The organism is Acidovorax sp. BLS4 (assembly GCF_032929295.1).
In the GTDB taxonomy this organism is placed as follows: Bacteria; Pseudomonadota; Gammaproteobacteria; order Burkholderiales; family Burkholderiaceae_C; genus Paracidovorax.
Map to the genome: position 1 here is coordinate 2,748,171 of NZ_CP136797.1, position 109,408 is coordinate 2,857,578.

Genomic DNA, 109,408 nt, shown 5'->3' on the forward strand with positions numbered 1-109,408 from the left:
CGGTGGTGGCGATCGGACTGGAAGCGTATGCGGAAGGCGACGGTCTGTCAGGTTGAAAACTGCAAAAATGATACAAATGACATCGCATTTTTGCCATTTTTTGCGCTGCGGATTCCGATTTAAGCCTCTTCTAAGGTATCTAAAAGTTAATCGAGATACCAAACGCAATAGATGGTACTTATCATGAACCTGCACAACCTCCGCATTGGCGCCAAACTGGCGCTCGCCTTCAGCGTTACCACGCTGATCACCGTCGCCCTGGCCTGGATGGCCTGGGGCCAGATGCTGCGCATCAACGCCAGCGCCGAAGACCTGGCCACGAACTGGCTGCCCAGCATCGAGGCCATCGGCAACGTGCGCATCGCCGCCAACCGCCTGCGGCGCACCGAGAGCGAGGCCTTCCTGCCGACCGACCAGAGCAACCTGAACAAGCTCAAGGAAGAGCTCAAGGTGCGACGCCAGCAACTGGCGGAGGCCGAGGCCGTATATGCGCCGCTGGTCAATCCGGGGGAAGAGCGCAAGGGCTACGAGGCCTACCAGGCCCAGCGCGACCAGTACCTCGCGGTGCAGCGCCGCATGCTGGACCAGCCACTGCAGGCGCACGATGAAACGCTGCGGATCTTCTTCACCGATTCGGAAAAGGGCTTCGATGCCATGGCGTCCACGCTGGGCGAGCTGGCCCGCGTGAACCGCCGAGGCGGCGACGCCGCGCACGACGATGCGGTGGCCACGTTCCACCGTGCGCAGACCACGCTGCTGGCCCTGCTGATCGCTGCGGTGGCGATCGCCTCGGTGCTGGCCTGGTGGATCACGCGGCACATCACGCGGCCGCTGGCCTCGGCCGTCGAAGTGGCGCGGGGCGTGGCCGCCGGCGACCTGACGATGGACATCGCCGTGCACGGCAAGGACGAGTCCGCACAGCTGATGCAGGCCCTGAGCGACATGCGCGCCAGCCTGGCGAGCGTGGTCGGTGCCGTCCATGGCAGCGCCGAAGGCGTGGCCGCGGCCAGCTCGCAGATCGAGCAGGGCAACCAGGACCTGTCGGCCCGCACCGAACAGCAGGCCTCGGCCCTGGAAGAAACCGCCGCGTCCATGGAGGAGTTGAGCTCCACCGTGCGCCAGAACGCCGACGGCGCCCAGAAGGCCAGCCAGCTGGCGGCGGATGCGTCCACGGTGGCGCAGCGCAGCGGCGACGCGGTGGAGGTGATGGTGGAGACGATGAAGAGCATCGACGCCGCCTCCCAGCGCATCGCCGACATCATCGGCGTGGTGGACGGCATCGCGTTCCAGACCAACATCCTGGCGCTCAATGCGGCGGTGGAAGCCGCCCGCGCCGGCGAACAGGGCCGCGGCTTTGCAGTCGTGGCCTCCGAGGTGCGCACGCTGGCCCAGCGCAGCGCCGATGCGGCCAAGGAGATCAAGGGCCTGATCGCCACGAGCGTGGAGCGCGTCGGCGAGGGCTCGGCGCAGGCCAACCGTGCGGGCGACACGATGAAGGAAGTGGTGCAGTCCATCCAGCGGGTGGCCACCATCGTGGCGGAGATGAGCATCGCCACGCGTGAGCAGAGCGAAGGCATCGGCCAGGTGGGCGAGGCCGTGGCGCAGATGGACCAGGTCACGCAGCAGAACGCCGCGCTGGTCGAGGAAAGCGCGGCGGCGGCATCGAGCCTGAAGTCGCAGGCCGAGCAGCTGGTCGATGCGGTGTCGGTCTTCAAGATCGACGGGGCGCATACGGCGGGCGCGTCTTCGGCCGCGGCCCGCGCGCGGCCCGTGCCGCAGCCGGCCGGGCGCCTCGCCGCCCACGGCCGCACGCTGCCCCTGCCGGCATAGCACCACCTGAGCGGGGAGGGCGCGGCGCGGGATTTCCCCCACGCGCTCCCCCCGCCGCCTGGCGGAACGGGCCTCTAGAATCGGTCTCCAACGCAGCGGCCACGCCACCGGCCGCGCTCCCAGGAGACAAATCCATGCGCATCCTCATTGCCGAAGACGACCAGGTGCTGGCCGACGGGCTGCTGCGCACCCTGCGCGGCTCCGGCGCAGCGGTCGATCACGTGTCCAGCGGCAGCGAAGCCGATGCGGCCCTGATGACCAACCACGCGTTCGACCTGCTGATCCTGGACCTGGGCCTGCCGCGCGTGCACGGGCTGGAGGTGCTCAAGCGCCTGCGCGGACGGGGCTCGGCCCTGCCGGTGCTGATCCTCACCGCCGCCGACAGCGTGGAAGAGCGCGTCAAGGGCCTGGATTTCGGGGCCGACGACTACATGGCCAAGCCCTTCAGCCTGCAGGAACTCGAGGCGCGCGTGCGCGCCCTCACGCGGCGCGGCATGGGCGGCACCACCAGCGCCATCCGCCACGGCCCGCTGGTGTATGACCAGGCCGGCCGCATGGCCACCATCGACGGCAAGCTGGTGGAGCTGTCGGCGCGCGAACTGGGCCTGCTGGAGGTGCTGCTGCAGCGCGCCGGCCGGCTGGTGTCCAAGGAACAACTGGTCGAGCGCCTGTGCGAGTGGGGCGAAGAGGTGAGCAACAACGCCATCGAGGTGTACATCCACCGCCTGCGCAAGAAGATCGAGCGCGGCCCGATCCGCATCGCCACGGTGCGCGGCCTGGGCTACTGCCTTGAGAAGATCGCCACCTGAATGCTATTGATTTAATAGCGGTATGCCCTAGTGATGATTGCGCTGACGGCCCTTTTGGCTTGAACCCCTCCACCGGCGTCCTGTCTTGAAGATCTTCCAGCGCGAGCAGCGCTCCCTCTTCGGCGAGATCCTGGACTGGATGCTCACACCGCTCCTGCTGCTGTGGCCCGTGAGCCTGGCGCTCACCTGGCTGGTGGCGCAGGGCCTGGCCAACAAGCCCTTCGACCGCGCGCTGGAGTACAACGCCCACGCCCTGGCCCAACTGGTCACGGTGCAGGGCGGCAAGGCGCAGTTCAACCTGCCGCAGCCGGCCAGCGAAATCCTGCGTGCTGACGAATCCGACATCGTTTACTACCAGGTGGTCTCGCCCACGGGCGAGTTCCTCTCGGGCGAGCGCGACCTGCCGCGCCCGCCGCCGCCCGAGGACGAGCGTCCGCTCTCGGGCGAGGTGCGCCTGCGCGATGCCGAACTGCGCGGCATCGAGATCCGCGTGGCGTCCATCTGGGTGCGGGTGCCGCTGCCGGGCGCGCCGGCCGCGCTGGTGCAGGTGGCCGAGACGCGCGAAAAGCGCAGCGTGCTGGCCACGGAAATCATCAAGGGCGTGATGCTGCCGCAGTTCGTGATCCTGCCGCTGGCCGTGCTGCTGGTGTGGCTGGCCCTGGCGCGCGGCATCCAGCCCTTGAGCCTGCTGGAGGAGCGCATCCGCGCCCGCAAGCCCGACGACCTTTCGCCGCTCGACCACAAGGCGGTGCCGCTGGAGGTGGCGCCGTTGGTGGACTCGGTGAACGATCTGCTGGGCCGGCTCAGCGATTCACTGGCCACGCAAAAGCGCTTTCTGGCCGATGCGGCGCACCAGCTCAAGACGCCATTGGCCGGGCTGCGCATGCAGGCCGACCTGGCGCAGCGCGAAGGCACCAGCACCGAGGAGTTGAAGCGATCGCTGCAGCAGATCGGCCGCTCCAGCATCCGCGCCACGCACACGGTGAACCAGCTGCTGGCCCTGGCCCGCGCGGAAGGCAGTGGAACGGCCCTGGCGCGGCAACCGGTGGACCTGGCCCGGCTGGTGATCGAGGTGGTGCGCGACTGCGTGCCGCGCGCCCTGGACAAGCACATCGACCTGGGGTACGAGGGCGCCGAGCCCGGTGCGCCCGGCGTGTGGATGGAGGGCAATCCCACGCTACTCAAGGAGCTGGCGCGCAACCTGCTGGACAACGCGATCAACTACACGCCCTCGGGGCCCGGGGCGCCGGGGATCATCACCGCGCGGGTGCTGGCCGACACCTTCGGCCACGTGCTGCTGCTGCAGGTCGAAGATTCGGGCCCCGGCGTACCGCTGGCCGAGCGCGAACTGGTGTTCCGCCCCTTCTATCGCGTGCTGGGCAACGACGCGGACGGCTCGGGCCTGGGCCTGCCGATCGTGCTGGAGATCGCGCGCCAGCACAGCGCCACCGTGCAACTGGAAGACGCGCACCCCGGCCAGGTGCCGCCGGGCGCCCGGTTCAGCGTGCAGTTTCCCGCCCATCCGCCGCTGCCGCCGCCCTGAGCGGCCGCGCGCCGCGGCGTGCCGGTGGCGCAACGCCTGCTCAGTGGCTGCTCTCGCTGGCTTCGGCACCAGCCACCGGCTGGGCGCCCTGGGCCCGGCGCAGTTCGGCCTGGAAGGCGCTGCCGCTGCGCAGGCGCTGGTATTTGGCCAGGCGCTGCGGGCTGGCTTCGTCCACCGCTTCGGAGCGGTCGCCCTCGTTGGCCTGGCCCAGCCCGGCGCGCTGCCACAGGCGGGTGTCGGCCTCCACGGCGGCGCGCGTGAGCGTGCTGCGGGTGGCCACGGGCTCGTCGCCGAAGCGGTCTTCCTGCGATGGCGCGGCGTGGGCGGCGGACACGGTGGCGCCGGCGAAGGCGATGGTGGCAATGGCGATCAGGTGCTGGGTGTTCATGGTGTGCGTTCCTTGGGCTTCAAAACAGGGGTGACAAAGGGCAGTGCGGGGTGCCTGCCTGACTGCCAGTTTCGGTGTTTCGCCGGGCCGGGTATGTGCGTAAACGCACAGCGGGAACGCATTGGTCCAGGGCGGGATGAAAAGCGCCGCCCATGAAAAAAGCCCCGGTGCTTCGCGCACGGGGGCTCGGGGGGTGGCGCGCCGTGGGCGCGCCGGGATGCGCGGGGCATCAGTTCATCGTGGTGCTGGAGGCCATGCCGGCGACGTTGTGGCCGCCGCCGACGCGCTGCACTTCGGCCAGGTACTCGGGGCCGCTGCGTTCGCGCTGGTACTGGGCCAGGCGCATCTGGTAGGCGGGATCGGCATCCGGCGTGCGGTCGGCGGCTTCGAACTGGTTCAGGCCGGCGCGGTTCCACAGGTTCAGGTCGGCCACGACTTCAGCGCGGGTCAGCGGCTGGCCCTGCTCGACGGGCTGGGCGCCGAACTGGTCTTCCTGCGACACGGGGGCGGCGGAGGCGGCACCGGCAAAGGCGATGGCGGCAATGGCGATGAGGTGTTTGCGGTTCATGGTAGTGATTCCTTCCTTGGGATCGATTCAACTGGACTGCAGCGCCGGATTGCGTCTGCATGGAAGCCAGTTTGCGCCGCTGGACCCGCCAGGTCTGTGCGAAAACGCACAGTTTTGTGTAGGTCTGTCGCCTACCGGCCCGTGCGCCCCGGGCCGCCGCCGCGTCCGACAGGGCCTCGCTTCCGAGGGAAAAATGCCGCACTGCAACATCGCGTTACGCCGGTGGCCGGATCGGGAATTGCGCGCCGAAAAACGTCTTGAAACGCCTGTGAGCGCGGCGAGGTGGCACGCGCGGACAAAAGGCGCAAAAAGGCGGCTCTCAAACAGACTCGGCGCTCTCAGGCGCGCATGCGTCCAGCACGCCCGCCCCTCGTCCTTGGGACAAAATGTCCAGTGATATGCACCACTGGTTTGCGATGCCAACTGCAACAATCGAAGTGGAATTCGGCAATGGTTTAAAAACAAAACTGCTGATTTGGCACTTTGAGGTCATGCACCTCACGATCAATATCTTCAAATAACCGCCAGGAAATAATCAGAGATGGATTGGTTCCCTATCGTCTTCATCGTGTTCAAGGTGATCGTGCTCGGCACGGGCATGTTTTTAGCCATCAAGTGGCATTACGACCAAGGCAAGAAGAAATAACGGAGCCACCAGCTGTCGGCGTCACCAGCACACCCTTGGCGCCAGATCAGCCGGTCCGTGGATGATGGGCGACTGCGTGCCTTGTTTCGAGTAATCGCCAATCCAATCCCATAGCGTTCACGTTCACTGCGGATCGGGCCGCAGGCCTGCCGATGCAGGTGATGGCGCGCCGCCACCAAAGCGCGGCTCCCCCCACTGCCGAGCGGGATGGGCCACGTACAGTACCTGCAGCGGCGCGGAGCGGCCGCGCACGGTGACGGGCTCGGGCGGGCCCAGCGCATCGGCCACGCCCGCCAGGCGCGCGGCCTCCAGCGACAGCACGAGCCGGGCGGACACCACCTTCGAATGGTCCTGCAGGCGGCTGGCGGTGTTGACGACCTCGCCCACGGCCGTGAACGTGGTCGTGTCCTGAAAGCCCACCTCGCCCACCGCCACTGTGCCGGCGTGCAAACCCATGCCGAAGTCCAGCGGCTGCCCGAACTGGTCGGTGAACGAGGCGCCCCAGGCGTCCATGCGCTGCTCGATGAGGGCGGCTGCGCGCACTGCCTGGGCGCAGGCGGTGGGCAGGTCGGTGTCCAGCCCGAAGATCGCCATCACGCTGTCGCCGATGAACTGGTTGGCCAGGCCGCCGCTGTCGCGCACCGCGGCGCCCACCCGGTCGAAATACTGGTCCAGCACCCAGGCCAGGTCGAATGGCCACTGCCGCTCGGCCAGGCCCGACCAGCGCCGCAGGTCCACGAACAGCACGGCGACCTGGCGCTCGCGCCCCAGCGGCCGGGCCGCGGCCGCCGCGCCGGGCTGGAACAGCGGCGTCACCGCGATGTCGCCGCGCGGGCGCAATTGGCAGGCCAGCCGCACGCCGGGCGGGGCGTTCACGCGCTGCAGGGTGCGCCGCTCGTCGCGCCGGGGGGCGGGCAGGTGCTCGGCCAGGCCTTGCACGCGCACGCGGCAGGTGGAGCAGCGCGCCCGGCCGCCACACACCGAGAGGTGGCCGATGCCGTGCTCCCGGCTGGCCTCCAGCACGCTGAAGCCGCGCGGCACCTGCACCGTGCGGTCGGGGTAGCGCAGGCTGATGCGCCCCCGGCCCCCGCGCTCGCGCAAGGCGCCGAAGGCCCAGCGCGCCAGCAGCAGCGCCGCCACCAGCGCGATCCAGCCGGTGCGCAGGCCCCCGGTCAGTGCGCGCGATGCCTGGGCAGCCGACGCGGACGGCGAGGGGGCGCCCAGCGCCGCCCAGGCGATCTCGCGGCCCATGGACACCACGCCGAGCGCCGCCAGCACGGGCAGCAGCACGGCGGCGGCCAGTAGCACCGGCTGCAGGCGCTGCCACCGGGCTCGGATGCGCAGCGCCAGGTGCAGGCCCAGGCAGCCGTGCGTCCAGGCCGCCAGCAGCAGCGCCAGTTGCAGCCAGAGCCCCTCCGGGCTCCAGATGGCCCGCACGATGCGCACGTAGGAGGGCTCCAGCCCGTCGATTTCGCCCAGGTAGCGCGTGCCCGAGAAATGCGCCGCCAGCAGCAGCGGCAGCAGCAGCCCCAGCAGCAGGCGCAGCGCCTCCACGGCCGGCATGCGCAGGCTGCGGCGCTGCCACACGGCGGCGCCCGCCATGGCCAGGTGAACGGCCACCGCGCCATAGAGCAGCACGGTGCCCGGCAGCGTGGCCCAGGCGCCATGCACGGCACGCCGCGTGGCTTCGGCCGCGGCCAGCGACACCAGCCCGGTGGCGTGCGTGGCCAGGTGCAGCGCCACATAGAGCCACAGGACCACGCCGCTGGCCCAGCGCAGGTTGCGCTGGGAGGGCAGGGTCAGCGGGGGCAGGGGCGCGGGCACGGTAGAAGGCGTGTGGTGGGTCGATGGAATCCGCCCGGCCATTCGCCGGGGCGGCGCTGAGCATAATGCGGCACCCGGTTCGGCCCGCCGGCCTTCCCGCATGCCCTGGCGCCGCCCTGGCCCTCCTTTTTCCTTTTCTGGCCACGGCCTTTGCCCGCATGAACGCTCCCCCCGCCCGCTCCAGCCTCGCCCTGCGCCGCATTCCCTTGTTCGAGGGGTTGGGCGATGCGTGCCTGGAACGGCTGGCGCAGCAGTGCGACTGGCATCAGCTGCCAGCGCGCAAGCCGCTGCTGTCGCGCGCGGCCGAGGGCGGCGACGTGTTCTTCCTGGTGGCGGGGCGCCTGCGCATCACCACCTATTCGGCCAGCGGCCGGCAGGTCACCTTCCGCGACTGCGAACCGGGCGAGCACATCGGCGTGATCGCGGCCATCGACGGCGGCCCGCGCTCGGCCGACGTCGTGACGCTGGACACCACCCTGGTGGCCAGCCTCTCGCGCGAAGGGTTCCTGGCCCTGCTGCGCGACGAGCCCCTGGTCGCGCAGCGGGTGATGCATTACCTGGCCTCGCTGGTGCGCCAGTTGTCCGACCGCGTGATCGACCTGAGCACCCTGGGCGTGCACAACCGCCTGCATGCCGAGCTGCTGCGTCTGGCGCGCGCAGCCGGCGTGCAGGGCAACCAGGCCCGCATCGAGCCCGCGCCTGCCCACGCCGAACTGGCCAGCCAGATCAGCACCAACCGCGAGCAGGTCACGCGCGAACTGGGCGTGCTGGTCAAGGCCGGCGTGCTGCAAAAGGACGGCCGCGCGCTGGTGGTCGTCGATGCCGCGCGGCTCGAACGCATGGTGGCCGACGTGCGCGGGGAGTGAGGCGCGACACGGGCCCGTGCGGCCCGTGTACGTCGCCCCGGCGTCGGCATCGGCGTCGGCCTGCCGAACGCCGTGCCGGTGGCCTGTTATTTTGCTATGTTTTATATAGCATCAAGGGCAATAAATACTAAGGCGTACCGCCGTTTTTGCTCGAATGCCAGGCGCGGGGCGGTTTCAGCCCGCCTGCGCAGCGTGCGGACCGGCCGCCGAGTCCAGCAGCCATTGGCGGAACCGGTCCAGCGTGGCCAGCTGCGCTCGGGCCTCGGGGTAGCAGAACCAGTAGCCCAGCGCGCTGGCGTAGCCGCCCTGGGCCAGGGGCTCGGCCACCACGCCCGCGGCGATCTCGTCGTGCACCAGGCAGCGCGGCACCAGGGCGACGCCCATGCCCACCGAGACGGCGCGGATCATGCTTTCGAACTGGTCGAACTGCGGGCCGGCCAGCGCATCGAGCCCAGGCACGCCATGGACCTCGCTCCAGCGCTCCCACGCGTCGGGCACCGACACATGGCGCAGCAGGGCGCTGCGCACCACGTCGCGCGGGGCCCGCAGGGGCGCGGCGTCGCCCGCGCCGGCGGGCGGTGCGATCAGCGCGACGTCGTTGCCGGCCAGGTAGTGCGCGCGCGCCCCGGGCCAGTGGCCGTCGCCGAAGAGGATGGAGCAGTCCAGGTCGGGGTTGGCGAAGTCGTAGCCGTGCACGAAGGGCACGAAATGCAGCGTGATCTGCGGGTGCTGGTGCTGGAACTGCGGCAGCCGCGGGATCAGCCACTTGGCGGCGAAGGTGGGCAGGGCGGACAGGTGCAGCGCCCCGCCGCCGTCGCTGCTGGTGATGAGCTCCAGCGTGGCCGCCTCCAGCCGAGCAAGCAGCGAGCGCACCGCCTTTTCGTAGCGTTCGCCGGCGGGGGTGAGGGTCAGGCGCTTGCGGCTGCGCTCAAACAGGGCGATGCCCACCCAGCGCTCCAGTTCCTGCACCTGCTTGCTGACCGCGCTCTGCGTCAGGTGCAGGGCCTCGGCCGCGCGGGAGACACCGCCGAAACGCGCTACCGTGCAAAAGGCCCGCAGCAGATGCAGCGGGGGATTGAGGCGGCGCAAGGACATGGCGTTCAGGTTCTTAAAACATTCTCAAATGGAATATTAACAGGCACATCAATTGCTTTTCAATGGGCACCGAGTTCGGTAATCTCTGTCCATCTTCCGAGGAAAATCTCCATGCAACGCCGTCAATGGATCGCAGCCGTGGCTGCCGCAACTGTCCTTCCTGGAATGTCTTTCGCGCAGGACAAGCCCCTGCGCATCATCGTGCCGTTCCCGCCCGGCGGCGCCACCGACATCGCCGGCCGCGCCCTGCAGGAGCCGCTGCAGCGCCTGCTGGGCCAGCCCGTGGTGATCGAGAACCGCGCCGGCGCCGGCGGCTCCATCGGCATGGCCGAGGTGGGGCGCGCCGCGGGCGACGGGCTCACGCTGGGCGTGGCCACGCTGTCCACCCACGGCGTGAACCCGGCCGTGTTCTCCAAGCTGCCCTACGACCCCGTCAAGGACTTCGCCGGCGTGACCGAGATCGTCAAGGCCCCCGGGGTGATCGTGGTCAACCCCAAGGTCCTGCCAGTCAAGGACTTTGCCGAGCTGGTGAAGTACCTCAAGGCCAACCCCGGCAAGGTGTCCTACGCCACGCCGGGCAACGGCACCATCGGCCACATGTGGGGCGAGCTGTTCAAGAGCAGCACGGGCACTTCCATGGTGCACATTCCCTACCGCGGTGCCGGTCCGGCGATCAACGACGTGGTGGGCGGGCAGGTGCCGGTGTATTTCGACCAGGTGGCCTCGTCGCTGCCGCACGTCAAATCCGGCAAGCTCAAGGCCCTGGCCGTGTCCTGGCCCGAGCGGCTGGACGTGCTGCCCGAGGTGCCCACCTATGCGCAGCTGGGCTTTCCCCAGGCCAACGAGCCCTCGTGGTTCGGCCTGGTGGCGCCGGTGTCCACCCCCGCCGCCGCCGTGCTGCGCGTGCAGCAGGCCGTGGCCGCGGCCCTGCGCGAACCGGCGGTGCGCGAGCGGCTGGCCGGGCAGGGACTCTATGCTTCGGGCACCTCGCCCGCGGACTTCTCGCAGCAGATCGTGCGGGAGATCGACAAGATGAAGAAAGTGGCCGCCTATGCCAAGATCCAGCTCGACTGACCTCGCAGGAGTGCGCCGATGCATGCAGCGCTGCAACTGATCCAACGCCGGCACCGGCTGCAGGCCGCCGAGCCGGGGGCGGCGGGCGCGCCCGCCGTCGCCGCGGCTGCAGCGCCAGCGGCCATGTTGTCCGCCGTGCCCGGCCGCACGGCCCTGGTGCTCGATTCGCCGCACAGCGGCACCACCTACCCCGACGACTTCCGCGCCGCCATCGACCTGCCCACGCTGCGCCGCGCCGAGGACACGCATGTCGAGAAGCTCTACGCCTTCGCCCCCGCGCTGGGCGCGGCCTGGGTGGAGGCGCACTTTCCCCGCATCTACCTGGACGCCAACCGCGACACCACCGAGGTCGATGCCAGCATGTTCGAGGCCGGGTTCGACACCGCGTGGACCGATCCCGTCACCACCGATCCCGTTGTGCTGCAGAAGGTGCGGCTGGGCAAGGGGCTGATCTGGAAGTTCACGGACGAGGGCGTGCCCATCTACGACCGGCCGCTCTCCGTGGCAGAAGCGCGCGCACGCATCGACCGCTGCTGGCGCCCCTACCACGCGGCCGTGGCCCGGGCGATCGACGAGGCCCATGCCCGCCACGGCTACAGCATCCACATCAACTGCCACTCCATGCCCGCCGTGGCCGCCAGCCATGCCACGCTGCATCCGGGCCTGCACCATGCGGATTTCGTGATCGGCGATCGCGACGGCACCACCGCCAGCCCGGCGCTGTCGCAGGCGATCTGCGCCTTTCTGCGCGAGCGCGGCTACAGCGTGGACTACAACCACCCCTACAAGGGCGTGGAGCTGGTGCGCCGCTACGGCCACCCGGCGACCCACCGCCACAGCATCCAGGTGGAGATCAACCGCAAGCTCTACATGGACGAGCGCACGCTGGCCATCGAGCCGGCCGGTTTCGCGCGGCTGCAGGCCGATCTGCGCGCGCTGGTGGAGTGGCTGCTGGCGACCGATCCCCGGCAGTGAGGCGGCATTGACGCGGCATTGAAAGCGGCAGGGGCGCGCTGCGCTTTTTTGCAAAAGGGGAAGCGGCGCGGCTTGCGCGCGGGTCGCTTCGCATGGCGGGCATTGCATTCGCATTCCGGGCGGAGCGGAGCCGGCCGACTTCGTAGATTGCGGGTCCACTGGCCCGTCCCGCGGGCCTGCCCACCCCCTGCCCGCGACGCGCTTGCCGCGTGTCCGCCCTGCCATGACATCGCTTTCCACCCTGTTCAAACAGGAGCCGTTCACGCACCGCTCCGAAGCCCCGCCCTCCGCTGCGGTGCCATCGCCTCCCTCGCGCTCCACGCCGGCCTCTGCCGACACCCACGCCCAGGCGCTGCGATCGCGCGCGGTGGCCGCTGCACCGGGGGCGATACCGCCCCGCGCAGCGTCCTTCGACACGGTTCGGTGGAAGCAGGAGCTGCAACGCTGGTGCGACGCCGATCCGCACCGGGCCGTGTCGGGCCACCATGGGCTGTTCGGGCGCCTGCGGGCGCTGGGGCGCAAGGCCAGGGGGGAGAAGGCGGACGATGGCCTTCCCCTGCTCGCGGAGCGCCGGGAGGTGGCGATGCAGCGCTTGCTCGCCTGCCATGCGCAAGGCGCCGATGGCCGCACGCTCGATCTGAGCGGGCTGGGACTCTCCAGCCTGCCGCCGGGCCTGGAACGGCTGGCGCATCTGGAGGCGCTGGACCTGTCGAACAACACCGGCCTGCAATCCCTGCCCGAAGGGCTGGCCGGGTGCCGGAACCTGCGCAGCCTCACGGCCTGCAACGGCTTTGTCAGCCACGTGCCGCCCTCCCTGTTCCAGTTGCCGAATCTTGAAACGCTCGATCTGTCGGCCAACCCTTTTCTCAAGGCACTGCCGCAGGCCATGGCGCAAGCCCCCCGCCTGCGGGAGCTGCGCGTGCCGCATTGCGACGTGAGCCACCTGCCGCCGGGCATGGCGGACATGCCGGCGCTGCGGACCGTGGATGTGTCGCACAACCGCGGCCTGCACACGCTGCCGCCCGGCCTGCGCGAGAGCCACGTTGCGCTCGCACTGCAGGGCACGCCGGTGGCGCTCACGGACCGCTTGCTGCAGCCCGTGCCGTGGTCCCCCGGGCAGCGCGCCGCGCTGGAAACCCGCGTGGGACCACTGTCGAGCGCCTGGCGGGCTTGTGCGCCCTTGCTGCAGGACGCCAGCGCATCGCGTGCGGCGATGGATCAGGCGCGCAATGCGCTCTCTCAGGCGTTGCGCATCGACGGCGCGGGCACCGAGGCCGCCTGGGCCGATGCGGACGCGGCTGTGCAGCGCTGGCTGAGCCAGGGCCTGCCGATCACGACCGAGCGCATCCAGGAGATCGGCTGGCGCCTGAACGGCCGTCCCGCCGGCGGGGCGCAGCTGCGGGCGATGGAGTTCCAGCGCATCCCGGCCGATGCGCAGGGCCTCACCGGCAGCCACCTCGACTATCCCCCGGTCCGCGCACTGCCCGGCCATCTCGCCGCGCTGGACACCTGGCTGGCCCAGGGCGACGCGCCGGCTTCTCCGCTGGCGGCCACGGAGCGGGCCACGCTGCTGTACCGGGCGGTGGAGAGCCTGCGCCCCTTCGAAGAGGGCAATGGCCCGGCCGCGCTGATGGCGATGGACTGGGCCCTGCAGCAGCATGGGTTGCCGCCCGTCGCGCTGGACGCCGAAGCCATGACCGGGCAGGTGGCGACGGACGGGACGGTGGCCGACGGCGCGTTGACCGATGCGGCGGTTTTCGCCTCCGCCCCTGCCGGCGGCGTGCCGCACGCGCTTTTCGACGCCGTGGTGCAGGGGATGGAGGAAGCCCTTCGCACCCTGCTGCCGCGCTGAAATTTCGCATGCGCGGCCAAGGCATCGCATCCGCACCATGGCGCGGGGGGCGGGGTCCGTAGATTGGATACATCCCGTCGCAATTGGACGGGTTTGCTCCATCACCAACCCTTTCACCACGCGTTTGCCCGCGTGCCCATGCCATGAACGCGACCACCGACGTCCTTGCCCGCGTACCCCACAGCCCCGGTGCCGAGGGCAGCGCCGCGACCAGCGAGGGCGCATCGGCCTTCCGCTTCCTGCGCCGCCACCATGCAGGCCAGGGGCACGGCGCTGCCCGGGCCGCCGGCCGCGCTGGCACCGAAACCCCCGAAATGGAGCGCTGGATGCGCGAACTGCAGGAATGGTGCGATGCCGATCCCAACCGGCCGCCGCCCCGCCAGCAGGGCCTGTGGGCCCGCATGCTCGGTCGCCTGCGCACCCCCGAAGCGGACCTGGAAGACGACAGTGAAACCGCCGCCACGTTCGCCGAACGCCGCCAGGAGGCGGTCAGGCGCGTGCTGGCCTGCCACGCCCTGGGCGAGGAGGGCTGGCAACTGGACCTGCGCGTGCTGCGCCTGTCCTCCCTGCCGCCCGGGCTGGACCGCCTGCGCCATCTCAAGCACCTGGACGTGTCGGACAACACGGGCTTTCACCGCCTGCCCGAGACCCTGGCGCTGTGCCGGGGTCTGCGCACCCTCACGGCGCGCAACTGCGTGGTCACCGAAGTGCCGCAGGCGCTGGCCTGGCTGCAGCACCTCGAAATGCTGGACCTGTCGGCCAACTTCAGCCTGCGCGAGCTGCCCGAATCGCTGGCGCAGGCGCCGCGGCTGGCGACCGTGATCCTCACGCATTGCGGCCTGCAGAACGTGCCCGAGGCCATGGCCCGCATGCCCGTGCTGCAGCTGCTGGACCTGTCGCACAACCTGCAGCTGCACAACGTGCCGGCCGCCGTGCGGGACCATCCCGCCGTCGATCTGACGGGCACGCCCGTGGCGCTGCTGTCCAACCTGCTGCAGGCCCCCCGCTGGAACCCGCCGCAGCAGGCGCGCCTGGCCGCGCGGCTGGACGGCGTGGCCGTCGGCTGGCAGGAATGCCTGGGCGTGCTGCGCAAGAACGCGGGCCTGCGCGCCGAGGTGAACGCCTGGCGCAGCGGCCTGTCGCTGGTGCTGCGCACCGATGGCGTGGGCACGGAAGACGCCTGGGCCGACGCCGCCCAGGCCGTGGGCACCTGGCTGCATGCGGGCCAGTCCATCACACCCGAGCGGCTGCTGGAGATCGGCTGGCGCCTGAACGGCTGCCCGGCCGGCGGGCCCCGGGCGCGCACGCGCGAATTCCAACGGCTGGCTGCGGGCACCTCGGGCTCCACCGTCTTCGGCGACCCGGGCGTGCTCGCCCCCCGCTTCCTCACGCCGGGTGCCGGCGAGCAGCGCGCCTATCCCATGGCGGCCTCGCTCACGCGCCACCTGGAAACGCTGTCGGCCTGGATCTCGCCGGCCGATGCGGTCTATCCCGCGCTGACCCGCCTGGAGGCCGTGGAGCGGGCCGCGCGCCTGTACCAGGCCCTGGTCAGCCTGCGCCCCTTCGACGAGGGCAACGGCCCGGCCGCCCTCATGGCCATGGACTGGGCGCTGCAGCAGCACGGCCTGCCGCCCGTGGTGCTGGAGGAGTCGGTGCTGAGCCAGGCCATCGTGTTCGCCGAAGACCTGCCCGCTGAAGGCCCCAATGCCCTGGTGAGCGCCCTGGTCGAAGGCATGGAAGAGCTGGTGCAGACGCTGTGCCCCGGCAGCCTGCGGCTGCTGGCCTGAGCGGGGAGCCCAGGCCGGCGTGGCCGGCCGGTCAGCCGCAGGCGCGCAACGGCCGGCTGGCCAGCAGGCCGCGCAACTGCCCCTCCGCCTGGGTGCGCAGGGCCGCGGTGGCGGCCGGCAGGCGCAGCACGTAGCCCGTGGCATCGGTGCGTTCCTGCACCACGCGGGCGGTGCGCACGCCCTGCGTGCCCAGCGTGGCCAGGGCCCGCTCGGCGGCTTCTTCCGTGGAAAAGCGGCCCAGCGACAGGCCCGGCTCCAGCGCCGCGCCCGGCCGGTCGTATGGCACCTTGCGGGCGCGCAGCTCGGCGCGTTTCTTCTCCAGCGTGTCCTCGTCGGCGAAGCGGCCCATGTAGACCATCCAGCGGCCGGTGAGCGAGATCGGCTCCAGCGTCCAGCTGCCCGGCGGCAGGCCGGCCGTGGCGGTGCGCAGCGCATCGAGCTGCCCCTTCTCGAACGTGCCCGCCTGCAGGCAGGGCGCGGGCTCGGCGGCGGCCACGGGTGGGACCGATGCGGGCGCGGCCTCGCTGGTGCTGGGTGCGGGGGTGGAGGCGGGAGCGGGCGGGGTGGCGGGGGCCGCAGGCGCTTCGCCCCCGTTCGCGTTTGCGTTGCCGTTGGGGGTGGTGCCCGTTCCGTTGGCGCGGCCCAGGCGCAGGTTCTCGGGCTGGATCTGCTGCTCCAGGCGCTGGGGCTCGGACTGCTCGGGCGGCGCCCAGCCCCACGAGCGCAGCAGCCCCTGCGCCCATGCGTAGTAGCCGGCATTGGCCAGCAGCAGAACCAGGACGGCGGCGCGCAGCATGGGTGGGCCTTTCTCGGTCAGCGCGGCGCCGACGGGCCGGCGGGCCGCACGCTGATCTCGGAGCTGGTCACGGCCTGCATGCCCTGCGCGGTGTGCACCAGCAGCGCGCCATCCTCGCCCACGCCGTGGGCCGTGCCCGTGGTGCCATCGCTCAGCGTCACCGCGCGGCCGCTCAGCACGTCGCGCTGGTGAAACCGGGCCTGCACCGGCGCGAAGCCATAGGCCTCGAACGATTGCAGCATGGCGACCAGCGGCGCGGCGATGCGCTGCAGCGCCGTGGGCGCATCCAGGCCGGGCTCCACGTCCTGCAGGCTGCCGGGCGGGGTGTTCATGCCGTCCGCCTGCGGCGGCTGCACGTTGATGCCGATGCCGGCCACCATGTAGCGCGTGGCGGGGGCGGCATGCGCTTCCCAGCCGGGCGCGACGAGGCTCGCCGTCTCCACCAGGATGCCGGCCAGCTTGCGATCACCGTCCAGCCACAGGTCGTTGGGCCATTTGAGGCCGATGCGCGCGGCACCCGCCAGCGGCGTGGGCTGCAGGCTCTCGGCCACGCTCACCCCCACGGCGAGCGACAGGCCCGACCAGTCGGCCGGCGCCAGCGGCATGCCCAGCGAGAACATGAGCGCATCGCCCACCGCGCCACGCCAGGGCCGGCCCAGCCGCCCGCGGCCGGCGGTCTGCAGCTCGGCCACGAGCAGGGTGGGCTCGGCCAGGCCCGCGCGGGCGCGGCGCATGAGTTCGGTGTTGGTGGAGTCGACGCTCGGCAGCACCTCCACGGTGAAGCCCGGCAGCACGGGGGCCACGGCTTCCCAGATGGCCTCGGCGGGCCAGCGGATGGGGGCGTCGGGGGAGCGGCCGGTCACCGGCGGGGGCTCCGCGCCTTGCGGCCCGGTGGGGGCGGCGTGGCGGTTTCGGTGGCGGGCGATGCCTTGTTGGTCTTGCGGGTGGCCTTGCCGCGCTCGGCGTCCTTGGCGGCCTTGCCCGCCTTGGCCGGCTTTTCAGGCGCCATGCCCGGCGGCGCCCAGCCGCGCTTGGGCGCCAGCAGCGTGCCCCGGCAGTTGGCGCTGCCGCACCAGCAGGGGTATTCGGCCTTGAGCTTGGGGGTGTAGCGCTCTTCGATGATGAGGCCGTAGTCGTAGTTCAGCTCGTCGCCCGCGGCGATGTTGCGCAGGGCGGTGATGAAGATCCGGCCGTCCTGTTCGTCGGCGAAGCAGTTGGGGTCGCAGCTGTGGTTGATCCAGCGCGATGAATTGCCGCCGAACTTTGCGTCGATCACGTGGTCTTCATCCACGTGGAAGTAAAAGGTATGGTTGGGCTGCGCGGGATCGTGCGGGTGCCGGTCCTGGGCCTCCTGCCAGCTGATGACCTCGCCCGTGTACTCGATGAGCACTTCGCCTTCGGCGATATCCTGCACGGCGAAGACGCCCTTGCCATGCACGCCCGAGCGCCGGGTCTGGAGGCGGCGCCCCGGTGCGGACGGGGGGGCTGCGGGCGATGCGGTGCGGGGCATGGCAAAACTCTGTTAGTTTGAATAGGCACACAGGCGCGTGCGCGTGTACGCGTGTGAGAAGCGGATTGTAGAAGCGCCTTTCAACGGCGAAACCCACAACATGACCAAGACACTGGTAATTGCAGAAAAACCCTCGGTGGCCCAGGACATCGTGCGCGCGCTCACCCCCGTGGCGGGCAAGTTCGACAAGCACGAGGACCATTTCGAGAACGACCGCTACGTGGTCACCAGCGCGGTGGGCCACCTGGTGGAGATCCAGGCGCCCGAGGAATTCGACGTCAAGCGCGGCAAGTGGAGCTTCGCCCACCTGCCCGTGATCCCGCCGTATTTCGACCTGAAGCCCGTGGACAAGACCAAGAGCCGCCTGTCGGCCGTGGTGCGCCAGGCCAAGCGCAAGGACGTCACCCAGCTCATCAACGCCTGCGACGCGGGCCGCGAGGGCGAGCTGATCTTCCGGCTGATCGAGCAGTACGCCGGCGGCTCCAAGCCCGACGGCAAGGGACTGGGCAAGCCGGTCAAGCGCCTGTGGCTGCAGTCGATGACGCCGCAGGCCATCCGCGACGGCTTCGAGGCACTGCGCTCCGAGCAGCAGATGCAGGGCCTGGCCCACGCCGCGCGCAGCCGCTCCGAGGCCGACTGGCTGGTGGGCATCAACGGCACGCGGGCCATGACGGCCTTCAACTCGCGCGACGGCGGGTTCTTCCTCACCACCGTGGGCCGGGTGCAGACGCCCACGCTGTCGCTGGTGGTCGAGCGCGAGGAAAAGATCCGCAAGTTCGTGAGCCGCGACTATTGGGAAGTGCACGCGGGCTTCCATGCCGAGGCGGGCGAGTACCTGGGCAAGTGGTTCAACCCCCAGTGGAAGAAGAGCGAAGACCCCGAGGCGAAGGCCGACCGGATCTGGAACCATGCCGACGCCGTGGCCATCGCCGATGCGGTGCGCGGCAAGGCGGCCAGCGTCACCGAGGAATCCAAGCCCACCTCGCAGTCCTCGCCCCTGCTGTTCGACCTGACCAGCCTGCAGCGCGAGGCCAACGGCAAGTTCGGCTTCAGCGCCAAGACCACGCTGGCCCTGGCGCAAAGCCTGTACGAGCGCCACAAGGCCCTGACCTACCCGCGGACCGACTCGCGCGCCCTGCCCGAGGACTACCTGCCCGTGGCGCGCGACACCTTCGGCATGCTGGCCACGAGCGGCATGCGCCACCTGGCGCCCTTTGCCAGCCAAGCGCTGGACGGCAACTATGTGAAGCCCAACAAGCGCATCTTCGACAACAGCAAGGTCAGCGATCACTTCGCCATCATCCCCACGCTGCAGGCCCCGAGCGGGCTGTCCGAGGCCGAGCAGAAGCTGTACGACCTGGTGGTGCGCCGCTTCATGGCGGTGTTCTTCCCGAGCGCGGAATACATGGTCACCACGCGGGTGAGCCAAGTGGTCAACCACCATTTCAAGACCGAGGGCAAGGTGCTGGTGCGGCCCGGCTGGCTGGCCATCTACGGCAAGGAGGCCGCCGACGAGGTGGAGGGCGCCAAGGAAGGCGACAAGGGCCAGAACCTCGTGCCCGTGCAGCCCGGCGAGATGGTGCGCACCGACTTCGTGGAGCCCAAGGGCCTCAAGACCAAGCCGCCCGCGCGCTACTCCGAAGCCACGCTGCTGGGCGCCATGGAAAGCGCGGGCAAGCAGATCGACGATGAGGAACTGCGCTCGGCCATGCAGGAAAAGGGCCTGGGCACCCCGGCCACGCGCGCGGCCATCATCGAAGGGCTGCTGACCGAAAAGTACATGCTGCGCGAGGGCCGGGAGCTGATCCCCACGGCCAAGGCCTTCCAGCTCATGACCTTGCTGCGCGGGCTGGAGGTCGAGGAACTGTGCCGCGCCGACCTCACGGGCGACTGGGAGTTCAAGCTCTCGCAGATGGAAAAGGGCCTGCTCAGCCGCGAGGCCTTCATGGCCGACATCGCCCGGATGACCGAACGCATGGTCAAGAAGGCCAAGGAATACGACCGCGACACCATTCCCGGCGATTACGCCACGCTCTCCGCGCCGTGCCCCAACTGCGGTGGCGTGGTCAAGGAGAACTACCGCCGCTACGCCTGCGTGGGCAAGGCCGGCGACGGCTCGGACGCCTGCGGCTTCTCGTTCGGCAAGTCGCCGGCCGGCCGCACCTTCGAGACCGCCGAGGCCGACCAGCTGCTGCGCGACAAGAAGATCGGCCCGCTGGAGGGCTTTCGCTCCAAGGCCGGCTGGCCTTTCACGGCCGAGGTGGGCATCGTCTACGACGACGAGGCGCACAACTACAAGCTGGAGTTCGATTTCGGCGACGACAAGAACGCCGAGGAATCGGGCGAGCTGGTCGATTTCTCGGACCAGGAAAGCCTGGGCGCCTGCCCGGTGTGCGGCGCGCCCGTGTACGAGCACGGCAGCAACTACGTGTGCAGCAAGGCCGTGCCCACGGCGGCGCAGCCCACGCCCAGCTGCACCTTCAAGAGCGGCAAGATCATCCTGCAGCAGCCCGTGGAGCGCGCGCAGATGAGCAAGCTGCTGGCCACCGGCAAGACCGACCTGCTCGACAAGTTCGTGAGCATGCGCACGCGCCGGGCGTTCAAGGCGTTCCTCGCCTGGGACAAGGAGGCGGGCAAGGTGAACTTCGAGTTCGAGCAGCGCGAGAGCAAATTCCCGCCGCGCAAGACCTTCGCTGCAAAGGCCGGCGCAGGCGCGGCCGCCAAGATGTCGGCCGCGGCCAAGAAGGCGGCAAAGCCTGCCGCCAAGACCGCTGCCAAAGCCGCCGCCAAGAAGGCCCCGGCCGCACCCAAGGCGCCGCGCAAGCCCGCGGCCGGCAAGGCCCCGAGTGCCGCCCTGGCGGCGGTGATCGGGCCGGAACCGGTTGCCCGGCCCGAGGCCGTGAAGAAGATGTGGGACTACATCAAGGCCAACGGCCTGCAGGACGCCACCAACAAACGCGCCATCAACGCCGACGCCAAGCTGCGCCCCGTGTTCGGCAAGGACCAGGTCACCATGTTCGAGCTGGCCGGCATCCTGGGCAAGCACCTGGGGGGCGAGGCATGAACGCGCTCGCCCGCTTCGCCCGCTGCCTGGCGGCCCTGGCCTTCGTGGGCCTGCTGGCCGGCTGCGCGGGCGGCGCGCCGTCCGAGGCGCCGTCGCGCGGCACGCACGGCATCGGCGGGCAGGGCTCGAACGGTGTCACCGTCTTCGGCGAAATCGACGTGAGCGCCGAGCGCCGGCGCTGAGGCCTTCGCGCCCTGCGCCCGCGCCGGGGCCCTGCCTGAAAAGAATCCCTTTGGCGACCACCCCCCCCACCGTTCCCCTTTTCCAGGCCAGGCAGATCGACCCCACGGCCGAGCAACTGGCGATCCAGCAGTCCGCCGAGCGCACGCTGGTCATCGAGGCCAACGCCGGCGCGGCCAAGACCACCACGCTTGCCCTGCGCATGGGGCAGGCCTGGGCGCGCGGCGTGGCGCCCGAGCGCTGCCTGGCCCTCACGCACACCGCCACCGCCTGCCAGGCGCTGCAGGCCGCGCTGCGCAAGGTCGGCGTGCCCGCGCCCGTGGCGCAGCGCTTTCGCATCGCCACGTTCGATGCCTTCTGCGCCGAAATGCTGGCCGACCAGTACGAGGCCCCCGTGCCGCACCACCGCCACCTGGAGGAGCTGCGCCCCTTCGTCTGGCAAGCCGTGCAGCGCGTGGAAGACAACGAGCACGAGCGCTGGCGCGAGGAGCTGCTGCTGCCCACGCTGGGCGACACCGGCTTCGTGGAGGAGTTCCTGGCGACCAGCGTGTGGCTCAAGGGCACGATGAAGGACGAGCTGGAGCGCGAGGGCGGCCCGGCCTCGCCCGAGCACGCGGCCGCCATCGGCGTGGGCTACACGCAGCTCAAGGTGTTCCTGGCCTACGAGCGCATCCGCCGGCGCGAGCTGGCCGACGAGCCGCTGTTTCGCGGCCCCTTCGATGCCACCTACGACCTGGCCCGGCGCCTGCACGGCGGCGACACCGCGGCCAGCCTGCCGCGCTGGCCGCGCGGCGTGCAGGCCGTGCTGGTCGACGAGATGCACGACATGAACGAGGCCGCGTTCCGCGTGCTGCGCGAGCTGCTGGACACCACGCAGTGCACCTTCTGCGGCGTGGGCGACCGCGACCAGGTCATCTACGGCGCCCACGGGGCCGATGCCGCCTTCATGGGCGATGCCATCACTGCGCACACCGGCCGCCCCGTGGCGCGCCTGCGGCTCACGCCCAGCCACCGCTTCGGCAAGAAGCTCGCGGCCAAGGCCGGGCGGCTGGCGGCCAAGCCCTACGACTCGCTCGCCGGGCACGACACCGCGGTGGAACTGCGGCCCTACGACGATGCCGCCCATTGCGTGGACCTCGTCGCGCAGGCGGCCCAGCAGTGGCGCGCCCGGCCCCGCGCCCGCATGGCGGGCTTTGCCGTGCTGCTGCGCCACTCCAACCAGTCGGTGGGCATCGAGAACCGGCTGCTGGCCGACAACGTGCCCTACACCGTGAGCGGCTTCGACAGCTACCTGCTGCGGCCCGAGGTGCTGCTGGTGCGCGGCCTGCTGGCCGTGGCCACCGACAACTTCGACAGCGTCTCCGAGCCGCGCACGCGCGACAAGCTCATGCGGGCGCTGGTGTTCTTCTGCGGCGCGCGCATCGTCGTGGCCGGGCGCGAGCACGAATCGCAGCAGGCCCTGCTGGAGGACGCCATCCGCAGCGTGACCGACAACCCGCTGTTCCTGCAGAACTTCTTCACCCACCAGATCGTGGCCAACGTCGAGCCCGCCATGCAGCGGCGCCTGCGCAAGGCCCTGGAGGTGGCGCGCGAGGCGGGCGGCCAGGACACCCTGCCGCGCCTGCTGCAGGCCCTGCAGATCGACGCCGTGATCCGCGAGGTGTTCGTCTCGCGCCAGCGGCGCGAGGACGCCCTCGCCAACCTGGCCGGCCTGTGCGAGGCGGCGAAGGGCTTTGCCAGCGCGCGCGATTATTTCCTGCACCTGAACCGCGCCGAGCAGCGCCAGCGCGAGCTGCGCAGCACCGCCAGCCTGGTCCTGGCCAACATCGAGGACGTGAAGGGCCTGGAGTTCGACCACGTGGTGATCCCGTTCCTGGAGCAGGGCGTGTTCCCCGTGCCGCAGGCGCCCTACGCGCAGGAAAAGAACACCCTCTACGTCGGCATGACCCGGGCGCGCCAGCAGCTCACGCTGCTGTGCCACCGCGCGCAGCCCGGCGCCTTTCTGCAACCGCTGGGGTATGCCGCGTCGGCCTGACCACGCCCGGCCCCGGTCCTTTTTTCACCCCACGCGAGCGACACCACCATGCAACTGTCCGAACAATGGGTCCTGGTCACCGGCGGTGCCCGGGGCCTGGGCGAATCGATCACCCGGGCGCTGGCGCGCGAAGGCGCCGGCGTGGTCATCAACTACCTGACCAGCGACACGGCCGCCCGCGCCCTGGCCGAAGAACTGGGCCCGCGCGCCATCGCCCTGCAGGCCGACGTGACCGATGCCGCCGCCGTGCAGCGCCTGTTCGCCCAGGCGCACGAGCGCACCGGCCAGCCCGTCAGTGCGGTGGTCAACAACGCGCTCGCGCAGTTCCGCTTCGATGGCGACGCGCGCCCGCAGATCGGCGACATCGCCTGGGAGCGCTTTCAGCAGCAGATCGACGGCGCCGTGAAGGGCGCGCTGAACACCCTGCAGGCCGCGCTGCCCGCCATGCGCGCGCAGGGTTTCGGGCGCATCGTGAACGTGGGCACCAACCTGTTCCAGAACCCCGTGGTGCCCTACCACGACTACACCGCCGCCAAGGCCGCGCTGCTGTCGCTCACCCGCACGGCGGCCAACGACCTGGGGCCGCACGGCATCACCGTGAACATGGTGTCGGGCGGCCTGCTGCGCACCACCGACGCCAGCCGCGCCACGCCCGAGGCGGTGTTCGACCTCATCGCCGGCATGACCCCGCTGCGCCGCGTGACCACGCCGGCCGAGTTCGCCGACGCGGTGCTGTTCTTCCTCTCGCCCTGGTCGCGCGCCGTGACCGGGCAGAACCTCATCGTGGACAGCGGGCTGGTGAAGGGCTGAGCGGCCTTGGGGTTACTGCGCGCGGCGCCTGCGCCGCCGCCGGCCCCGGGGGTGTAATGAACGCCCCGGTTCGACGCCTGTTCGATCCCCGTCCGGCCACCCCGGCCGCTCACCCGAGGCCCGCAAAAAACCATGACGACGACGCCCACCACATCCGCCCCCGCCACCGCCCGCCCCCTCACCCACCCCATCGCCGCCAAGTGGCCGGCGCGCCACCCCGAGCGGCTGCAGCTGTATTCGCTGCCCACGCCCAACGGCGTGAAGGTCTCCATCCTGCTGGAGGAGCTGGGCCTGCCGTACGAGCCGCACCTGGTGCGCTTCGACACCAACGACCAGTTCTCGCCCGAGTTCCTCTCGCTCAACCCCAACAACAAGATCCCCGCCATCCTCGACCCCGATGGCCCGGGCGGGCGGCCGCTGGCGCTGTTCGAATCGGGCGCCATCCTGGTCTACCTGGCCGAGAAGACCGGCCGCTTCCTGCCGCAGGACCCGGCCGCGCGCTACGAGGCCCTGCAGTGGGTCATGTGGCAGATGGGCGGCGTCGGCCCCATGTTCGGCCAGCTCGGGTTCTTCCATAAATTCGCCGGGAAGGACTACGAGGACAAGCGCCCGCGCGACCGCTACGTGGCCGAGTCCAGGCGCCTGCTGGGCGTGCTGGAGCAGCGCCTGGCCGGGCGCGGCTGGATCCTGGGCGACGACTACACCATCGCCGACATCGCCGTCTTTCCGTGGGTGCGCAACCTGGTGGGCTTCTACGAGGCGCGCGAGCTGGTGGACTTCGATGCCTTCCCCCAGGTGCAGCGCGTGCTGGCCGCCTTCCTGGCGCGGCCGGCCGTGGTGCGCGGGCTGGAGATCCCGCAGCGCGGGTGAGGGTGCAGGCGGTGTCCTGACGCTATTAAAAGAATAGCTGTATGCCCTAGTCGAATATGTGCTGGAGGCCGATTTTCATCAATATCCCACCCTGGGGCCAGCGCGGCATGCGCTGGCCCTTTTTGCTTGGGGGCGGCTCGCCGGGCATGGCAGGCCTGGGGCTTTGGACACCGACCAACCCATAGGTATTTTTTGCAAACAAACGTAACTTTTCGATGAAATAATGACTTTTCGTTCGCTGTGCCATTGGTGGTAACCCGGGAATTCCGGGGGCCCTTCGCCGATGCGCCGTCCCTCCCATTCCCACCCCTTGCCCGTCCTCACCGGACCGCTGGCCCCACCGTGACCTCCATGCGACTTAAAACCAAATTGACCCTGGCCCTGATCCTGATGTGGCTGGGCCTGTTCCTGCTGGGTGCGTGGGCCGCGTTCCATGCGCGCACCGTGGTGACCGAAGAGCGCCAGGCGGCCGTGCACAACGTGGTGGACCTGGGCTACAGCCTGATCGAGAACTACGCCGCCGAAGTGGCCGCGGGCCGCATGGACGTGGCCACCGCCAAGGAGCAGGCGCTGGCGCGCCTGGCCACGCTGCGATTCGACAACGGCAAGAACTTCCTGTTCGTGATCGATTCGGCGCCGCTGATGCTCATGCACCCCACGGGCAAGGGCCTGATCGGCACCAATGTGGGCGACCGCAAGGACCCGCAGGGCAAGGCCTACTACCGCGAGCTGGCCGACATGGGCAAGAAGAACGGCCAGGGCTTCGTCTCGTACCAGGCGGGGGTGACGCTGCCCGACGGCACCGTGGAGCGGCTGGAGAAGGTCACCTTCGTGCGCTACTACGCGCCGTGGGACTGGCATGTGATGGCCGGCGTGATGGTGGGCGACATCCAGACCGCCTTCTACAAGACCATCGGCCAGCTGCTCGTCATCGTGCTGCTGGTGGGCGGCGCCATCCACGGCACCATGCTGCTGATCATCCGCAGCGTGACCGGCAGCCTGGGCGGCGAGCCCACGCAGGCCGCCGAGGTGGCCGCGCGCATCGCGGACGGCGACCTCACCGTGGCCGTGGCCACCTCGGGCAGGAACCCGCACAGCCTGATGCAGGCCATGCACACCATGCAGGCCCGCCTGGCGCAACTGATCGGCAACATCCGCAGCGGGACCGAGGAAATCCGCCACGCCGCGAGCGAGATCGCCTCGGGCAACATGAACCTGTCGTCGCGCACCGAGTCGCAGGCCTCGTCGTTGCAGGAAACCGCGGCCAGCATGGAGCAGCTCACGGGCACCGTGACGCAGAACGCCGAGAACGCCCTGCGCGCGGGCGAACTGGCGAACAATGCATCGAGCATCGCCGAGCGCGGTGGCGCCGTCATGGGCGACGTGGTGGACACCATGCGCGGCATCTCGGAAAGCTCCAGCCGCATCTCCGAGATCATCGCCGTGATCGACTCGATCGCGTTCCAGACCAACATCCTCGCGCTCAACGCGGCCGTCGAGGCGGCCCGCGCGGGCGACCAGGGCCGGGGCTTCGCCGTGGTGGCCAGCGAGGTGCGCACGCTCGCGCAGCGCAGCGCCCAGGCGGCCAAGGAGATCAAGGGCCTGATCGAAGTGTCCGTCGCCAAGGTGCGCGACGGCTCGGGCCTGGTGGACCGCGCCGGCCACACCATGACCGAGATCGTGGGCGCGGTGCAGCAGGTGCGCACCATCATCGAAGAGATCACCGCCGCCTCGCAGGAGCAGCGCTCGGGCATCGAGCAGGTGAACCAGGCCGTGGCCCAGATCGATCAGGTCACCCAGGAGAACGCGGCGCTCGTCGAGGAATCGGCCGCCGTGGCCAACGCCCTCAACGACCAGGCGCGCCACCTGGCCGAACTGGTGTCGGTGTTCCGCGTGCAGGCCGCGGCTGGGGCCCTGCCTGGTGGCCACGCGCTGCCCGGCGGCCACGCGCTGCGCCTGGCGTAGCGCATTGGATGGGGCGCTGCGCCTGGCGTAGCGCATTGGGTAGGGCGCTGCGCCTGGCGTAGCGCATTGGGCAGGGGCGCTGCGCGGATCGGCGCGGCCCTGTTCCCCTGGCGCGTTCCCTGCGGGCGCGCTGTCATGGGGCGGTGCGATTGCGGCACCGCCGTCGCAAAAGGATGTATGTGGTGACTGCTGCTGTCGAACGCTTTTTCTTTCAACCCGGCGCGCGCGCCGTGTGGCGCACCCTGGGTGCCATCGCGCTGGGCGGCGGCCTGCTGGCCCCCGCGGCGGCGCAGGTCACCCGGTTCGAGGTGCTGTCCAGCGAGGCCCCCGCGCTGCAGGCGCGCAGCTTCGGCGAGCGCGGCACCGCGCGCAAGACCGTGGCGCGCGCCACCTTCGCGGTGGACCCGGCCGACCCGCGCAACGCGGGCATCGCCGACATCGCGCTCGCTCCGCGCGACGCGGCGGGCCGCGTCACCGCCGTGGCCGACGTGGTGATCCTGCAGCCCGAGCGCCCCAACGGCACCTTGCTGGTCGAGGTGCCCAACCGGGGCCGCAAGCTCATCGGCCCGGCGTACGACGACGCACCCGCCACCTATGGCCGCCTGCAGCAGGCGGCCGATGCCGGCGCCGGCTTCCTGCTGGCGCAGGGCTACACGCTGGCCTGGATCGGCTGGCAGGGCGACCTGCCCGTCTCGGGCGGCAGCAAAGGCGCGGCGCTGCTGGGCCTGAACGTGCCCGTGCTGGCCGGCGTGACCGGCCCCTCGCGCGATGAATGGGTGTTCACGCCCAGGCAGGCCGAGGCCGTGCAGACCGTCAAGCTCGCCTACCCGGCGGCCACGCGCGAAGGCGCGCGCCTCACGGTGCGCCCGCGCGCGCAGGACGAGCGCACGCAGCCCGCGGGCCTGACCTTTCGCTTCGTGGACGACCAGACGCTGGAAATCACCCGCCCTGCCCGCCAGCCGGCCGACGCCATCTACGAGTTCACCTACACCGCGCGCGACCCGCAGGTGATGGGCCTGGGCCTGGCCGCGCTGCGCGACGTGGCCCACTACCTGCGCCACGACGGCAGCGCCGCCAACCCGCTCGCCCACGGCGGCCAGCCGCAGATGCGGCACCTGCTGGGCACCGGCATCTCGCAGTCGGGCCGGGTGCTGCGCGACTTCGTCTACCTGGGCTTCAACGAATCGGCCGACCACCGGCCCGTGTACGACGGCCTGCTGCTGCAGATTCCCGGCGGGCGCCGCAGCTTCACGAGCGCGCGCTTCGGCCAGCCCGCGCGCAACCCGGGCCCCAACACCGACCACCTGTACCCGGTGGACCAGTTCCCCATGGCCTACGAAGCCAGCACCGATCCGCAGACCGGCCGCACCGACGGCCTGCTGCAGCGCTGCCGCGCCACGGCAAGCTGCCCGCGCATCATGCAGGTGGACTCCGAATACGAAATGTGGGCCTCGCACGCGAGCCAGAGCGTGACCGATGCGCGCGGCCACCACCTGGGCTTGCCGCCCGAGGTGCGTGCCTATCTGGTCGCCGGCACCCAGCACTTCGCCGCGGCCGACGCCGTGGCCAAGCCCCAGCCCGGCTGCCGCCTGCCCACCTCGCCCATCTACCCCGGCCCACTGATGCGCGCGCTGCTGGCCGGCATGAACGACTGGGTGGCCAGCGGCGCCGAGCCGCCCGCCAGCCGTTACCCCAGCGTGGCCGATGGCACGCTGGTGCGCGCTGGCGACCCGGGGCAGTACCGCGGCATCGCCGCCCTGGGCTACCGGGGCCACGCCGTGCCCTCGTTCCGCACGGATGCGGCCACCGGCCTGCCGCGCGTGCTGGGCGAATACCCCGTGCTCGTGCCCCGCACCGATGCCGACGGCATCGCCGAAGGCGCCGTGCGCCTGCCCGCCGCGGCCGCGCCGCGCGCCACCTACGTGGGCTGGAACGCCAAGACGAGCGACCCCACCGGCATCTGCACCCAGCTGGGCGCCACGCTGCCGCTGGCCGCCACGCGCGCCGAGCGCCTGGCCAGCGGCGATCCGCGCCCGTCGCTGGCGGAGCGCTACCCCACGCCGGACGCCTACCTCGCCGCCGTGCGCGCCGCCGCCTGGCGCCTGGAGCGCGATCGCCTGCTGCTGCCCGCCGATGCGCAGGCGGCCGTGCGCGAAGCCGAGGCCGGCACGCTGGCGCGCCTGCGCTGAAAAGGCGGCCAGCGCGCCTGGCGGCAGGGACACCACCTGCCTGCCGGGGGCGGCTGCCGCGGGGTGTCGCTCAACTGTCATGGCCCCGCCATGGCGGGCGCCTAAAGTCAGTGGCTTTGTTTGACCTTGATGAAAGCCCCTGGCATGCACCCCAAGAAATCCTGGATCGCCGCGCTCTGCCTCGCCACGCTGGCGCTCACCGCCTGCGGCGGCAACGACGACGCGCCGCCCGCCCAGCCGCAGGTCATCGCCCACCGCGGCGCCAGCGGCTACCTGCCCGAGCACACCCTGGCCGGCTATGAACTGGCCATCCGCATGGGCGCCGACTTCATCGAGCCCGACCTGCAGATCACCAAGGACGGCGCCCTCGTCGCCATCCACGACGACACGCTCAACCGCACCACCAATGTCGCCACGCTGTTCGCGCAGCGCAACGGCGGCTACAAGGTGGCCGACTTCACCCTCGCGGAAATCCGCACCCTGACCGTGGTGCCCACCGGCACCGGCAAGACCAGCTACCCGGGTTTTGCGCCCAGCGCCGCCAACCCCTTCCAGGTGCCCACCTTCCAGGAGGTGGTGGACTTCGCCAAGAAGCAATCCACCGCCGTGGGCCGCGAAGTGGGCCTGTACCCCGAGGCCAAACAGGCCGACCCGGTGATGGAAGACGGCATCCTCAAAACGCTGAAGGACAACGGCTACAACGCCGACAGCAAGGTCTACATCCAGTCGTTCAGCGACGCCACGCTGCGCAGCCTGCGCACCAAGCAGACCGCGCAGAACAGCAAGATGCCCCTCATCCTGCTGGGCGTGGCCGCCAAGGCCGCCGATGGCACGCCACGCATGGGCGTGATCTCCGGCAGCACCGTCACGCAGCTCACGTTCAAGGAAGTGGCCGGCTTCACCGAAGGCATCGGCGTGGTCATCAACACCGCCGCGTACCCGATCACCAAGGACTACATCGACCAGGCCCACGCCGCCGGCCTCAAGGTGCACGGCTGGACCTTCGCCCAGGCCAACGCCGCCACGGCCGCCACCGAGTTCCGCAGCTACCTGGACATGGGCATGGACGGCATGTTCGCCAACTACCCGGACCTGGCGGTGGCGGCGCGCAATGCGTTCGTGAACAAGTAAGCCAGCCGGCTGGTCGCCTTTTGGCAGGCGGCCGCCGGCAGCGCGCCGGCCGGTGGCCTGCCGGCGCGTGGCACCCGCCCTGGGTGCCGAAGACCGGCTCGCCCGTGTGCGGCGGACTCCGCACGGGCCGCAGCCCTCGTGCAAGTATTTGCTAAGTGCTGCCTGCGAGATCAGCGCGACACGCCTGGTCCATCGCGGTTTTTGGCCTCTCTCTTCCCACTCGGCGTCGTATTTGGGTTGCTATTAAATTAATAGCTATACGCCCTAGAAAGATATGCGCTGGAGGCCATTTTTTCTCATGGCTCCATCTGTGCGATGGCGCTTTACCCGAACGCCATCCCGGGGTTTCCGTCAGTTAGAAATCAGCCACTCCCGCTATAAGCTGCAACAGACAGATACATAAATCGGGAGGGCTGGGGGGATGGAATGGCAACCTTGATACCGGCGCTGGGCGCCTGCGCGGGCCGCATGACCTCGGGCGAGCGCCGCCTGGCCGAGCGGCTGGAGCAGAAGCTGGAGGACGACTACCTGCTCTGGTGGGACGTGCCCATCGGCCCCAAGCAGACCCGCCCCGACTTCGTGGTGCTGCATCCCCGCCGCGGCGCGCTCATCCTGGAAGTGAAGGACTGGCGCCTGGACACCATCCGCAACGCCACGCGCGAACGCTTCGAGATCGCGCCCGAGGGCCAGCTCAAAGTCGTCATGAGCCCGCTGCAGCAGGCGCGCCACTGCGCGATCCAGGTCGTCAATGCGCTGGAGCGCGACCCGCAACTGGTGCAGGGCGAAGGCCCCTACCAAGGCAAGCTCGCCTTCCCCTGGGGCCACGGCGTGGTCTTCACCCATATCACCCGCAAGCAATTCGAGGGCGCGGGCCTGGGCGAGGCGATTCCGTCCCACCTGGCCATCTGCAAGGACGAGATGTTTGAAGACGTGGACGCCGAGGCCTTTCAGCAGCGCCTGTGGGCCATGTACCCGCACACCTTCGGCCGCAAGAGCGCCATCACCCTGCCGCAGCTCGACCGCGTTCGGTGGATCCTGTTCCCCGAAGTGCGCGTGCCCCAGCAGCAAAGCCTGTTCGGGCAGGGCACGGGCGGAGAGGGGGGCGACAGCGACGAAGATGAAGACGCCCGCCTGCCCGGCATCATGCGGGTGATGGACCTGCAGCAGGAGCAGCTCGCCCGCAGCCTGGGCGACGGCCACCGCGTGATCCACGGCGTGGCGGGATCGGGCAAGACCATGATCCTCGGCTATCGCGCCGAACACCTGGCGCAGACGCAGACGGCGGGCGCCAAGCCCATTCTCATCCTCTGCTACAACGAGCCGCTGGGCGTGAAGCTGGCGGCCACCTTCCAGGCCAAGGGACTGCAAGACCGCGTGCACGTGCGCCACTTCCACAAATGGTGCCGCGACCAGTTGGTGGCTTACCACCTGCTGCCCGAGGGCACGCAGCGCTGGCCCGTGGACAAGCTGATGGCCGAGTACGTGCAGCGCGTGATCCACGGCGTGGACGCGGGCCACATTCCCGCCGGCCAGTACCACGCCATCCTCATCGACGAGGGCCACGACTTCGCGCCCGAATGGCTCAAGCTCGTCACCCAGATGGTGGACCCGGCCACCAACAGCCTGCTGCTGCTGTACGACGACGCGCAGAGCATCTACGACCGCGCCGACAAGAAAAGCTTCAGCCTGAAAAGCGTCGGCATCCAGGCCCAGGGCCGCACCACCATCCTGAAGATCAACTACCGCAACACGCGGCAGATCCTGCAACTGGCCCACCGCATGGCCGGCGGCCTGCTCCAGCCCGAAGACGCCGTGGGCGGGGAGGACGGCATCCCGCTGCTGCAACCCATGAGCTGCGGTCGAGAGGGCCCGGAGCCCATCGTGATAGACCTGCCCACGCTGCCGGAGCGCGCCGCACGGGTGGCGGAATTGCTGGCGGACCAGCATGCGCAAGGGCATGCGTGGGGCGATATGGCGGTGCTTTGCCGGCATTACAGCGAGATGGAGGAATGCTCGGCGGCGTTGGTGCGAAAAGGGCTGCCGCACCGGATGCGAAAGAGGTCAGGGGATTACCGGCCGGAGGAGGACACGATCAAGGTCATGACCATGCATGCGAGTAAGGGGTTGGAGTGGGCGGTGGTGGCGGTGGTACAGAGTGATGAGCGAAATAAAGTGGAGAGGTCTGGGGTGGACATCGAGTTGCAGGCACGTCTGGCATATGTTGCGTCGACCAGAGCCACGCAAAGGTTATTGCTGACTGCAAATGTCGAGAGGTTTCATAAGAATCATGTTTGAACAATTGTTGAAATTCATTGATGTTAATTTGAGAGGGGGAGCGATGAAAAATAATCCATTAATTGATGAAATAACTTCGAAAGAAGAGATTGAATCGATCAAGGCAGTTTATAAAATATGTATCGATACGAGAAATTTTGAAATTGATCAGTTGATTCAAAGAAATAATTTTTTCATGCTCTTCCAAGGCGTTTTGCTAGGTGCTGCACTACAGAACCAAGCTAGCAAGCCATTTGTCGAGTTGGTGATAAGTATTGCTGGAATTCTTGTTTCCATTTATCAGCTTCAAATGGCATGTGGTGCGAAGTTTTGGCAGGAATGGTGGGAAAGTCGTGTGGATCACTATGAGAAGAAATTGCGGGAGATACAGACCAAGCAATCAGGTCATTTTTTTGATTTGTTCGTCAGTCCTTTCGAAGAAGTTCATGAAGAGATTCGAAAAAGATTTGCTATGAAGCGCGGCTCAGGATTTACCAACTTTCTAATATTGCGAGCATTTGGGGTGGGGCGCGCACCTATAAAAGTTAGCTTGGCTTTATTATTTGCTTGGATTATATTGACTTTGCATACTCTTGATTTTGGTGCCATCTCGAATTGGTCAATTCCTGTGAAGGGGTTTACTTTTGTTAATCTGACGGGGGCTAAATAAATATGCATTTTGTTCGCAAGAAAGAAATTGCCTGCTGCAGGATGCTGTAATTTGAAATTTTTTGCTCATGCGGAATCAACAATATCTCGCGCAAAAAATTCTCGATGATATTAGTTTGGGGAAATGATTTTCTCTTGCATGTTGTTGAATTGAATTGTGCTGGCTGTAGGTCATATTTTATCGATAATAATATGAATTTTTACCCTTATCCCGCTCTAGAGTTGTCGAAGCAGAAAAATGGTTTGCTGGAGGCAGATAAATTGTCGATTTCGACTTTTTGGAATAAGGTTGACTCTTATTTTGGAGAGCATGCATCCCTAGGTGTCGGTTGTTACATATTTTCTATTAGGGCTGGCAAAGGCGCTCTTCCTTGGTATGTGGGGCTCGCTGAAAAGCAATCATTTCAAAAGGAGTGCTTTACTCCGCATAAAATAAATCATTATAATAATGCGCTTGCCGCAAGGAAGGGCACACCTCTTCTAACAATTATTCCAAAGTACACGCCCAGTGGCGTGCTCTCCGGTCCAAATGGAAACGGACACAAAGATATTCAGAAGTTGGAAATAATGCTTATAGGAAATTGCCTGACTCGCAATAAGAGTCTTTCAAACCTGCGAGATACCAAAATCCTTCGGGAAATGGTGGTGCCTGGACTCTTAAATACGGCCCCCGGAAAACCGAGAAAAGAGGTTCAAACATTCAAATCTCTTCTTGGTCTTTAAAGGGTGATGCATTTTTATCTGCATTGTTTCGTGCCCCACGTGCGCCTTCCCTTCACTCAACCCCGCACCGACGCCCCCGTCGCATAAAACTGCCCACCAGCCACGTAATGCAGCGTGCGCAGTCCTTCCGGCGCTTCGTCGAAGTGCCAGTGCCCTTCCCGAAACACCCGCTCGTCCGCCCACGCGGCCACCACCTCGGCGATGAACAGGTCGTACGCCTGCTGGTTGTGCGGCTCGGGCACCACGCGGCACACCAGCCAGGCGGCGCAGCCCTGCACCAGGGGCGTGGCGTCGTGGCCGGGCGCGTGGAACAACCCCACGCCGTAGTGCTGCAGCTTGTCGGGTCGCGCCTTGGCGCTGTCGGTGCCCACGCCCACGGTGAGCGCGGCCATGGCCTGCGTGGGCAACTGCAGCGCGAACTGGCCGCTGGCTTCCACCAGCTCGCGCGTGCGCGTGGCCTTGTCGATCACCACGGTGACCTTCGGCGGGCTGAAGTCCAGCGCGCAGGCCCAGGCGGCGGCCATCACGTTGTCGGTGCCGGCGTGGTGGACCGAGACGAGCACGGTCGGGCCGTGGTTGAGCAGGCGGTAGGCCTTGTCGAGCGGGACGGGGGTGAAGTGGGTGGGTGGCATGGCGGGAGGGGCGGCAGGGTGGATGGGAGGGGATGAGGTGAGATGGGACTGGGTTGGAGGCAGCGGCTGGCGTGGGGTTGCAACGTGATGCTCTGTTTTTGATAGCAATATGCCCTAGTGTCAATTGTGCTAGTGGCCATTTTGATGCTTGGTTTATCAGCGCGGACCCGGAGGGTCTTCCCCCACCGGCCCGAACCCCTCCGGGATGTCGCCAAGGCGGCGCGCAGCGCCCGCAGGCGACCCGCGCGCGGGCAGGCGGCCGCTACCATCGTCCGATCCTTTTTTGCCCGGCGACGGGTGCCACGGAGACAAAAGCCATGTTCAGTCATGTGATGTTGGGTGTGAGCGATCTGGAAGTGTCCAAGCGGTTCTACGACGCGGTGCTCGGCACGTTGGGCATCGCCCCCGGGTCCGCCCACAAGAACCGCTATTTCTACCGCAGCCCCACGGGCACGTTCGCGATCTCCACGCCCATCAACGGCGAGCCGGCCTGCCACGGCAACGGCAGCACCATCGGGTTCACCGTGCAGTCGCCGGAACAGGCGCAGGCGTTCCACGACGCGGGCGTCGCCCACGGTGGCACGACCTGCGAAGACCCGCCGGGCTTTCGCGAAGGCCCGAGCGGCGCGCTGTACCTGGCGTATCTGCGCGATCCGGACGGCAACAAGCTCTGCGCACTGCATCGGCCGCCCAAGGCGTGAGGCGCTCGCTGCGGTCGGGACGGTTTTCAGCGCGGCAGGCGTCAGCCCGGCGTTGAGGGCGGTTGCTGCGGGGGATGGCCGGTGCCGTCCGCCGGGCCCGCGGGCAGGCCGGCCAGGAACCCCGCGATCCGCCGGGCCACCGCGTCGGGCTGTTCGCGGTGGGGCACGTGCGCCACGCCGGGCAGGATGTCCACCCGCGCCGGCCCGGCGGCCCAGCGGGCGATGCGCTCGGGCTGTTCCGTGGAGCCGTATTCGTCGCGGTCCCCATGCAGGGCCAGCACGGGGCAGGTGACGCGCGCCATGGCCTCGGCCAGCGACCAGTCGGCAAAACCCGGGTGCAGCCAGGTGTCCACCCACGCGTTCAACACCCAGCGCGCCTGATCGGCGCCGTGGTAGCGGGCCAGGCGTTCCAGGGCGCCGGGTTGGTTGAACTGGTCGCGCGCCTCGCGGATGCCCTGCAGCGTGCGCTCTTCCACGCAGGCCTGGGCGGCGATGGTGATGAGCGCGTCGCAGTCGCTGCCCGCCGCGCCGCCGGGGCCGTCACCCGGCGTACCCCGCGTTGCCGCGCAATGGGCGGCCATGCCGCCGCCCACGCTGTGCCCCAGCGCCACGAAGCGTTGCACGCCGAAGTGCGCGCGCAGGGCCGGCAGGCTGGTGCGCGCCTCGTCTTCCACGAAGTCCCGTGGCAGCAGGCCCGTGCGCGCGTCGGAGCGGCCGAAGCCCAGGCGGTCGTACGCGATCACCCCGCGGCCCGTCGCTCGGCACAGCACGGCAGGAAACTCGCGCCACAGGTCCACGCAGCCCAGCGAGTCGTGGAAGAGGATGATGGGCGGCGGCGCAGATGCGTCGGGGCAGGGCGCGGGTCCGGCGGCCCAGCGCCGCGCGAACAGGCGGCCGTGCGCGGTGGCGATCCAGTGGTCGGACGGGGCGGGGCCGGGTGGCGCGGAAAGGGGCGTGGAGGAGGGGGCTGCGCTCATGCCGGACCATTGTGTCGCGTCCATTCGAATCGGGTGATGCAGTGCCGTGCCATGCCGTATCGCCGACGCCGGACGCCGGACGGCGCCGGCCTGTCCTGCGGTGCGCACGGCGGTGGGCGTGCCCGGGGCGGGTGCGCGTGCCGTGGCGATACGGGATACTCGCTGCCACCGTTTTGGCTTCGCCCAGCCCCTCCCTTCTTTTCCACTTCCCTGCAAGGACCGCCTCTTTGAAATCAGCCAGCGCAAGCACCTTCGACGAGGCGTACTACCAGCGCTTCTACTACGACAAGAAGACCAGCGTGGTGGACCCGCAGCACATGGAGCGCCTGGGCACTTTCGTGTGCAGCTACCTCAAGTACCTGCGGGTGCCGGTGCAGCGCGTGCTGGACGTGGGCTGCGGCATCGGGCTGTGGAAGGGCATCGTGGCGCAGCACTTTCCCGCGGCCAGCTACCAGGGCGTGGAGTTCAGCCCCTACCTGTGCGAGCGCTACGGGTGGCAGCAGGGCTCGGTGGTGGACTACCAGGCCAGCGAGCCGTTCGACCTGGTCATCTGCCAGGGCGTGCTGCCCTACCTGAGCCCGCCCGATCTGAAGGCCGCCCTGCGCAACCTGGGCCAGTTGAGCCATGGCGCGCTGTATGTCGAGGCCGTGTCCCGCGAGGACTACGAGCGCGACATCATCGACGAAGACCTGACCGATGCGCGCATCTTCCGGCACTCCGCCACGCTGTACCGGCGCGGGCTGCGCGAGGGCGCGCTGGAGCTGGGCGGCGGCCTGTGGCTGAGCCGCCAGGCCGAGGTGCCGCTGTTCGAGCTGGAGCACGTGGGCGGTTAGCGTGGCCCACGTCATGGGCAGAGCCATGCGCGCCGTGCAGTGTCGGCCGATGGGCAGCAGGTGCGCCCCTAAAATCTCCCGCATGCATTCCGCCATCGCCCAACACCTGCCGCGCATCGCGGCCATCTGCCAGCGCTTCGGCGTGCGCCGGCTGGAGGTATTCGGCTCCGCAGCCCGTGCGCACGATTTCGATCCGGGCACCAGCGATGTGGATTTTCTGGTGGAGTTCGCCGACAACGCGCCCGTTGGGCTGCACTCGTTTTTCGGCACCAAAGCCGCGCTGGAGCAATTGCTCGGCCGTCCGGTGGACTTGATCGAGCCGGGCGCAGTGCGCAATCCCTACGTACTGGCCAGCATCAACCGCCATCGGGAGCCTGTGTATGTTGCCGCGTGATCCGCGCGCTTTTCTGTGGGATGTGCAGGCGGCGGCAAAGGCCATTCAGAATTTTCTACAGGGCATGGACGCCGAGGCTTACGCCGCCAATGAAATGGCGCAGGCGGCCGTGGAGCGCAAGTTCGAGATCATCGGCGAGGCGCTCGGCCAATTGGCCAGGGCAGACGCCGCACTGGCTGCGCGCATACCGGATCTGGCGCAGATCGTGGCGTTTCGCAACCAGCTGATCCATGGCTACGCCACCATCCGGGTGCACACGGTCTGGACCGTGGCACAGGACTCGTTGCCAGCCCTGATCGCCACGGTGGCCACCTTGCTGGAAGAGCTGGCTTGACCGATCCCGTGGACCGCATGGCCGGCCACTCCCTCGTTCCCCATGCCGTCTCCCGCCTGCGCACCGAGCGCCTGGCGCGCAGTTCCAAGCCGTTCCTCGCCCGGGGCGGCCCGCGCGGCGAGCGCTGCCCCGGCTGCCGGCTGGTGCCCAGCCACTGCCTGTGCGCCGTGCGGCCCCAGGTCGCCACCCAGGCCGGCATGTGCCTGCTGATGGCCGACATCGAGCCGCTCAAGCCGAGCAACACGGGCTGGCTGATCGCCGACGTCGTGCCGGACACCTTCGCCTTCGGCTGGGCGCGCACGGTGGTGGACCCGGCCCTGCTGGCGCTGCTGCGCGACCCGCAGTGGCAGCCGTATGTGGTGTTTCCTGGCGAGTTCGCGGAGCCTTCGCGGGTGGTGACCCGGGTGGAGCCCACAGAGATTCCAGCGCAGGGCATGCCGCCGCTGCAACCCCGGCGCCCGCTGTTCGTGCTGCTGGACGCCACCTGGACCGAGGCGCGCAAGATGTTCAGGAAGAGCCCCTACCTGAACCACCTGCCGGTGCTCAGCCTGCAGCCCGAGCAGCTGTCGCGCTACCGGCTGCGCAGGTCCCAGCGCGACGACCATTTCTGCACCTCCGAAGTGGCGGCGATCTGCCTTGAAATGGCGGGCGAGTCGCATGCAGCCCAGACACTGGAGGCCTATCTCGACGTGTTCACCCACCACTACCTGCAGGCCAAGCACCAATTGCCGGTGGAGATGGACGGCGAGGCGCACCGCCGGTTGCGGGCCTTGCGGGCGCGGGGACCGGGCGTTGCGGCGCAGGGGGCCGCGCGGCAAGACGGATAAGGGCGCGGGCGGCTTGGCGGCGCGCTCCTGCCTCCTTCACTTCACCGCTTGCAAACCTCGCAGTAGTAGAAGTAAACGTCTTCCTCCCGGCCCTTGACCACCGGCGACAGATAGCCCACGCCAGCCATGGCAGGGTGATGGTTCGCAGGGCGCTTTTCATGGTCATCGGTCGTTCCTGTTCCGAATCGGGCTTTTGGCCTGGCGATGGCTGGTTGGGGCCGTCCGGCGGATCAGCCCTGGTTTCCCACCCCCGCCGTGAACGGCCGGCTCAAGAACCGCGAACCCTTCTCCCCGAACCGCCAGGGCACGTCCACCGCCTTGGAGATGCCGATGCGCGGCCCGGCAATCACGTCGGGCGCCGGGTGGCCCGGCGAAGGCTGCAGCAGCGCGAACGGCGGCAGGTGCAGGGACTCGCCGTCCAGGCGTGCGTCGATGCCCAGCGCCTGCGCCAGCCGTCCGGGGCCGGCGCACAGCAGCCGGGCGTCCTGCAGGCCGCGCCGTTCGCGCAGGGTGTCCAGTCCGTGGGTGGGCTCGATGGCCCGCAGCAGGACGCCGGCGCCATGGCCCGCTTCGCGGCACACGGTGTTGACGCACCAGTGCAGGCCGTAGGAGCGGTACACGTAGGCGCAGCCTGGCGGGCCGAACATGGCCGCGTTGCGGGCCGTGGGGCCACCGAAGGTGTGCGAGGCCGGGTCGGTCTGGTCGTAGGCCTCGGTTTCCACGATGCGGCCGCCCACGCCGTCGACCAGCAGCGTCACGCCGATGAGCCGGCGTGCCACCTCGTGCGCTGGGGCGGTGAAGTCGATGTCGGCAAGGGTCAGGGCCGGGGGCAGGTCGTGGGGCATGGGCGTGATGCTAAGACCCGCAGCGGCCGGCGACGGCCAGGCCCTGTGGCATGGGGGCGGGACGTCACGGCGATACTGGCGGGCCGACCGCACCCGCCCGGCCGGCGTTCTGCCGGGTCCAGCGTCTCCCCTTGTTTCTTCAACCAACGAACCCGACCACGAAGGCATGCCATGAATTTTCCGTCCCACCGATGGCTCCGCGCCGGCTTCGCGCTGGTCCTCGCCTGCCTGCTGTCCAGCGCACCCTGGGCGGCCGAGCTGAGCGCCAAGCGGCAGGCGCTGCTGATGTCCATGTTCAAGGAAGACGCTGTGCTCACCGAGCAGGTGCACCGCGACTTCTGGGCGGGCGTGGACGTCTCCGACGCCGCCGCCACCGAGGCCGCGCAGGACCGACTGGCCGCGGCCATGCGCAATTCGATCGAGTACGAGCGCGCGACGGCACTGAGCTATCAGGCCAGCATGAAGCAGCGCAAGCCCGTGGTGAATCCGCGCTACGAGGCGGCCCTGAAGGACCGGCTGGCCATGCTGAAGGCGCGCAACCTGGCGCCCGACGACGTGCTGGCCAAGGACAAGGCGTTTCGCGCCTCGCTGGTGCCGATCTCGCGCGGCAGGCCGTTCGAGGCCGATGGCAAGCGCATCGTGATGACGCCTGCTCTGGTCGATGCGGCATTGCAGCGCGTGGAGGCTTCGCACCAGCGGTTGGAGCGTCTGCTCAATCCGGTGTGGGCCGGTGCCGGGGGCTGACACGGCCCGCCTTGCGGTGCAGCAGATGCACCGAGGCTGGAGGCCTGTTCACTTGACGGAAGGGAAGGTGAAGTCTGCGCCCATCAGCCCTTCACAGGCCTCGCAGTAGAGGTAGTACGTGGTCTGGTGAATTTGCAGCACACCCCAGCCCGTCGCGTTGTCCAGCGACAGCCGGCCTTTTTTCCGGTTCGGCAGTTGCAGTTGCGCTTCGGCCTGGCAGTCGCCCTGGTCCAGGCTCTGGAGGTAGTGGTACCGGGCGCTTCGGACGGCATGCTGCCAAAAATAGGCCACCCGGCGGGTGTCGATGGAAAGGTTTTCGCAGTTCGCATCCCCGCCTTGCACGCTGTGTGCGGCGCCCTGGGCGATGTGAATCGCAGAGAGGCGGCCGATGGCGTGGATTGCATGGGCGGGGGTGCGCGCGTCGGCCTGCGCCATGTTCGTTCCGCAAAGCGCCCACGCGATGCCCCACATTGCCACGCCATGGCCAAGGCGGCGGAGGTCGGGTGGGCCGCCGCGTTTCAGGCGCCGGGCAATGGTTGTCTTCAAAATCATTGGCATGGACGTGGAGGGGGCTTCATGGATGCGCCCGGCGCAGGAGCATAGGCGGTCTTGCCAGGGGGCAAAATGCCCCGATGAAAGCTCCCCCCAGACTCCAGTCCCTCATCGAGGAAGGCCTCATCGACACCGTGGTGCGCCAGCTCATGAGCGGCAAGGAAGCCATGGTGTACGTGGTGCGCTGCGGCGACGAAACGCGCTGCGCCAAGATCTACAAGGAGGCCACGCACCGCAGCTTCCGGCAGGCGGTGGACTACACCGAGAACCGCCGGGTCAAGAACTCCCGCTCGGCCCGTGCGATGGCCAAGGGCAGCAAGTTCGGCCGGCAAGCGCAGGAGGCCGCGTGGCAGAGCGCCGAGGTCGATGCGCTCTACCGCCTGGCGGCAGCCGGCGTGCGCGTGCCGCAGCCGTTCAACTTTCACGAGGGCGTGCTGCTCATGGAGCTGGTGACCGACGCGCACGGCGATGCGGCGCCGCGACTGAACGACGTGGCGTTCACGCCCGAGCAGGCCCGGGCGCACCATGCCACGCTGATCGCCGAGGTAGTGCGCATGCTGTGCGCGGGCGTGGTGCACGGGGACTTGTCCGAATTCAACATCCTGCTCGCCCACGTGCCTGGCGCCGGTGCGGACGAAGGCGCCGAGGGCCCGGTCATCATCGACCTGCCCCAGGCCGTGGATGCGGCGGGCAACAACCATGCGCCGCGCATGCTGCTGCGCGACGTGGCCAACCTGCGCGATTTCTTCGGCCAGTTCGCGCCCGAGTTGCGGGCCACCGAATACGGCCCCGAGATCTGGACCCTGTACCAGAGCGGCCAGCTCACGAACGAGACACCGCTCACCGGCCGCTACGAGCGCCGCCATGCGGATGTGGACCTGCAGGCGGTGATGCGCGAGATCGACGATGCGCGGGCCGAGGATGCAGCGCGCCGGCTGCGCATGGCGGGCGGGTAGCGGCAAGGGCGCGCGCGGGGCGGGGCTCACAAACCTTCACAAAACAGGCGCACGCGCACGGGGGTTGCCCTGCAAAATCGTCGACCGGGCGAAATGGCCGGACTTCCCAGCCGCGCGCCGCCTTGGGGGCCGCCGCCGAGCCCGCGCACGGCCCTGCCGTGCCTTGGCGATGACACCACCGGAGCCGCACCCATGAACCCAGCCACCTGCGCGATCTGCGGCCAGCCCCTGGACGATGCGGCCGAGGGCGCCTATGGCGACTGGGTCGCGTTTGCCGACCACGACAACCACGCGCTGCCCGAGCCTGGAAGCCGGGCGCTCGGTCTGGCCTATTTTTGCGCGGAGCACCTGGCCCGGGCCCGTGAGCGCGCCGCATGGCGTTGTCACGATGCAGTGCAGGCCCTTCGCCTGCATGCCGGCGCGCAGGCTGCAAGCGCGCTGCAGGCCCTGTCCGCCCCGGCGCCGCTGGGCGGGGCTGCGGAGGCCGTCACCGCCCCGCAGTCGCCCTGGTGGCAACGCTGGTGGGGCTGACGTGCGGGCCGGGGCCATGGGGCTGGCCGTCGCCCGCCTGCGCCGCCGGCCGGGAACTGATCGGCCTGCCCACGGTCAGTCACTGCCGTTGCTGGTCTTTTCTTTTCTGCACATGAGGGTGTCCGCCACGATGGTTGCTTTCCGTTCGATTCCGCACCCCGCGCACTCCAAGCCCTCCACAGCACCCCGTGGCGTTTTCCGGGCCGTCTGCGCCGCGCTCGCCCTGGCCGCCTGCGCCGTGGCGCCCCAGGCCTGGGCGCAGAGCTACACGATCTCCGCCGAGCAGATGCAGGGCGCCGTGGCCGAGAAGTTCCCCCGCCGCTATGCGCTGGGCGGCCTGATGAACCTGGATGTGCAGGCGCCCCGGCTGCGGCTGCTGCCGCAGCAGAACCGGCTGAACGCCGACATGGACGTGACCGCCTCGGGTCCGCTGCTGCAGCGCCGCTACGCCGGCGCGTTCGATGTGGACTTCGCGCTGCGCTACGAGCCATCGGACCGCACGATCCGCGCGCACCAGCTGCATGTGAACGCGCTGCGCCTGGAGGGGCTGCAGCCGCAGGCCGCGGAAATGCTCGACATCTATGGCCCGCAGCTGGCCCAGCAGACGCTGAGCGAGGTGGTGCTGCACCAGTTGCGGCCGCAGGACCTGGCCGTGCCGGATGGCCTGGGCATGCAGCCGAGCAGCATCACGGTGACGGACAAGGGGCTGGTTGTGCGCTTCGAGCCCAAGGCCGCACCTTAGAAAGGAAAGTGTTCACCGCTTTTTCGGGGATGGCTCTTCTACCCGCGGGGCCAGTGCCTTTCCGGGCGGTTTGCCGCGTTGCCGCGTTTGCACGCAAGCCCCTGCCATTGGCGGCGCACCGCGCCTTGCATCCCGCGTTGGAGATGTGCTGAGCGCCGGGCCCGGCGCGCCGCAGGGCAGGTGCGGCGTGGTCCTACCCCGGTCCGGCCCGGCGTTTTTTACGATGGGTGCTTTCCGGCGCGGCCACGCAGCGCCGTTGCGCACGGTCCCGCCGTGCCCGCAGGGGCCACCGGCCCCTCCCGCCCCATTCCTTTCATGCCACCGGCGGCGCCTCGCGCGCGGCCCGGTCCTTCTTTTCAAGGAACTCCATGAACACGCCATCCTTCACCTCGTGGTTCCAGACCGAAACGCTCTGGGGCCTGTCCCTGGTCAGCCTGGCGCTGGCGCTGGCCGCGGCGCTGGGCGCGTACCTGGCCATGTCGCTGCTGCTGGGCGTGGCCGTGCGGCGTGCGCGGCGCCTGGCCGAAGCGCAGGGCGGCAGCCACCGCACGGCGGGCGTGGTGTACGAGCTGCTGGCCGGCACCAGCCGGCTGCTGGTGTTCGTGGCGGCCGTGCTGGTGGGCGTGGGCATGCTCGATCTGCCGGGCCGCTGGGCCACGCGCGTGGGGCAGCTGTGGTTCCTGGCACTGGCGCTGCAGGTGGGGCTGTGGGGCACGCGCGCGGTGGCCCTGGGGATCGCGCGCTACCGCACGCACCACGGCCTGGCCGCCGCGGGCGACGCGGCGCCGTTCAGCGCGTCGGCCACGCTGCTGTCCTGGGGGCTGCGCACGCTGCTGTGGGCCACGGTGCTGCTGGCCATGCTGTCCAACCTGGGGGTGAACATCACGGCGTTCGTGGCCAGCCTGGGGGTGGGCGGCATCGCGGTGGCGCTGGCGGTGCAGAGCATCCTGGGCGATCTGTTCGCCTCGCTGGCGATCGCGGTGGACAAGCCGTTCGATGCGGGCGATTTCATCGTGGTGGGCGGCGTCGCGGGCACGGTGCAGCGCATCGGCCTCAAGACCACGCGCATCCGCAGCCTGGGCGGCGAGCAGGTGGTGATGAGCAACACCGACCTGCTCAAGCAGACCATCAACAACTACCGCTACCTGCAGGAGCGGCGCATCGTGTTCCAGTTTCGCGTGCCCTACGGCACCACGGCCGAGCAGGCCGAGGCGGTGCCGCAGGCCGTGCGCCGCATCATCGAGGCCGAAGACCAGGCGCGCTTCGACCGCGCGCACCTGCAGGGCTTCGTCGAGAACGGGCTGCAGTACGAGGTGGTCTACATCGTGCTGGACCCGGCCTACAACGTGTACATGGACCTGCAGCAGCGCATCAACCTGTCGCTGATGCGCGAACTCGCCGCGCTGGGCGTGGACTTCGCCGTGCCGGCGCGCACGGTGCAACTGGCCGCGCCGGCGGGCGGGCCGCCGCCCGGGGGCTTTCTGCGCGTGCAGCAGCCGGCGACGGCCTGAGCCGGCGCGGTTGGTGCGAGCCGGCGCGGCAGGGCGCCGTGGCCCTTGCGGGCCCCGTTGGTTAAAGTAGCGGCCCTCGCCCCCAGGGCGCCCTCGATCCCCAACCCGGCAGAAAACCCCATGACCCAGGACCCGGCTCGACAGAGCGAATTGAAGAAGATGGAGCTGTGCGATGGCTGCGCCGGCATCCAGCGCAACTGGCGCCGCGCCCCCGGCCATGCCGAACTGGTGCAGCGCGGCAACCGCAAGGAAGAGCGCGACCACGGCCTCGTCACCATCACCCGCTACCAGTGCGACCGCTGCGGCACGGCGTGGGAGTACGAGAACGACAAGACCGACCAGCGCGCCGGCTGGTCCGTGGTGGGGCGCTGAAAGCCTGCCAAGGCGTGGCCACCGGATGCTATTAAATAAATAGCATGACGCCCTAGTGGATATTGCGCTGGCGGCCTGCAGGAGTCGCCATGCCGTGCTCCGTGGTGTGGCCCGTGCGGCCGCCTTTCCGGCACCGTCCTACGCCCGGGCCCGCGATCGGGGGATACAACGGCCATTGGAAGGCGGCGCCTTCGCGTCTGGGTGGGTCACTGCATTCAGGCGCCCGCGCCGTTCGCAGCAACGACGACCCCAAGGAATCCCGGCCCCATGCTCTTTGCCCGCTCCCCGACCCCCGATCCCGAAACGTCTGCCGACCAGGCCCCGGCCGCGCCCCTGCCCGAGCGCACGGTCGTCGTCATCACGGGCGCGTCCAGCGGCATCGGGCACGCCACGGCGCTGGCCTTCGCCCGGCGCGGCGCGTGCATCGTGCTGGCCTCGCGCGACGCGGGCACCCTGTCTGCGGTGGCGCTGGCCTGCCGGGCCGAGGGCGGCACCGCCATTGGCGTGCCCACCGACGTGACCGATCCCCAGGCCGTACAGGCCCTGCGGGCCAAGGCGCTGCGCCATTTCGGCCACATCGACGTGTGGGTGAACAGCGTGGGCGTGGGCGCCGTGGGCCGTTTCGAAGACGTGCCCGTGGCCGCGCACCGCCGCGTGCTGGAGTCCAACCTGCTGGGCCACCTGCACGGCGCGCACGTCGTGCTGCCGCACTTTCGCGAACGCGGCCGCGGCACGCTGGTCAACCTCATCTCGATGGGCGGCTGGGTGCCCGCGCCCTATGCGGCGGCCTACACCGCGAGCAAGTTCGGCCTGCGCGGGCTGTCGGAAAGCCTGCGCGCCGAGGTGTCCGACCTGCCCCACGTGCACGTGTGCGACGTGGCCCCCACCTTCGTCGATTCGCCGGGCCTCTCGCACGGCGCCAACTACACGGGCCGCAGCATCCGGCCGCCGCTGCCCATGGTGGACCCGCGCCGCGTGGCCGATGCCATCGTGGGCCTGTCCACCCGCCCGCGCGACGTGACCTGGCTCGGCGCGCCCGCGCTGCCCGGCCGCCTGGCCCACGCGCTGGCGCCGGCCAGCGTGGGCCGCGCGATGCGCTGGCTCGCCGATGCGGCGCTGCGGCGGGCGCGCGAAGTGCCCGCGTCCGAAGGCAACCTGTTCAAGCCGTCGCGCGGCACCGCCATCGACGGCGGCCACCGCGATCACCGCGACAGCCGGCTGGCCGCCGTGGCCGCGCTCGGCGTGGCGGGCCTGGTCTGCGGCTGGTGGCTGGCCACGCGCGAGACCGGCAGTGACGGCACCGGCCGGCAGCCTTGACTTGACGCGCCACGCACCGCAGGGGCCTGTGCGCAAGTCCCGGGTGGCCCCCGTTTCGTTGGAACTGAAAGGATGAGTCCATGACCGCTTCCTCGCTCTCCCAGGCCGCGCGCGCCGCGCAGACCTTCACGCTCTATGCGGCCGGCGGCCGCGTGTACGCCAGCAACGTGCGCGACAAGCTCATCGACCTGGGCGGGCTGACCGAGGCCCAGGGCCGCTACGGCTATGCGCTGGATGGCGGCGACCAGGTGGCGCGAGACGGGTTTCCCAGCCCCGAGGACGCGCTGGCGGACATCGCCGGCACCGTCACCTTCCTGTACCTGGACGGGCAGTTCACCGCGCTCGAAGACCTGTCCGATGGCCGCAGCCCGGACCTGAGCGACGTGCCGCAGATCCAGATCAGCCTGGATGCGCTCGGCCATGGCGAGCCGGCCATCGCCGCCGATATCTGACCGATGGCCCTGCGCCCCGGGTCCGGGAATCCCCGGTGGACGCTGTCCGGCAGGCCGGCTATGGTTTGTGAACGGTGTTCACAATCGTGATGGGCGCCGCACCCGGCCCCGGCGCGGGCCGCCAGGAGACGACGCATGAAAGTGGAACCCTACCTGTTTTTCGACGGCCGGTGCGAAGAAGCGCTGGCGTTCTACCGCACGGCTCTGGGCGCGGAGGTCACCGCGCTGATGCGCTTTTCGGACAGTCCCGCCCCGACCGATGCGTCCGGTTGCGCGGGCGCGGCCCCGCCGCCGGGCGACAAGGTCATGCACGCCGCGTTCCGCATCGGCGAGACCACGCTCATGGCCTCTGACGGCATGAACGGAGGGCAGCCCGTGTTCCAGGGCATGTCGCTGTCGCTCAACCCGGCCGACGAGGCCGAGGCCCGGCGCCTGTTCGCCGCGCTGTCCGAGGGCGGCCAGGTGCAGATGCCGCTGTCGCCCACCTTCTTCTCGCCCGCGTTCGGCATGGTGGCCGACCGGTTCGGGGTGCCGTGGATGGTGGTGTGCACGCCCGCTGCCTGACCGGCCTGCCCTGATGCCGAACGCGTGCCATCGCCCCTCCGATTGACCACCACGGCCCCCGCGCCCGCTCAGCCCATGATCGACACGCCCCACATCGCCGACCTGCCCGCCCGCCCCACGGCGTTCATCCACGTCACCTGCACCCGCGAGGAGATCCAGCACGTCATGGGCCAGGGCGTGCGCGACCTCATGGACGCCGTCGCCGCCCAGGGCGCCTCGCCCGCCGGCCCCTGGTACACCCACCACCGGCGCCGGCCCACGGACACCTTCGACTTCGAGATCAGCGTGCCCCTGGCCACGCCCATCGGCCCGCACGGCCGCATGCAGCCCGGCGAGTGGCCCGCCATGCGCGTGGCCCGCACCGTGCACCGCGGGCGCTATGAAGACCTGGCCGGCGCCTGGGGCGAGTTCCTGCAATGGATCGAGGGCGAGGGCCTCACGCCCACGGGCGAGCTGTGGGAGTGCTACCTGACCGGGCCCGAGACCGGCTCGGACCCCACCGCCTGGCGCACGGAGCTGAACCAGCCGCTGCAGGATTGAGCGGCCTGCCAGCTGCGTTGGGGCGGATTGCTATTGAATCGATAGCAATGCGGGCATGCAAATCGCCGGCATGGACTGGTTTTTCCTTGAAATGCAGGCTTGGAATGGCATGGCAGTGCGGACCCGTCCCGTCCCTGCGGCATGATCCGCGCGCGGGCCACTGTTCCATCCCCGCACCAGTCCGTCCTGCCGCGCCCGCGTTGCAGCGCCGCCGGCCGCCCCCATGTGCAGTGACAGACCATGCCGCCGCATGGCCCGCGCCACGCTGGCCGCACCCCACCGTGCATGCCGGGCGCCGGGGCCGCGCGCGGCGCCACCCAGGAGCTTTCCATGCCAGCCGTTGCCGACACCCCCATCCTGAACACCCAGCCCCTGGGCCCGCTGTGGCCCACGGTGGACCCGTTCCTGTTCTGCGCCCACCACGACGACGCCTACCCGCCCGGCAATGCCGAACTGGGGCCCGATGCGCCGCTGGACGGCCGGCAGATCGGGCAGGACTTCTCGCGCCGGGACGGCTGGAGCATGTACCACGGCGACGTGGTGCCCGGGTTCCCGCCGCACCCCCACCGCGGGTTCGAGACGGTGACCATCGTGCGCAAGGGCCTCATCGACCATGCCGATTCGCTGGGCGCCGCCGCCCGCTTCGGCCAGGGCGACGTGCAGTGGCTCACCGCCGGCGACGGCGTGGTGCATTCCGAGATGTTCCCGCTGCTGGACCGCACCGGGCCCAACCCGCTGGAGCTGTTCCAGATCTGGCTCAACCTGCCGGCGCGTTCCAAGCGGGTCGATCCGCACTTCACCATGTTCTGGTCCGGTGACATTCCGCGCGTGGTGGACCCCGGCACGGACGGCGGCGGCGCCACCCACGTGGCCGTGGTGGCTGGCCGGCTGGGCGAGGCCGCGCCCCTGGCGCCCCCGCCGGGATCGTGGGCCGCGCAGGCCGATGCCGACGTGGCCATCTGGACGCTGCGCCTGGAGCCCGGCGCGCGCTTCACGCTGCCCGCCGCCACCGGCGAGGGCACCCGGCGCATGCTGTACTTCTTTGCCGGCGGCGGCGTCACGCTGGCGGGCCGCCCGGTGGACCACGCCGCGCTGGAGTTGCGCGCGGGCGAGGCGGTGGCACTGCACAACGGCGGCACGGCCGACGCCGAATTCCTGCTGCTGCAGGGCCGGCCCCTGGCCGAGCCGGTGGTGCAGTACGGCCCCTTCGTGATGAACACGCAGCAGGAGATCGCCGAGGCCCTGGCCGACTACCGCCGCACCGGCTTCGGCGGCTGGCCCTGGGGCGATGCGGCGCCGGTGCACGGGCCGACCCTGGGCCGGTTCGCGCAGCGGCCGGGCGCGGCGCCGGACGTGCCCGCGCCGGTGGATGTGGGATTGCCATCGGCCGGGTGATCGGACTGTCATTTTTTGTGTGCAAATGGTTATTGCCGTGGGATGGAGAGGCCCGATTTAGCATCTGTGCTCCCTCACTACCGGAGTCGATGGATGGGGCAGTGCTACGCCGCAGGCGATTTCAAAAAATACTTCAACGAGAACATGCAGGATTTGGGCTTGCCCGTGCCGTCCACGCTGTTTGATACCTACAACACGGCCCTCAGCACGGCCTCGACGATGGTGGGGACCCTGGCCACGTTGGGCAAAGGCGCCACGATGGCTGAACTGGTCGGCGCCACTGTGGGTCTGGAAAAGCTGGCGGTGGCTGCCTCCATCGGAGCCTCCGCGTACACCGGAGCGGCCATCGGCAGCATCGCGGTGGCTGCGGGGCGCTCACTCGGCTGTGGATCACGCATGTCCGATCTTTTCGTGATGGCTCGCCAGAACAAACTGGAGTTCGATGGGCTGGCAGCCTTCTATGCCAACAACCCCCAGGTCATTCAGAAAAATCATCCGGGCCGGGCACGCTTTGGAATGCAAGCCAAAATCGCTCCGTCCAATTTCAGCTATGCGTGATGAATAGCCTTCTATTCCTGCTGCTTTGCATCGTGTTGGCGGTGCTCGCTTGGGGCGCTTTCCAGTTTCTGGGCCAGTACGCATTTTTGGTCATGGTCGTCGTCGTCGTGGCGTTGCTTGTCAGCAGGGTGGGAAAACCGAAGTTCAGGCAGAAAAAGTAGCCGTTCGTGGAATCGGGGAACTGCTGCGAGGCCGTTTTCCGGGTGATCTGGCTGCGGGCACCCATGGCGCGCGCGTTGCTCGACAATGCAGGCCTGCACCGCCGGGCGCACGCCGCCCGGCTTCGACCGATTCACCGACCTGTCCGGACCCTCCCTCCATGAACATCTCCAAAGACACCGCCGTCACCTTGAGCTACAAGGTCACCACGCCGCAGGGCAAGCCGCTCGATTCCGGCCACATGGCGTACCTGCACGGCGGCTACGACGGCATTTTTCCGAAGGTGGAGGCCGTGCTGGACGGCCAGGCCACGGGCTTTGCCACCACGCTGGACCTGACCGCGGCCGAGGCCTTCGGCGAGCGTGACGAAAGCCTGGTGCGCACCATCCCCAAGAGCGAGTTCCCGCCCGGCGTGAAGGTGGGCGGCCAGCTGCGCGGCGCGGGCAACGACGGGCGCGAGCACGTGTTCAACGTGGTCAAGATCAAGGGCCCCGAGGTGCACCTGGACGGCAACCACCCGCTGGCCGGCCAGGCGCTGCGCTTTTCCTGCAAGGTGACCGAGGTGCGGCCGGCTTCGCCGGAAGAAGTGGTGCACCGCCATGTGCACGGCGGGCACGGCCACCACCATTGATCGGGGCGTTCATGGGCATTTGCTATTAAAAATATAGCTAAATGCCCTAGTGTTGATTGCGCTGGCGGCCTGTTCGGCTGGATTTTCGGGACGGACGGGCTGGATGGGTGGTGCGGCTCAGAACTGCACGTCCACCACCACGTTGTCCAGGTAGGTGCCCTCCACCGGCGCGGCCTGGTCGGGATACACGCGGGCGCGGTACGGAAACACGTGCGACCCCGTGCCGTTGGCGATGCCGCCCGCCGGGCCGGACGTGGCCTGGCTGCTGGACACGCGGGAGCCGACGGTCGTGCCCCAGGGCGTGGTGCCCGCGCCGAAGAAGATGTCGTAGGCCAGCCGGTTGCTGCCGTTGGCCATCTGGCGCCGCCCGCCGCTCGGGTTGCTGCCCGGCCCCAGGCCGACGGTGTAGACCATGCCGCTGGTGCACACCATCGCCACCTGCGACGCGGCCTCGCCGAAGCCCGTGGGCAGCGCGGCGCTGCCGAAGTTGATGGCCCCGGGCGTGATGAGGCAGTCGTTGTTCACCTGCAGTTCCACCGTCACGGTGCGCGTGGCCGTGCCGGCGTACACCGTGCCCAGGCAGGTGGCGAGCAGGCCCGCGCCGTCGCACAGGTTGTAGGTCCAGGCCAGCCGCAGGGTGTCGCGGTAGGTGCCGGCCGGGACGTTGGCGTTCAGCGTGGCGATCTGCACCGGCACGGTGGCCTTGCGGTTGGGCAGCAGGGTGAGGATGTTGGCCCCGGTGGCGTTGATCACCAGCAGGCCCGACGAATAGGTGAGCCCGCTGCCGTTGCCCGCCTGGTAGCCGATGGCCTTGGTGCTGTCGCTGATGTTGCGCAGCAAAAAGCCGTTGTCGCTGGTGAGCGTGGCCCGCAGCACGCTGTCGGTGGACAGCAGCGACAGCAGCCCGGAGCCGCAGGTGATGGAGAAGCTGCCTGGCGTGGTCAGGCTGCCGTCGCGCACGGCGAAGGAAGACGCGGCGCCCAGCGAGGCGCCGGTTTCCGCATAGGTGCAGACGGCGGCGAACGCCGGTGCGCCGGCGGCGAGGGTTGCCAGGGTGAGCAGGCTGCGCACGGCCTGCCCCGGCCCGGCGAAGGGAGAGGGCCGGCGGCCGGACGGGCTCACGATTGCATCTCCGGGCCGGCGTCGGCCGGCGCGTCGCCCGTGCGGCACACCACGCGCAGGTCGCGCGTGCCGGCGTAGGCCTGTTCGCTGAATGCGCCGCGGCACACGGCTCCGTCCGGCAGGCGGGCCACCAGCGTGTTGCGGGCCTGCAGCGCGGTGAGGTACACCACGCCGTCCCAGCCCACCACCGTGGGCACGTTGCCCTGCTCGTGGACCACGGCGGTGCCGGCTGGCAGCGGCGCGCCCCGGCCGTCCACCAGCGTGATGGTGGCGGTGCGCACGCGCATCACCGGCAGCCGCACCAGGGTGCCGGTGCCGCGCGCCACCGCCACGCGCTTTTCCAGGCTGGGGGTGTGCACGTCCGCCGGCAGCGAAAGCGGGTCGATCTCGTAGCGGCCTTCGTAGTAGGCCGGCACCTCCGGCACGAGCAGGTAGCCGCGGGCGTTGGTGCGGCCCACCCGCTGGTGGTTGAAGAGCACCGGCACGTCCGCCATGCCGTCCGTGGACACCAGCGCGAAGCCGTCGCTGATGCGGTTGGAGGCGAAGGCATAGCCGTCCATCAGCCCGATCGATCCGGCCGCGCCCGCAAAGCGCGTGCCGTGGCCGGCCATGCCGTAGGCGCCGCCCTGCACCGTCATGGTGTCGCCGCGGTAGAGCGCCGAGGCCTGGCTGTAGCGGTTCGCCTGGCCGCCCACGGTGTGGCCCAGGTTCCAGCCGAAGCCGCCGTCCGATGGCACGGTGCGCTGCAGGCTGGCCTGGGCCTGCGTGGTGCCGTCGCCGTAGCGGGCCACGGCGGTCTGCGCGCTCGACTGGGGCCCGAGCACGTAGGTGAGCTGCAGGCGCATCTGCGTCTGGCCCGTCTCCAGCGTGCGGCCGGCGGTGAACGACAGGTAGCTGCGGTCCCCGAGCGGCGCGCTGTAGCCGGCGTAGGCCAGCCGGCTGCGCTGGCCCTCGCGGCTTTGCAGGTCCACCCAGCCCACGCTGAACGAGCCGCGCGCCACGTTCAGGCTGGCATCGAGCTGCCGCGTGCGGCGCGGCAGCTGAAAGCCGTCGTCGGCATAGGTGCTGGCATCGCCGTAGCCGGGCGTGCGCTGCAGCTGCTGCAGGGAGATGCCGCCGCCCGTGCTCTGGAACTGGTAGCCCAGGCCGAGCTGCCAGCCGCCGCGGTCGCGCTGCGCCTGCCCCCGCGTGACGGAGGCATTGGCGACCCCCAGCAGGCCCAGCCGCAGCAGCCCGCCCGCGCCGGCCACGCCGAGCCCGCGGCCCGCCTGCGCCTGGGTTTCGAGGGTGAACGCTTCGGTGATGCCCTGGCGGTACACGCCCGAGGCCAGGGGCCGGCCGTAGGACAGGCTGCGAAAGCCGTAGGCGCGCCGCAGCGCCCCCAGCGACAGCGAGTAGTCGGTCCAGCCCGGGCGCAGCAGCTGCGTGTTGACGTAGAACGGCACCGAGGTCAGCACCTGCCGCCCGAGCGCGTCGGTGGTCACCACCGAGGCCGTGCCCGAGCCGTTCACCGTGGGCAGCTCGCCCAGCGTGAACGGGCCCGGCGCGACGGCCCGGTTGGCCGCGCGAAAGCCGTTGATGAACACGTCCACCGCCGAGGGCACGGCCGCCTGGCCCGAGAAGGCGGGCAGCGGATAGGTCACCAGGTCGGGCCGGATGCTGAAGTTGCGCGACCACTGCACGCCGCCCATGCGCACCGGCGTGCTCCACGGCAGCGAGCCGGTGATGACGTCGCCGTACACGGTCTGCGTGGCCTCCTGCGTCTCGGGCCGGGTCCACTGCGTGTCGTAGCGCACGTAGCCGGTCGACATGCCGGTGGCGCCGCGGCGCAGGATGCCGGTGCTGGACACCACGCCGGGCTCGCCGAAGTACCGGGCCTCGGACCAGACCGACGAGGTGGTGCGGCCCTGCGTGGTCATGGCGTAGGCGTCGTAGTTGAACAGCACGCCGCTGCCTCCGCCCAGCGGCAGCTGCGTGCGGCTGTGGTCGGCCAGGTCCTGCATCGGCAGCCATTCTGGCGGCACTTGCAGCAGCAGGCGCTGGCCCAGGCTGTCGTACTGGGCCGAGACGCCGGGCAGGGTGTCCACCGCCACGGGAGCGCCATCCGGCTCGGGGGTCTGCACGTGCAGCTCGCGCAGCGTTTCCGCGTCGATCTCGTAATGGGGGCCGCTGTGCTGCACCTTGACGACCTCGCCGGTGGTCCTTCCGTTGACCACGATCTCCAGGAACAGCGTGACCGGGGCGCCAGCATGCGCGTCCGGCACCGGATAGTCGCTGGCGCTGAGCAGGCGCGGCAGGCATGCCGCCAGCACCCCCCACCGGGCGATGCGGGTGCGCAGCGGAGAGGGGCGCGGTTCATTGCGATGCACGGGGCAGCTGGGCTTCGCGCCCGTTGACCGTCACCATCAGGTCGTGGTCGGGTGAGGGCGGCGGCGCCAGGTCCAGCGGCATCTGGCCATGGGGCAGCACGTAGTTCAGCACGTCCTTGGGCGGCGCCGCACGGCTGCCGCCGCGCGCCCAGGCGACGGAAGTGATGCGCGCGTGCGACGCGCCATGGTTGTGCACCACGACCTGGCCGGTGCGGCCAGCGCCCGTGAGGGCCCACGACAGTTCGGGGGTGATGACGGTGGTGCCATCGACCAGCGACCGGGTGTCGGCCAGACGCTGCGGCAGCGTGTCCGGCCCGTAGACGAAGAGCGGGATCGCATAGCGGATCTGCAGGCGCACGGCCACCGCCGCGTCGCTGGGCAGCGCCTGGGGCGTGCGCGATGCGCCGGCCGAGGGAGGTGTTGGTGCGGGCGGGTCCGGGGGCGTCGGGGGTGTGGCGGCGGGCAGTTCGTCCACCAGCACGCGGTAGGCCTGCTCGGTGCGCGCCGGCACCGGCTGTGTGGACAGCAGGCGCACCATCTGGCGCTGGCCCGGTGGAATCTGGCTGATGGGCGGGCTGGCCACCACCTCGCGCTGCGCCTCGAAGCGGTCCTGCCCGTCGGCCTGGCGCCACTGGAACACCCGCACCTGCATCGACACGGGCTCGGCGCCGCGGTTTTCCAGCCACAGCGCCACCGCGCGCTGCGGGCCGGTAATGACCGGGTCCACGGGCCAGATCATGATCGGCGTGGCCGCATGCGCCGGTGCGGCCGCCGGGCCGATGCCGCAGAGGCAGATCAGGGCCAGGGCGAGCGCGAGGAAACGGTGCAGCGTCACCACGACAGGGTCACCTGCACGGTGTCGGTGTAGGTGCCGGCGCTGAGCCCGGAGCCCGGGAACGTCGCGGTGGCCTGGATGGGCAGCGCCGTGGGTGTGGCGCCCAGCGCCATGTCCGCCGCCACGTTGGGCAACAGGGCCGGCGAGCCGGCCGCGACCAGCGTGAGCGCATAGGGAATGAACTGCGAGCCGTTGGAGAGCCGGCGCTGCGCGCCGCTGGCGTGCAGGCCGCTGCCCACCGTCACCCGCAGTGTGGTGCCTGGCGTGCACAGCACCTGGGCCTGCGTGCCGGAGCCGCCCGTGGCCATGACGCTGTGCGTGCCGGTGCGCACGGGTGAATGCACGCCGAAGTCGAGCAGGCCGAACGACAGCCCGGTGGTCTGCGCGCTGCCCGAGATCTGGCAGCCGCGGGCTACGGTCGCGCTCACCGGAATCGTGGCCGTGGTGGCGATGGGCGTGGCGGCCTCGGCGGGCGCGGCGACCCACGCCGGCAACGCCGCGAGCACCGCCACCGAGGCGGCTTGGCGCACGCGCGCCGGGGTGGGGTGCGGCCTGCGGAAAAGGAGCACAGGGCTTTTCAGGGCGTGCATGGGCCCACCATGCCGTCCGATGGCTTGCATCATGGGTGTCCTCCGGGCGGGCCGGGCGCGTGGCCGGCCGCCGAGCTGTCAGAACGTCAGCGTGACCCCGAGCGTGTCGGTGTAGGCGCCGAAGGGCAGCGACTGGCTGCCAGTCTTGTTGACCTGCCCGTAGATGGGCAGATTGAACGCCGCTCCCGCCGTGGGAATGGCGACATTCGCCACCGGCGTGTTGAGCGGGTAGGGCGTGGTGTGGCTCGCGTCCTGGTACACCTCGTAGGGGATGTAGGCCGAAGCGGAGTTCATCGCCCGCGTGCCCACGCCCACCCCGGCGCCCTGGCCGGCATGCAGCCCGCCGCCCACCGTCACGCTGATGACGGTGATCTCTGGCGAGCACAGGATCTGCGTGGTGCCCGCCCCGCCGGCGCCGCCCGTGGGGGCCGCGCTCACGGTGCCCGTGAACGTCGCGGGCTGGGTGCCGAAGTCCAGCGTGCCGAAGCTCACGCCGGACTGCCCGCCCGAACTGCCCGAGATGACGCAGCCCGTGCTGATGCGCATGGTCGCCTGCAGGTTGCCGGTGAGGGTGTCCGCCGCCGCGGTGCCGGGCCCGGCCACGAGGGCCAGGCAGGACAAGGCCACCGCGGCAGGCATCGCGCGCAACGGCAGTCTGGGGGACGGGTCGGTGTGGGTTCCGCGCGGCGTGGCGCCTGCGGCTGACGGTCTCGTTGGCATCGCTTTCCCCTATTCGTTGCAGGAAGAAAATTTCGATGGGACAGTGGTCTACGTCGTCTTGCAGCTCTCCAAGCTGCACTGTCTCCGGACACAGTTATTGCACATTTACACGGTAGGCTTTCGCGTTGCTAACAAATGGTAACAATTAGCTGGAAAAGCGCGCATTGATTGTTGCAACGCGAAACAGCCACCACAACGCTGTGCCGTCTGGCGGTGGCGCTATCGTTTTTGATAGCTACGGTTGAGGTAGCGCGCGCCCCTCAGCGGCGCAGCAAAAGGGCCTGCCGGAGCAGTCGAGCGGCACGATCCCGGATCTGGAAGGGGCTGTGGCCCGGCAACGGACGCACTTTGGAGCGCGAACAGGCCGCCAGGAAGTCTTCCAGGATGGGGGCGTCGTCCATGGTCTGCGACGAGCCGGGCTTGAAGAATTCCGGGTGCCACTGGGTGGCGGCGATGTAGCCCCGCCCACGCTGCGGGCGCCGCCGGATCGCCTCCGGCACGCCGTCGGGATGGCTCCAGGCCTCGATCTCGAAGCCCGGTGCGAGGTTCTTGATGCCCTGGTGGTGGATGCTGTTGACCACCACGCGCTGCTGGCTTGGGTACATCTGCGACAGCCGGGTGCCGGGCACCAGCTCCACCTCGTGGAAATGCTGGTCGTAGGTCACCGCATTGCGGTGCTGCTGGGCGCCGGGGTGCTGGGTTTCGATGTCCTGGTAGAGCGTGCCGCCGAAGGCCACGTTGATCAGCTGCAACCCCCGGCACACGCCGAAGATGGGCTTGCCGGCCTGCTCGAAGGCTTCGACCACGGCCAGGTCGTACAGGTCGCGGATGCGGTCGCCCAGCCAGGCGTCCTTGAGCGGGACCTCGCCGTAGGTGCCGGGCCACACGTCGGACCCGCCGTGCATCACCACGCCATCGAGCCAGTCCGCGTAGTGCGCCAGGGTGACGTCGCCGCGCGCGGTCTCGCCGGTGGGGCAGGGCACCATCACCACCATCGCGCCGGCGGACATGATCCAGTGGGCGATCGACTGCTCCACGTACTGCAGCGTCTTGTTGGTGAACAGCGAGCGGGCGGGGTCCGCGTGGGAGAAGCAGGCGGACAGGCCGATCTTAAGGCGCTTGGAAGTGGACATGCTCAGCGGTCCGCGAAGGAGAATCGGCGGCGAATGGATGCGCCGCAGGTCATGGCAAAAGGCATCCGAACGTTGTAACACCCGCCCCCGGCACCGGCTGTAGGAACCGGCCGCTCCCGCCGTGGGCGCCTGCCCGACAGCCCGGCGGCGCCGCGCGTTGCGATGGCACCGGCGCTGCGATGTGCGACGATGCCCCCGGGTGGTGGCCGGAACGCGGTATCCACGCGTCGGTCCCGCCCTTTCGTCTTGCCCGGCCCCTGCCGGGCGCCATTGGAAAAAAGGAGCAACGCTATGCAAGTACAGGTGCACACCGACGACTACATCCAGGGCGGCGAATCGCTGGCCCAGTGGATCCATGACGAGACCAACAGCCGGCTTGCACGCTTTCGCGACCACCTGACCCGCGTGGAGGTCTTCCTGTCCGATGTGGATGCCGGCAAGTCCGGCGCGGCCGACAAGCGCTGCGTGGTGGAAGCCCGCGCGGCGGGCCGCCCGCCCGTCGCCGCCAGCGCCGATGCGGACAAGCTGGCCGATGCCTTCACCAGCGCGGTCGAAAAGGCGGCCCGCGCCCTCGACACCGACCTGGGCCGCCTCAAGGACCGCCACGGCCGCGAGACCATCCGCACTGCGACCGAGTGAGTCCGGCAGGGCCGGGCCTGCGCGGGCCCCGGCCCTCAGGGCATCGAACCGCCACGGCCCCGCTTTCGCGGGGCTTTTTTATTCCGCAGGCCTGGCGGCGGCGCGGCCGGGGCCTGCCGCGATGCGCCGGCGCGGCACGGTGCCGGGCGCCTCCACCATGCGCGTGCTGCGGGCCTGCGCCGTCTGCGCGAGTTCACCGATCAGCTTGGCCTCGGGCAGGTTCTTCCAGTAGCGCGTGGGCATCTCCTTGCGCATCATGTCCAGCTTCAGTCGCGCGGGGTTGAAGATGTTCCGGTAGTAGGTGAGCCACAGCGCCTCGCCCGCATCCGGTGGCGGCGCGTCGCTGCGCTGCGCCGCTGGGCCCCGGTGCAGCCGCTGGCCGTCCCAGCGCACGCTGGCGTCCGGCGTGAGGATGGCCCAGCGCATCTGGGTGAAGCGGCGCGCGAAGAACGGCGCGTTTGCCTCGGTGATCCAGTGGTCCGGCTCGAACCAGGCGATGTGCAGCGTGCCGCCGTCGGGCTCGGGCACGGGCCGGAACCGCACGAAGGCGCGCATCTTGTGCATGTCGCGCTTCACGGCGCGGTCCAGGTGCTGCAGCCCCAGGCGGTCGGGGTCCAGCGGGTCGTGGCGCAGGCCCGGCTCGTGCGCGAGCCGCCACAGCAGCCGGTACATCAGCGCGAAGCGGCCGGGGTCGCGGTGCAGCACCACGCGCTCGCACCGCTGCAGGAACTCGCGTGGCACCCGTAGCGGGGAGGCGGGCGGCGGTGCACCGGGCGAAAGGAATGCGCCCGGGGCGCTGTCCGTTGCCGGCGGGCCGGCGGCATCCGCCGTGCCGGCCTCTCCGGGCCCCTCGGCGAACAGGTCGCCCGCCGCGTCCGCGGCCGTGAACCATTGCACCTGCTGCGGCGGGTGGCCGCCTTGCAGCAGCGTGCGCGCCGCCGCGCGAAAGCCCGCCCAGTCGGTGGCGTGGCCCAGGGTCACGGTGGTGACCGCACCCGTGGTTGTGGTGGTGGCGTCGTCCATCAGCCGAACAACGAGGCCTGCACGGGCGGCGCGGGGGCGGCAGGCGCACCCGCCAGCAGGACCGGCCGTGCCGGCGTGGCGAAGAACGCCTGCAGGTGCACCGAATCGAGTAGGCGCCCCGGCCGATGGTCCACCGTCTCGACGAACGGCAGCACCTTCTTGAGCGGCACCCGCAGGCGCGACAGGTCGGCATGCCGCACGCGCCGCACCCGGCGCGAGGCCAGCAGCCGCTCCACCGAGCCCACGCCCAGACCGGGCACGCGCAGCAGCATCTCGCGCGGGGCGGTGTTGAGGTTGACGGGGAAGCGCTCCGGGTGCGCGATGGCCCAGGCGAGCTTGGGGTCCATGTCCAGCGACAGCATGCCGCCCTGGCGCGCGGGCACGATCTCCTCGTGCGCGAAGCCGTAAAAGCGCATCAGCCAGTCGGCCTGGTACAGCCGGTGCTCGCGCACCATGGGCGGGGCGGCCAGCGGCAGCGCGCGCGAGGCGTCCGGAATGGGGCTGAAGGCCGAGTAGTACACGCGCCGCAGGCGAAAGCCACCGTACAGCTGCGCGCTCGTGGCCAGGATGGTGCGGTCGTCCGCCGCATCCGCGCCCACGATCATCTGCGTGCTCTGGCCCCCCGGGGCGAAATGCGGCGCGGCGGCCCGCCGCGTGCGGCCAGGCAGCGAGACGACCTGCGCGGCGCCCTGCTGCTCGCGCCGGGCCTGCTTGGCTTCGGCGATGTGCCCGGCCATGCGCGCCATCGAGCGGCGGATGGCAGCGCCGTCCTTCTCGGGCGCCAACGCCGCCAGGCCCTGCGGTGTGGGCAGCTCCACGTTGATGCTCAGGCGGTCGGCGTAGCGGCCGGCGCGCTGCATCAGCTCGGGCGAGGCATCGGGAATGGTCTTGAGGTGGATGTAGCCGCGAAAGTCGTGCTCCTCGCGCAGCACGCGGGCCACCTCCACCACCAGCTCCATGGTGTAGTCGGGGCTCTGGATGATGCCGCTGGACAGGAACAGCCCCTCGATGCAGTTGCGCCGGTAGAAGTCGAGCGTGAGGTCCACCACCTCCTGCACCGTGAACCGCGCGCGCTGCACGTTGCTGCTCACGCGGTTCACGCAGTACAGGCAGTCGTACAGGCAGAAGTTGGTGAGCAAGATCTTGAGCAGCGAGATGCAGCGCCCGTCCGGCGCGTAGCTGTGGCAGATGCCCGAGCCCTCGGTGGAGCCGATGCCGCGCCCACCCACGGAGTTGCGTGGCGCCGCGCCGCTGGAGGCGCACGAGGCGTCGTACTTGGCGGCGTCGGCGAGGATGGCGAGTTTGGCGTCGAGAATCACTGTATGAATTTACAGTGATGTGCGGCGGGCCGCAATGAAAATCTGCTGTGCTACTAAAAATATAGCACTATGCCCTAGCAACATATGCGCTGGAGGCCGATCGGGCCATGATCCCTGCAGGCTGGAAAGGCCTGCCGATCACAGGCCTTTTTCCACCATGTCCAGGAGCCGCTGGGCCACGCGGTCCATCTGCGGCCCCACCGCGCGGCCCAGGGGGCCGTCGATCACCAGCAGGGCCAGGCCGTGCACCGCCGACCAGGCCAGGAACTCCGCCCCGGGCCGCCGCTCGGCGGGCAGCACGCCGGCCGCCACCATGCGGTCCAGCGCGGCGCCCAGCAGCTGGAACGGGTCGAGCCCGGCCGCGCCGCCCTTGTCGGCATGGTGCGGCGTTTCGGGGCCGATGTCGCCCGAAGCGGCGAAGGCGGCATGGAACAGGCCCGTCTCCTCGCGCGCGAAGCGCAGGTAGCCGGTGCCCACCGCGCGCAGGCTGCGCCGGGCCTGATCGGGCGGCGCCAGGCCGGCGGGGATGGCGGCCAGTTCGGCTTCCATGGCCCGCGCCACGCGGGCCAGCGCGACGGCGCGCACGGCCTCCAGCAGGTCCTGGCGATTGGCGAAGTGGCGGTAGGCCGCGTTGGGCGCCACGCCCGCCCGGCGCGTGGCCTCGCGCAGCACCACGGCCTGCGGGCCGCCCTCGCGCGCCAGCGCCACGCCCGCGTCCAGCAGGGCGCGGCGCAAATCCCCGTGGCGGTAGGTCTGGCGCTGCGGCGTGGCTTTGGGGGGCAGGTTCGGGGCCTGCGGGGCGGGTTCGATCATGCGGGTTTGTCGATGTGGACGCTGTCCATTGTGTCTGCTAAGGTTTTTGAACGGCGTACACAAGCCCCGTCCTTTTTTGGAGATGTCCATGGCCACCCAGATGTTCGTGAACCTGCCCATCCAGGACCTGCCCCGGTCCGTCGCGTTCTTCACCGCGCTGGGTTTTCGCTTCGACCCGCGGTTCACCGACGACAAGGCCACCTGCATGATCGTGGGCGAGCACAGCTTCGCCATGCTGCTCACGCAGCCGTTCTTCCAGACCTTCACCGACAAACCCGTGAGCGACGCGCACCGCACCACCGAGGTGTTGATCTGCCTGTCGCGCGACAGCCGGGCGGCCGTGGACGAGATCGTGCGCCAGGCGGTCGCCGCCGGCGGCAAGGCGCCGCGCGCGGCGCAGGACCACGGCTTCATGTACCAGCACGGCTTCGAGGATCCGGACGGGCACCTGTGGGAGGTCATGTTCATGGAGCCCGGCGCCATTCCCCCCACCGAGTCCTGACCCCTGCCCCGGAGGCCCCGCTATGCGATTCATGCTCTTGATGATTCCCCACGGCTACGAATCCGCCGCGCCCGGCACCGTGCCCGAGGCCGAGGCCGTCGCGGCCATGATGGCCTACAACGAAAGCCTGCAGGCCGCCGGCGTGCTGCGGTCGCTGGAAGGCCTGCACCCGCCGTCGGCGGGCGTGCGCATCACCTTAGAAGGCGGCGCCCCCCAGGTGCAGCCCGGGCCCTTTCCCGGCGTCGCCGAGGTGCTGGGCGGGTTCTGGATCATCGAGGTGGCCTCCCGGGAGGAAGCGATCGCCTGGGCCTCGCGCTGCCCGGCGTCGGGCAACGAAACCATCGAGGTGCGGCAGATCCAGGAGATGTCGGACTTCCCGCCCGATGTGCAGGAGGCCGCCAAGGGCTTCGCCGAAATGCAGGGCCGTTGAGGGGTGCTGAGGCGCGCCCCGCAACAGCTCCTCAGAACGCGCTGCCGGGCTCCTGCAGGAAGGCCGTCTCCTGCGGCGTCGAAGGGCGGCCCAGCACGGCGTTGCGGTGCGGAAAGCGGCCGAAGCGCGCCACGATGTCCCGGTGCCGCACCGCGAAGTCGAGGTTGTTGGCGTTGCCGAGCTGCGTGAACAGCGCGACCGATCGCGCCTGCACCGCAGCGGACTCGCTGTGCATGAACGGCATGTAGAGAAACGCGCGCCACGCGGTCGGCAAGGCGGCGTCGGCCTGGGCCGCCACCGCCTCCTGCGCGAGCACCAGGGCCATGCCGTCGTGCGCGAACGCCTGGGCGCTGTCGCGGTGCAGATTGCGGGAGAACTGGTCCAGCACGATCACCTCCGCCAGCCGGCCCTGCGGCGTGGCGCGCCAGTCCCACAGCTCGGCTTGCGCCGCCTCGTGGTGCAGGCGGGCGAAGCGGTCGCGGATGGCGGCGTCGAACGCTGCGTCCTTGGCGAACCATTGCTGGGGCGTGGTTTCCTCGAACCAGAAGGTCAGCACATGGCGTGCGGCATCGGGCAAGTCAGGATGCATGGCGGATCGGATCCAGAAAGGGTGGGAGACGAAAGAAAGCCGCCGTGCCCGGCAGATGCAGGGAAACGGCGGCGGTCGGTGCGGGCGGTGTCCCGCCCGCGGGTCGCTGGACTTTAACGGCCCTTGAGGTTGCCCTGTGCGTCGGCGATCACGATCTCGACGCGGCGGTTCATGGCGCGGCCTTCGGGCGAGCCGTTCTCGGCCACGGGGTAGGACTTGCCGTAGCCGCGTGCCGTGATGCGGCTGGTGTCCACGCCGCGCTGCACCAGCGCGTCACGCACGGCCTGGGCGCGGCGCTCCGACAGTTCCTGGTTGTAGCTGTCCGAGCCCACGCTGTCGGTGTAGCCCTCGATCAGCAGCTTGCGCTCGGGGAACTGCTTGAGGAAGTTGGCCAGCTTGTCCAGGCGCGGACCGGCCTGGGCCGACAGGTCGGCCTTGTTGAAGGCGAACAGCACATCGCCCAGCGTGACCAGCAGGCCGCGCTCGGTCTGCTGGCCTTCGATCTCGCGCAGCTGCGCTTCGAGCTGGCGCACGCGGTCCTGCGCGGCGCGGGCTTGCGCCTGCTGCTGCGCGGCGAGCTGCTCGGCCGTCATGGCACGGGCCTGGGCGACCTGCGCATTGCGGGCCGAGGCTTCGGCCTCGCGGGTGCGCGCTTCCAGGCGCAGGCGGTCGGTCTCGCTGCCGGCCTGCTTGATCTCGGCGTCCAGGCGGCGGGCCTGGGCCGTGTTCGTGGCGATGGCGGCGCGCTGCGTGGCCAGGTAGGCCAGGTGGTTGGCTTCGGACTCGTCCTTCTCGTCGCGCAGCACATGGTCGGCGCGGGCCAGCGTGTCGGTGGCGGCCTTCAGTTCAAGCTGGGCGTATTGGTTCACAGCCGGATCGGTGGCGGCGCGGTTCACGGCGGAGCGGGCCTGCTCCACGGCCGGCAGCGGGCCGGGCGACGCGCAGGCGGCCAGCAGGCCGGCGGCGAGCAGGGCAGCGGCCAGGGTGGAGGTTCGGCGGAGGTTGGATGACTGCATGGTGGTGTCCTTCAAATCGGGGGGTGGGCGGCCGCGCCGCGGTGGCGCGTGGGTGTCGGCGGCCGGTCAGGGAGGCGGGCCCGAAGGCCCGGTGCCTCAGCGGGCCGGAGGCACGGCACCGGGCATGGGTGCTGGCATGGGGGCGGCCATGGGCACTGGCGCGGGAGGGGGCGGTGGCATGGCACCGGGGACGGGCGGCGCGCGGCGGGTGATTTCGTCCTGCAGCGACTGGATGCTGGTCTTGACCTGCTGCAGCGTAGCGGCGTTGTCCGTGGCTTCGGCCTTCGTCTCGGCCACGCGGGCGTCGGCTTCCGCTTCGGCGGCCAGGCGGCGCGCCCGCGTGTAATCCTTGCTGTCCAGGGCCTGCTGGGCCTGGGTCCACTTGTCACGGGCGCTCTGCAGTTCCACGGGAGCGTTGGCGGCCACCTTGGGCGCGGTGGTCGCGCGGTCCACGGCAGTGCGGCTCACGGCCATCTGCTCGGTGGGCTTGGGTGTGGAGGAGCAGGCGGCAAGCGCGCCCAGCGCCAGCACGGCAGTGGCAGTTCGGATCAAGGTGAAGGTCGGCATGGTGTTTTTCTCCGGACAGGGATGGAATGGCGCTTTGGGGCGGGTCCCGGTGACGGGAGCCCCTGGCGACAGGGTTCCGATTGTTCGGGCTGGGCCTGCCACCCGGCGTAGGCCCATCGCAGCAGGCCGCGTGGGCAATGTCCGACGAAACGTGAGCAATGCATCCGAAAGCAACGGTTGCGAGCGCGTTCCTGCGGATGCCATTCATATTCATGCCGATGGGCGGAGGCGAAGCGGCCAATGGCGGCACAAACCATTCGCCCAAAGAAAAACGCGCCCGAAGGCGCGTTCCGATGGTCCGGCGAGCGGGCGCTGCTGTCTCAGCGGGAAGACACCACGCGCACCATGTCCAGGCACTTGTTGGAGTAGCCCCATTCGTTGTCGTACCAGGACACGATCTTCACGAAGGTGTCGTCGAGGGCGATGCCGGCATCGGCATCGAACACGCTGGTGCAGCTCTCGCCGCGGAAGTCGGTCGCCACCACCTTGTCTTCGGTGTAGCCCAGAATGCCCTTGAGCGCGCCTTCCGACTGCGACTTCATTTCAGCGCAGATCTCGGCGTACGTAGCGGGCTTTTCCAGCTCGACGGTCAGGTCCACCACCGACACGTCGGAGGTGGGCACGCGGAACGACATGCCGGTCAGCTTCTTGTTGAGCGCCGGGATCACCACGCCCACGGCCTTGGCGGCGCCGGTGGAACTGGGGATGATGTTTTCCAGGATGCCGCGGCCACCGCGCCAGTCCTTGTTGGACGGGCCGTCCACGGTCTTTTGCGTCGCGGTGGCGGCGTGCACGGTGGTCATCAGGCCGCGCTTGATGCCCCACTTGTCGTTCAGCACCTTGGCCACGGGGGCCAGGCAGTTGGTGGTGCACGAGGCGTTGGAGATGATGGGCTGGCCGGCGTAGGAATTGCAGTTCACGCCATGCACGAACATCGGCGTGTCGTCCTTGGACGGTGCCGACAGGATGACCTTCTTCGCGCCCGCGTCGATGTGCTTTTGCGCCGTTTCCTTGGTCAGGAACAGGCCCGTGGCCTCGATCACGACGTCCGCGCCGACCTCGTTCCACTTGAGCTGCGCCGGGTCGCGTTCCTGCGTGAGGCGGATCTTCTTGCCGTTGACGACCAGGGTGTTCCCCTCCACCGCGATGGTGCCCTTGAAGCGGCCATGCACCGAGTCGTACTGGAGCATGTACGCCAGGTAGTCGGGCTCCAGCAGGTCGTTGATGCCGACGACCTCGATGTCGGAGAAGTTCTGCACGGCGGCGCGGAACACCATGCGGCCGATGCGGCCGAAGCCATTGATGCCAATCTTGATCGTCATGGAACTATCCTCAGTAAAAAGAAAAGATTGATAAAAAGCCCTTGAATGAACCTCAAGAGCTACCCAGTACGTTGTTCATGAAAAGCTCGCCCTTTCTCGCCGGGAGAATGCTTTTCAGAAAATCGGGCACCCGGGGCGTCAGGCCGCCGCACTCGTTGATGCACGCCGTGTCGGTCATCGCCGAGGTGTCCGGGCTGAGCATGGGCTTGAAGCCCCTGTTCTTGTTGGCGCCCACGGCCCCGTTGCGATCCCAGATGGCCAAAGCCGTGGCTTTGGAGACGGGTTTGGCCATGGCGATCACCTGCGATTTGGTCACGGTGCCGACCGCGATGTGAAAGCCGATCAGGTTGGAAACCAGGTCTTCCTGGCTGAACCCGCTGTCCGTGATGAATTTGGGAAAGTATTCCTGGTAATTTTCGAATTCCAGGCTGACTTCCATGAAGATCGCCAATGCCACGGATTTCTTTTCGTCGGTGGACAGGTGGTGGCGAACGATGTATTCCCGCGATACGCCTGTCGACAGGTTGGCGCCGAACACGCGCTTGCCCATGTCCTGCTTGTACGTCAGCTTGAAGCCAGTGGAAGACTGGTCGGGAAATTTCGCCGCAGGATAGACATTCGAAAGCGCCGGCAGCGTGCAGATCTGCCGAAGGGTGCCCATGCAGTGCCGCACATCCGGACCTCCCGCGTTGATTTCTTTCCAAAGCGCGGAAGCTCCCGTGTGCGCACGGGTGGATTTGGGATCCATATGGCCCAGATCCAGCCAGCCCAGATGGCAGGTGTATACGAGGCCATAGGCTTTCGCCGCGGCTTCGCTCCCGTCCACAATATCTTCGCGCTTGCTCATTCGTCTCCAGCGGATTAATAGTTTTCCAGGAAATCGAGAGTGACTTCTTTGCAACCGCCTGCGTCGGTGATGAATAGGTCAACCGATAAGAAATCCTGCTGCGCGCAAACGAGCGCCAAATGATTTTTGTTGCCCACGCTCTGGATTTCGTCTTTCACTTTGCATGATTTTTTATCGAAAGCGCTTCGATACGATTGCACTAAATCAGCCGAGCTCTTCAGACTGCCGTAGGTGACTGACGAATAAGGGCTGCTCTCGCCGTCACGGCCCTTCCAGCGGTATCTCGGTTTTTGGCATTCGTCCAGAATCTCCACCGATCGAAGGTATTCGGGCGCGCCAAGGCGGTACACGAAAGAACCTCGATCCACCCCGCTGGACTCGAACAATGCACCCGCCATGAAAAGCCCAGCCGCGCCGCAAAGCAGCAGGCCACCTGCAACGGCAGCCATGATTTTGGTAGCTCTGGACGCGCTCTTCATTCCGGCAGGTGGTTCCTGATGTTTTCAAGCGCGGCGGGAGTTTTCTGCCAATCTGGAACAGGTCGGCAGAATCCCCCATCGCGCAGGGTTGGATCGATCAACGTTTGCGCAGCACCGCCTGCACCGTATCGGCCACGTTCTCTTCCGTGAAGCCGAAGTGCTTGAACAGCACCGGCGCCGGGGCCGATTCGCCGAAGGTGTCGATGCCGACCACGGCGGCGCAGCCGTATTTCCACCAGCCGTCGGTCACGCCCATCTCCACCGCGATGCGGGGGATGCCGGCGGGCAGCACGGATTGCTTGTACTTGGTGTCTTCGCGGTCGAAGGTCGTCGTGCTGGGCATGGACACCACGCGCACGGCGATCTTGCGCGTGGCCAGCAGTTGCTGCGCCTTGAGCGCCAGTTGCACTTCCGAACCCGTGGCGATGATGACGGCCTGGGCCTTCTTCTTGATGCCCACGTCGGCCGGCTCGGACAGCACGTACGCGCCGCGGCTGATGTCGCCCAGGTCGCGCTTGGGGGCATAGGCGATGTTCTGGCGCGACAGCAGCAGGGCCGTGGGCTGGGTGCGGTTGGACAGGGCCACGCTCCAGGCGACGGCGGTTTCGGTCGTATCGCCCGGGCGCCACACGTCCAGGTTCGGGATGAGGCGCAGGCTGGCGGCGTGCTCGATCGACTGGTGGGTCGGGCCGTCTTCGCCCAGGCCGATGGAGTCGTGGGTGAACACGTGCACCACGCGAAGCTTCATCAGCGCGGCCATGCGGATGGCGTTGCGGCTGTAGTCGCTGAACGTGAGGAAGGTGCCGCCGTAGGGGATGAAGCCGCCGTGCAGGGCGATGCCGTTCATGATCGCGGCCATGCCGAATTCGCGCACGCCGTAGTTGATGTGGCGCCCGCCGACGCGCACCGTCTCGGCGCCCACGTTCACTTCCACCTGCTGCACGTCGCCGTGTTCGTCGAAGCGCAGGGCCGGCGTGCTCTTGGTGTTGGTGAGGTTGGAGCCGGTCAGGTCGGCGCTGCCGCCCAGCAGCTCGGGCAGTTGCGCGGTGAAGGCTTCCAGGGCCAGCTGGCTGGCCTTGCGGCTGGCCACGGTTTCGCCCTTGGTGTGCATGCCGACCACGGTGTCCACGGCGGTCTGCGCGAAGTGCTTGGGCAGGTCGCCGGCCATGCGGCGGGTGAATTCGGCGGCCAGTTCGGGGAAGGCGGCGGCATAGGCGTCGAAGCGCTGCTGCCATTCGGCTTCGGCCTGGGCGCCGGTGTCCTTGGCGCTCCAGTCGGCATAGACCTCGGCCGGGATCTCGAAGGGCACGTGGCTCCAGCCGATGGCGTTGCGCGTGAGCGTGATCTCGTCGGCGCCCAGGGGCTCGCCGTGGGCCTTGGAGGTGTTCGCGCGGTTGGGCGATCCCTTGCCGATGGCGGTCTTGCAGACGATGAGCGTGGGCTTGTCGGTGGAGGTCTTGGCGCTTTGCACCGCGGCCGCCACGGCCTCGACGTCGTGGCCGTCCACGGGGCCGATCACGTTCCAGCCGCAGGCGCGCAGGCGGGCCGGGGTGTCGTCCACGAACCAGGGAGCGACCTGGCCGTCGATGCTGATGCCGTTGTCGTCATACAGCGCGATCAGCTTGTTGAGCTTCCAGGCGCCTGCCAGCGACAGCGCTTCCTGGCTGATGCCTTCCATCAGGCAGCCATCGCCCAGGAAGACGTAGGTGTGGTGGTCCACCACGGCATGGCCGTCGCGGTTGAATTCCTTGGCGAGCAGCTTCTCGGCCAGCGCGAAGCCCACGGCGTTGGTGATGCCCTGGCCCAGGGGGCCGGTGGTCGTCTCGACGCCGGGCGTGATGCCGTATTCGGGGTGGCCGGCCGTCTTGCTGTGCAGCTGGCGGAAGTTCTTCAGCTCCTGGATGGGCAGGTCGTAGCCCGTGAGGTGCAGCAGCGCGTACAGCAGCATGGAGCCGTGGCCGTTGGACAGCACGAAGCGGTCGCGGTCCAGCCAGTGAGGGTTGGCGGGGTTGTGCCGCAGATGGCGGCCCCACAGCGCGACGGCCATGTCGGCCATGCCCATCGGGGCGCCGGGGTGGCCGGAATTGGCCTGTTGAACTGCATCCATTGCGAGTGCGCGGATCGCATTCGCCATTTGTTGAGAATTGGCCATCAGGGGCGGCTCCGGAAGGGGGCGGTGGGGGAAAACCCGGCATTTTACCGGGGCGGCTCCCGGGGCTCCGTCCCCGGGGCCCGATGCACTACAGTGCAGCCCCATGCAAGGCCTGCACCTCACCGCCGATCTCCAGCAATGCCGCTGCGCGCCGCACTGGCTGACCGATGCTGCCGCGCTGGGCCGCGCCTGCGCCGGCGCCGTGCAGGCGGCCGGGCTGCAGGCCGTGGGGCAGCTGTTCCACACCTTCCCGGCCACCGCGCAGGGGCCGGGCGGCGTGACGGCCACGCTGCTGCTGGCCGAGTCGCACCTTTGCGTGCACACCTGGCCCGAACTGGGTGCGGTCACGCTGGATGTGTACGTGTGCAATTTCGGCGGCGACCATTCGGCCAAGGCCGAGTCGCTGATGGCCGCGCTGCTGGCCTTGTTCGAACCGGCACGGGCGCAGCGGCATGCGCTGCAGCGCGGTGCGGTGGCCCAGGGCGTTGCGGCATGAACGCAGCCGTGCAGACCCCATTGCCGGTCCAGGGAGGCGCGCAGATTCCCGCCATGGTGCTGGCCGCCGGCCGCGGCGAGCGCATGCGCCCGCTGACCGATGCGTGCCCGAAGCCGCTGCTGGCGGTGCAGGGCGTGCCGCTGCTGGAGTGGCACCTGCGTGCGCTGGCCCAGGCGGGCGTGCCACGCGCCGTCATCAACACGGCGTGGCTGGGCGAGCAGATCAGCGAGCGGTTTGGAGGTCATTTCGGCCTTCAGGGCAATGAATCCGCCGGCAGCCTGCTATCGATTTCATACTCGCACGAAGGCCGCGATTTCGGTGGTGCGCTGGAGACCGCCGGCGGCATCGCGCGGGCGCTGCCGCAGTTGGGGCCTGTCTTCTGGCTGGCGGCGGGCGATGTGTTCGCGCCCGATTTCGTGTTCGCGGCCGATGCCGCGCAGCGCTTTGCCGCCAGCACCGCGCTGGCCCACCTGTGGCTGGTGCCCAACCCGGAGCACCACCCGCGCGGGGACTTCGGCCGGTCGGACGCCGGCTTGGCGCTGAACCTGCCTGCCGACAGCACCGCGCCGCGCTACACCTACAGCACCCTCGCACTGCTGCGGGCGGAGTTGTTCGGCGCGCCCTGGTGCGATGTGCCCGCCGGCAATCCGACGGGGATCAGCGCCGCGCTGGCACCGCTGCTGCGCCGGGCCATGGACGCAGGCCGCGTCACCGCATCGCTCTACACCGGCCGCTGGACCGATGTGGGCACGCCGCAGCGGCTGGCGCAGCTCAACCGCTGAGGGGTCGGGGCGGCCTTTTTCGGCGCTTTGCGATCACTGGGCTGGTGCGGTGCCGCCGTTTGCGGGCTGCACGGCAATGGGTGGCGCCGCCTCGCAGTTGCGGAACAGCCATTGGCTGGGCAGAAAGCGCGCGGCGGGGCCGTCCGGTGGCGGCTTGCCCACCTCCGCCGGCACGTCGTAGGGAATGTGCGGCACCTGGAACACGGCCATCTGGCCCTTCTTGCAGGCCAGCGCGGGCACCAGCTTGTTGGCCACCCAGCCCTGGCTGGACGCGTCGTAGCGGTAGAGCGGGCCGATGCGCTGGTCCTGCGCCAGCTCCACGCGCAGCGGGTTGACCTGCAGCGCGCTGGCCCACACCCCGGCCACCAGCACCGGCTGCGAAAACCGCACCGCTTCCAGCCCATGCAGCGCCACGGGGCGCGACGGCTCGCCCTTGTCGAACGGGTCCTGGCGGTTGACCAGGCTGCCGGCTGGAATCAGCAACTCGCCGTACTGGAAATCCTGCGCCAGCGCGAAGCGCTCGCGGCTGGCGCGGTGCACGGCGCCGTCCTTCCATTCCTGACGCTCGCTGTGCGACAGGTACAGGCGCAGCCCCAGCCATGCGTTGCACAGCAGCGCCACGCCGCACAGCACCAGCAGGGCCCGGCGCGACAGCACCAGCTTTTGCGGCACATCGACCCACAGGGCATAGGCGCCGTAGCCCAGCAGGGCCACCGTCAACCCCAGGCCCAGCAGCGGCAGGAAGGTCGTCAAAATGAACTGCAGCGGGGCGAAACCGGACATGCGCGATCCAGGAGAGGGGGAGCCCGCCATTCTCGAACGCTTTGCGGGCACCGCCGGGGCGGCGCGTGCCTGCAGTGATTCGAAATGTAATTTGCCCAGCGGAATTGCAAATGCTCCCCAGCCGATGCCCTGAGAATGCCTGCATGAGCCCACAGAACTCCCTCTATGCCCAGCGCCGCGCCCGCCTTGCTTCGATGCTCGGCGAAGGCGGCATCGCCATCGTGCCCACCGCCCCGGAGCGCCCGCGCAACCGCGACAGCGACTTCCTGTACCGGCACGACAGCTATTTTTACTATCTCACCGGCTTCACCGAGCCGGGCGCCTGCCTGGTGATCACGGCGCAGGGCCAGAGCACGCTGTTTTGCCAGCCCAAGGACCTGGAGCGCGAGATCTGGGACGGCTACCGCCTGGGCCCCGAGGCCGCCGTGGGCACGCTGGGCGTGGACGCCGCGCACTCGGCCGCCGTGCTGGAGTCGCAACTGCCCCGCCTGCTCGAAAACCGCACCCGGGTCTGGTACCCATTCGCCATCCACACCGGCCTGGCCGCGCGCGTGGAGGGCTGGCTGAACCAGGTGCGCGCACGGGTGCGCTACGGCGCGCTGTGCCCGGCGCAGCAGGACGACCTGTGCACGTTGCTCGACGAAATGCGGCTGGTGAAGGACGCGCACGAGCAGGACACCATGCGCCGTGCCTCGGCCATCAGCGCCCAGGCCCACATTCGCGCCATGCAGCGCAGCGCGCGCATGCTGCGCGCGGGCGAGGACGTGCGGGAGTACCACCTGGACGCCGAACTGCTGCATGCCTTCCGCGAAGCCGGCTCGCAGTGCCCGGCCTACAACTCCATCGTCGCCGCCGGCGCCAATGCCTGCGTGCTGCACTACCGCGCCGACGCCGCCCCGGTGCGCGACGGCGAACTGGTGCTGATCGATGCGGGCTGCGAACTCGACGGCTACGCCAGCGACATCACGCGCACCTTTCCCGCCAACGGCCGCTTCACCGGGCCGCAGCGCGCGCTGTACGACCTGGTGCTGGCCAGCCAGGACGCGGCCATCGCGGCGACGAAGGCCGGCGCCCGCTTCAACGACCCGCACGACGCCACGGTGGCCGTGCTGGCGCAGGGCATGCTGGACCTGGGCCTGCTCGACAGGAACACCGTGGGCACGGCGCAGGACGTGATCGACAGCCGCGCCTACTTCCAGTTCTACATGCACCGCACCGGCCACTGGCTGGGCATGGACGTGCACGACTGCGGCAGCTACGTGGAGCCGTCCGAGGTCGGGCAGGTCAGCGAGCGCAAGGACCCGCTCTCGGGCGAGACCATCGCCAACCGCCCCAGCCGCATCCTGCGGCCCGGCATGGTGCTGACGATCGAGCCGGGCCTGTACGTGCGCCCGGCCCCGGGCGTGCCCGAGGCCTTCCATCATCTGGGCATCCGCATCGAGGACGACGCCATCGTCACCGACGGCGGCTGCGAGCTGATCACGCGCGGCGTGCCGGTGAAGGCGGACGAGATCGAGGCGTTGATGCGGGGCTGACGCCCCTCACCGCGCGCTACGGGGCCAGCACCCGGAAGGTCAGCGTGTAGTTGTGGCCGTACATCGGGGCCGCCGCGCCTTGCGGCGCGGGCGCACGGTGGCGCACCAGGGCCAGGTACACGCCGGGCTGTGGCGGCACGTAGTGGATGCGGCCTTGCGCATCGGTCTTCAGGCTCTCGGCGCTGTGCTGGCTGGCGAGGTCCATCGCCGAGCGGTAGAGGTCCACTTTCTGCCCGGCCAGCGGCTGGCCGTCGAACTGCACGGCGAAGTCGAAGGCTTCCTTGGCGAACAGATCGCTCGGGTGCGTGGCGGGCACGATCTCCAGCCCCTTGCCCGAGCCCGCCAGCGCGGCCCGCGTGGGGGTCCCCGCGGTCACATAGGCCTCGGAGATGGATAGCGACTGGTAGTGGCTCAGCAGCCTGGCGCCGGACGGCATCGGCGTGGCGGGGTCGCGTGCCACCTCGACCTTGCCGCCGTGCTCCCAGCTGCGAAAGATCGCGCCCAGGCGCGGGCCGGTGCTGAGCCGGTACGTGCCCTTGGCACCGGGCAGCTTCTGCTCGGCCACGGTGCGCGTCTTGAACTGGCGCACATCGCCGAACGGCAGCGTGCCGCCATCGGGCGTGGTGATGGCAAAGCGCGTGTCGCCGAACGCCACGTCAGGCAGGAAGAACTTCTCGGTGAAGCCGGCGTCCACGCTGACGTTGGAGCCGGGCTCGATGTCGAAGCTCGCGGGCAGCAGGTAGGGCGTGTGGGCGCGGGCCAGGCCGCAAAGGCCCAGGGCCAGCGCCAGGCCGGCGCGCCGCAGCCACGGCAAGAGAGGGGCGGTGTGCATGGCAGGCATGGATGGCGGCCTCAAGGCTTCTTGGCGTCGGCGGCATTGACCACGCCGTCGCCGTTGGTGTCCGCGCCTTTGAAGGTCCGGTCGGCGATGGCGAGTTCTTCGTCCTCGGTCAGGCGGCCATCCTTGTTCTTGTCCAGGATGCCAAATCGCACATGGGCCTGCTGGATCGACGCGGCGTGGGCCGCGTCGGGCGGGCGCTTCTGGACGGCGTACTGCTGCTGCAGGCGCCCCTCGAACTCGGCCACGTATTCGGCTTCGCTGAGCCAGCCGTCCCGGTTGGTGTCGGCAGCCGCGAAGCGCTGCTTGCGCACCGCGTTGTACTCGGCGCGGGTGACCTGGCCGTCCTGGTTGGCGTCGTAGCCACCGATGAAGGCGGCATTGCCGTGGCCGCCTGCCGGCCGCGCCGGGCCGTCGCCGGCAGGGGCCGATGGGGCCGCGCAGGCCGCGAGCAGTGCCGCCACGCTGGCGGCGGTGGCGATGCCGGCCCGGCGGATGGCGCGAGGACGGTGGGAAAAGAGGGACAGTGGGTGTGGCATGGGAAGACTCCTGTGGAATGGGGAAAAAGAAGGCCGGCTGAGGCCGGCGCGGGCGGATCAGAACGCGACGGACATCGACACCGCCACCGTGCGGCCGGCATGGGTGAGCAGTTCGATGTCGCGCTGGTCGCGCGCCACCGAAGGCTGCAGGCTGCGGGCGCTGGCGTAGTCCCAGTAGCGCTTATCGGTCAGGTTGTAGATGCCGGCCTGCAGGCGCACGCTCTTGTTCACCTGCCAGTAGCCGCTCAGGTCGAGCACGGAATAGCCGGGCACGCGGAACAGCTGGGTGGTGGCGTCGGTGAGCGCCGCGCCCGCGTTGGTGTAGCTGTCGCGGTTGGTGGCCTCTGCCCGCTTGGCGGCCACGAAGGTGCCGGTGACGTTCACGCCCCATTGCTTCATGGGCGCGTCGTAGCCCACGCCGACGATGGCCTTGCGTGGCAGCACGGAGTCGAGCGCCACATCCTTGTCGCCGGCGTAGTGCGACCGCGACGTGCCCTTGCTCAGGCCCACCGCCCAGGTGGTGTACAGGCCGCGGGCCGCCGGGCTCCACTGGCCGTGTTCCAGGCGTGCGCTCAATTCGAGGCCGTAGATGGTGGCTTCGTCGCGGTTCTCGGCCTGGTAGATGGTGCCGATGTGCGCAGGCACGTTCGTGAACAGGCTGGGCGCGCTGGCGCGCGTGTAGCGGGTGTAGGCGATGAAATCGCGGTAGCGCGTGTAGAAGACCGAGCTGTTGAGCGTCACGCCGTCGGCCGGCGATCCCTTGACGCCCACCTCGAACGCGTTGCTCGACTCTTCCTTCAGGTCGCGGTTGCCGATCAGCGCGTACTGGTTGCCCGTGGCGTAGTTGCTGGCCATGTTCCACGAGCCGAAGATCTCGCCCGGCGACGGCGCGCGGCCGCTGCGCTTGTACTGCGCATACGTGATGAAGCGCGGCGCGAGGTCATAGGTCAGGCCCAGGCTGGGGCTCCAGAGGGTGGTGGAGGGCGCATTGCCGTACAGGCGCCTCACGTCCTGCTCGGTGAGCACGCCGGAGACGAAGTTGCCGAGGTTGCGGGTCTGGATGTCGATGCGGTCCACGCGCAGGGCGGGAATCACGGCAAGCCGCTTGCCGCCCGCATCGAAGGCGATGTCGTCCTGGAGAAAGGCGCCCAGGCGCCGGGTGGTGGTGTCGGGCTGGGGCTTCATGTAGCCCGCCACGTTCCAGGGGCGGTCCACGTCCTGGGTGGAGGCATTGGCGCCGAAGCTCAGCTGGTGCCGGCCGATGCGTTTGTCCGCCGTGGTGGACGCCCCCCAGGTGCGGGTCTGGTTCTCGGAAAGATTGCGCACCAGGGCGCCGGTGGCCAGCGTGGTGGTGTCGGTCGCGTCCGTGGTGCCCGTGTCCTGGAAGTACAGGCGGGTGTCCGCGTGGTCCACCCAGGCATTGCGCGGCGTCCACTGGTGGGTCAGCTGCAGCGTGTTGCGCTCCGTGTCGCTGGCCTGGCGGGACTGCTCGGTGATGGCCGTGTTGGTGGTGTTCCACCCGTGGAAGAAGGTGTCATTCTTGCGGCGGTACAGGTCGGCCGAGAGTTCCAGCCGGTTGCTGCCGTCCACGCGCAGGCCGCCCTTGAGCAGCAGGGCGTCCGAGTGCCAGTCGTCGGGGTAGCTGTTCACCACGTCGCTGTGGTTGCGCGCCGCGTGGCCGTCCCGGCGCGAATAGGCGATCAGGCCATCGAGGTCGCCGCTGCGGGCGGCGCCGGTGAAGCTCTCGTTCCATGCTCGGTCGGCCGAGTCGTAGCCGATCTTGGCGCCCAGGTACGAGGTCCGGTCGCCCCGCAGGTAGTCGCTCGCCGATTTGGTCTTGAAGCTCACGGCGCCCCCGATGCCACCGGCGGAGCGCTTGGCGGAGGTGGTGCCGGACAGGATGTTGACCGAGGAAAACATCTCGGGGTCGATGAAGTCGCGTCCGATGCCGAAGGTGTTCGCGCCCACGCGGCTCACGTAGGGGCGGGTGGTGGCATCGGGCATTTCCACGCCGTCCACGTCCATGCCCACGCGGTTGCCTTCGATCCCGCGGATGTTGTAGCCCGTCGTGCCGGAGCGGTCGAAGCTGCTGCGATTGCGGGTGGTGCCCGCAGCGGTGCCCGGGGCCGAGACCAGCGGCTGGTTGCGCACCACGTCCTTCATGCTGCCAGCCTGCTCCAGTGCCTCGCCGCTGACGACGGTGGAGGTGCCCGGACTGCGTTCGGCCTCGTCCACCACGTCCACCTGCGGCAGCAGTGCCGTCCTCACGGCGCCTGGGGTGCCGGTGCCGGAGCCCTGTCCCCACGCCGGCGCGGCAGGGGCGGCGAGGACCGCCAGGAGCGCAGCACCCGCCAGCGGGCGAAGGGCATGCGGAATGGGGGCGAAGCGCAGGGCGCCGTGCGCAAGAGAAACAGGCCGGAGGTGCAGGCAGTGAACCATGGAGTGCGTCGAAAAGGGTTGTCTGCTGGATACCCTCTCGCGCGGTCTGAACACTGCCGATCGCGGCACCGTCGTCCCTGCAGGTTGTCTGGCTCACGGCGCACATTGTCACACAAATGAGAATATTTCTCATTTGCGTTGGTGCATTGAATGGAAGGATTCCACGCTGCGCGATGCACCTTGCGGCCTGATGGAATCGACGGCTCGGCGGGGGGGCCATGATCCGGCGCGCCTGCCAAGGTTCAATGTCGCGCGTTCCTGTCAACTTTGTTTTTCGCAACCCGGCCAATCGCTTCGCTTGTCGAGGCATGTGGCGCCTTCGCACATTCAACGATGGAACGGCCGGCACATTTTCAGAGACGACTGCCGGCTGGTGTAAAGGGCACCAAATCCGCATGTCGCGCGGAAATATATAAGCGATAACGGTTGAAAGAACGACGATGAAAAACGCAAAACCGAAGCCACCCGTGCGTGGCCCCGCACTGTCATCCCGGCGCAAGGCCTGTGCCAGGGACGCAGCCCTGCAACTGGGGGCCGACGAGGCCACTGCCCGGATTTTTGGAGAAACGGGCGAAGCGAAAGTGGGGCCGTTCACGCTGCGCGTGGCACCCCTGAGCCATCGGGACAATGGCCCATGGGCCGCCATTGCCACGATGGCCCGGCCCGAGCATGTTCCGGCGGAAACCTGGACCGACGCGCTGCTGGTCGCCAACGGGCAGTCGATGCTCAGCTCCGACTGGGGCTATGGCATGGAAGACAACGGCGATGCCGTGCTGGTGCGCCGCCTGGAGACGCAGCAGGAAAACGAGCAGCTTCTTGCCGCGCAGCTTGGCGGTTTGCTGGCCATGTGCCAAGCCACCCGGGAGGGGGTGCTGGCACTGGGCGCAGCCTCGCCGCGCAAAGGAGGTGTGCAATGAGCGCCGTTCTCGCACCCCGCCCGCAGCCACCCGCCCCTGTGCAGGAGTTCGAAGCGTCATCCCGCGTTCTGGCGCTGGTCAGGGACACGGCCTTGTTCCTGGGCGCATCGCAGGAGCAGGCAAAGGATGCCTCGCGCACCGGAACCATCGCCCTGGAAAGCCGCACCATTGCCTTGGTGCCCGACGTGGACGAGGAGGCGCTGATCATGACAGCGCCCTTGCTCGCAGACTGCCTGGACGATCCGGCCCGGCGCGTGGCCGCGCTGCAGGCATCCACGCAGCTGATGCTCAGCCTTGGAGCCGTTTTTGCCCGCGGTTTCGCGGGGCCGCAACTGCTGTGCCGGTGTCCACTGGGCAACGCCTCGGCGGAGGTCGTCGCTCGGCACATTCTGCAACTGGCTGCGCTGGCCAATGCCGTGCAGGCGGGCGTTCCCTGCGCGGCACCCGAAGCCTCCGGCGGCCACAAGGAGCGTACCCATGCTCAATAAAACGAACGCGTCCGGTTCGACCACACCGATCCGCCCCACACTTTCCCCTGAACCTCAGATGCCCCAGGCCCGCTCCTCGGGCGCCAGCATTTCCGGACGCCTTCAGCACGCGTCGCTGACCGGCCGGCGAGGACTGTCCCAAGCGCATCCGCAGACGATGCCGCCGCGCCAGATGCTTCAAGACGGAGACTCCTTCTCCCTGCTGTCCAGTCCTACGCGCTCGGAATCCTTTCATACCCCTCTACCCGGAGGCAGCCATCGCTGGGATAGCAGCGAACCCAGGACTCCGAACGCCGGTGGTTTCGGTGAGGGAGCGGCGATAATCGGTTTTTCAACCGCCAACGTGTCGTTCCGGACCAGGGGCGAGATGCCGGCACTGGAGGAACTCGTTGATATTCCGCTGGACCGGTTCCTGAGCGCCAGCCGCCGGGGCGATATGCCAGAGCTGCAGGAACATGAGGAGCCGGCGGTGCATGAGCCGCAGAGCTGGAACGCGATGCTGCGGCAATTGGGCATCGGCGCTATGCAGAGCGGAGAAGCGGCTTTGCACCGGCTCGGGGACGTGGCCACGGCAGCCCGCACCGCAGTATCGGAATCCACCACGGCCCAGGCCATCGGCTCGATGCTGCCCAGCCAGCGTGTGATGGGTGCTGGAGCGGGCCATGCCATCCACCAGGCCGCAGGGGTCTACGCACCTACCTTTGTGCGCGAAATGATGGCGGAGTCCATGAAAATCGCGTTTCGCAACACACCGCCCTCCATGGTTCTGGGCATGCAGGTGGGTATGGGGCTGCTCAACATCGGCATGGCCATCATGCGTGAGCGGCGCGAGGCACGCGATCCGGACACGGCCGCGCGGGGTTTTCACGCGATGACCGTGGAGCAATGGGCCGCGTGCTCGGAGCAGGAAAAGACACAACTGCGCCAGAAGCAGCAGCGGATGTCGCGCATCGTGACGCTGGAGCAGATCGGCGCTTCCATGGTCTCGGCCGGGCTTTCACTGCATGGCTTGATCACCGGCAAAGTGGGAATGGCCGCAGACGTGCTTGCAGTGGACGTCAAGACACTGGCGTATTCGTTCACGCGCGACTTCATCCAGGCGTCCTTCAGCATGGTCGGCATGCGCGATGAAACCTCTGGCGGCGTGAGCGGCAGCCATCTGAACTCGGCCAGCCTCTTCTACGGTATGGCCAATGCGGTGGGCAACAACGCTTGGTCCGAGCTTCCGATACTGGGAGGGGATACTTCCGCCGCACGTACCGTGCTGCTGGATGCAGCCAGCTCCAGCAGTGCAAGAAGCGCTGCATGGGGCGACATCGCCGGGGCGTCCGCCATCAAGGCGGCCATCAACTGGGCGGTGGAGACTGCAGACTGGATATCCGTCACCCAGCAGGAGGCGCTGCAGTCTGGGACGGTGCAGCAATGGAACCCTCGCCTCACGGGAACGGACTATGGACGATTGCTGGACCAGACGCCTGCGCGCATCACCGCCATCACCGCAGGAAATGCCATTTTCAACTTGCTGGGAAATGTGAGCCGCGGCGGCACGCGGGGGCAGCAGGACTTTTTGAGCAACTCCCTCGCCGGCATCCTGGCGGGGTTGCAGTACGCGGCCATCGGGGGGAGCTGGCAGGCAGAAGGCGCGGTACGTGCGGTCCGTCGGGAGGCCGAAGCCGAGGCCCTTGCCGCTGGCGGCGCGCCCCAGCAGGTACTGCGCCGGCGCCGCCCCCACCCAGAAGGCGACGCACAAGCCTGAGGCTTCGATGCCCGGGTGGGCGGTCCGCTCGGGCATCGTGGGCGGACCCCCAGGTCCGTGCCGCAGCGGGGTGCCCGCTGCAGTCCCTGCCAGCGCAGACCTGCTTTGGCCATGGCGCGCAGTCGGGGTCTGCCTGAAGGTGATGTAACCTCTTTTCATGCAAAATTGAAACCCGATTACATCCATGCAGAGAGACCGAACCGCCATGCAGATCCGCCGCGCCACCAAGATCGTTGCCACCCTCGGGCCCGCTTCCAGCGACCCGCAACTGCTGGAGCAGATGATCCGTGCCGGGGTCAATGTGGTGCGGCTGAACTTCAGCCACGGCAAGGCGCAGGACCACATCGATCGCGCCATCGCCGTGCGCGAGGCCGCACAGCGCGCGGGCCGCGAGGTGGCCATCATGGCCGACCTGCAGGGCCCCAAGATCCGCGTGGGCAAGTTCGCCGAAGGCCGCGTGCAGCTGCAGCAGGGCCAGTCCTTCATCCTCGACGCGTCGCGCACCATTCCGGGCGACGACAACGGCGTGGGCCTCGATTACAAGGAACTGCCGCGCGATGTGAAGGCCGGCGACGTGCTGCTGCTCAACGACGGCCTGATCGTGCTGGTGGTGAACGCCGTGCGCGGTGAGGAAGTGCACACCACCGTCAAGATCGGTGGCGAGCTGTCCAACAACAAGGGCATCAACAAGCAGGGAGGCGGCCTCACCGCACCGGCCCTCACCGCCAAGGACATGGAGGACATCCGCACCGCGATGAGCTTCCAGGCCGACTACGTGGCCGTGAGCTTTCCCAAGAACGCCACCGACATGGAAATGGCGCGCCAGCTGTGCAATGTGGCTGCAGCCGAGTACCGGCACAAGCCGGGCCTGATCGCCAAGATCGAGCGGGCCGAGGCCGTGCCGCGCCTGGAGGAGATCCTGCGCGTGTCCGACGGCATCATGGTGGCGCGGGGCGACCTGGCCGTGGAGGTGGGCAACGCGGCCGTTCCGGCGCTGCAAAAGAAGATGATCCGCATGGCGCGCGACATGGACAAGGTCGTCATCACCGCCACGCAGATGATGGAAAGCATGATCACCAATCCCGTGCCCACGCGCGCCGAGGTGAGCGACGTGGCCAACGCCGTGCTGGACGGCACCGACGCCGTGATGCTGAGCGCCGAGACCGCTGCGGGCAAATACCCGCTGGAGACGGTCGAGGAGATGGCCAAGATCTGCGCCGCCGCCGAGGCGGCGGAAGACCCCGAGCGCGATTCCGACTTCACCGGCCAGACCCTGGGCCGCATCGACCAGTCCATCGCCATGGGCGCGCTCTTCACGGCCCACCACCTGGGGGCCAAGGCCATCGTGGCCATGACGGAGAGCGGCTCCACCGCGCTGTGGATGAGCCGCCACCGCATCCACATTCCCATCTACGCGCTCACCCCCAAGGTGGCCACGCAGCGCAAGATGGCCATGTACCGCAACGTGCGCCCGCTGCTCATGGACACCAGCGCCGACCGCGACACCGCGTTGGAACAGGCCGAAGGCCACCTCAAGAGCCGCAACATCGTGCAGCAGGGCGACCTGTACGCGATCACGTGCGGCGAGCCGATGGGCGCGCCGGGCGGAACCAATATGCTGAAGATCTGCCGCGCCAGCTGAGCGCGTGCCGCAGCAGGGCCCTGGCGAACAGGGCGCTCGCGCAGCCGGTCAGTGCGCCCGCCAGCACGTCCACGGGAAAGTGCACACCCAGGCAGACACGGCTCCACGCCACGGCCGCCGCCAGTCCGAAAGCCAGCCATTGCCAGGGCGCGTGGCGCCGGTGCAGCCCCAGGGCCAACCCCTGGGCCAGCGCGAACGCGCCGGTGGCATGCATGCTGGGAAAGCCCGCGCGGACGCCGTGCTCGATCCACTGCACGCCGAGGCCTAGCTGCCCCGGGCGGGGCATGGGAAACCATGCGCGGATGCCGTGCGCTGCGCACCAGGCGACTACTACGGCCACCAGGCTCAGCATGAGGGCCTGGCGCAGCCGGGGGCTGCCAAAGGCCAGGCCCGCGGCCACCAGCAGCCCTGCGAGGATGGGCAAACCCTGCGACAGCCAGCGCGCGGCGGTCACGATGCCGGCCGGGGTCGCTGCCGTGGCGTTCACGCCCGTGAACAGCGCCAGTTCAATGGACAGCATGGGCGTCGGCTTCGGCGGTCAGGTGGCTGTCCAGTTCCGGGAAATGCCGACGCATCCACTGTCCCCCGAGGTCGCACAGCCAGCCCGTCATCCAGCAGAACCAGCCGGTCCACAGTGTGTGGCTGGTGAAGTGGGCGCCGCGTGCCTGCTGCGCCAGTCCGAGGATGACACCGGCGGCCAGGGCGCCGGCCAGCCACCAGCGCGCGGCGGGTGGCGCCTTGCGGCGCAGGGCGAAATAGCCACCGAGGAACGCGAAGCCGGCCGAGGCATGCCCTGCGGGAAAGCAGTGGCCGCCGCCGCCGTCCATCACACCCAGGGCCCAATGCGAGGCGTAGCGCGCCACGCCACCGAACTCCGCCAGGTCCCAGGGGCAACTGGTGGTGCTGCTCTGCTTGAGCAGGGCAATCACCCCCAGCGACAGCAGGGCGCTGATCGCCATCTGCACCCGCTCGCCATGGTCCAGCCGGCGCAGCACGCCCACCGGCCACCACACGCCGACAGCGAGCACCAGCACCAGCACCCAGCCCAGCCGCCGCGCGCCTTCATGGAGCACGTGCACGAAAAGCCAGTGGTCGCGCAGGGGAAAGCCCTGTGCCGAGCCGAACACCCGGGCCAGATCGAGGTCCAGGCCCGAACTGTCCCAGGCGATGAGTACCGCCAGGACGCCCAGCGCCCAGGCCAGCGGTGGAAGCGAAGGGGAGAGTCGCGACGCGGCAGGCGCAGCGACAGGGGGGTATGAAGTCGGCATAGGGGCGGACGATAGGCAGCCGCTCTTAACGCCGTCTTAACGGTGGTCCCCACCATGTTTGTCAGTCCGCCGGACGGGCGGGCTCTGGCGAATCCGCATCGCGGTGACAATCGCCCCCATGCGAATCCTCGTGGTCGAAGACGATGCAGGCATTGCCGACGGCCTGCGTACCAACCTGCACCAGCGCGGCTATGCGGTGGACGTGTGTTCCAGCGTGGCGGCCGCCTGGAGCGCCCTGCGCATGGAGCGGTTCGATGCCGTGCTGCTGGACCTGGGCCTGCCCGATGGCGATGGTGCCCAGCTGCTGCGCCGGTTGCGCCACAGCCCGCCCGGTGCCCCGGGCGCGCCCGCGCTGCCCGATCCGGCCCTGCCGGTGCTGATCCTCACCGCCCGGGACCAGGTCCACCAGCGCATCGCGGGCCTGGATGAAGGGGCCGACGACTACCTGGCCAAGCCGTTCGACGTGGACGAGCTGGAAGCGCGCCTGCGCGCCCTGCTGCGCCGGGCTGCGGGCCGGGCATCGCCCACCATCCGCCATGGCGATCTGGAGGTGGACCCCGCCGCGCGCACGGTACGCCGCGCCGGACAGCAGGTGGACATGTCCCCACGCGAGTTTTCGGTGCTGCTGGTGCTGCTGGAGTCGCGCGGCCGGGTGCTGTCGCGCCAGCAGATCGAGGAAAGCCTCTACAGCTGGCAGAGCGCGGTGGAGAGCAATGCGGTGGAAGTGCACATCCACCATCTGCGCCGCAAGCTCGGCAGCGGGCGCATTCAGACCATGCGCGGCGTGGGCTACTTCATGCCGCTGGAGGACACGCCATGAGCCGCGTCCTTCCGACTGACCCACCGATCCCCGAGCCCGCCGACATCGCCGCGGCGCCCGTGCCACCTGTGCGCAGGGGCTCGCTCATGCGGCGCCTGCTGCTGTGGACGCTGGGCGCGCTGGTGGTCGTGTGGGGCACCTTCGTCGGGCTGGGCTACCAGACCGGGGTGCACGAGGCCGACGAACTGACCGACGGGCACCTGGCCAGCGTCGCCGCGCTGCTGCTCAATTTGCGCGCGTCCGACGGGGTCGAGCCGTCCCTGGCCACGCGACGCGCCCCCACGCCCTGGCTCAAGGCGCATGACTACCAGCAATCGCTGAGCGTGGTGTTGTGGGGAGCGAACGGCCAGTTGCTGTCGCGCACGGGCAGCGCGCCGCTGCCGGCGTTCGACCTGCCGGACGGCTTCGCCGACCTGGAGCTGGGCGAGCCGCCGGTGTCCTGGCGCGGGTTCTCGCAGTGGGATGCGGCCCACGAACGCAAGATCATGGTGCTGCTCAACCTGGACGAGCGCGACGACCTGGCCGACGACATCGCCGGCCAGATCATCGAGCCCGGGCTGTGGCTGCTGCCGGTGGTGGCGCTGGCGCTGGGCCTGGCGGTGCGGCGCGGGCTGCGGCCGCTGTACTCGCTGTCGGACGCCGTGGCCCGGCTGGACGTGGTGCGTGCCGAGCGGCTGGACGCCGGCAACGCCCCGCGCGAACTCGACCCGATGGTCGTGTCCATCAATACCCTGCTGGACCGCCAGCAGGCGGCGCTGGCGCGCGAGCGGCGGCTGGCCAACGAGGTGGCGCACGAGCTGCGCACGCCGCTGTCGTCCATCGTGCTGCAGGCGCGGGCGCTGGACGGGGGGCTGTCGGCGCAGGAGCAGGCCCAGGCGCTGGCCCGGATCGGGCAGGATGCGCTGCGCGCCGGGCACGTGCTCAACCAGCTGCTCGCCCTGGCACGCGCCAGCCGCACCCAGCTGCACGAGGCGGCCGCGTCCGTCGATCTGGCTGAACTGGCGCGCGGCGTGAGCGCCGACTACGCCCAGGCGGCCTGGGCGCGCGAGGACAGCATCGCCGTCGCGGCGCCCGGCGCCTTGGTCTGGCACGGCAACGCGGTGCTGCTGGAGATCGCCCTGCGCAACCTGCTGGAGAACGCCCTCAAGCACACGCCGCACGGCACCCGCATCGAGGTGCAGCTGGGGCAGGCCGAGCACGGCGGCCCCTGGCTGCAGGTGGTGGACGACGGCGCCCGGCACCATGCCCAGGGCGCTGCGCCCGCACCGGTGGACAGCCTGCACCTGGGGCACGAGATTGTCGCGCGCGTGGCGGAGGCGCACGGCGCGCGCTTCGGCCCGGGCGCCGTGCCGCCGCCATTCACCACCTGCTACCGTCTGGAATTCATGGATTCCCCGGCGGGGCCGACCGGATAAAATCGCCGGTTACGAAGCGGTTACCACCGCGGCCGACGGCCCTTCAGGGCCTGCGTGCCTTCCCCACTGCCCACCATTGAACGGACCCATCCCATGCCTCTCGTCTCGATGCGCGAACTGCTCGACCATGCCGCCGAAAACCGCTACGGCATTCCCGCCTTCAACGTGAACAACCTGGAACAGGTCCAGGCCGTCATGGCCGCCGCCGACGAGACGGGTGCCCCGGTCATCCTGCAGGCCAGCGCCGGCGCCCGCAAGTACGCCGGCGAAGCCTTCATCAAGCACCTGATCCAGGCCGCCGTCGAGGCCTACCCCCACATTCCCCTGGTCATGCACCAGGACCACGGCCAGAACCCCGCCGTGTGCCAGGGCGCGATCGACCTGGGCTTTTCGTCCGTGATGATGGACGGCTCGCTCGAGGCCGACGGCAAGACCATCGCCAGCTACGAATACAACGTGGACGTGACGCGCAAGGTCGTGGACATGGCGCACAAGGTCGGCGTCACGGTCGAGGGCGAACTGGGCTGCCTGGGCTCGCTGGAGACCATGAAGGGCGACAAGGAAGACGGCCACGGCACCGACGCCACCATGACGCGCGAGCAACTGCTGACCGACCCCGAGCAGGCCGCGGACTTCGTCAAGCGCACGCAGCTCGACGCGCTGGCCATCGCCATCGGCACCAGCCACGGCGCCTACAAGTTCACGCGCAAGCCCACGGGCGACATCCTGGCCATCGACCGCATCCAGGAAATCCACCGCCGCATCCCCAACACCCACCTGGTGATGCATGGCAGCTCCAGTGTGCCGCAGGAGCTGCTGGAGATCATTCGCCAGTACGGCGGCAACATGAAGGAAACCTACGGCGTGCCCGTCGAGGAAATCCAGAAGGCCATCCAGATCGGTGTGCGCAAGATCAACATCGACACCGACATCCGCCTGGCCATGACGGGCGCCGTGCGCAAGTTCCTGGCCGAGAACCCCGAAAAGTTCGACGCCCGCGAATGGCTCAAGCCCGCGCGCGAGGCCGCCAAGGCCATCTGCAAGCAGCGCTACATCGAGTTCGGCTGCGAAGGCCAGGCACCCAAGATCAAGGGCCACAGCCTGCAGGTCGTGGCCGGCCAGTACGCCGCGGGCGCGCTGGCCCAGGTGGTGAACTGACCCCCTGCGCCGCACGGGGGCGCTGGCGCCCCCGCACGCCAAGGCCCGGCGCATTCGCGTGCGCCGGGCCTTCGTCATGGGGGCGGGCCGATGCCGCGGAGCGCATCGGGTAAGCTCGGGCCCAGTGAGCGGAGATCGCCGAGCACACGCCAGCCGGGAGACAGACAACATGCAGATAGGTGTACCAGCCGAGTCCATGGTTGGAGAAACCCGGGTCGCCGCGACCCCGGAGACGGTCAAGAAGCTCAAGGCCCAGGGCCATGCGGTGCGCATCCAGGCGGGTGCCGGCGTGGCCGCCAGCGTGCCGGATGCCGCCTATGCCGCGGCCGGCGCCGAGATCGTGGACGCCGCCAGCGCCTGGGGCGCCGACCTCGTGCTCAAGGTCCGCTGCCCCACCGAATCCGAAACGCCCCTGCTACGCCCCGGCGCCACGCTGGTCGGCATGCTCAACCCCTTCGATGCGGCCGGCCTGCAGCGGCTGGCGCAGGCGGGCGTCACCGCCTATGCGCTGGAGGCCGCGCCCCGCACCACGCGCGCCCAGAGCATGGACGTGCTGTCTTCCCAGGCCAACATCGCCGGCTACAAGGCCGTGATGGTCGCGGCCGACCGCTACCAGCGCTTCTTTCCCATGCTCATGACCGCCGCCGGCACGGTGAAGGCCGCGCGCGTGGTGGTGCTGGGCGTGGGCGTGGCCGGCCTGCAGGCCATCGCCACGGCCAAGCGGCTGGGCGCGGTGATCGAGGCCTCCGACGTGCGGCCCTCGGTCAAGGACCAGGTCGAATCGCTGGGCGCGAAGTTCATCGACGTGCCCTTCGAAACCGACGAAGAGAAAGAGGCCGCCCAGGGCTCCGGCGGCTATGCGCGCGCCATGCCGGCCAGCTGGCTGGAACGCCAGAAGGTGGAGGTGGCCAAGCGCGTGGCCCAGGCCGACGTGGTCATCACCACCGCCCTCATTCCCGGCCGGCCCGCGCCGGTGCTGGTGACCGAGGCGATGGTGCAGTCCATGAAGCCGGGCTCGGTGATCGTCGACATCGCCGCTCCCCAGGGCGGCAACTGCCCGCTGACCGAAGCCGGCCAGACCGTGGTGCGCCATGGCGTGACGCTGGTCGGCGAAACCAACCTGCCCGCGCTGGTGGCGGCCGATGCCTCGGCACTCTACGCGCGCAACGTGCTCGATTTCCTCAAGCTCATCATCCACCCCGAAGGGGCCCTGCACGTGGACCGGCAAGACGACATCGTCGCCGCCTGCCTCGTGGCCCATGAAGGCGCGGTCACCCGCGCATGACAAGACAAGCATTCCTGTGAAGACCCGGCTTTCATCCCTGCTCCCCCTGTCCCCCCGCCTTGGCGGCCCGCTGCTGGCCATCGCCTCGCTGCTCACCCTGGCCGCCTGCGCGCCCGTGCAGCCCGCGCTGCCGCACGTGGGCCGTGCGCAGCTGGAACTGCCGCCGGGCGACTGGGAGGTGCTGGGCCGCCGCGACGAGGTGATCGACGTGCTGCCCGACGACACCTCCGCCGACCTGCCCACGCAGATGACCGCCATGGGCCTGCGCGGTCCGGGCAAGGACCGGCCGCTGCTGGCCGTGCTGCTGGTGCAGACCAACAGCACCAACTACCCGCGCGACACCACGCTGTGGACGGCCCCGTGCCCCCAGCAGCAGGGCGTGTTCGTCGAGGACAAGGCCCAGGGCAGCCCCGCGCGCATCGACTGTCTGCGCTACAAGCGCCGTGCCGATACCGAGGACTACCTGGCCAAGAACCGCCCCGCCGTGGCGCAGTGGCTGTCCATGAACCAGGCGGCGCCCGCCAAGCCGTACTCGCACGTGTTCTTCCGCTATGCCACCAACGGCGGCGCCATCGTCACCATCGATGCACTGGTCGATCAGCGCCTGCTGCGCCCGCCCACGCGCGACAACGAGGCCTTCCTGCGCGCCGGCCGCCCCGCTCTGGAGTGGGGCGACAAGATGGCGCAGGCCGCGCGGTTGAGCACCGCGATGATGGACGGCCGGCTGATCGTGCCGCCGTTCCCGGTCGCCCCGCCGCAGTAGCCATTCCGTCGTTCAGCCAGTCGTCCGTTCCTTCGCCCCGTTCGCCCCTTCACCTTCAAGGAGTGCTGCCATGGATGCCGTTTCCCCCACGCTGATCAACCTGATCATCTTCGTGCTGGCCATCTATGTCGGCTACCACGTGGTGTGGACCGTGACCCCGGCGCTGCACACGCCGCTGATGGCGGTGACGAATGCGATCTCGGCCATCGTGATCGTCGGCGCCATGCTGGCCGCGGCCCTCACCGAGACCACCCTGGGCAAGACCATGGGCGTGCTCGCGGTGGCGCTGGCCGCGGTGAACGTGTTCGGGGGCTTCCTCGTCACGCGGCGCATGCTGGAGATGTTCCGCAAGAAGGAGCGCAAGCCCGCGGCCTCCGCTGCCGCCGGCGCCGCTTCCGACAAGGCCGCGCCATGAGCATGAACCTCGTCACGCTGCTGTACCTGGTGGCCAGCGTCTGCTTCATCCAGGCGCTCAAGGGGCTCTCGCATCCCACCACCTCGATCCGGGGCAACCTGTTCGGCATGGCCGGCATGGCGATCGCCGTGCTCACCACCGCCGCGCTGATCTGGAGCGTCACGCGCGGCGCGCCCATGGGCCTGGCCTGGGTGCTGCTCGGGTTGCTCGTCGGGGGCGCTGCCGGCACGGTGATGGCCCAGCGGGTGGAGATGACCAAGATGCCCGAACTGGTCGCCTTCATGCACAGCATGATCGGCCTGGCGGCCGTGTTCATCGCCGTCGCCGCGGTGGCCGAGCCCTGGGCCTTCGGCATCGTGCCACCCCCTGTTCCGGCCCTGGCCAGCGCCGCCACTCCCGAGGGCACCGTGCTGGTGGAAGGCTTCGCGCGGCTACCGATCCCGTTCGGCAACCGGCTGGAGCTGTTCCTGGGCGCGGCCATCGGCGCCATCACCTTCAGCGGCTCGGTGATCGCCTTCGGCAAGCTGTCGGGCAGATACAAGTTCCGCTGGTTCCAGGGCGCGCCGGTGCAGTTCAAGGGCCAGCACCTGCTCAACCTCGTGCTGGGCCTGGCGACCATCGGGCTCGGGCTGGTCTACATGGCCACCGAGAACTGGACCGCCTTCTTCGCCATGCTGGCGCTGGCGTTCGTGATGGGCGTGCTCATCATCATTCCCATCGGCGGCGCGGACATGCCGGTGGTGGTCTCGATGCTCAACAGCTACTCGGGCTGGGCGGCGGCGGGCATCGGCTTCAGCCTGAACAACAGCATGCTCATCATCGCCGGATCGCTGGTGGGCAGCTCGGGCGCCATCCTGTCCTACATCATGTGCAAGGCGATGAACCGCTCGTTCTTCAACGTGATCCTGGGCGGGTTCGGCGGCGATGCGGCGGCGGCTTCGGCCGGCGGCGCGCAGGCGCAGCGCAGCGTCAAGAGCGGCAGCGCCGACGACGCCGCCTTCGTGCTGGGCAACGCCGAGACCGTGGTGATCGTGCCCGGCTACGGCCTGGCCGTGGCGCGCGCCCAGCATGCGGTCAAGGAGCTGGCCGCCAAGCTGGCCGAGAAGGGCATCACCGTCAAATACGCCATCCACCCGGTGGCCGGGCGCATGCCGGGCCACATGAACGTGCTGCTCGCCGAGGCCGAGGTGCCCTACGACCAGGTGTTCGAGATGGAAGACATCAACGGCGAATTCGGACAGGTGGACGTGGCCATCATCCTCGGCGCCAACGACGTGGTGAACCCCGCCGCGCACACCAAGGGCAGCCCCATCTACGGCATGCCCATCCTGGAGGCCTACAAGGCCAAGACCGTGATCGTGAACAAGCGCTCCATGGCGGCGGGCTATGCCGGCCTGGACAACGAACTGTTCTACATGGACAAGACCATGATGGTCTTCGGCGACGCCAAGAAGGTCGTGGAGGACATCGGCAAGGCCATCGAATAGGCCCGCGCGCCCTCCGGCGCCGCCCGCTGGCGGCCGCTGCGGCAGGGGCAGCACGGTTTAGGGAAACTACAGGCCCCTGGCGCCTTCGCCCGCGACGACAATGCGGGCTCCTTTTTGTAACAGCAGGTTTGGAGACACACAGCATGAATGACCGCCCGTGGCTTGCCGCCTACCCACCCGGGGTGCCGGCCGACATCGACCCGGCGCAGTACCCCTCGCTCATCGCCCTGATGGAAGAGGGCTTCGGCAAATACGCCGACCGCGTGGCCTACAGCTACATGGGCAAGGATGTGAGCTTCGGCGAGACGGACGTGCAAAGCCGCCACATTGCGGCCTATCTCCAGGGCCTGGGGCTGGCCAAGGGCGACCGCGTCGCGGTGATGATGCCCAACGTGCCGCAGTACCCCGTGGCCGTGGCCGCCATCCTGCGCGCGGGCTTCGTGGTGGTGAACGTGAACCCGCTGTACACCCCGCGCGAGCTGGAGCACCAGCTCAAGGACTCGGGCGCCAAGGCCATCGTCATCATCGAGAACTTCGCCGCCACGCTGCAGGCGTGCATCGGTGCCACGCAGGTCAAGCACGTCGTGCTGTGCGCCATGGGCGACCGACTGGGCTTCCCCAAGGGTTTGATCGTCAACTATGTGGTGCGCAGCGTGAAGAAGCTCGTGCCGCCGTTCAACCTGCCCGGCGCGGTGCGCTTCAACGACGCGCTGTCGCAGGGCGCGCGCGGCACGCTCAAGGTTCCCGACCTGCGCCCCGACGACGTGGCCCTGCTGCAGTACACGGGCGGCACCACGGGCGTGAGCAAGGGCGCCGTGCTCCTGCACCGCAACATCATCGCCAACGTGCTGCAGGCCGAAGCCTGGAACCTGCCCGTGATGCAGACCGTGCCGGCCAACGAGCAGCCCACCACCGTGTGCGCGCTGCCGCTCTATCACATCTTCGCCTTCACGGTGAACATGATGATGAGCATGCGCACGGGCGCCAAGAACATCCTGCTGCCCAACCCCCGCGACCTGGCGGCGGTGCTCAAGGAGCTTTCGCGGCACACCTTCCACAGCTTCCCGGCCGTGAACACACTGTTCAACGGCCTGGCCCACCACCCCGACTTCAACACCGTGAACTGGAAGAACCTCAAGGTGTCGGTGGGCGGCGGCATGGCCGTGCAGGGCGCGGTGGCCAAGCTCTGGCTGGAAAAGACCGGTTGCCCCATCTGCGAAGGCTACGGCCTGTCGGAGACCAGCCCCACGGTCGCCTGCAATCCGGCCACGGAAAAGGCGTTCACCGGCACCATCGGCGTGCCGATCTCCAGCACCTACATGAAGCTCATCGACGACGATGGCCGCGACGTGACCGAGCCGGGCGCGCGCGGCGAGATCGCCATCAAGGGCCCGCAGGTCATGGCCGGCTACTGGCAGCGGCCCGACGAGACCGCCAAGGTCATGACGGACGACGGCTACTTCAAGTCCGGCGACATCGGCGTGATCGATGAGCGCGGCTACTTCAAGATCGTGGACCGCAAGAAGGACATGGTGCTGGTGAGCGGCTTCAACGTCTACCCCAACGAGGTCGAGGACGTGGTGGCCACGCTGCCCGGCGTGCTCGAATGCGCGGTGGTGGGCGTGCCCGACGAAAAGACGGGCGAAGCCGTCAAGCTGGTCATCGTCAAGCGCGGCACCGACCTCACCGAGGCGCAGGTGCGCGAGTTCTGCAAGGCCAACCTCACCGGCTACAAGCAGCCCCGCGTGATCGAGTTCCGCGAATCGCTGCCCAAGACCCCGGTGGGCAAGATCCTGCGCCGCGAGCTGCGCGACAAGCGCTAGTGCGGCCCGTCCCGTCCTGGCTCCGGGCCACCCCGGCGCGGGCGCAACCGCTGGGGGCGTTGCGGCCGTGACGACCGCCATCCTCAGCGCCCTGGCCGAAGAGCAGCAGGGCCTCATCGACGCGCTCTCCCGGGGGCGCCGCACCCTGCATGCCGGCCGCACGTTCTGGAGCGGCAGCCTGCACGGGTGCGAGGTCGTGCTGGCGCTCTCGGGCATCGGCAAGGTCGCGGCAGCCACCACCGCCACCGCGCTGATCGAGCGCTTCGGCGCGGCACGCGTGGTGTTCACCGGTGTGGCCGGCGGCCTGGGCGCGGACGTGCAGGTGGGCGACGTCGTCGTGGCGCACGACTTTCTGCAGCACGACATGGACGCCTCGCCCCTGTTCCCCCGCTGGGAGCTGCCCGGCTACGGCCGCACCCGGCTGCCGTGCGATGACGCGCTGGCTGGCCGGCTGGCCGATGCCGCCGGCGAATGCCTGGCCGGCGGCGCGGCCGCGCTGCTGGACGGCGCCGGACTGCCCCCGCCCCTGCGCGCGCCGCGCGTGCACCGGGGCCTGATCGCCAGCGGCGACCGCTTCGTGTCGACCGTGCAGGAATCGCAGGCGCTGCGCGACGCGTTCACCGCCGCCGGCCATGCGGTGCTGGCGGTGGAGATGGAGGGCGCCGCCGTGGCCCAGGTCTGCAGCGACTACGGCGTGCCCTTCGCCGCCGTGCGCACGGTCTCCGACCGCGCGGACGACGCCGCACACGTGGACTTCCCCCGCTTCGTGCAGGCCGTGGCCAGCCAGTATGCCGATGGCATCATCGGGCGGTTTCTCAGGATGCTATAAAAATAATAGCTGTATGCCCTAGTGATAATTGCGCTGGAGGCTGTTTGCCTATTGGGTGGTTTTCGGAAAGGAAAGCGTTTGTCTCGGCCGGTGCTGTGGACCTGCCGCCTTGGGGTTTTATCGATCCATCCATTGGCAATAGATTTCCTGGAAGCGTCGAACGAGGCGCTCGCCGGGTTGCAGAACGCCCTTCATGCGTGAGGGTCTGGACGACAGCCCGCGTTGCACTGCCTCACAGATGGCTTGATCTTCCGCAAAGAGCTTTTCCGCGTAGGCGGTGTGCCAAGGACCCACGATTTCCAGCATCGCCATTTCAGCCCGAGTGAGATCAGGAACCTCAAAGCTGAAGAGGCGAGCGAACATCCTGCAACTGCCAGTGCCTGTCGGCTGGTAATCCATGATTGCAAGCTGCTGGTTGTCGGTGTATCCAATGGTCGTGGCAGGAAAGATCACGTGATGCCGATAGCCATCCGGGTACGGAACCGGCACCCGTTTGAAGATTTCATTCACCCTAGCATCACGCGGGCGCTCGTAGCGCTTGGGATTGAGCCGGGTGGTGTAGGAGATGGTGTTGTCAGCGTCGGGGTCGCTGTCCACCTGAAGGGGTTTTTGCACGTCGGCCGCAAAAGTATCTGCGTGCACGGAGAAGGCGTGCTCGAATTCCACAGTGTTTTGCAGCACGACTTTCCAGTTGGCTGCGATGTCTTGCACCCTCTTCGGTTTCTCTGCTCCTATCGCCCGAGACATCTGGTCCAGGGCGGGCAGCGTGGCGCCCAGAAATTCGTCCAGGCGCTGTCGAGGCTCTGCGCTCACGAAAATGAACTCGCCAAGGGTTTCCACCTGCCAAGTCTCCAGCCGCAGGTCTGCCGTCTGATAGCACGCCAACGCCTCGTTGTGTCGATGGGGCACGCCAATCGCCATTCCGTCGCCGTTGTAAGTCCAAAGATGGTAGGGACAGCGGATTGGGCCATGACCGCTGGGCTTCTCGAAGAATGCGGAGAAGCGATGGGGGCATACATTGGCGTAGGCCACGATGCGGCCTTCATGGCGATGAATCACCAAATCAGTCGCTCCAATGAGCCGCTTGACATAGTCCAGTTCGTTCGGAATATCGCGGGTCAATGCGGCCAAATGCCATGCCTGCCGAAAAATATACTTTTCCTCCAAAGCAAGCACGTCTGGGTTTGTGTAGTCAGCTGGATCGATAAGATGGTTCTCGGGCATGATCAATCCTACTTGAACACCGCAGCGAAAAAAAGCATTGCATTTGACCTAAGATAAAAGTTCTTCAGGAAAATTGATCCCGGTCATTTTTGCCTGATAAAAAATAGTTGGTGAAGATATCGCGGCACTATTTTTATGCTAAGTTCGTGGTGTGAAGAGAATTGAATTATTTGCGAAAAATTATGCAAATAAAAAGCAAAAAATTCTCTGAAAGTAAATCAACTGAAGCATACGAGGGAAATTGTGTGCTTCAGCTGATCACTAGTAATAATTAACTTAAAATATCCCAGGTGAGGGCAATCACTCCTGCGTTCGCAGAGGTTGCAACCCACAGCCCAAGACCTTTGGGGATGTATAACGGTTTGGGAATGAATATTTGAGTGTTTGATCCTGTTGTGGTATTTCCGTTTCCACTGAATATTATTGACTTGGATGTATCTGAAATTCCCGATGGAGCACTGGTTGCCGCGACTAGATTGACGGTGCCATTTTGCGGATTGCAAAAGCAAGTTCGGATCACAATTCCATTGGTATTCGCAGAAGGAGCTACCAATTGCGCCACGCCTTTAGGGGCAATGGTTGCAAAATTCTTTCCTATGGGGACAGCATTCATAGTTGCCTTCGTGAAATGGTGTTTTCTATTCAATAAAAATCACGATAATAAATCCCAAGTAAGTGCGATGGCTCCTGGTCCTGAGTTTGCCACCCAAAGCCCCATTCCGGCAGGGATATACAGTGGGTACGGCATTACCACTTCGCTATTTGAGCCGGCCGCCGAGTTTCCGTTGCCGGAAAAAATGATTGGCTGACTAACATCCCCTATTCCAGTAGGCGCCACTGTACCAGCAACCAGATTTACAGTTCCGGTGACAGGGTTAATGTAGCCTGTCCGAATTATTGCGCCACTTGTATTGGAGGCTACAGAAAAAACCAAAACAACTCCAGGGGAGCTGGAATTTAAAAACCGCTTTCCAATTGGCTCTGCATCCATTTATGACTCCTAAAGAATTTGACGCCGAAATGGCGGCAAGCAGTCAATGCTGTGTTGTTTTTGTTCGTCTGTCAAATATTTAATTTATATTCAGTATCCTGCAATCATTGGAGGAGATTTTTAAGGCGATCCTAGGAAGGACTGGCCTCACCGACAGATAACGCATCTTGGTTAGTGAGGATCGATATGGCCTTGAGCCAACCACCGTCTGCTTGTGCCCATTGAACAACAAGACCAATACAGACTTTTTTCTCAATCCGAAACAATTGGTACTTTACGCAGCGCTGGTTGCAAGCGGTGGAAGCTGCGTTCACGCACTGCTGGAACACCATGAAGGCTTTTCTGGACTAAGAGTTAACCTAAATCTCGATGCAATCAGTCTATTAGGTCACTTAGCATCGTCCTTCATGAAACGCAATATAGGGCTGCTTGATGCTATGAAAATAATAGCTGTATGCCCTAGTGTTTATTGTGCTTAAGGCCAATTCGACGCAGCACAACAAACGCCTATCAGCGTCGCGCGTCTTCAGTCCAGCAGACGCCGTGGAACCGGCTCCGCCGAGCCACTGGCGTCGTCCCCCTGAGGGGAAGCCGCGCAGCGGCTCAAGGGGGGGTCACTTCAACCAGCCGCGCTTTCGGAAGTACCACATGGGGCCCAGGGCGCTGGCCACCATCAGCGCCAGCGCGTAGGGATAGCCCAGCGACCAGTCCAGCTCGGGCATGAACTTGAAGTTCATGCCGTAGACGCTGGCGATCAGCGTCGGCGGCAGCAGGGCGACGCTGGCCACCGAGAAGATCTTGATGATCTTGTTCTGGTTGATGTTGATGAAGCCGACCGTGGCGTCCATCAGGAAGTTGATCTTGTCGAACAGGAACGCCGTGTGGTTATCGAGCGATTCGATGTCGCGCAGGATCTGGCGCGCCTCCTCGAACTGCTCGGCGTTGAGCATCTTGCTGCGCATCATGAAGCTCACGGCGCGGCGCGTGTCCATCACGTTGCGGCGGATGCGGCCGTTCAGGTCCTCCTGGCGCGCGATGGCGGCCAGCACCTCGCCGGCGCGGGCATCGGTCACGTCGCCGGCCAGCACCTGCACGCTGACCTTCTTCAGGTCGTCGTAGATGCCTTCGAGGGTATCGGCGGAGTATTCGGCGTCGGCGTCGAAGAGCTTGAGCAGCACCTCCTTCGCATCCTCGATCAGGCCCGGCGCACGGCGCGCGCGCATGCGCAGCAGGCGGAAGACGGGCACGTCTTCGTCGTGGATGGAAAAGAGCACGCCCTTGCTCTTGAGCGTGTCGTTGACGAGGTTCAGGATGAAGGCCACGCGCACCGAGCGCGGGTCGTCTTCGTCGTCGATGAGAAAGTCGCTGCGGATGTGCAGCTCGCCGTTGTCTTCTTCATAGAAGCGGGCGGATTCCTCGATGTCCTCGTCCATGGCGTCTTCGGGGATGAAGAGGCCGTAGTGCTGCTTGACCCAGCGTTTTTCTTCGAGGGTGGGCGACTCCAGGTCGACCCAGATGGGCTGGAACTGCGCCAGCTCTTCCAGGGATTCGATTTCTTCCTGGACGAGCCGGCCGTTGGCGAGCGTGAAAATGTTGAGCATGTGGGCTCACTCCCGGTGTGTGGTGGGCTTTTTCTGCGAGGGATGGGGCGGCTTTCAACCCTCGGCAGGCCGGGAGCTGAAAGCTACCAACTGGGGTAGGTTTCCACGGAGGAATCTCCAAAAATGCAAGCCGCGGATTATGGCATTGCGCTGCGTCAATCCCATGACACCCGCCGAGGGCCGGCGGGGCCTGGCAGCCCGTGGGCGCAGTAGCGGTAAGGCTTTGTTTTCCGTCAGCCCGCCTCGGGCGCGGGGGTGCCCGCCGCCCGCACCGTGGCGAGGGCGCGGCACAGGTCGGCCCAGGCGGCGGCCTTGGCCTCGGGGGCGCGCAGCAGGTAGGCCGGGTCGTAGGTGACGATGGCCGGCGTGCCGCCGGGCAGGGCGTGCAGGCCGGCGCGCAGCCGGCCCAGGGGTTCGCGGCTCTCCAGCACGGCGCGGGCCGCACCCAGGCCGAGCACCAGCACCATCGCCGGGCGCAGGGTGGCCAGCGCCTCCTGCAGGGCGTGCGCGATGCCGGCATCGCCGGGGCCCGCCGCGCCGGTGCGCTGCACGGCGGCGAAGAACGCGCGGGGATGGCGGTGCAGGCGCATGGCGCGCAGCATGTTGTCCAGCAGCTTGCCGGCGTCGCCGGTCAGCGGGGCGTCGGGCGTGGCGCTTTCGGCCAGCACCAGCCAGCCCGAGCCGAGGTCCACCGGCGTGGCCGACGGGTCGGCCTGCGGGTACAGCGGCAGCGGCGCCTGCAGGGCCGCGGCGGTGCCCGCGGCCTCATCTCGCGCCGGTGGCACCGCCGCGGGCGCAGGCATGGGCACCGGGGCCGGGCGGGCCATGGCGGGAGTCGGGGCCTGCGGTGCTGGCGCCAACCGGGGCGCGGCCGGCACGGCGGAGGAGGGGGGGGCATCCGTGGATTCGGCCGCCGGAGTCTTGGCCACGGCCGGCTCCTGCACCGCCACGGAGGCCGCAGCCGGCGCCCACACGGTGATGCCCATCTCGGCCAGCATGGCGCGCTGGCGTGCGTCCAGGTCCAGGCTCATAGTGGCAGGCTCATCACGACGGCATCCTCGCGTTCGCCGCCGTGGGCGGGGTAGTAGCGCTTGCGTTCGCCCACGAAGCGAAAGCCCCGGGCTTCGTAGATCGACCGTGCCCGCGCATTGCTCACGCGCACTTCCAGCCACAGCCATTGCGCGTTGCAGCCGCGCGCCCACAGGGCCAGCGCATCCAGCAGCAGCCGGGCCCAGCCCTGGCGCTGGTGGGCGGGTGCCACGGTCAGATTGAGCAGGTGCACTTCGTCCACGCCTTTCATGGCCACGAAGTAGCCGATCAGTTCATCGCCGGCCATCAGCAACTGGGTCTCGTAGCCGGCCGCCATGGCATCGATGAAGTTGCCGCGCGTCCAGGGGTGCGTGTAGGCGACCTGTTCGATCGCCAGCAGCGCATCCAGCCGCGCGAGCGTGAGCGGCTCGAACCGGGCTTCTTCGGGGGTGTGGGGAACGGCGCTCATGGGGCACTCAGAATGGGAGGCAGGGCGGCTGCGGCCGCCTGCCTGGCCGCCAGGCGCTCCGCCGTGGTTTGCGCCACTTTATCGCGCACGTACAGCGGCAGGGCTTCGCTGGCCGGTTGCGCGCCCCCCGCAGCGATGCGCGCGGGGGCCAGGTGCAGCAGGGCCAGGGCGGTCGGCAGGGCGAACACGTGGGGGGCGTCGGGTGCGAGCCGCTCGCCATAGGCCGCGCGGGCATTGCCGGCCACGGTGTAGCCGGGCGGCATGGCCACGGACTGCGGCGCGCACAGGCCGAAATCGTCGCCTCCGCGCCATGTGCCGTCGGCCTGGAATTCGAAGGGCGCGGTGTAGACCTCGTCCATGCGGGCGTCGAGCACCGCCACCACGCGCGTGCAGCCGTGGGCATGGCGGGCCGCCTCGGCCACGGCCAGCAGGGTGTCGATCGGCAGCACCGGCACGCCCGCACCGCCGCGCGCACCGAACGCCAGTCCCTGCGCCACCGAGCACGCCGTGCGCAGGCCGGTGAACGAACCCGGGCCGCGCCCGAAGACCACGGCATCCAGCGTGTCGAACGACAGGCCGGCCTCGGCCAGCAGCGCCCGGATCGCCGGCAGCAGCGTGGCAGATGCCTGCGCGCCGCCGGGCCCGCTGTGCTCCCAGGTCGCATCGGCGCGCTGGACGGCGATGGACAGGGTGTCGGTACTGGTATCGAAGGCGAGCAGGTTCATGGGGTGAGGGTGGGTGGCCCGCCCGAAGCGCCGGGTCTGCGAAACCGCAGCCGTGCGCCGCACCCGGTGCTGGGGAGCCGGTGCGCATTATCGGCGCCCCGGCCGGCGGCTGCCTTCCCGCCGCGCGCAACCCCAGCGCGCGGTGATGGCGTCAGGCGGCCGCGGCTTCCAGCGCCGACGGCTGGGCGAGGGCATCGCCCTCGCCGGCCAGCAGGCCCAGGGGGGCGTCGGGGGCGGGCTTGTCGCACGGCTGGGCGGCCACGCGGGTGGCGATGTCGCGCGCCGCGGGCGAAAAATACAGCCAGAGGTTGTCGCTGGCGAGGTCGTAGCTGGAGAAAAGGGCGCGTCCCGATCCGGGAGGCGTCATCAGGAACTTCGCCATGAAGATCTGCTGGATCTGGCGCGCGGGCTCGAACGCGTCCTGGTCATTGCCGAGAGCCAATTTGTACCAAGTGCTCACAGTTGCCTTTCTCCCCGGAGGCCGGGACTTCAAGATTGGAGGCCATCCTAGGGTGAACCCGAAGGCCGCCGGACCTCCCCGCGAGCGCATCGATCTGTAGGACGAAGGCCGATCCTCGGCCGCTGGCAGCGCGCCAGGGCAATGGCGCCAGCGTGCATCGCTAGACTCGTCCGCCATGTTGCAAGTCTTTTCATGGCGCCGGCGTCTGGCCGTGCGCGCGGCCACGCTCGTGGCATTCGCGGGGGCGGCGCTGCCGGCCCTGGCCCAGTCTCCCGCCACGCCCGAGGCCGCCGCCCTGCCGCCCGCAGTCGAGGCCGCCCTGCAGCGCGCCAAGCTGCCGCGCGAGGCCCTGTCGGTGCTGGTGGTGGATGCGGAGGGCCGGCAGGCGCCCCGGCTCGCCTACCGCGCGCAGGTGCCGGTCAATCCCGCCTCGGTCATGAAGCTGGTCACCACCTATGCCGCGCTGGACCAGCTGGGGCCGGCCTTCACCTGGGACACGCCGGTGTACCTGGACGCCCGCCCGCGGTCGGGCAGCCTGCAGGGCAACGTGTACATCAAGGGGCAGGGCGACCCCAAGCTCGTGGTGGAGCGCCTGTGGCTGCTGATGCGGCGCCTGCAGGCGCAGGGCATCCAGGTGATCGTCGGCGACATCGTGCTGGACCGCAGCGCCTTCGACGTGCCCGACCACGATGCCGCGCGCTTCGACGGCGAGCCCCTGCGCCCCTACAACGCCGCGCCGGACGCGCTGCTGGTCAACTACAAGTCGATCGCCATGACCTTCGTGCCCGATGGCCCGGCCGGGCTGGCGCGCGTGCAGTACGAGCCCCCGCTGGCCGGCGTGCAGTGGCCCGCCACCGTGCCGCTCGCGGCGGCGGGCGCGGAGTGCGGCGACTGGCACACGGCCCTCAAGGCCGAGCTGGCCGACCCCGCTCGCATCGCCTTCCAGGGCGTGTACCCGGCGGCCTGCGGCGAGCGCACCTGGGCGGTGGCGCCGGCCGATCCCGCCGGCTATGCGGCGCGCGCCATCGAAGGCATGTGGCGCGACCTGGGCGGCAAGCTCACCGGCAGCGTGCGCGACGGGCGGGTGCCCGCCGGCCTGGCCCCGGCCTTCAGCACGTCCTCGCCCGCGCTGGCCGAGGTGGTGCGCGACATCAACAAGTACAGCAACAACGTGATGACGCAGCAGGTGTTCCTCACGCTGGCGCTGCAAAAGAACGGCCGCGGCACCTTCGACGGTGCGCGCGCCGTGGTCGGACAGTGGTGGCGCCAGCGCTTTCCCGGCACGGAGGCGCCCGTGCTGGACAACGGCGCGGGCCTGAGCCGCGAGGCGCGCATCAGCGCCCAGGCCCTGGCGCGCATGCTGCAGGCGGCATGGCTCTCGCCTGTCATGCCCGAGCTGGTGTCGTCGCTGCCGATCACCGGCGTGGACGGCACCCTGCGCCGGGCCCAGGGACGGTCGGTGGGTGCGGCCCACCTCAAGACCGGCAGCCTGCGCGACGTCTCGGCCATGGCCGGCTACGTGCACGCCGCCAGCGGCCGCCGCTACGTGATGGTGGCCATCGCCAACCACCCGAACGCGGCCGCGGCGCGCCCGGCCATCGAGGCCCTGGTCGATTGGGTGGCCCATGACCGCTGAAGCGCCCCGGACGGGCGCCTGCGCGCGGCGCGGCTATCGGTAGTTCCCCTGTGCGGCCCCGGGCGGTGCGGGTTTACGATGGGCCTCCGTAAAACGCACGACCGTGCTATTTTCAACCTGACGGAGAACACCTTGATCTCGAAAACCACTAAAAACAGAGCTTCCTGGGCGGTGACGGCATTGGCAGCAGCCGCTTTGCTGGCGGCCTGCGGGGGCGGCGGCTCGGACACGACGCCCGCCGTGAGCGTGAAGTCCGTGAAGGTCATGGGTGACAGCCTGGCCGACAGCGGCACGTTCGGCTTCAAGTTCACCGTGCAGGGCACGGCCGCCACGGGCGCCGGCTCCAGTTCCGTCTGGCCCGAGCGCGTCGCCACGAGCTACGGGCAGACGCTGTGCGCGCACTACCAGTCGACCGGCACCACGTTCGGCACGCGGGCGGAATGCACCAACTACGCCGTGGGCGGCGGGCGCATCAACAACTTCACGGCGCCCACCTCGCCGGTCTCCATCACCAAGCAGATCCAGGATGCCGGCGCGGCCGGATTCACCGACACCGACCTGGTGCTGATCGACGGCGGCGCCAACGACGCGGCCGACCTGATCGGCGCCTACCTGCGCGCCTCGAGCGACGGCGGCGCCACCTACCGCGCCGTGCTGGGCACGCTGCTGGACGCCAACACCGTGAACACCGCCCTGGCCGGCGGCGCGACCGGCATGGCGCAGGTGGGCGGGCTGTACATGCAGACGCTGGCCACGCGTTTCGCGGCCACCATCAAGACCAACACGCTGGACAAGGGCGCCAAGCGCGTCGCGGTGCTCAACGCCCCGGGCATCACCCTCACCCCGCGGTTCCGCCTGGTGGTGGCCTCCATCGCGGCCGCCAACGGCGCGGCCGCCGCCGCCCAGGCCGAAGCCCTGTTCGACGGCTGGATCCAGGCCTACAACGCCCGCCTGGCCACCAGCCTGGGGACCGACAGCCGCCTGGCCCTGGTGGACTTCTACAGCTCGTTCAAGGACCAGGCCACCAACCCGGCCCAGTACCAGCTGACCAACGTGTCGACCGCTGCCTGCCCGGCCACCGGCGTGGGCAGCGACGGCCTGCCGACCTACTCCTTCCCGACCTGCACGTCGGCCGCCCTGTCGGCCCGCACGCCCCCTGCAGGCGCCACGGGCGGTGCCGACTGGTGGAAGTCCTACGGCTTTGCCGACAGCTTCCACCCCACGCCGTACGGCCACCAGCTGGTCGCCCAACTGGTGTCGCGTTCCCTGTCCACCGCCGGCTGGCTCTGATTGCCCAGGCCCCATCCCCTTCGAGGAGTTTTCATGAAGCCATTTTCCTGGGCCTGCGTGGCGATCGCCGCGGCCGCCGCCTGCGGCACGGCCAGCGCACAAGTCGCCGGCACGCTGAGCCTGCGCGCCGGCGTGACCCAAATCTCGCCCCAAGTCAAAAGCGGCAACCTGAGCGCGCCGAGCTTTCCCGGCACCCGCGTGGACGTGCATTCCGCCACGGCCCTGACCGGCGGCCTGAACTACATGCTGACGGACCACTGGGCGGTGGACGTGCCCATCGGCCTGCCGTTCAAGCACTCGTTCTACGGTGACGGCGCCATCGGCGGCGTGGGCAAAGTGGGCGAGACCAAGGTGGTGCCCGCCACGGTGTTCGCGCAGTACCGTTTCCAGGAGGCCAACGCGGCCTTCCGGCCGTATGCCGGGCTGGGCGTGACCTACGCCAAGTTCTTCAAGGAGCGCACCACCGCCACGCTGAACGGGCTGACCGGCGGCACACCGACCAATCCCACCACCGCATCGATCGACGACAAGTGGGGCGTCACCGCGCAGGTCGGCTTCGTATGGCAGTTCAACGAGCGCTGGTTCCTGGACGCGGCCTATTACAAAGGTTTCCTCAAGACCACCACGCGCCTGTCGAGCGGGCAGAACATCGACATCAAGCTCAACCCCAACGTGTTCGCGGTCGGGATCGGCTACCGGTTCTGAGGCCCCCCGCCGGGCCCCGTGCCGCACGGAGCCCGCGGCACCATCAAAAAAGCCGACCCGAGGGTCGGCTTTTTCGCGTGGGCTGCGAGGCGCTTACCAGCGGGCGCGCAGGCGGTCGTACGCGTAGGTGCCGAACTGGCGCTGGGCCGAAGGCGTGAAGTACACGCGGTCGGCGAACACGTACTTGTCCTGGGCGGCGCCCGTCAGCAGCGTGGAGGCGTTGCACAGCAGCGAGTTGACCTGGCCTGCGCCGATGCCGATGCCGTTGTTGGGGTCCACCGAGGTGCAGACGGCGTTGTCCTTGTCGGTGAAGCCGTAGCCCGAAGGCGAGCCCACGAACACGTTGCCGTAGTAGGCCAGATCGACGTACAGCACCGTGGTGCCGAGGTCTTCGATGTTCACCAGCAGGGCCTGGTTGAACTGCGTGCTGGCGTTGCTCAGCAGCGTGGTCTGGTTGATGCCCACGGCCCAGGGGCTCTTGCCCAGGTCGTAGGTGCCGGTCACCACCACGTGCTTGGCACCCGCGTTGGACAGGCGGCGCACCTGCGCGGCCAGTTCCTTGCCGGCCGTGGCCGCGTTGGTGAGGAACTGCGCGCTGGTCTGCGTGCCCGCGTTCACCGCGGCCATGCCGGCGATCACGTCGCTGATGCCGCCGTTGATCAGCACCAGGTCGTTGTCGGCGAAGCCGCCCTTGGACAGGAAGGTGTCGATCTGCTGGGTGACGGACGGGGTGGTGGTCCGGCCGGCGGCGTCGGTGGTGGCCGTCACGCGGGCGTTGCCCTGCGCGTAGCCCGTGCCGCCCGCCGCGGCGGCGGTGAAGCTCTTGCCGTAGTTGTTGGCGATCTGCTGGGCCCAGTTGTTGATGCTGCCGTCGTTGACCGTGTAGCGGGCCCCGTTCTGGCCGATGTCGGTGAAGCCGTCACCGAACGTGATGAACCGGTCGGGCGTGATGGCCGACTCGGTTGTGCTCGAACCGCAAGCCGCGAGCAACGTGGCCGTTGCACAAGCGGCGACCACGAGGGTGCGGCGCATCCAATTTGCTGCCATGGGTTTTTCTCCAGAAAATGTGGCGAGAGTTTAACGACTGGCGCGGCACGGCCTGCAACAGGGCGTGCCGCGGGACATGCAATCCGGGTTATGCGGCCGCGGCACGCTGCAGGCGGTCGCGCACGCCTTCCCATTCGGGGGTGGCGGGCGGGGCTTCGATCCAGATCAGCTTCACGCCGTCGTCATCGAAGGCGCGCAGCACGGCAAAGAGCTGCTGGGCGGTGGCCGTGGCGTCGTCGGGCATGCGCCGCACCTGGACTTTGGCCGAGCGCGAGCGCAGCGGGCTGCGCGCATAGACGGCCAGGTGCGCGGCATCGGCGCCCAGCAGGTCCAGCCCGGTCTGCAGCGCCTTGGCCTCCATCAGCCGCACCTTGGCGGCCGGGGCGTAATGGGCCTCCAGGGTGCCCGACGCGCGCGGGGTGTGCGCGGGCAGGTCCTCCTTCGACAGCGGCGCCAGGCCGCACGCCTGGGCGATCTGCGCGCGGGTGATGGCGCCGGGCCGCAGCAGCACCGGCACGCCGCGCGTGCAATCGACAATGGTCGATTCGATGCCCACGCCGCAGGGCCCGCCGTCCAGCACCAGCAGCGCCTCGCCCAGCTCGTCCTGCACGTGCAGGGCGGTGGTGGGGCTCACGCGGCCAAAGCGGTTGGCGCTGGGCGCGGCCACGCCCCACACGGGGCGGCCCTCCAGCGCCGGGTCGTCCGATGCGCCTGCGCGCAGCACGGCCTGGGCGACGGGGTGGGCGGGGCAGCGCAGGCCCACGCTGTCCTGGCCGCCCGTGGCGGCCGTGGCCACGCCGGGCCGGCGCGGTAGGATGAGGGTGAGCGGGCCGGGCCAGAACGCATCGACCAGCGCCTGCGCGAACGCCGGCACTTCGCTGGCGAAGTGGGCAATGCCGCCGGCATCGGCCACGTGCACGATCAGCGGGTGGTCGCTCGGCCGGCCCTTGGCGGCGAAGATCTGCGCCACGGCGGCATCGCTGGCCGCGTCGGCGGCCAGGCCGTACACCGTCTCGGTGGGCAGGCCCAGCAGCGCGCCCGTGCGCAGGGCGCGCGCGGCGGCGGCGATGGATTCGGGGCGTTGGCCGTCGAGGATCATGTCGTGTGCGGCCCGCGTTCAGAAGGCTTCGATGCCCAGCAGCGCCGCCGCCTGCAGCGCCGTGGCGCGCGCGGCCTCGGCGCTCGGGGCCGTCACGTTCAGGTGGCCCATCTTGCGGCCGGGCTTGGCGTCGGCCTTGCCGTACAGGTGCAGGTGCGTGCCCGGCAGCGCCAGCACCGCGTCCCAGGCGGGCGTGCGGGCGTGCGGGCCGTGCGTGAACCACAGGTCGCCCAGCAGGTTGAGCATGACGGCGGGGCTGTGCTGGCGCGGCTGCGTGAGCGGCAGGCCGGCCATGGTGCGCACCTGCAATTCGAACTGCGAGACGTCGCATGCGTTCTGGCTGTAGTGGCCGCTGTTGTGCGGGCGCGGGGCGATCTCGTTGACCACCAGTTCGCCGCCGTCGAGCACGAAGAACTCCACGCACAGCACACCCATGTAATTCAGGCCGTTTGCTATCGATTTGGAAGCGTCGACGGCATGTTCCACTAGGGCATGAGGCACATTTCCCTCGTAAACCTCGGTGACCGCCAGAATGCCGTCCCGGTGCAGGTTGCGCTGCACGGGCAGGTGCACGCAGGTGCCGTCGGCGCCGCGCGCCACGATCACCGAGCATTCGAGGGCCAGGGGCAGCATCTTTTCCAGCACGCAGGGCACGCCGCCCATGGCCTGCCACGCGGCGGCGAGTTCGGCCGGCGTCTTCACGCGGGACTGGCCCTTGCCGTCGTAGCCCATGCGCGCCGTCTTCAGGATGCCGGGCAGAAGATCGGGCGCCACGGCCGCCAGATCGGCGGCGGTCTCGATCACCGCGTAGGGCGCGCAGGGCACGCCGCAGCGCACGAAATGGGCCTTCTCCTGGGCGCGGTCCTGCGCGATGGCCACGGCGCTCGCCGCCGGCGCCACCGGGCGCTCGGCGCCCAGCGTGCGCAGCGCCTGGGCCGGCACGTTCTCGAATTCGGTCGTGATGGCATCGCACAGGCCGGCCAGCCGGGCGAGGCCGTCCGGGTCCTCGTAGGCGGTGCGGATGTGGTGGTGGCTCACCCGGCCGGCGGGGCTGTCGGCGTCGGCATCCAGCACGGCCGTGAAGTAGCCCATGGCCTGCGCCGCGTGCACGAACATGCGGCCGAGCTGGCCGCCGCCCACCACGCCGAGCGTGCTGCCGGGCAGCAGCGGGGGCGTAGGCTGCGCGCTCATGCGGACACCGGCGGCAGGGCCATGGCGCGCGCCGCGGCGGTCTGCTCGGCGCGGAAGGCCTCGAGCCGCTCGCGCAGGGCGGGGTCCTCGGTGGCCAGCAGGGCCACGGCGAACAGCGCCGCATTGGCCGCACCCGCCGTGCCGATGGCGAACGTCGCCACCGGAATGCCCTTGGGCATCTGCACGATGCTGTGCAGCGAATCGACGCCCTGCAGGTGGCGGCTGGCCACCGGCACGCCGAGCACCGGCACGGTGGTCTTGGCGGCGATCATGCCCGGCAGGTGGGCCGCGCCCCCCGCACCGGCGATGATGGCCTTGAGCCCCGCGCCGGCCGCTGCCTCGGCATAGGCGAACATGTCGTCCGGCATGCGGTGGGCCGAGACCACGCGGGCTTCGTGGGCGATGCCGAATTGCTGGAGAATCTGCACTGCGTGCTGCATGGTCTCCCAGTCGCTGCTGGAGCCCATGACCACACCGATCTGGATGGGTTTCATGTGAGTGGGGCGCTGGCCGAAACGGCCGCCCGCCGAAGTGGAACCCGCGATTTTACTTTTTGTGTGCCGAGCGCACCCACCGGGCCTGAACACATGATCGACGTCACCGTAGAAAATTTTGAAACCGAAGTCATCGCCGCCTCGATGGACGTGCCCGTGCTGGTGGACTTCTGGGCGCCCTGGTGCGGCCCGTGCAAGTCGCTCGGGCCCATCCTGGAGAAGCTGGAGACCGAGTACGAGGGCCGCTTCAAGCTCGTGAAGATCGACTCCGACCAGGAGCAGCAGATCGCCGGCATGTTCGGCATCCGCAGCATTCCCACCTGCGTGCTGCTGATGAACGGCCAGCCCGTCGATGGCTTCATGGGCGCCCAGCCCGAGGGGCAGGTGCGGGCCTTCCTCGACAAGCACGTGCCCACCGCCGAGGCGGCCCTGGCCGAGCAGGAGGAGGAGCTGGCGCAGGACGCGCTGGCCGACGGCGATACCGACACCGCGCTGGAAAAGCTGCAGCACGCCGTGGCCACCGACCCCGCCAACGACGACGCCCGCTTCGACTACGTGAAGCTGCTGCTGCAGCTGGGCCGCGAGGACGACGCCAAGGTCGCCTTCGCCCCCGTGATCGCCAAGGCCCCGGCATCGCGCAAGCTGGGTGCGCTCAAGGCCTGGATGGATGCGATCGATTTCGTGGCCAGGGAGGCAAACGGCCCTTCGGCGTTGGCCGATTTCGATGCCGGGATTGCCGCCAACCGCCGCGATTTCGACGCCCGCTTCGGCCGTGCGCGCTGGTTCATCGCGCACCAGCGCTGGACCGAGGCCATGGACGAACTGCTGGAAATCCTCATGCGCGACAAGGCCTGGAGCGACGAGGCCGCGCGCAAGACCTATGTGGCCGTGCTCGAGATCATCGAGCCGCCCCGGGTGAAGGTGGCCGAAGGCCAGATCCCGCCGCAAGACCCGACGGTCGCCACCTACCGCCGCCGCCTGTCCAGCGTGGTGCTGAGCTGACCGGCGCCCCAGCCACCGAAGCCGCCCGGTTCATGGGCGCTGAACGGGCCCGTGCGGCGGCCCTGGCCGTGGCCTCGGTGCTGGCTCTCGCCCTGGCGGGCTGCGCCACATCGCCTCCGCCCGATGCCATGGTCATCGGCACGGTGTTCTCGCGTGAGCGCCTTTACGTGCCGCCCGACGAGCCCGCCGTGTTCGAGGCGGCGCTGCTCGACGTCTCGCGTCCTGACGCGCCGCCCACGGTGCTCGGGCGCCAGCGCATCGAGCTGCCGGGGCCGCCGCCGTACCAGTTGCAGATCCCTTTCCGGTCCGCGCTCACGCAGCCGCTGCTGCCGGGGCGCTACCGGGTTCGCGCCTCGCTGTCCCTGCAAGGCTACGTGCGGTTCGCCTCCGATGGCATCCATCCGCTGCCGCCGGACCCGGCCTATCGGCGCGTGGATGTCGAGCTGCACCGCCTGCCTCTGGACAAGGCGACCGCGCAGGCCGAGGTGCCGCTGCGGCAGACCTACTGGCGGTTGGTGGAAATCGACGACACGGCCGTGCCGCCGGCCCCCGCTGGCGCGCCCGAGCCGCATCTGGTGCTGGACAGCGAAGGGGGACAAGCGCGCGGGGCAGGGGGCTGCAACCGCTTTCTGGCGAGCTACGCGGTCGATGGCGTGCGCCTGCGGATGACGCAGATCAACACGACCCTGCAGCTGTGCCTGCAGACGGCCACCCTGGAGGGCCGTTTTTTGCAAGCGCTGGACGAAGTTCGGACCTACCGCCAGGAAGGGCGGCAACTGCTGCTGCTCGGCGAAGAGGCGCGCGTGCTGCTGCGGCTGGAGGCTGTCGAGCTGGAGTGAGGCGGCCGCACGGGCCGCCGGGATGCCGCTGCGCCTTGGCGCGTGCGGCAGGGCGTTCAGCCCACCAGGCGCTCGAGCGCCTCGCGGTACTTGGCGGCGGTCTTCTCGACCACCTCGCGCGGCAGGCGCGGGGCGGGCGCGGTCTTGTTCCAGGGCTTGCCGTTGATCTGCGTCTGCTCCAGCCAGTCGCGCACGAACTGCTTGTCGTAGCTGGGCGGGTTCTCGCCGGCGGCCAGAGCGCTTTCGTAGCCTTCCACGGGCCAGTAGCGCGAGCTGTCGGGCGTGAGCACCTCGTCCATCAGCACCAGCGTGCCGTCAGGCGCGAGGCCGAACTCGAACTTGGTGTCGGCAATGATCATGCCCTTTTCCAGCGCGATGGCCGCAGCCTCCTGGTAGATGGCGATGCTGAGGTCGCGGATCTTCGTGGCCAGCTCGATGCCGATCATCTCCACCGTGCGCTCGAAGGTGATGTTCTCGTCGTGCTCGCCCATCGCGGCCTTGGCGGCCGGGGTGTAGATGGGCTGCGGCAGCTTGGCCGCGTTGGTCAGACCCTCGGGCAGCTGCACGCCGCACACGGCGCGCGATTCCTGGTATTCCTTCCAGCCGCTGCCGGCCAGGTAGCCGCGCACCACCGCCTCCACGGGGATCGGCTGCAGGCGCTGCACCAGCATCGAGCGGCCCCGCACCTGGGGTGCTTCGTCCGGCGTCACCACGCTCTCGGGATCGTCGCCCGTCAGGTGGTTGGGGCACAGGTGGCCCAGCTTGTCGAACCAGAACAGTGCCATCTGCGTGAGCAGCTCGCCCTTGCCCGGAATCGGCTCGCCCATGATCACGTCGAAGGCCGAGAGGCGGTCGCTGGCCACCATCAGGATGCGGTCGTCGCCCACGGCGTAGTTGTCGCGCACCTTGCCGCGCGCGAGCAGCGGCAGGGACGTGAGGGCGGAGGTGTGCAGTGCGGAGGAAAGGGGCAGGGTCATGGTGGGTGAAGCGATTGCGAACGGGAAAGCCGCGGCTTTCGGCGGCAGGGCCGGCCAGCCCGCGATTTTAGGGCGCGTGCCGGGATGGCCGGTGCAGGGCGGTCGGGAGGGTGGGGCGTGGGCCGGGACCGCAGCGGACGGCGGGCCATCGCGTCGGCAGGGCGCCGTGCCGGCGGTGCGCCCCGCGAAGGCGTCTGCGCTGTGTGCCGCGGAGCAAAGCCAGGCTATTTTGCGCCGTTTTTCGGCCCTTGGCACCTGGGAGGGCAAGACCCGACAGCCGACTTCGGTATGCGTTTGCAATTGCCCGGGGGCGGGCGCATAGTGAATCCAACACATGCATGAGTTGACCTTTCGCCGGGCCGTCCTTCCACCAGACCTTTAAGGACGGCGCTTCTTCAACGCAAGCCCAGGAGGCCAGTTTTATGAACCTGACGATCAGCGGTCACCACCTCGAAGTCACTCCCGCATTGCGCGCCCATGTGACGGAAAAGCTGGACATCATCAGCAAGCATTTCGACCAGGTGGTCGACGTCAAGGTGCTGCTCACCGTCGAGAAGCAAAAGGAGAAGGAAAAACGCCAGCGCGCGGAATGCAACGTGCATGTGAAAGGCAGTGATCTGTTCGCCGAGAGTTCCCATTCCGAC

Annotated in this window: 110 protein-coding genes (2 of these 110 only partly in view); 65 read left to right on the forward strand and 45 right to left on the reverse strand. The window is 69.0% G+C overall.

Going from position 1 to position 109,408, the window contains the following annotated elements:
- The 4 genes from R1Z03_RS12705 to R1Z03_RS12720 all read left to right on the forward strand — a co-directional run.
- A protein-coding gene (locus R1Z03_RS12705; protein ID WP_284430677.1) for a MarR family winged helix-turn-helix transcriptional regulator crosses the window boundary here: on the forward strand, positions 1-56 show its end. It extends 448 nt beyond the left edge of the window; only the last 56 of its 504 coding nucleotides appear in the window; the start codon falls outside the window, past its left edge; it ends in the stop codon at positions 54-56.
- 127 nt (positions 57-183) lie between these two features.
- Positions 184-1,830, forward strand: coding sequence for a methyl-accepting chemotaxis protein (locus R1Z03_RS12710; RefSeq protein WP_317351321.1), 1,647 nt, complete (start codon positions 184-186; stop codon positions 1,828-1,830).
- A 134-nt stretch (positions 1,831-1,964) separates the two neighbouring features.
- A complete protein-coding gene (locus R1Z03_RS12715; protein WP_272566607.1) occupies positions 1,965-2,639 on the forward strand; it encodes a response regulator transcription factor in 675 nt (224 codons plus the stop codon).
- A gap of 85 nt (positions 2,640-2,724) precedes the next feature.
- Positions 2,725-4,182, forward strand: coding sequence for a sensor histidine kinase (locus tag R1Z03_RS12720; protein ID WP_284430679.1), 1,458 nt, complete (start codon positions 2,725-2,727; stop codon positions 4,180-4,182).
- Positions 4,183-4,222: 40 nt separating this feature from the next.
- On the opposite strand, the gene R1Z03_RS12725 is transcribed toward R1Z03_RS12720, so the two are convergent.
- From R1Z03_RS12725 to R1Z03_RS12735, 3 genes are all read right to left on the reverse strand, one after another.
- Positions 4,223-4,570, reverse strand: coding sequence for a DUF4148 domain-containing protein (locus R1Z03_RS12725; protein WP_317351324.1), 348 nt, complete (start codon positions 4,568-4,570; stop codon positions 4,223-4,225).
- Positions 4,571-4,799: 229 nt separating this feature from the next.
- On the reverse strand, positions 4,800-5,138 hold the full coding sequence (locus R1Z03_RS12730) for a DUF4148 domain-containing protein (protein ID WP_272566610.1): 339 nt from the start codon (positions 5,136-5,138) through the stop codon (positions 4,800-4,802).
- A gap of 769 nt (positions 5,139-5,907) precedes the next feature.
- On the reverse strand, positions 5,908-7,650 hold the full coding sequence (locus R1Z03_RS12735) for an adenylate/guanylate cyclase domain-containing protein (protein ID WP_372588148.1): 1,743 nt from the start codon (positions 7,648-7,650) through the stop codon (positions 5,908-5,910).
- Between the two features lie 116 nt (positions 7,651-7,766).
- On the opposite strand from R1Z03_RS12735, the gene R1Z03_RS12740 reads away from it, so the two are divergent.
- Positions 7,767-8,474 carry a Crp/Fnr family transcriptional regulator gene (locus R1Z03_RS12740; protein ID WP_317351331.1) on the forward strand — a complete coding sequence of 236 codons (708 nt, stop codon included), beginning with the start codon at positions 7,767-7,769 and terminating at the stop codon, positions 8,472-8,474.
- 174 nt (positions 8,475-8,648) lie between these two features.
- Here R1Z03_RS12740 and R1Z03_RS12745 read toward each other — a convergent pair whose 3' ends face one another.
- Positions 8,649-9,569, reverse strand: coding sequence for a LysR substrate-binding domain-containing protein (locus R1Z03_RS12745; protein WP_317351334.1), 921 nt, complete (start codon positions 9,567-9,569; stop codon positions 8,649-8,651).
- Between the two features lie 111 nt (positions 9,570-9,680).
- On the opposite strand from R1Z03_RS12745, the gene R1Z03_RS12750 reads away from it, so the two are divergent.
- The 4 genes from R1Z03_RS12750 to xopAC (R1Z03_RS12765) all read left to right on the forward strand — a co-directional run bounded on the left by R1Z03_RS12750 (position 9,681) and on the right by xopAC (R1Z03_RS12765) (position 15,257).
- Positions 9,681-10,643, forward strand: coding sequence for a tripartite tricarboxylate transporter substrate binding protein (locus R1Z03_RS12750; RefSeq protein WP_284430689.1), 963 nt, complete (start codon positions 9,681-9,683; stop codon positions 10,641-10,643).
- An 18-nt stretch (positions 10,644-10,661) separates the two neighbouring features.
- The gene (locus R1Z03_RS12755) at positions 10,662-11,618 is read left to right on the forward strand and encodes an N-formylglutamate amidohydrolase (RefSeq protein WP_317351338.1); all 957 of its coding nucleotides are present in this window, start codon (positions 10,662-10,664) and stop codon (positions 11,616-11,618) included.
- 223 nt (positions 11,619-11,841) lie between these two features.
- The gene (gene xopAC / locus R1Z03_RS12760) at positions 11,842-13,470 is read left to right on the forward strand and encodes a XopAC/AvrAC family type III secretion system effector (RefSeq protein WP_317351341.1); all 1,629 of its coding nucleotides are present in this window, start codon (positions 11,842-11,844) and stop codon (positions 13,468-13,470) included.
- A gap of 143 nt (positions 13,471-13,613) precedes the next feature.
- The gene (xopAC, locus tag R1Z03_RS12765; protein WP_317351344.1) at positions 13,614-15,257 is read left to right on the forward strand and encodes a XopAC/AvrAC family type III secretion system effector; all 1,644 of its coding nucleotides are present in this window, start codon (positions 13,614-13,616) and stop codon (positions 15,255-15,257) included.
- A gap of 31 nt (positions 15,258-15,288) precedes the next feature.
- Here the strand turns inward: xopAC (R1Z03_RS12765) and R1Z03_RS12770 are convergent, their stop codons facing one another.
- The 3 genes from R1Z03_RS12770 to R1Z03_RS12780 are packed head-to-tail and all read right to left on the reverse strand — an operon-like array spanning position 15,289 to position 17,563.
- Positions 15,289-16,053: an SPOR domain-containing protein gene (locus R1Z03_RS12770; protein WP_317351347.1), complete on the reverse strand. Its 765-nt coding sequence runs from the start codon at positions 16,051-16,053 to the stop codon at positions 15,289-15,291.
- Between the two features lie 17 nt (positions 16,054-16,070).
- A complete protein-coding gene (locus R1Z03_RS12775; protein ID WP_317351349.1) occupies positions 16,071-16,916 on the reverse strand; it encodes a biotin--[acetyl-CoA-carboxylase] ligase in 846 nt (281 codons plus the stop codon).
- Positions 16,913-17,563 (reverse strand): SET domain-containing protein-lysine N-methyltransferase, encoded by a 651-nt coding sequence (locus R1Z03_RS12780; protein WP_317351351.1) that lies wholly within the window; start codon positions 17,561-17,563, stop codon positions 16,913-16,915. Before R1Z03_RS12780 ends, R1Z03_RS12775 begins: the two co-directional genes overlap by 4 nt.
- Positions 17,564-17,663: 100 nt before the next feature.
- Between R1Z03_RS12780 and R1Z03_RS12785 the strand changes: the two genes are divergently transcribed.
- From R1Z03_RS12785 to R1Z03_RS12835, 11 genes are all read left to right on the forward strand, one after another.
- Positions 17,664-20,627: a DNA topoisomerase III gene (locus R1Z03_RS12785; protein ID WP_317351354.1), complete on the forward strand. Its 2,964-nt coding sequence runs from the start codon at positions 17,664-17,666 to the stop codon at positions 20,625-20,627.
- Positions 20,624-20,809, forward strand: coding sequence for a hypothetical protein (locus R1Z03_RS12790; RefSeq protein WP_317351357.1), 186 nt, complete (start codon positions 20,624-20,626; stop codon positions 20,807-20,809). The genes R1Z03_RS12785 and R1Z03_RS12790 overlap by 4 nt, the downstream gene beginning before the upstream one ends.
- Positions 20,810-20,859: 50 nt before the next feature.
- Positions 20,860-22,842: an ATP-dependent helicase gene (locus R1Z03_RS12795; protein WP_317351359.1), complete on the forward strand. Its 1,983-nt coding sequence runs from the start codon at positions 20,860-20,862 to the stop codon at positions 22,840-22,842.
- A gap of 48 nt (positions 22,843-22,890) precedes the next feature.
- Positions 22,891-23,652 carry a 3-oxoacyl-ACP reductase gene (locus R1Z03_RS12800; RefSeq protein WP_317351362.1) on the forward strand — a complete coding sequence of 254 codons (762 nt, stop codon included), beginning with the start codon at positions 22,891-22,893 and terminating at the stop codon, positions 23,650-23,652.
- Between the two features lie 132 nt (positions 23,653-23,784).
- On the forward strand, positions 23,785-24,522 hold the full coding sequence (locus tag R1Z03_RS12805; RefSeq protein WP_317351365.1) for a glutathione S-transferase C-terminal domain-containing protein: 738 nt from the start codon (positions 23,785-23,787) through the stop codon (positions 24,520-24,522).
- 351 nt (positions 24,523-24,873) lie between these two features.
- The gene (locus tag R1Z03_RS12810) at positions 24,874-26,487 is read left to right on the forward strand and encodes a methyl-accepting chemotaxis protein (protein WP_317351366.1); all 1,614 of its coding nucleotides are present in this window, start codon (positions 24,874-24,876) and stop codon (positions 26,485-26,487) included.
- A 182-nt stretch (positions 26,488-26,669) separates the two neighbouring features.
- Positions 26,670-28,676: an alpha/beta hydrolase domain-containing protein gene (locus R1Z03_RS12815; protein WP_317351369.1), complete on the forward strand. Its 2,007-nt coding sequence runs from the start codon at positions 26,670-26,672 to the stop codon at positions 28,674-28,676.
- A gap of 144 nt (positions 28,677-28,820) precedes the next feature.
- The gene (locus tag R1Z03_RS12820; RefSeq protein WP_317351371.1) at positions 28,821-29,807 is read left to right on the forward strand and encodes a glycerophosphodiester phosphodiesterase family protein; all 987 of its coding nucleotides are present in this window, start codon (positions 28,821-28,823) and stop codon (positions 29,805-29,807) included.
- A gap of 426 nt (positions 29,808-30,233) precedes the next feature.
- The gene (locus R1Z03_RS12825; protein ID WP_317351374.1) at positions 30,234-32,102 is read left to right on the forward strand and encodes a 3'-5' exonuclease; all 1,869 of its coding nucleotides are present in this window, start codon (positions 30,234-30,236) and stop codon (positions 32,100-32,102) included.
- Positions 32,095-32,751: a hypothetical protein gene (locus R1Z03_RS12830; protein ID WP_317351377.1), complete on the forward strand. Its 657-nt coding sequence runs from the start codon at positions 32,095-32,097 to the stop codon at positions 32,749-32,751. The genes R1Z03_RS12825 and R1Z03_RS12830 overlap by 8 nt, the downstream gene beginning before the upstream one ends.
- 191 nt (positions 32,752-32,942) lie before the next feature.
- The gene (locus tag R1Z03_RS12835) at positions 32,943-33,473 is read left to right on the forward strand and encodes a hypothetical protein (RefSeq protein WP_317351380.1); all 531 of its coding nucleotides are present in this window, start codon (positions 32,943-32,945) and stop codon (positions 33,471-33,473) included.
- Positions 33,474-33,529: 56 nt separating this feature from the next.
- On the opposite strand, the gene R1Z03_RS12840 is transcribed toward R1Z03_RS12835, so the two are convergent.
- Positions 33,530-34,105: a flavin reductase family protein gene (locus R1Z03_RS12840; protein WP_317351383.1), complete on the reverse strand. Its 576-nt coding sequence runs from the start codon at positions 34,103-34,105 to the stop codon at positions 33,530-33,532.
- Positions 34,106-34,422: 317 nt separating this feature from the next.
- Between R1Z03_RS12840 and R1Z03_RS12845 the strand changes: the two genes are divergently transcribed.
- Positions 34,423-34,806 (forward strand): VOC family protein, encoded by a 384-nt coding sequence (locus tag R1Z03_RS12845; protein WP_272566650.1) that lies wholly within the window; start codon positions 34,423-34,425, stop codon positions 34,804-34,806.
- A gap of 41 nt (positions 34,807-34,847) precedes the next feature.
- On the opposite strand, the gene R1Z03_RS12850 is transcribed toward R1Z03_RS12845, so the two are convergent.
- Positions 34,848-35,783: an alpha/beta hydrolase gene (locus R1Z03_RS12850; protein ID WP_317351388.1), complete on the reverse strand. Its 936-nt coding sequence runs from the start codon at positions 35,781-35,783 to the stop codon at positions 34,848-34,850.
- Between the two features lie 227 nt (positions 35,784-36,010).
- On the opposite strand from R1Z03_RS12850, the gene R1Z03_RS12855 reads away from it, so the two are divergent.
- From R1Z03_RS12855 to R1Z03_RS12870, 4 genes are all read left to right on the forward strand, one after another.
- Positions 36,011-36,616, forward strand: a complete 606-nt coding sequence (locus R1Z03_RS12855) for a class I SAM-dependent methyltransferase (RefSeq protein WP_317351391.1) — start codon at positions 36,011-36,013, stop codon at positions 36,614-36,616.
- Positions 36,617-36,698: 82 nt separating this feature from the next.
- Positions 36,699-37,010, forward strand: coding sequence for a nucleotidyltransferase family protein (locus tag R1Z03_RS12860; protein ID WP_284406437.1), 312 nt, complete (start codon positions 36,699-36,701; stop codon positions 37,008-37,010).
- Complete coding sequence (locus tag R1Z03_RS12865) at positions 36,997-37,344, forward strand: DUF86 domain-containing protein (protein WP_272566656.1); 348 nt, start codon at positions 36,997-36,999, stop codon at positions 37,342-37,344. Before R1Z03_RS12860 ends, R1Z03_RS12865 begins: the two co-directional genes overlap by 14 nt.
- 17 nt (positions 37,345-37,361) lie before the next feature.
- Positions 37,362-38,171: a tRNA-uridine aminocarboxypropyltransferase gene (locus R1Z03_RS12870; protein WP_317360365.1), complete on the forward strand. Its 810-nt coding sequence runs from the start codon at positions 37,362-37,364 to the stop codon at positions 38,169-38,171.
- Between the two features lie 230 nt (positions 38,172-38,401).
- Here the strand turns inward: R1Z03_RS12870 and R1Z03_RS12875 are convergent, their stop codons facing one another.
- On the reverse strand, positions 38,402-39,016 hold the full coding sequence (locus tag R1Z03_RS12875; RefSeq protein WP_317351398.1) for a DNA-3-methyladenine glycosylase: 615 nt from the start codon (positions 39,014-39,016) through the stop codon (positions 38,402-38,404).
- 171 nt (positions 39,017-39,187) lie between these two features.
- On the opposite strand from R1Z03_RS12875, the gene R1Z03_RS12880 reads away from it, so the two are divergent.
- The gene (locus tag R1Z03_RS12880; protein ID WP_317351401.1) at positions 39,188-39,760 is read left to right on the forward strand and encodes a hypothetical protein; all 573 of its coding nucleotides are present in this window, start codon (positions 39,188-39,190) and stop codon (positions 39,758-39,760) included.
- A 48-nt stretch (positions 39,761-39,808) separates the two neighbouring features.
- Here R1Z03_RS12880 and R1Z03_RS12885 read toward each other — a convergent pair whose 3' ends face one another.
- On the reverse strand, positions 39,809-40,312 hold the full coding sequence (locus R1Z03_RS12885; protein ID WP_317351404.1) for a hypothetical protein: 504 nt from the start codon (positions 40,310-40,312) through the stop codon (positions 39,809-39,811).
- 80 nt (positions 40,313-40,392) lie between these two features.
- Here R1Z03_RS12885 and R1Z03_RS12890 point away from each other — a divergent pair, with 80 nt between their 5' ends.
- From R1Z03_RS12890 to R1Z03_RS12940, 11 genes are all read left to right on the forward strand, one after another.
- Positions 40,393-41,268: a PA4780 family RIO1-like protein kinase gene (locus R1Z03_RS12890; protein WP_317351407.1), complete on the forward strand. Its 876-nt coding sequence runs from the start codon at positions 40,393-40,395 to the stop codon at positions 41,266-41,268.
- A gap of 192 nt (positions 41,269-41,460) precedes the next feature.
- Positions 41,461-41,799 (forward strand): hypothetical protein, encoded by a 339-nt coding sequence (locus R1Z03_RS12895; protein WP_317351410.1) that lies wholly within the window; start codon positions 41,461-41,463, stop codon positions 41,797-41,799.
- Between the two features lie 130 nt (positions 41,800-41,929).
- Positions 41,930-42,541, forward strand: coding sequence for a DUF1439 domain-containing protein (locus R1Z03_RS12900; RefSeq protein ID WP_284431625.1), 612 nt, complete (start codon positions 41,930-41,932; stop codon positions 42,539-42,541).
- A 368-nt stretch (positions 42,542-42,909) separates the two neighbouring features.
- The gene (locus R1Z03_RS12905; protein WP_317351413.1) at positions 42,910-44,052 is read left to right on the forward strand and encodes a mechanosensitive ion channel family protein; all 1,143 of its coding nucleotides are present in this window, start codon (positions 42,910-42,912) and stop codon (positions 44,050-44,052) included.
- Positions 44,053-44,172: 120 nt separating this feature from the next.
- Positions 44,173-44,424 (forward strand): hypothetical protein, encoded by a 252-nt coding sequence (locus R1Z03_RS12910; RefSeq protein ID WP_272566672.1) that lies wholly within the window; start codon positions 44,173-44,175, stop codon positions 44,422-44,424.
- Positions 44,425-44,691: 267 nt separating this feature from the next.
- Positions 44,692-45,741: an SDR family oxidoreductase gene (locus tag R1Z03_RS12915; RefSeq protein ID WP_284424405.1), complete on the forward strand. Its 1,050-nt coding sequence runs from the start codon at positions 44,692-44,694 to the stop codon at positions 45,739-45,741.
- Positions 45,742-45,821: 80 nt separating this feature from the next.
- The gene (locus R1Z03_RS12920; RefSeq protein ID WP_272566674.1) at positions 45,822-46,193 is read left to right on the forward strand and encodes a hypothetical protein; all 372 of its coding nucleotides are present in this window, start codon (positions 45,822-45,824) and stop codon (positions 46,191-46,193) included.
- Positions 46,194-46,328: 135 nt separating this feature from the next.
- Complete coding sequence (locus R1Z03_RS12925; protein WP_317351417.1) at positions 46,329-46,757, forward strand: VOC family protein; 429 nt, start codon at positions 46,329-46,331, stop codon at positions 46,755-46,757.
- 24 nt (positions 46,758-46,781) lie between these two features.
- Entirely contained in the window at positions 46,782-47,297 is a 516-nt protein-coding gene (locus R1Z03_RS12930) for a GyrI-like domain-containing protein (protein ID WP_317351419.1), read from the forward strand.
- 330 nt (positions 47,298-47,627) lie between these two features.
- Positions 47,628-48,692 (forward strand): pirin family protein, encoded by a 1,065-nt coding sequence (locus tag R1Z03_RS12935; protein WP_317351422.1) that lies wholly within the window; start codon positions 47,628-47,630, stop codon positions 48,690-48,692.
- Positions 48,693-48,785: 93 nt separating this feature from the next.
- Positions 48,786-49,250, forward strand: a complete 465-nt coding sequence (locus tag R1Z03_RS12940) for a hypothetical protein (RefSeq protein ID WP_272566678.1) — start codon at positions 48,786-48,788, stop codon at positions 49,248-49,250.
- On the opposite strand, the gene R1Z03_RS12945 is transcribed toward R1Z03_RS12940, so the two are convergent.
- On the reverse strand, positions 49,237-49,476 hold the full coding sequence (locus R1Z03_RS12945; RefSeq protein WP_317351425.1) for a hypothetical protein: 240 nt from the start codon (positions 49,474-49,476) through the stop codon (positions 49,237-49,239). The two genes, R1Z03_RS12940 and R1Z03_RS12945, sit on opposite strands and share 14 nt — an antisense overlap.
- A gap of 93 nt (positions 49,477-49,569) precedes the next feature.
- Here R1Z03_RS12945 and R1Z03_RS12950 point away from each other — a divergent pair, with 93 nt between their 5' ends.
- A complete protein-coding gene (locus R1Z03_RS12950) occupies positions 49,570-50,040 on the forward strand; it encodes a peptidylprolyl isomerase (protein WP_272566680.1) in 471 nt (156 codons plus the stop codon).
- A 117-nt stretch (positions 50,041-50,157) separates the two neighbouring features.
- Here the strand turns inward: R1Z03_RS12950 and R1Z03_RS12955 are convergent, their stop codons facing one another.
- The 6 genes from R1Z03_RS12955 to R1Z03_RS12980 form a co-directional block, all read right to left on the reverse strand.
- A complete protein-coding gene (locus R1Z03_RS12955) occupies positions 50,158-51,162 on the reverse strand; it encodes a spore coat U domain-containing protein (RefSeq protein ID WP_284431620.1) in 1,005 nt (334 codons plus the stop codon).
- Positions 51,159-53,531 (reverse strand): fimbria/pilus outer membrane usher protein, encoded by a 2,373-nt coding sequence (locus tag R1Z03_RS12960; RefSeq protein WP_317351430.1) that lies wholly within the window; start codon positions 53,529-53,531, stop codon positions 51,159-51,161. Before R1Z03_RS12960 ends, R1Z03_RS12955 begins: the two co-directional genes overlap by 4 nt.
- Positions 53,518-54,369 (reverse strand): fimbria/pilus periplasmic chaperone, encoded by an 852-nt coding sequence (locus tag R1Z03_RS12965; protein WP_317351433.1) that lies wholly within the window; start codon positions 54,367-54,369, stop codon positions 53,518-53,520. The genes R1Z03_RS12960 and R1Z03_RS12965 overlap by 14 nt, the downstream gene beginning before the upstream one ends.
- Positions 54,363-54,989, reverse strand: coding sequence for a spore coat protein U domain-containing protein (locus R1Z03_RS12970; protein WP_317351436.1), 627 nt, complete (start codon positions 54,987-54,989; stop codon positions 54,363-54,365). Before R1Z03_RS12970 ends, R1Z03_RS12965 begins: the two co-directional genes overlap by 7 nt.
- A gap of 45 nt (positions 54,990-55,034) precedes the next feature.
- On the reverse strand, positions 55,035-55,595 hold the full coding sequence (locus tag R1Z03_RS12975) for a spore coat protein U domain-containing protein (protein WP_317351438.1): 561 nt from the start codon (positions 55,593-55,595) through the stop codon (positions 55,035-55,037).
- Positions 55,596-55,936: 341 nt separating this feature from the next.
- Entirely contained in the window at positions 55,937-56,809 is an 873-nt protein-coding gene (locus R1Z03_RS12980) for a gamma-glutamyl-gamma-aminobutyrate hydrolase family protein (protein ID WP_272566685.1), read from the reverse strand.
- A gap of 291 nt (positions 56,810-57,100) precedes the next feature.
- Between R1Z03_RS12980 and R1Z03_RS12985 the strand changes: the two genes are divergently transcribed.
- Positions 57,101-57,448, forward strand: a complete 348-nt coding sequence (locus R1Z03_RS12985) for an HPF/RaiA family ribosome-associated protein (protein ID WP_272566686.1) — start codon at positions 57,101-57,103, stop codon at positions 57,446-57,448.
- A 78-nt stretch (positions 57,449-57,526) separates the two neighbouring features.
- On the opposite strand, the gene R1Z03_RS12990 is transcribed toward R1Z03_RS12985, so the two are convergent.
- The 3 genes from R1Z03_RS12990 to R1Z03_RS13000 form a co-directional block, all read right to left on the reverse strand.
- The gene (locus tag R1Z03_RS12990; RefSeq protein ID WP_317351443.1) at positions 57,527-58,471 is read right to left on the reverse strand and encodes a TIGR03915 family putative DNA repair protein; all 945 of its coding nucleotides are present in this window, start codon (positions 58,469-58,471) and stop codon (positions 57,527-57,529) included.
- Positions 58,471-59,790 (reverse strand): putative DNA modification/repair radical SAM protein, encoded by a 1,320-nt coding sequence (locus R1Z03_RS12995; protein WP_317351446.1) that lies wholly within the window; start codon positions 59,788-59,790, stop codon positions 58,471-58,473. Before R1Z03_RS12995 ends, R1Z03_RS12990 begins: the two co-directional genes overlap by 1 nt.
- Before the next feature lie 138 nt (positions 59,791-59,928).
- A complete protein-coding gene (locus R1Z03_RS13000; RefSeq protein ID WP_317351449.1) occupies positions 59,929-60,603 on the reverse strand; it encodes a TetR/AcrR family transcriptional regulator in 675 nt (224 codons plus the stop codon).
- Positions 60,604-60,691: 88 nt separating this feature from the next.
- Here R1Z03_RS13000 and R1Z03_RS13005 point away from each other — a divergent pair, with 88 nt between their 5' ends.
- Positions 60,692-61,105: a VOC family protein gene (locus R1Z03_RS13005; RefSeq protein WP_317351452.1), complete on the forward strand. Its 414-nt coding sequence runs from the start codon at positions 60,692-60,694 to the stop codon at positions 61,103-61,105.
- Between the two features lie 22 nt (positions 61,106-61,127).
- Positions 61,128-61,535: a YciI family protein gene (locus R1Z03_RS13010; protein WP_317351455.1), complete on the forward strand. Its 408-nt coding sequence runs from the start codon at positions 61,128-61,130 to the stop codon at positions 61,533-61,535.
- Between the two features lie 31 nt (positions 61,536-61,566).
- On the opposite strand, the gene R1Z03_RS13015 is transcribed toward R1Z03_RS13010, so the two are convergent.
- The 7 genes from R1Z03_RS13015 to tkt all read right to left on the reverse strand — a co-directional run bounded on the left by R1Z03_RS13015 (position 61,567) and on the right by tkt (position 68,507).
- The gene (locus R1Z03_RS13015) at positions 61,567-62,124 is read right to left on the reverse strand and encodes a DUF924 family protein (protein WP_317351458.1); all 558 of its coding nucleotides are present in this window, start codon (positions 62,122-62,124) and stop codon (positions 61,567-61,569) included.
- Between the two features lie 113 nt (positions 62,125-62,237).
- Positions 62,238-63,140 carry an OmpA family protein gene (locus tag R1Z03_RS13020; protein WP_284401668.1) on the reverse strand — a complete coding sequence of 301 codons (903 nt, stop codon included), beginning with the start codon at positions 63,138-63,140 and terminating at the stop codon, positions 62,238-62,240.
- A gap of 96 nt (positions 63,141-63,236) precedes the next feature.
- Positions 63,237-63,707 carry a DUF4398 domain-containing protein gene (locus tag R1Z03_RS13025; RefSeq protein WP_272566695.1) on the reverse strand — a complete coding sequence of 157 codons (471 nt, stop codon included), beginning with the start codon at positions 63,705-63,707 and terminating at the stop codon, positions 63,237-63,239.
- A 320-nt stretch (positions 63,708-64,027) separates the two neighbouring features.
- Positions 64,028-65,029 (reverse strand): type I glyceraldehyde-3-phosphate dehydrogenase, encoded by a 1,002-nt coding sequence (gap, locus tag R1Z03_RS13030; RefSeq protein WP_272550521.1) that lies wholly within the window; start codon positions 65,027-65,029, stop codon positions 64,028-64,030.
- Between the two features lie 52 nt (positions 65,030-65,081).
- Positions 65,082-65,876 carry a hypothetical protein gene (locus tag R1Z03_RS13035; RefSeq protein WP_284431608.1) on the reverse strand — a complete coding sequence of 265 codons (795 nt, stop codon included), beginning with the start codon at positions 65,874-65,876 and terminating at the stop codon, positions 65,082-65,084.
- 14 nt (positions 65,877-65,890) lie between these two features.
- Entirely contained in the window at positions 65,891-66,355 is a 465-nt protein-coding gene (locus tag R1Z03_RS13040) for a hypothetical protein (RefSeq protein WP_317351475.1), read from the reverse strand.
- Between the two features lie 97 nt (positions 66,356-66,452).
- Positions 66,453-68,507, reverse strand: a complete 2,055-nt coding sequence (tkt, locus tag R1Z03_RS13045; protein ID WP_317351478.1) for a transketolase — start codon at positions 68,505-68,507, stop codon at positions 66,453-66,455.
- 103 nt (positions 68,508-68,610) lie between these two features.
- Between tkt and speD the strand changes: the two genes are divergently transcribed.
- Positions 68,611-69,003 carry an adenosylmethionine decarboxylase gene (gene speD, locus R1Z03_RS13050; protein WP_284407352.1) on the forward strand — a complete coding sequence of 131 codons (393 nt, stop codon included), beginning with the start codon at positions 68,611-68,613 and terminating at the stop codon, positions 69,001-69,003.
- Positions 69,000-69,785, forward strand: a complete 786-nt coding sequence (locus R1Z03_RS13055) for a nucleotidyltransferase family protein (protein WP_317351485.1) — start codon at positions 69,000-69,002, stop codon at positions 69,783-69,785. Before speD ends, R1Z03_RS13055 begins: the two co-directional genes overlap by 4 nt.
- 33 nt (positions 69,786-69,818) lie before the next feature.
- Here the strand turns inward: R1Z03_RS13055 and R1Z03_RS13060 are convergent, their stop codons facing one another.
- Positions 69,819-70,568: a hypothetical protein gene (locus tag R1Z03_RS13060; RefSeq protein WP_317351488.1), complete on the reverse strand. Its 750-nt coding sequence runs from the start codon at positions 70,566-70,568 to the stop codon at positions 69,819-69,821.
- Positions 70,569-70,711: 143 nt separating this feature from the next.
- Here R1Z03_RS13060 and R1Z03_RS13065 point away from each other — a divergent pair, with 143 nt between their 5' ends.
- Positions 70,712-72,103 carry an aminopeptidase P N-terminal domain-containing protein gene (locus R1Z03_RS13065; protein ID WP_317351491.1) on the forward strand — a complete coding sequence of 464 codons (1,392 nt, stop codon included), beginning with the start codon at positions 70,712-70,714 and terminating at the stop codon, positions 72,101-72,103.
- 16 nt (positions 72,104-72,119) lie between these two features.
- Here R1Z03_RS13065 and R1Z03_RS13070 read toward each other — a convergent pair whose 3' ends face one another.
- The 3 genes from R1Z03_RS13070 to R1Z03_RS13080 are packed head-to-tail and all read right to left on the reverse strand — an operon-like array spanning position 72,120 to position 75,919.
- Positions 72,120-72,935, reverse strand: a complete 816-nt coding sequence (locus R1Z03_RS13070; RefSeq protein WP_317351494.1) for a DUF4198 domain-containing protein — start codon at positions 72,933-72,935, stop codon at positions 72,120-72,122.
- A 20-nt stretch (positions 72,936-72,955) separates the two neighbouring features.
- Positions 72,956-73,480 (reverse strand): hypothetical protein, encoded by a 525-nt coding sequence (locus R1Z03_RS13075; RefSeq protein WP_317351497.1) that lies wholly within the window; start codon positions 73,478-73,480, stop codon positions 72,956-72,958.
- Positions 73,481-73,537: 57 nt separating this feature from the next.
- A complete protein-coding gene (locus R1Z03_RS13080; RefSeq protein ID WP_317351500.1) occupies positions 73,538-75,919 on the reverse strand; it encodes a TonB-dependent hemoglobin/transferrin/lactoferrin family receptor in 2,382 nt (793 codons plus the stop codon).
- A 440-nt stretch (positions 75,920-76,359) separates the two neighbouring features.
- On the opposite strand from R1Z03_RS13080, the gene R1Z03_RS13085 reads away from it, so the two are divergent.
- The 4 genes from R1Z03_RS13085 to pyk all read left to right on the forward strand — a co-directional run bounded on the left by R1Z03_RS13085 (position 76,360) and on the right by pyk (position 80,722).
- Positions 76,360-76,836, forward strand: coding sequence for a hypothetical protein (locus R1Z03_RS13085; RefSeq protein ID WP_284431599.1), 477 nt, complete (start codon positions 76,360-76,362; stop codon positions 76,834-76,836).
- The gene (locus tag R1Z03_RS13090; protein WP_284424377.1) at positions 76,833-77,324 is read left to right on the forward strand and encodes a hypothetical protein; all 492 of its coding nucleotides are present in this window, start codon (positions 76,833-76,835) and stop codon (positions 77,322-77,324) included. The genes R1Z03_RS13085 and R1Z03_RS13090 overlap by 4 nt, the downstream gene beginning before the upstream one ends.
- Positions 77,314-79,080 (forward strand): hypothetical protein, encoded by a 1,767-nt coding sequence (locus R1Z03_RS13095; protein ID WP_317351505.1) that lies wholly within the window; start codon positions 77,314-77,316, stop codon positions 79,078-79,080. Before R1Z03_RS13090 ends, R1Z03_RS13095 begins: the two co-directional genes overlap by 11 nt.
- 205 nt (positions 79,081-79,285) lie before the next feature.
- Positions 79,286-80,722: a pyruvate kinase gene (gene pyk / locus R1Z03_RS13100; RefSeq protein WP_284401746.1), complete on the forward strand. Its 1,437-nt coding sequence runs from the start codon at positions 79,286-79,288 to the stop codon at positions 80,720-80,722.
- Here the strand turns inward: pyk and R1Z03_RS13105 are convergent.
- Positions 80,655-81,242: a phosphatase PAP2 family protein gene (locus R1Z03_RS13105; protein ID WP_317351508.1), complete on the reverse strand. Its 588-nt coding sequence runs from the start codon at positions 81,240-81,242 to the stop codon at positions 80,655-80,657. The two genes, pyk and R1Z03_RS13105, sit on opposite strands and share 68 nt — an antisense overlap.
- On the reverse strand, positions 81,229-81,990 hold the full coding sequence (locus R1Z03_RS13110) for a phosphatase PAP2 family protein (protein ID WP_317351511.1): 762 nt from the start codon (positions 81,988-81,990) through the stop codon (positions 81,229-81,231). Before R1Z03_RS13110 ends, R1Z03_RS13105 begins: the two co-directional genes overlap by 14 nt.
- Before the next feature lie 118 nt (positions 81,991-82,108).
- Between R1Z03_RS13110 and R1Z03_RS13115 the strand changes: the two genes are divergently transcribed.
- From R1Z03_RS13115 to R1Z03_RS13155, 9 genes are all read left to right on the forward strand, one after another.
- Positions 82,109-82,810: a response regulator transcription factor gene (locus R1Z03_RS13115; RefSeq protein ID WP_284424374.1), complete on the forward strand. Its 702-nt coding sequence runs from the start codon at positions 82,109-82,111 to the stop codon at positions 82,808-82,810.
- A gap of 86 nt (positions 82,811-82,896) precedes the next feature.
- Positions 82,897-84,225, forward strand: coding sequence for a histidine kinase dimerization/phospho-acceptor domain-containing protein (locus R1Z03_RS13120; RefSeq protein WP_317360367.1), 1,329 nt, complete (start codon positions 82,897-82,899; stop codon positions 84,223-84,225).
- A gap of 93 nt (positions 84,226-84,318) precedes the next feature.
- Positions 84,319-85,383: a class II fructose-bisphosphate aldolase gene (gene fba / locus R1Z03_RS13125; RefSeq protein WP_092742855.1), complete on the forward strand. Its 1,065-nt coding sequence runs from the start codon at positions 84,319-84,321 to the stop codon at positions 85,381-85,383.
- A 169-nt stretch (positions 85,384-85,552) separates the two neighbouring features.
- Entirely contained in the window at positions 85,553-86,668 is a 1,116-nt protein-coding gene (locus R1Z03_RS13130; protein ID WP_317351518.1) for a Re/Si-specific NAD(P)(+) transhydrogenase subunit alpha, read from the forward strand.
- 16 nt (positions 86,669-86,684) lie between these two features.
- On the forward strand, positions 86,685-87,431 hold the full coding sequence (locus R1Z03_RS13135; protein ID WP_284424372.1) for a hypothetical protein: 747 nt from the start codon (positions 86,685-86,687) through the stop codon (positions 87,429-87,431).
- Between the two features lie 70 nt (positions 87,432-87,501).
- Positions 87,502-87,846: an NAD(P) transhydrogenase subunit alpha gene (locus R1Z03_RS13140; protein ID WP_284424371.1), complete on the forward strand. Its 345-nt coding sequence runs from the start codon at positions 87,502-87,504 to the stop codon at positions 87,844-87,846.
- The gene (locus R1Z03_RS13145; RefSeq protein WP_317351523.1) at positions 87,843-89,333 is read left to right on the forward strand and encodes an NAD(P)(+) transhydrogenase (Re/Si-specific) subunit beta; all 1,491 of its coding nucleotides are present in this window, start codon (positions 87,843-87,845) and stop codon (positions 89,331-89,333) included. Before R1Z03_RS13140 ends, R1Z03_RS13145 begins: the two co-directional genes overlap by 4 nt.
- Positions 89,334-89,476: 143 nt before the next feature.
- The gene (locus R1Z03_RS13150; RefSeq protein WP_284424369.1) at positions 89,477-91,156 is read left to right on the forward strand and encodes a long-chain-fatty-acid--CoA ligase; all 1,680 of its coding nucleotides are present in this window, start codon (positions 89,477-89,479) and stop codon (positions 91,154-91,156) included.
- Positions 91,157-91,223: 67 nt separating this feature from the next.
- Positions 91,224-91,985, forward strand: coding sequence for a 5'-methylthioadenosine/adenosylhomocysteine nucleosidase (locus R1Z03_RS13155; protein WP_284424368.1), 762 nt, complete (start codon positions 91,224-91,226; stop codon positions 91,983-91,985).
- Between the two features lie 117 nt (positions 91,986-92,102).
- On the opposite strand, the gene R1Z03_RS13160 is transcribed toward R1Z03_RS13155, so the two are convergent.
- The gene (locus R1Z03_RS13160; protein WP_317351528.1) at positions 92,103-93,209 is read right to left on the reverse strand and encodes an aromatic ring-hydroxylating dioxygenase subunit alpha; all 1,107 of its coding nucleotides are present in this window, start codon (positions 93,207-93,209) and stop codon (positions 92,103-92,105) included.
- 380 nt (positions 93,210-93,589) lie between these two features.
- Here R1Z03_RS13160 and R1Z03_RS13165 point away from each other — a divergent pair, with 380 nt between their 5' ends.
- Positions 93,590-94,018, forward strand: coding sequence for a hypothetical protein (locus R1Z03_RS13165; protein ID WP_317351531.1), 429 nt, complete (start codon positions 93,590-93,592; stop codon positions 94,016-94,018).
- 403 nt (positions 94,019-94,421) lie between these two features.
- Complete coding sequence (locus R1Z03_RS13170) at positions 94,422-94,679, forward strand: hypothetical protein (RefSeq protein WP_317351534.1); 258 nt, start codon at positions 94,422-94,424, stop codon at positions 94,677-94,679.
- Between the two features lie 135 nt (positions 94,680-94,814).
- On the opposite strand, the gene corA is transcribed toward R1Z03_RS13170, so the two are convergent.
- The 5 genes from corA to R1Z03_RS13195 all read right to left on the reverse strand — a co-directional run bounded on the left by corA (position 94,815) and on the right by R1Z03_RS13195 (position 98,484).
- The gene (corA, locus tag R1Z03_RS13175) at positions 94,815-95,801 is read right to left on the reverse strand and encodes a magnesium/cobalt transporter CorA (RefSeq protein WP_092742874.1); all 987 of its coding nucleotides are present in this window, start codon (positions 95,799-95,801) and stop codon (positions 94,815-94,817) included.
- Between the two features lie 233 nt (positions 95,802-96,034).
- Entirely contained in the window at positions 96,035-96,832 is a 798-nt protein-coding gene (locus tag R1Z03_RS13180) for a uracil-DNA glycosylase family protein (protein ID WP_317351538.1), read from the reverse strand.
- Positions 96,829-97,299 (reverse strand): ribosomal protein S18-alanine N-acetyltransferase, encoded by a 471-nt coding sequence (rimI, locus tag R1Z03_RS13185; RefSeq protein WP_284424366.1) that lies wholly within the window; start codon positions 97,297-97,299, stop codon positions 96,829-96,831. Before rimI ends, R1Z03_RS13180 begins: the two co-directional genes overlap by 4 nt.
- Positions 97,296-98,024, reverse strand: coding sequence for a tRNA (adenosine(37)-N6)-threonylcarbamoyltransferase complex dimerization subunit type 1 TsaB (tsaB, locus tag R1Z03_RS13190; RefSeq protein WP_317351540.1), 729 nt, complete (start codon positions 98,022-98,024; stop codon positions 97,296-97,298). The genes rimI and tsaB overlap by 4 nt, the downstream gene beginning before the upstream one ends.
- A gap of 151 nt (positions 98,025-98,175) precedes the next feature.
- Positions 98,176-98,484, reverse strand: coding sequence for a hypothetical protein (locus tag R1Z03_RS13195; RefSeq protein WP_317351543.1), 309 nt, complete (start codon positions 98,482-98,484; stop codon positions 98,176-98,178).
- A gap of 175 nt (positions 98,485-98,659) precedes the next feature.
- On the opposite strand from R1Z03_RS13195, the gene dacB reads away from it, so the two are divergent.
- From dacB to R1Z03_RS13210, 3 genes are all read left to right on the forward strand, one after another.
- On the forward strand, positions 98,660-100,120 hold the full coding sequence (gene dacB, locus R1Z03_RS13200) for a D-alanyl-D-alanine carboxypeptidase/D-alanyl-D-alanine-endopeptidase (protein WP_317351546.1): 1,461 nt from the start codon (positions 98,660-98,662) through the stop codon (positions 100,118-100,120).
- A 132-nt stretch (positions 100,121-100,252) separates the two neighbouring features.
- The gene (locus R1Z03_RS13205) at positions 100,253-101,410 is read left to right on the forward strand and encodes an SGNH/GDSL hydrolase family protein (protein ID WP_284407330.1); all 1,158 of its coding nucleotides are present in this window, start codon (positions 100,253-100,255) and stop codon (positions 101,408-101,410) included.
- Positions 101,411-101,443: 33 nt separating this feature from the next.
- Positions 101,444-102,115 carry an OmpW family protein gene (locus tag R1Z03_RS13210; protein ID WP_284424363.1) on the forward strand — a complete coding sequence of 224 codons (672 nt, stop codon included), beginning with the start codon at positions 101,444-101,446 and terminating at the stop codon, positions 102,113-102,115.
- Between the two features lie 93 nt (positions 102,116-102,208).
- On the opposite strand, the gene R1Z03_RS13215 is transcribed toward R1Z03_RS13210, so the two are convergent.
- From R1Z03_RS13215 to purE, 4 genes are all read right to left on the reverse strand, one after another.
- The gene (locus tag R1Z03_RS13215; RefSeq protein WP_284424362.1) at positions 102,209-103,162 is read right to left on the reverse strand and encodes an SGNH/GDSL hydrolase family protein; all 954 of its coding nucleotides are present in this window, start codon (positions 103,160-103,162) and stop codon (positions 102,209-102,211) included.
- Between the two features lie 88 nt (positions 103,163-103,250).
- Entirely contained in the window at positions 103,251-104,261 is a 1,011-nt protein-coding gene (locus R1Z03_RS13220) for an L-threonylcarbamoyladenylate synthase (protein WP_317351552.1), read from the reverse strand.
- Between the two features lie 18 nt (positions 104,262-104,279).
- Positions 104,280-105,452, reverse strand: coding sequence for a 5-(carboxyamino)imidazole ribonucleotide synthase (locus R1Z03_RS13225; protein WP_317351555.1), 1,173 nt, complete (start codon positions 105,450-105,452; stop codon positions 104,280-104,282).
- Positions 105,449-105,946: a 5-(carboxyamino)imidazole ribonucleotide mutase gene (gene purE / locus R1Z03_RS13230; protein WP_272566742.1), complete on the reverse strand. Its 498-nt coding sequence runs from the start codon at positions 105,944-105,946 to the stop codon at positions 105,449-105,451. Before purE ends, R1Z03_RS13225 begins: the two co-directional genes overlap by 4 nt.
- A gap of 93 nt (positions 105,947-106,039) precedes the next feature.
- Here purE and trxA point away from each other — a divergent pair, with 93 nt between their 5' ends.
- Together trxA and R1Z03_RS13240 are read left to right on the forward strand one after the other, a co-directional pair.
- Complete coding sequence (trxA, locus tag R1Z03_RS13235; RefSeq protein ID WP_317351560.1) at positions 106,040-106,948, forward strand: thioredoxin; 909 nt, start codon at positions 106,040-106,042, stop codon at positions 106,946-106,948.
- Between the two features lie 32 nt (positions 106,949-106,980).
- On the forward strand, positions 106,981-107,787 hold the full coding sequence (locus R1Z03_RS13240; protein WP_317351563.1) for an META domain-containing protein: 807 nt from the start codon (positions 106,981-106,983) through the stop codon (positions 107,785-107,787).
- Positions 107,788-107,843: 56 nt separating this feature from the next.
- Here R1Z03_RS13240 and R1Z03_RS13245 read toward each other — a convergent pair whose 3' ends face one another.
- Positions 107,844-108,764: a phosphoribosylaminoimidazolesuccinocarboxamide synthase gene (locus R1Z03_RS13245; protein WP_272566745.1), complete on the reverse strand. Its 921-nt coding sequence runs from the start codon at positions 108,762-108,764 to the stop codon at positions 107,844-107,846.
- A 422-nt stretch (positions 108,765-109,186) separates the two neighbouring features.
- Between R1Z03_RS13245 and hpf the strand changes: the two genes are divergently transcribed.
- On the forward strand, positions 109,187-109,408 hold the 5' portion of the coding sequence (gene hpf, locus R1Z03_RS13250; RefSeq protein ID WP_272566746.1) for a ribosome hibernation-promoting factor, HPF/YfiA family. Its footprint extends 114 nt past the window's final position; 222 of the gene's 336 nt are visible here — the first part of the coding sequence; its start codon is at positions 109,187-109,189; the stop codon falls past the right edge of the window.

Excerpts from the sequence above, each read along its gene's own strand:
- R1Z03_RS12710 (WP_317351321.1), top strand. The coding sequence starts at position 184 with ATGAACCTGCACAACCTCCGCATTGGCGCCAAACTGGCGCTCGCCTTC.
- R1Z03_RS12715 (WP_272566607.1), top strand. The coding sequence starts at position 1,965 with ATGCGCATCCTCATTGCCGAAGACGACCAGGTGCTGGCCGACGGGCTG.
- R1Z03_RS12725 (WP_317351324.1), bottom strand. The coding sequence starts at position 4,570 with ATGAACACCCAGCACCTGATCGCCATTGCCACCATCGCCTTCGCCGGC.
- R1Z03_RS12730 (WP_272566610.1), bottom strand. The coding sequence starts at position 5,138 with ATGAACCGCAAACACCTCATCGCCATTGCCGCCATCGCCTTTGCCGGT.
- R1Z03_RS12735 (WP_372588148.1), bottom strand. The coding sequence starts at position 7,650 with ATGGCCGGGCGGATTCCATCGACCCACCACACGCCTTCTACCGTGCCC.
- R1Z03_RS12740 (WP_317351331.1), top strand. The coding sequence starts at position 7,767 with ATGAACGCTCCCCCCGCCCGCTCCAGCCTCGCCCTGCGCCGCATTCCC.
- R1Z03_RS12745 (WP_317351334.1), bottom strand. The coding sequence starts at position 9,569 with ATGTCCTTGCGCCGCCTCAATCCCCCGCTGCATCTGCTGCGGGCCTTT.
- R1Z03_RS12750 (WP_284430689.1), top strand. The coding sequence starts at position 9,681 with ATGCAACGCCGTCAATGGATCGCAGCCGTGGCTGCCGCAACTGTCCTT.
- R1Z03_RS12755 (WP_317351338.1), top strand. The coding sequence starts at position 10,662 with ATGCATGCAGCGCTGCAACTGATCCAACGCCGGCACCGGCTGCAGGCC.
- xopAC (WP_317351341.1), top strand. The coding sequence starts at position 11,842 with ATGACATCGCTTTCCACCCTGTTCAAACAGGAGCCGTTCACGCACCGC.
- xopAC (WP_317351344.1), top strand. The coding sequence starts at position 13,614 with ATGAACGCGACCACCGACGTCCTTGCCCGCGTACCCCACAGCCCCGGT.
- R1Z03_RS12770 (WP_317351347.1), bottom strand. The coding sequence starts at position 16,053 with ATGCTGCGCGCCGCCGTCCTGGTTCTGCTGCTGGCCAATGCCGGCTAC.
- R1Z03_RS12780 (WP_317351351.1), bottom strand. The coding sequence starts at position 17,563 with ATGCCCCGCACCGCATCGCCCGCAGCCCCCCCGTCCGCACCGGGGCGC.
- R1Z03_RS12785 (WP_317351354.1), top strand. The coding sequence starts at position 17,664 with ATGACCAAGACACTGGTAATTGCAGAAAAACCCTCGGTGGCCCAGGAC.
- R1Z03_RS12790 (WP_317351357.1), top strand. The coding sequence starts at position 20,624 with ATGAACGCGCTCGCCCGCTTCGCCCGCTGCCTGGCGGCCCTGGCCTTC.
- R1Z03_RS12800 (WP_317351362.1), top strand. The coding sequence starts at position 22,891 with ATGCAACTGTCCGAACAATGGGTCCTGGTCACCGGCGGTGCCCGGGGC.
- R1Z03_RS12805 (WP_317351365.1), top strand. The coding sequence starts at position 23,785 with ATGACGACGACGCCCACCACATCCGCCCCCGCCACCGCCCGCCCCCTC.
- R1Z03_RS12810 (WP_317351366.1), top strand. The coding sequence starts at position 24,874 with ATGCGACTTAAAACCAAATTGACCCTGGCCCTGATCCTGATGTGGCTG.
- R1Z03_RS12820 (WP_317351371.1), top strand. The coding sequence starts at position 28,821 with ATGCACCCCAAGAAATCCTGGATCGCCGCGCTCTGCCTCGCCACGCTG.
- R1Z03_RS12825 (WP_317351374.1), top strand. The coding sequence starts at position 30,234 with ATGGCAACCTTGATACCGGCGCTGGGCGCCTGCGCGGGCCGCATGACC.
- R1Z03_RS12830 (WP_317351377.1), top strand. The coding sequence starts at position 32,095 with ATGTTTGAACAATTGTTGAAATTCATTGATGTTAATTTGAGAGGGGGA.
- R1Z03_RS12835 (WP_317351380.1), top strand. The coding sequence starts at position 32,943 with ATGAATTTTTACCCTTATCCCGCTCTAGAGTTGTCGAAGCAGAAAAAT.
- R1Z03_RS12840 (WP_317351383.1), bottom strand. The coding sequence starts at position 34,105 with ATGCCACCCACCCACTTCACCCCCGTCCCGCTCGACAAGGCCTACCGC.
- R1Z03_RS12845 (WP_272566650.1), top strand. The coding sequence starts at position 34,423 with ATGTTCAGTCATGTGATGTTGGGTGTGAGCGATCTGGAAGTGTCCAAG.
- R1Z03_RS12850 (WP_317351388.1), bottom strand. The coding sequence starts at position 35,783 with ATGAGCGCAGCCCCCTCCTCCACGCCCCTTTCCGCGCCACCCGGCCCC.
- R1Z03_RS12860 (WP_284406437.1), top strand. The coding sequence starts at position 36,699 with ATGCATTCCGCCATCGCCCAACACCTGCCGCGCATCGCGGCCATCTGC.
- R1Z03_RS12865 (WP_272566656.1), top strand. The coding sequence starts at position 36,997 with ATGTTGCCGCGTGATCCGCGCGCTTTTCTGTGGGATGTGCAGGCGGCG.
- R1Z03_RS12870 (WP_317360365.1), top strand. The coding sequence starts at position 37,362 with ATGGCCGGCCACTCCCTCGTTCCCCATGCCGTCTCCCGCCTGCGCACC.
- R1Z03_RS12875 (WP_317351398.1), bottom strand. The coding sequence starts at position 39,016 with ATGCCCCACGACCTGCCCCCGGCCCTGACCCTTGCCGACATCGACTTC.
- R1Z03_RS12880 (WP_317351401.1), top strand. The coding sequence starts at position 39,188 with ATGAATTTTCCGTCCCACCGATGGCTCCGCGCCGGCTTCGCGCTGGTC.
- R1Z03_RS12885 (WP_317351404.1), bottom strand. The coding sequence starts at position 40,312 with ATGATTTTGAAGACAACCATTGCCCGGCGCCTGAAACGCGGCGGCCCA.
- R1Z03_RS12890 (WP_317351407.1), top strand. The coding sequence starts at position 40,393 with ATGAAAGCTCCCCCCAGACTCCAGTCCCTCATCGAGGAAGGCCTCATC.
- R1Z03_RS12895 (WP_317351410.1), top strand. The coding sequence starts at position 41,461 with ATGAACCCAGCCACCTGCGCGATCTGCGGCCAGCCCCTGGACGATGCG.
- R1Z03_RS12900 (WP_284431625.1), top strand. The coding sequence starts at position 41,930 with ATGGTTGCTTTCCGTTCGATTCCGCACCCCGCGCACTCCAAGCCCTCC.
- R1Z03_RS12905 (WP_317351413.1), top strand. The coding sequence starts at position 42,910 with ATGAACACGCCATCCTTCACCTCGTGGTTCCAGACCGAAACGCTCTGG.
- R1Z03_RS12910 (WP_272566672.1), top strand. The coding sequence starts at position 44,173 with ATGACCCAGGACCCGGCTCGACAGAGCGAATTGAAGAAGATGGAGCTG.
- R1Z03_RS12915 (WP_284424405.1), top strand. The coding sequence starts at position 44,692 with ATGCTCTTTGCCCGCTCCCCGACCCCCGATCCCGAAACGTCTGCCGAC.
- R1Z03_RS12920 (WP_272566674.1), top strand. The coding sequence starts at position 45,822 with ATGACCGCTTCCTCGCTCTCCCAGGCCGCGCGCGCCGCGCAGACCTTC.
- R1Z03_RS12925 (WP_317351417.1), top strand. The coding sequence starts at position 46,329 with ATGAAAGTGGAACCCTACCTGTTTTTCGACGGCCGGTGCGAAGAAGCG.
- R1Z03_RS12935 (WP_317351422.1), top strand. The coding sequence starts at position 47,628 with ATGCCAGCCGTTGCCGACACCCCCATCCTGAACACCCAGCCCCTGGGC.
- R1Z03_RS12940 (WP_272566678.1), top strand. The coding sequence starts at position 48,786 with ATGGGGCAGTGCTACGCCGCAGGCGATTTCAAAAAATACTTCAACGAG.
- R1Z03_RS12945 (WP_317351425.1), bottom strand. The coding sequence starts at position 49,476 with ATGGGTGCCCGCAGCCAGATCACCCGGAAAACGGCCTCGCAGCAGTTC.
- R1Z03_RS12950 (WP_272566680.1), top strand. The coding sequence starts at position 49,570 with ATGAACATCTCCAAAGACACCGCCGTCACCTTGAGCTACAAGGTCACC.
- R1Z03_RS12970 (WP_317351436.1), bottom strand. The coding sequence starts at position 54,989 with ATGATGCAAGCCATCGGACGGCATGGTGGGCCCATGCACGCCCTGAAA.
- R1Z03_RS12975 (WP_317351438.1), bottom strand. The coding sequence starts at position 55,595 with ATGCCTGCCGCGGTGGCCTTGTCCTGCCTGGCCCTCGTGGCCGGGCCC.
- R1Z03_RS12980 (WP_272566685.1), bottom strand. The coding sequence starts at position 56,809 with ATGTCCACTTCCAAGCGCCTTAAGATCGGCCTGTCCGCCTGCTTCTCC.
- R1Z03_RS12985 (WP_272566686.1), top strand. The coding sequence starts at position 57,101 with ATGCAAGTACAGGTGCACACCGACGACTACATCCAGGGCGGCGAATCG.
- R1Z03_RS12990 (WP_317351443.1), bottom strand. The coding sequence starts at position 58,471 with ATGGACGACGCCACCACCACAACCACGGGTGCGGTCACCACCGTGACC.
- R1Z03_RS13000 (WP_317351449.1), bottom strand. The coding sequence starts at position 60,603 with ATGATCGAACCCGCCCCGCAGGCCCCGAACCTGCCCCCCAAAGCCACG.
- R1Z03_RS13005 (WP_317351452.1), top strand. The coding sequence starts at position 60,692 with ATGGCCACCCAGATGTTCGTGAACCTGCCCATCCAGGACCTGCCCCGG.
- R1Z03_RS13010 (WP_317351455.1), top strand. The coding sequence starts at position 61,128 with ATGCGATTCATGCTCTTGATGATTCCCCACGGCTACGAATCCGCCGCG.
- R1Z03_RS13015 (WP_317351458.1), bottom strand. The coding sequence starts at position 62,124 with ATGCATCCTGACTTGCCCGATGCCGCACGCCATGTGCTGACCTTCTGG.
- R1Z03_RS13020 (WP_284401668.1), bottom strand. The coding sequence starts at position 63,140 with ATGCAGTCATCCAACCTCCGCCGAACCTCCACCCTGGCCGCTGCCCTG.
- R1Z03_RS13025 (WP_272566695.1), bottom strand. The coding sequence starts at position 63,707 with ATGCCGACCTTCACCTTGATCCGAACTGCCACTGCCGTGCTGGCGCTG.
- gap (WP_272550521.1), bottom strand. The coding sequence starts at position 65,029 with ATGACGATCAAGATTGGCATCAATGGCTTCGGCCGCATCGGCCGCATG.
- R1Z03_RS13035 (WP_284431608.1), bottom strand. The coding sequence starts at position 65,876 with ATGAGCAAGCGCGAAGATATTGTGGACGGGAGCGAAGCCGCGGCGAAA.
- R1Z03_RS13040 (WP_317351475.1), bottom strand. The coding sequence starts at position 66,355 with ATGAAGAGCGCGTCCAGAGCTACCAAAATCATGGCTGCCGTTGCAGGT.
- tkt (WP_317351478.1), bottom strand. The coding sequence starts at position 68,507 with ATGGCCAATTCTCAACAAATGGCGAATGCGATCCGCGCACTCGCAATG.
- speD (WP_284407352.1), top strand. The coding sequence starts at position 68,611 with ATGCAAGGCCTGCACCTCACCGCCGATCTCCAGCAATGCCGCTGCGCG.
- R1Z03_RS13055 (WP_317351485.1), top strand. The coding sequence starts at position 69,000 with ATGAACGCAGCCGTGCAGACCCCATTGCCGGTCCAGGGAGGCGCGCAG.
- R1Z03_RS13060 (WP_317351488.1), bottom strand. The coding sequence starts at position 70,568 with ATGTCCGGTTTCGCCCCGCTGCAGTTCATTTTGACGACCTTCCTGCCG.
- R1Z03_RS13065 (WP_317351491.1), top strand. The coding sequence starts at position 70,712 with ATGAGCCCACAGAACTCCCTCTATGCCCAGCGCCGCGCCCGCCTTGCT.
- R1Z03_RS13070 (WP_317351494.1), bottom strand. The coding sequence starts at position 72,935 with ATGCACACCGCCCCTCTCTTGCCGTGGCTGCGGCGCGCCGGCCTGGCG.
- R1Z03_RS13075 (WP_317351497.1), bottom strand. The coding sequence starts at position 73,480 with ATGCCACACCCACTGTCCCTCTTTTCCCACCGTCCTCGCGCCATCCGC.
- R1Z03_RS13080 (WP_317351500.1), bottom strand. The coding sequence starts at position 75,919 with ATGGTTCACTGCCTGCACCTCCGGCCTGTTTCTCTTGCGCACGGCGCC.
- R1Z03_RS13085 (WP_284431599.1), top strand. The coding sequence starts at position 76,360 with ATGAAAAACGCAAAACCGAAGCCACCCGTGCGTGGCCCCGCACTGTCA.
- R1Z03_RS13090 (WP_284424377.1), top strand. The coding sequence starts at position 76,833 with ATGAGCGCCGTTCTCGCACCCCGCCCGCAGCCACCCGCCCCTGTGCAG.
- R1Z03_RS13095 (WP_317351505.1), top strand. The coding sequence starts at position 77,314 with ATGCTCAATAAAACGAACGCGTCCGGTTCGACCACACCGATCCGCCCC.
- pyk (WP_284401746.1), top strand. The coding sequence starts at position 79,286 with ATGCAGATCCGCCGCGCCACCAAGATCGTTGCCACCCTCGGGCCCGCT.
- R1Z03_RS13105 (WP_317351508.1), bottom strand. The coding sequence starts at position 81,242 with ATGCTGTCCATTGAACTGGCGCTGTTCACGGGCGTGAACGCCACGGCA.
- R1Z03_RS13110 (WP_317351511.1), bottom strand. The coding sequence starts at position 81,990 with ATGCCGACTTCATACCCCCCTGTCGCTGCGCCTGCCGCGTCGCGACTC.
- R1Z03_RS13115 (WP_284424374.1), top strand. The coding sequence starts at position 82,109 with ATGCGAATCCTCGTGGTCGAAGACGATGCAGGCATTGCCGACGGCCTG.
- R1Z03_RS13120 (WP_317360367.1), top strand. The coding sequence starts at position 82,897 with ATGCGGCGCCTGCTGCTGTGGACGCTGGGCGCGCTGGTGGTCGTGTGG.
- fba (WP_092742855.1), top strand. The coding sequence starts at position 84,319 with ATGCCTCTCGTCTCGATGCGCGAACTGCTCGACCATGCCGCCGAAAAC.
- R1Z03_RS13130 (WP_317351518.1), top strand. The coding sequence starts at position 85,553 with ATGCAGATAGGTGTACCAGCCGAGTCCATGGTTGGAGAAACCCGGGTC.
- R1Z03_RS13140 (WP_284424371.1), top strand. The coding sequence starts at position 87,502 with ATGGATGCCGTTTCCCCCACGCTGATCAACCTGATCATCTTCGTGCTG.
- R1Z03_RS13145 (WP_317351523.1), top strand. The coding sequence starts at position 87,843 with ATGAGCATGAACCTCGTCACGCTGCTGTACCTGGTGGCCAGCGTCTGC.
- R1Z03_RS13150 (WP_284424369.1), top strand. The coding sequence starts at position 89,477 with ATGAATGACCGCCCGTGGCTTGCCGCCTACCCACCCGGGGTGCCGGCC.
- R1Z03_RS13160 (WP_317351528.1), bottom strand. The coding sequence starts at position 93,209 with ATGCCCGAGAACCATCTTATCGATCCAGCTGACTACACAAACCCAGAC.
- corA (WP_092742874.1), bottom strand. The coding sequence starts at position 95,801 with ATGCTCAACATTTTCACGCTCGCCAACGGCCGGCTCGTCCAGGAAGAA.
- R1Z03_RS13180 (WP_317351538.1), bottom strand. The coding sequence starts at position 96,832 with ATGAGCCTGGACCTGGACGCACGCCAGCGCGCCATGCTGGCCGAGATG.
- rimI (WP_284424366.1), bottom strand. The coding sequence starts at position 97,299 with ATGAGCGCCGTTCCCCACACCCCCGAAGAAGCCCGGTTCGAGCCGCTC.
- tsaB (WP_317351540.1), bottom strand. The coding sequence starts at position 98,024 with ATGAACCTGCTCGCCTTCGATACCAGTACCGACACCCTGTCCATCGCC.
- dacB (WP_317351546.1), top strand. The coding sequence starts at position 98,660 with ATGTTGCAAGTCTTTTCATGGCGCCGGCGTCTGGCCGTGCGCGCGGCC.
- R1Z03_RS13210 (WP_284424363.1), top strand. The coding sequence starts at position 101,444 with ATGAAGCCATTTTCCTGGGCCTGCGTGGCGATCGCCGCGGCCGCCGCC.
- R1Z03_RS13215 (WP_284424362.1), bottom strand. The coding sequence starts at position 103,162 with ATGGCAGCAAATTGGATGCGCCGCACCCTCGTGGTCGCCGCTTGTGCA.
- R1Z03_RS13220 (WP_317351552.1), bottom strand. The coding sequence starts at position 104,261 with ATGATCCTCGACGGCCAACGCCCCGAATCCATCGCCGCCGCCGCGCGC.
- R1Z03_RS13225 (WP_317351555.1), bottom strand. The coding sequence starts at position 105,452 with ATGAGCGCGCAGCCTACGCCCCCGCTGCTGCCCGGCAGCACGCTCGGC.
- purE (WP_272566742.1), bottom strand. The coding sequence starts at position 105,946 with ATGAAACCCATCCAGATCGGTGTGGTCATGGGCTCCAGCAGCGACTGG.
- trxA (WP_317351560.1), top strand. The coding sequence starts at position 106,040 with ATGATCGACGTCACCGTAGAAAATTTTGAAACCGAAGTCATCGCCGCC.
- R1Z03_RS13240 (WP_317351563.1), top strand. The coding sequence starts at position 106,981 with ATGGGCGCTGAACGGGCCCGTGCGGCGGCCCTGGCCGTGGCCTCGGTG.
- R1Z03_RS13245 (WP_272566745.1), bottom strand. The coding sequence starts at position 108,764 with ATGACCCTGCCCCTTTCCTCCGCACTGCACACCTCCGCCCTCACGTCC.